96 protein-coding genes, 1 tRNA gene and 1 pseudogene (2 of these 98 running past the window's edge) are annotated in these 115,343 nt (G+C 53.7%); 41 read left to right on the top strand and 57 right to left on the bottom strand.

All coding sequences use genetic code 11. The features are described 5' to 3' along the window. On the bottom strand, positions 1 to 1,010 hold the 5' portion of the coding sequence (locus FBR45_RS08935; RefSeq protein ID WP_138501249.1) for a RagB/SusD family nutrient uptake outer membrane protein. 319 nt of this gene lie to the left of the window's left edge; only the first 1,010 of its 1,329 coding nucleotides appear in the window; its start codon is at positions 1,008 to 1,010; its stop codon lies beyond the left edge, outside the window. 52 nt (positions 1,011 to 1,062) lie between these two features. Beyond that, the gene (locus tag FBR45_RS08930; protein ID WP_138501247.1) at positions 1,063 to 4,083 is read right to left on the bottom strand and encodes a SusC/RagA family TonB-linked outer membrane protein; all 3,021 of its coding nucleotides are present in this window, start codon (positions 4,081 to 4,083) and stop codon (positions 1,063 to 1,065) included. 197 nt (positions 4,084 to 4,280) lie between these two features. Between FBR45_RS08930 and FBR45_RS08925 the strand changes: the two genes are divergently transcribed. The 7 genes and pseudogenes from FBR45_RS08925 to FBR45_RS08895 all read left to right on the top strand — a co-directional run bounded on the left by FBR45_RS08925 (position 4,281) and on the right by FBR45_RS08895 (position 12,164). Next, a complete protein-coding gene (locus FBR45_RS08925) occupies positions 4,281 to 5,426 on the top strand; it encodes a DUF819 family protein (protein ID WP_138501245.1) in 1,146 nt (381 codons plus the stop codon). Between the two features lie 136 nt (positions 5,427 to 5,562). Next, on the top strand, positions 5,563 to 6,645 hold the full coding sequence (locus FBR45_RS08920; protein ID WP_138501243.1) for a sulfite exporter TauE/SafE family protein: 1,083 nt from the start codon (positions 5,563 to 5,565) through the stop codon (positions 6,643 to 6,645). 77 nt (positions 6,646 to 6,722) lie between these two features. Further along, positions 6,723 to 7,928, top strand: a complete 1,206-nt coding sequence (locus FBR45_RS08915; RefSeq protein ID WP_138501241.1) for a trans-sulfuration enzyme family protein — start codon at positions 6,723 to 6,725, stop codon at positions 7,926 to 7,928. Positions 7,929 to 7,976: 48 nt separating this feature from the next. Beyond that, positions 7,977 to 9,068: pseudogene (locus FBR45_RS08910) on the top strand (Gfo/Idh/MocA family protein). 49 nt (positions 9,069 to 9,117) lie between these two features. Then, complete coding sequence (locus FBR45_RS08905; protein WP_138501239.1) at positions 9,118 to 9,834, top strand: phosphoadenylyl-sulfate reductase; 717 nt, start codon at positions 9,118 to 9,120, stop codon at positions 9,832 to 9,834. 87 nt (positions 9,835 to 9,921) lie between these two features. Next, complete coding sequence (gene cysD, locus FBR45_RS08900; protein ID WP_138501237.1) at positions 9,922 to 10,818, top strand: sulfate adenylyltransferase subunit CysD; 897 nt, start codon at positions 9,922 to 9,924, stop codon at positions 10,816 to 10,818. Between the two features lie 86 nt (positions 10,819 to 10,904). After that, positions 10,905 to 12,164: a sulfate adenylyltransferase subunit 1 gene (locus tag FBR45_RS08895; RefSeq protein WP_138501235.1), complete on the top strand. Its 1,260-nt coding sequence runs from the start codon at positions 10,905 to 10,907 to the stop codon at positions 12,162 to 12,164. 144 nt (positions 12,165 to 12,308) lie between these two features. Here FBR45_RS08895 and FBR45_RS08890 read toward each other — a convergent pair whose 3' ends face one another. Both FBR45_RS08890 and FBR45_RS08885 read right to left on the bottom strand, forming a co-directional pair. Further along, entirely contained in the window at positions 12,309 to 15,224 is a 2,916-nt protein-coding gene (locus FBR45_RS08890) for a GEVED domain-containing protein (protein ID WP_138501233.1), read from the bottom strand. A gap of 289 nt (positions 15,225 to 15,513) precedes the next feature. Further along, the gene (locus FBR45_RS08885; RefSeq protein ID WP_138501231.1) at positions 15,514 to 17,370 is read right to left on the bottom strand and encodes a M61 family metallopeptidase; all 1,857 of its coding nucleotides are present in this window, start codon (positions 17,368 to 17,370) and stop codon (positions 15,514 to 15,516) included. 192 nt (positions 17,371 to 17,562) lie between these two features. Between FBR45_RS08885 and FBR45_RS08880 the strand changes: the two genes are divergently transcribed. The 3 genes from FBR45_RS08880 to FBR45_RS08870 all read left to right on the top strand — a co-directional run bounded on the left by FBR45_RS08880 (position 17,563) and on the right by FBR45_RS08870 (position 23,514). Next, on the top strand, positions 17,563 to 20,601 hold the full coding sequence (locus FBR45_RS08880; RefSeq protein WP_138501229.1) for a tetratricopeptide repeat protein: 3,039 nt from the start codon (positions 17,563 to 17,565) through the stop codon (positions 20,599 to 20,601). Positions 20,602 to 20,693: 92 nt separating this feature from the next. After that, on the top strand, positions 20,694 to 22,376 hold the full coding sequence (locus tag FBR45_RS08875; protein WP_138501227.1) for a TonB-dependent receptor: 1,683 nt from the start codon (positions 20,694 to 20,696) through the stop codon (positions 22,374 to 22,376). Positions 22,377 to 22,392: 16 nt separating this feature from the next. Further along, positions 22,393 to 23,514 (top strand): HU domain-containing protein, encoded by a 1,122-nt coding sequence (locus FBR45_RS08870; RefSeq protein ID WP_138501224.1) that lies wholly within the window; start codon positions 22,393 to 22,395, stop codon positions 23,512 to 23,514. 146 nt (positions 23,515 to 23,660) lie between these two features. On the opposite strand, the gene FBR45_RS08865 is transcribed toward FBR45_RS08870, so the two are convergent. The 5 genes from FBR45_RS08865 to FBR45_RS08845 all read right to left on the bottom strand — a co-directional run bounded on the left by FBR45_RS08865 (position 23,661) and on the right by FBR45_RS08845 (position 29,262). Further along, positions 23,661 to 24,524, bottom strand: a complete 864-nt coding sequence (locus FBR45_RS08865) for a sigma-70 family RNA polymerase sigma factor (RefSeq protein ID WP_009282104.1) — start codon at positions 24,522 to 24,524, stop codon at positions 23,661 to 23,663. A 74-nt stretch (positions 24,525 to 24,598) separates the two neighbouring features. Further along, positions 24,599 to 26,725 (bottom strand): polyribonucleotide nucleotidyltransferase, encoded by a 2,127-nt coding sequence (locus FBR45_RS08860; RefSeq protein ID WP_138501222.1) that lies wholly within the window; start codon positions 26,723 to 26,725, stop codon positions 24,599 to 24,601. A gap of 153 nt (positions 26,726 to 26,878) precedes the next feature. Then, positions 26,879 to 27,154, bottom strand: a complete 276-nt coding sequence (gene rpsO / locus FBR45_RS08855) for a 30S ribosomal protein S15 (RefSeq protein WP_077919832.1) — start codon at positions 27,152 to 27,154, stop codon at positions 26,879 to 26,881. A gap of 121 nt (positions 27,155 to 27,275) precedes the next feature. Then, positions 27,276 to 28,781, bottom strand: coding sequence for an LptF/LptG family permease (locus FBR45_RS08850; RefSeq protein WP_138501220.1), 1,506 nt, complete (start codon positions 28,779 to 28,781; stop codon positions 27,276 to 27,278). An 88-nt stretch (positions 28,782 to 28,869) separates the two neighbouring features. Next, positions 28,870 to 29,262, bottom strand: a complete 393-nt coding sequence (locus FBR45_RS08845) for an START-like domain-containing protein (RefSeq protein ID WP_077919834.1) — start codon at positions 29,260 to 29,262, stop codon at positions 28,870 to 28,872. Positions 29,263 to 29,375: 113 nt separating this feature from the next. Here FBR45_RS08845 and FBR45_RS08840 point away from each other — a divergent pair. The 3 genes from FBR45_RS08840 (at position 29,376) to FBR45_RS08830 (ending at position 30,349) form a co-directional block, all read left to right on the top strand. After that, positions 29,376 to 29,449 (top strand) — tRNA-Met (locus tag FBR45_RS08840). A 405-nt stretch (positions 29,450 to 29,854) separates the two neighbouring features. Next, positions 29,855 to 30,067 carry a copper chaperone gene (locus FBR45_RS08835; RefSeq protein ID WP_138501218.1) on the top strand — a complete coding sequence of 71 codons (213 nt, stop codon included), beginning with the start codon at positions 29,855 to 29,857 and terminating at the stop codon, positions 30,065 to 30,067. 24 nt (positions 30,068 to 30,091) lie between these two features. Beyond that, the gene (locus tag FBR45_RS08830) at positions 30,092 to 30,349 is read left to right on the top strand and encodes a DUF6582 domain-containing protein (RefSeq protein WP_138501216.1); all 258 of its coding nucleotides are present in this window, start codon (positions 30,092 to 30,094) and stop codon (positions 30,347 to 30,349) included. A 32-nt stretch (positions 30,350 to 30,381) separates the two neighbouring features. Here the strand turns inward: FBR45_RS08830 and FBR45_RS08825 are convergent, their stop codons facing one another. After that, on the bottom strand, positions 30,382 to 31,860 hold the full coding sequence (locus FBR45_RS08825) for a capsule assembly Wzi family protein (RefSeq protein WP_138501214.1): 1,479 nt from the start codon (positions 31,858 to 31,860) through the stop codon (positions 30,382 to 30,384). 186 nt (positions 31,861 to 32,046) lie between these two features. On the opposite strand from FBR45_RS08825, the gene FBR45_RS08820 reads away from it, so the two are divergent. Further along, positions 32,047 to 32,703, top strand: coding sequence for a hypothetical protein (locus FBR45_RS08820; protein ID WP_138501212.1), 657 nt, complete (start codon positions 32,047 to 32,049; stop codon positions 32,701 to 32,703). Between the two features lie 82 nt (positions 32,704 to 32,785). Here FBR45_RS08820 and FBR45_RS08815 read toward each other — a convergent pair whose 3' ends face one another. The 7 genes from FBR45_RS08815 to FBR45_RS26805 all read right to left on the bottom strand — a co-directional run bounded on the left by FBR45_RS08815 (position 32,786) and on the right by FBR45_RS26805 (position 40,635). Continuing rightward, entirely contained in the window at positions 32,786 to 33,349 is a 564-nt protein-coding gene (locus FBR45_RS08815) for a hypothetical protein (protein ID WP_246082161.1), read from the bottom strand. A 67-nt stretch (positions 33,350 to 33,416) separates the two neighbouring features. Further along, positions 33,417 to 35,807, bottom strand: coding sequence for a TonB-dependent receptor (locus tag FBR45_RS08810; RefSeq protein WP_246082160.1), 2,391 nt, complete (start codon positions 35,805 to 35,807; stop codon positions 33,417 to 33,419). 134 nt (positions 35,808 to 35,941) lie between these two features. Next, positions 35,942 to 36,976, bottom strand: a complete 1,035-nt coding sequence (gene holA, locus FBR45_RS08805; RefSeq protein WP_138501206.1) for a DNA polymerase III subunit delta — start codon at positions 36,974 to 36,976, stop codon at positions 35,942 to 35,944. Between the two features lie 148 nt (positions 36,977 to 37,124). Beyond that, positions 37,125 to 37,730 (bottom strand): acyl carrier protein phosphodiesterase, encoded by a 606-nt coding sequence (locus FBR45_RS08800; RefSeq protein ID WP_138501204.1) that lies wholly within the window; start codon positions 37,728 to 37,730, stop codon positions 37,125 to 37,127. Beyond that, positions 37,727 to 38,248: a deoxycytidylate deaminase gene (locus FBR45_RS08795; RefSeq protein ID WP_138501202.1), complete on the bottom strand. Its 522-nt coding sequence runs from the start codon at positions 38,246 to 38,248 to the stop codon at positions 37,727 to 37,729. The genes FBR45_RS08800 and FBR45_RS08795 overlap by 4 nt, the downstream gene beginning before the upstream one ends. Positions 38,249 to 38,656: 408 nt before the next feature. After that, the gene (locus FBR45_RS26810; protein WP_317128608.1) at positions 38,657 to 39,823 is read right to left on the bottom strand and encodes a KUP/HAK/KT family potassium transporter; all 1,167 of its coding nucleotides are present in this window, start codon (positions 39,821 to 39,823) and stop codon (positions 38,657 to 38,659) included. A gap of 38 nt (positions 39,824 to 39,861) precedes the next feature. Next, the gene (locus FBR45_RS26805; protein WP_317128607.1) at positions 39,862 to 40,635 is read right to left on the bottom strand and encodes a KUP/HAK/KT family potassium transporter; all 774 of its coding nucleotides are present in this window, start codon (positions 40,633 to 40,635) and stop codon (positions 39,862 to 39,864) included. Positions 40,636 to 41,184: 549 nt separating this feature from the next. Between FBR45_RS26805 and FBR45_RS08785 the strand changes: the two genes are divergently transcribed. After that, entirely contained in the window at positions 41,185 to 44,388 is a 3,204-nt protein-coding gene (locus FBR45_RS08785; protein WP_138501200.1) for a TonB-dependent receptor, read from the top strand. A gap of 146 nt (positions 44,389 to 44,534) precedes the next feature. Next, on the top strand, positions 44,535 to 45,392 hold the full coding sequence (locus FBR45_RS08780; RefSeq protein WP_138501198.1) for a glycerophosphodiester phosphodiesterase: 858 nt from the start codon (positions 44,535 to 44,537) through the stop codon (positions 45,390 to 45,392). 290 nt (positions 45,393 to 45,682) lie between these two features. On the opposite strand, the gene FBR45_RS08775 is transcribed toward FBR45_RS08780, so the two are convergent. Together FBR45_RS08775 and FBR45_RS08770 are read right to left on the bottom strand one after the other, a co-directional pair. Next, complete coding sequence (locus FBR45_RS08775; RefSeq protein WP_138501196.1) at positions 45,683 to 47,011, bottom strand: ABC1 kinase family protein; 1,329 nt, start codon at positions 47,009 to 47,011, stop codon at positions 45,683 to 45,685. Positions 47,012 to 47,088: 77 nt separating this feature from the next. Next, entirely contained in the window at positions 47,089 to 47,769 is a 681-nt protein-coding gene (locus tag FBR45_RS08770) for a TetR/AcrR family transcriptional regulator (RefSeq protein ID WP_138501194.1), read from the bottom strand. Positions 47,770 to 47,918: 149 nt separating this feature from the next. On the opposite strand from FBR45_RS08770, the gene FBR45_RS08765 reads away from it, so the two are divergent. Then, positions 47,919 to 48,455, top strand: a complete 537-nt coding sequence (locus tag FBR45_RS08765) for a hypothetical protein (RefSeq protein ID WP_138501192.1) — start codon at positions 47,919 to 47,921, stop codon at positions 48,453 to 48,455. Between the two features lie 2 nt (positions 48,456 to 48,457). Here FBR45_RS08765 and FBR45_RS08760 read toward each other — a convergent pair whose 3' ends face one another. Genes FBR45_RS08760 through FBR45_RS08745 form a run of 4 tightly spaced genes read right to left on the bottom strand, consistent with a single transcriptional unit; the run spans position 48,458 to position 53,410 of the window. Next, positions 48,458 to 50,602, bottom strand: a complete 2,145-nt coding sequence (locus FBR45_RS08760) for a ComEC/Rec2 family competence protein (protein ID WP_138501190.1) — start codon at positions 50,600 to 50,602, stop codon at positions 48,458 to 48,460. Beyond that, positions 50,599 to 51,051 carry a GNAT family N-acetyltransferase gene (locus FBR45_RS08755; protein ID WP_138501188.1) on the bottom strand — a complete coding sequence of 151 codons (453 nt, stop codon included), beginning with the start codon at positions 51,049 to 51,051 and terminating at the stop codon, positions 50,599 to 50,601. Before FBR45_RS08755 ends, FBR45_RS08760 begins: the two co-directional genes overlap by 4 nt. 42 nt (positions 51,052 to 51,093) lie before the next feature. After that, the gene (locus tag FBR45_RS08750; protein ID WP_246082158.1) at positions 51,094 to 52,437 is read right to left on the bottom strand and encodes a M43 family zinc metalloprotease; all 1,344 of its coding nucleotides are present in this window, start codon (positions 52,435 to 52,437) and stop codon (positions 51,094 to 51,096) included. Positions 52,438 to 52,450: 13 nt separating this feature from the next. Continuing rightward, positions 52,451 to 53,410 (bottom strand): PhoH family protein, encoded by a 960-nt coding sequence (locus FBR45_RS08745; RefSeq protein WP_138501184.1) that lies wholly within the window; start codon positions 53,408 to 53,410, stop codon positions 52,451 to 52,453. 360 nt (positions 53,411 to 53,770) lie between these two features. Between FBR45_RS08745 and dnaB the strand changes: the two genes are divergently transcribed. The 4 genes from dnaB to FBR45_RS08725 all read left to right on the top strand — a co-directional run bounded on the left by dnaB (position 53,771) and on the right by FBR45_RS08725 (position 57,684). Next, positions 53,771 to 55,366 (top strand): replicative DNA helicase, encoded by a 1,596-nt coding sequence (gene dnaB, locus FBR45_RS08740; protein WP_077919852.1) that lies wholly within the window; start codon positions 53,771 to 53,773, stop codon positions 55,364 to 55,366. 231 nt (positions 55,367 to 55,597) lie between these two features. Beyond that, a complete protein-coding gene (locus FBR45_RS08735) occupies positions 55,598 to 56,404 on the top strand; it encodes an SDR family oxidoreductase (protein ID WP_246082157.1) in 807 nt (268 codons plus the stop codon). A gap of 2 nt (positions 56,405 to 56,406) precedes the next feature. Then, on the top strand, positions 56,407 to 56,751 hold the full coding sequence (locus tag FBR45_RS08730) for a hypothetical protein (RefSeq protein ID WP_246082156.1): 345 nt from the start codon (positions 56,407 to 56,409) through the stop codon (positions 56,749 to 56,751). Positions 56,752 to 56,766: 15 nt separating this feature from the next. After that, on the top strand, positions 56,767 to 57,684 hold the full coding sequence (locus FBR45_RS08725) for a helix-turn-helix domain-containing protein (RefSeq protein WP_138501180.1): 918 nt from the start codon (positions 56,767 to 56,769) through the stop codon (positions 57,682 to 57,684). 297 nt (positions 57,685 to 57,981) lie between these two features. Here the strand turns inward: FBR45_RS08725 and FBR45_RS08720 are convergent, their stop codons facing one another. From FBR45_RS08720 to FBR45_RS08695, 6 genes are all read right to left on the bottom strand, one after another. Beyond that, on the bottom strand, positions 57,982 to 58,782 hold the full coding sequence (locus tag FBR45_RS08720) for an LOG family protein (RefSeq protein WP_077920089.1): 801 nt from the start codon (positions 58,780 to 58,782) through the stop codon (positions 57,982 to 57,984). 171 nt (positions 58,783 to 58,953) lie between these two features. Beyond that, complete coding sequence (locus tag FBR45_RS08715) at positions 58,954 to 60,165, bottom strand: pyridoxal phosphate-dependent aminotransferase (protein WP_138502035.1); 1,212 nt, start codon at positions 60,163 to 60,165, stop codon at positions 58,954 to 58,956. A gap of 161 nt (positions 60,166 to 60,326) precedes the next feature. Beyond that, positions 60,327 to 61,379, bottom strand: coding sequence for an MBL fold metallo-hydrolase (locus FBR45_RS08710; protein WP_138501178.1), 1,053 nt, complete (start codon positions 61,377 to 61,379; stop codon positions 60,327 to 60,329). Between the two features lie 11 nt (positions 61,380 to 61,390). Beyond that, positions 61,391 to 61,894: a methylated-DNA--[protein]-cysteine S-methyltransferase gene (locus tag FBR45_RS08705; RefSeq protein ID WP_138501176.1), complete on the bottom strand. Its 504-nt coding sequence runs from the start codon at positions 61,892 to 61,894 to the stop codon at positions 61,391 to 61,393. Beyond that, entirely contained in the window at positions 61,891 to 64,089 is a 2,199-nt protein-coding gene (locus FBR45_RS08700; RefSeq protein WP_171044856.1) for a S9 family peptidase, read from the bottom strand. The genes FBR45_RS08705 and FBR45_RS08700 overlap by 4 nt, the downstream gene beginning before the upstream one ends. A 122-nt stretch (positions 64,090 to 64,211) precedes the next feature. Continuing rightward, on the bottom strand, positions 64,212 to 65,450 hold the full coding sequence (locus FBR45_RS08695; protein ID WP_138501172.1) for a PQQ-dependent sugar dehydrogenase: 1,239 nt from the start codon (positions 65,448 to 65,450) through the stop codon (positions 64,212 to 64,214). A gap of 235 nt (positions 65,451 to 65,685) precedes the next feature. Between FBR45_RS08695 and epsC the strand changes: the two genes are divergently transcribed. Continuing rightward, the gene (gene epsC, locus FBR45_RS08690) at positions 65,686 to 66,531 is read left to right on the top strand and encodes a serine O-acetyltransferase EpsC (protein WP_138501170.1); all 846 of its coding nucleotides are present in this window, start codon (positions 65,686 to 65,688) and stop codon (positions 66,529 to 66,531) included. Further along, positions 66,528 to 67,436, top strand: coding sequence for a cysteine synthase A (gene cysK, locus FBR45_RS08685; RefSeq protein ID WP_138501168.1), 909 nt, complete (start codon positions 66,528 to 66,530; stop codon positions 67,434 to 67,436). The genes epsC and cysK overlap by 4 nt, the downstream gene beginning before the upstream one ends. Positions 67,437 to 67,520: 84 nt before the next feature. Here cysK and FBR45_RS08680 read toward each other — a convergent pair whose 3' ends face one another. The 4 genes from FBR45_RS08680 to FBR45_RS08665 all read right to left on the bottom strand — a co-directional run bounded on the left by FBR45_RS08680 (position 67,521) and on the right by FBR45_RS08665 (position 70,435). Beyond that, positions 67,521 to 68,375, bottom strand: coding sequence for an SDR family oxidoreductase (locus tag FBR45_RS08680; RefSeq protein ID WP_138501166.1), 855 nt, complete (start codon positions 68,373 to 68,375; stop codon positions 67,521 to 67,523). Between the two features lie 2 nt (positions 68,376 to 68,377). Then, complete coding sequence (locus tag FBR45_RS08675) at positions 68,378 to 68,971, bottom strand: TetR/AcrR family transcriptional regulator (protein WP_077919863.1); 594 nt, start codon at positions 68,969 to 68,971, stop codon at positions 68,378 to 68,380. 402 nt (positions 68,972 to 69,373) lie between these two features. Continuing rightward, positions 69,374 to 69,778, bottom strand: coding sequence for a hypothetical protein (locus FBR45_RS08670; RefSeq protein ID WP_138501164.1), 405 nt, complete (start codon positions 69,776 to 69,778; stop codon positions 69,374 to 69,376). 84 nt (positions 69,779 to 69,862) lie between these two features. After that, positions 69,863 to 70,435, bottom strand: a complete 573-nt coding sequence (locus FBR45_RS08665; protein WP_138502033.1) for an NUDIX hydrolase — start codon at positions 70,433 to 70,435, stop codon at positions 69,863 to 69,865. Between the two features lie 70 nt (positions 70,436 to 70,505). On the opposite strand from FBR45_RS08665, the gene FBR45_RS08660 reads away from it, so the two are divergent. Beyond that, entirely contained in the window at positions 70,506 to 71,405 is a 900-nt protein-coding gene (locus FBR45_RS08660; protein WP_138501162.1) for a DUF2911 domain-containing protein, read from the top strand. Positions 71,406 to 71,478: 73 nt separating this feature from the next. Here the strand turns inward: FBR45_RS08660 and FBR45_RS08655 are convergent, their stop codons facing one another. From FBR45_RS08655 to FBR45_RS08650, 3 genes are all read right to left on the bottom strand, one after another. Then, complete coding sequence (locus tag FBR45_RS08655; protein WP_138501160.1) at positions 71,479 to 73,176, bottom strand: sodium:solute symporter; 1,698 nt, start codon at positions 73,174 to 73,176, stop codon at positions 71,479 to 71,481. Beyond that, positions 73,173 to 73,298: a hypothetical protein gene (locus tag FBR45_RS26740; protein ID WP_262709522.1), complete on the bottom strand. Its 126-nt coding sequence runs from the start codon at positions 73,296 to 73,298 to the stop codon at positions 73,173 to 73,175. Before FBR45_RS26740 ends, FBR45_RS08655 begins: the two co-directional genes overlap by 4 nt. 134 nt (positions 73,299 to 73,432) lie before the next feature. Further along, entirely contained in the window at positions 73,433 to 74,446 is a 1,014-nt protein-coding gene (locus tag FBR45_RS08650; RefSeq protein WP_138501158.1) for a hypothetical protein, read from the bottom strand. Between the two features lie 45 nt (positions 74,447 to 74,491). Between FBR45_RS08650 and FBR45_RS08645 the strand changes: the two genes are divergently transcribed. After that, positions 74,492 to 75,724, top strand: a complete 1,233-nt coding sequence (locus tag FBR45_RS08645) for an aspartate aminotransferase family protein (RefSeq protein ID WP_138501156.1) — start codon at positions 74,492 to 74,494, stop codon at positions 75,722 to 75,724. A gap of 201 nt (positions 75,725 to 75,925) precedes the next feature. Here FBR45_RS08645 and FBR45_RS08640 read toward each other — a convergent pair whose 3' ends face one another. Then, positions 75,926 to 77,515, bottom strand: a complete 1,590-nt coding sequence (locus FBR45_RS08640; protein ID WP_138501154.1) for an acyl-CoA carboxylase subunit beta — start codon at positions 77,513 to 77,515, stop codon at positions 75,926 to 75,928. Positions 77,516 to 77,650: 135 nt separating this feature from the next. Here FBR45_RS08640 and porQ point away from each other — a divergent pair, with 135 nt between their 5' ends. Beyond that, complete coding sequence (gene porQ / locus FBR45_RS08635; protein ID WP_138501152.1) at positions 77,651 to 78,676, top strand: type IX secretion system protein PorQ; 1,026 nt, start codon at positions 77,651 to 77,653, stop codon at positions 78,674 to 78,676. 27 nt (positions 78,677 to 78,703) lie between these two features. On the opposite strand, the gene gloA2 is transcribed toward porQ, so the two are convergent. The 3 genes from gloA2 to FBR45_RS08620 all read right to left on the bottom strand — a co-directional run bounded on the left by gloA2 (position 78,704) and on the right by FBR45_RS08620 (position 79,856). Then, positions 78,704 to 79,093: an SMU1112c/YaeR family gloxylase I-like metalloprotein gene (gloA2, locus tag FBR45_RS08630; protein WP_138501150.1), complete on the bottom strand. Its 390-nt coding sequence runs from the start codon at positions 79,091 to 79,093 to the stop codon at positions 78,704 to 78,706. 4 nt (positions 79,094 to 79,097) lie between these two features. Beyond that, positions 79,098 to 79,286, bottom strand: coding sequence for a hypothetical protein (locus FBR45_RS08625; protein ID WP_138501148.1), 189 nt, complete (start codon positions 79,284 to 79,286; stop codon positions 79,098 to 79,100). 66 nt (positions 79,287 to 79,352) lie between these two features. Beyond that, on the bottom strand, positions 79,353 to 79,856 hold the full coding sequence (locus FBR45_RS08620; protein ID WP_138501146.1) for a SixA phosphatase family protein: 504 nt from the start codon (positions 79,854 to 79,856) through the stop codon (positions 79,353 to 79,355). Between the two features lie 170 nt (positions 79,857 to 80,026). Here FBR45_RS08620 and FBR45_RS08615 point away from each other — a divergent pair, with 170 nt between their 5' ends. The 7 genes from FBR45_RS08615 (at position 80,027) to FBR45_RS08585 (ending at position 87,795) form a co-directional block, all read left to right on the top strand. Then, complete coding sequence (locus tag FBR45_RS08615) at positions 80,027 to 80,452, top strand: hypothetical protein (RefSeq protein ID WP_138501144.1); 426 nt, start codon at positions 80,027 to 80,029, stop codon at positions 80,450 to 80,452. A gap of 217 nt (positions 80,453 to 80,669) precedes the next feature. Further along, positions 80,670 to 82,139, top strand: coding sequence for an asparagine--tRNA ligase (gene asnS / locus FBR45_RS08610; protein ID WP_138501142.1), 1,470 nt, complete (start codon positions 80,670 to 80,672; stop codon positions 82,137 to 82,139). A gap of 71 nt (positions 82,140 to 82,210) precedes the next feature. After that, positions 82,211 to 83,293: a complex I subunit 1/NuoH family protein gene (locus FBR45_RS08605; RefSeq protein WP_129606750.1), complete on the top strand. Its 1,083-nt coding sequence runs from the start codon at positions 82,211 to 82,213 to the stop codon at positions 83,291 to 83,293. A 53-nt stretch (positions 83,294 to 83,346) separates the two neighbouring features. Further along, positions 83,347 to 84,030 carry a phosphatase PAP2-related protein gene (locus FBR45_RS08600; RefSeq protein ID WP_138501140.1) on the top strand — a complete coding sequence of 228 codons (684 nt, stop codon included), beginning with the start codon at positions 83,347 to 83,349 and terminating at the stop codon, positions 84,028 to 84,030. Between the two features lie 499 nt (positions 84,031 to 84,529). Further along, positions 84,530 to 85,345 (top strand): phytanoyl-CoA dioxygenase family protein, encoded by an 816-nt coding sequence (locus tag FBR45_RS08595; RefSeq protein WP_138501138.1) that lies wholly within the window; start codon positions 84,530 to 84,532, stop codon positions 85,343 to 85,345. Between the two features lie 73 nt (positions 85,346 to 85,418). Further along, positions 85,419 to 86,192 (top strand): SDR family NAD(P)-dependent oxidoreductase, encoded by a 774-nt coding sequence (locus tag FBR45_RS08590; RefSeq protein ID WP_138501136.1) that lies wholly within the window; start codon positions 85,419 to 85,421, stop codon positions 86,190 to 86,192. Positions 86,193 to 86,331: 139 nt separating this feature from the next. After that, positions 86,332 to 87,795, top strand: a complete 1,464-nt coding sequence (locus tag FBR45_RS08585) for a DEAD/DEAH box helicase (protein ID WP_138501134.1) — start codon at positions 86,332 to 86,334, stop codon at positions 87,793 to 87,795. 56 nt (positions 87,796 to 87,851) lie between these two features. Here FBR45_RS08585 and FBR45_RS08580 read toward each other — a convergent pair whose 3' ends face one another. Then, positions 87,852 to 89,417 carry a hydroxymethylglutaryl-CoA reductase gene (locus FBR45_RS08580; protein ID WP_138501132.1) on the bottom strand — a complete coding sequence of 522 codons (1,566 nt, stop codon included), beginning with the start codon at positions 89,415 to 89,417 and terminating at the stop codon, positions 87,852 to 87,854. A 172-nt stretch (positions 89,418 to 89,589) separates the two neighbouring features. Here FBR45_RS08580 and FBR45_RS08575 point away from each other — a divergent pair, with 172 nt between their 5' ends. The 3 genes from FBR45_RS08575 (at position 89,590) to FBR45_RS08565 (ending at position 94,112) form a co-directional block, all read left to right on the top strand. Continuing rightward, positions 89,590 to 90,336 (top strand): TIGR04283 family arsenosugar biosynthesis glycosyltransferase, encoded by a 747-nt coding sequence (locus FBR45_RS08575; RefSeq protein ID WP_138501130.1) that lies wholly within the window; start codon positions 89,590 to 89,592, stop codon positions 90,334 to 90,336. Positions 90,337 to 90,364: 28 nt separating this feature from the next. Beyond that, entirely contained in the window at positions 90,365 to 92,503 is a 2,139-nt protein-coding gene (locus FBR45_RS08570) for an outer membrane protein assembly factor BamB family protein (protein WP_138501128.1), read from the top strand. A 142-nt stretch (positions 92,504 to 92,645) separates the two neighbouring features. Further along, the gene (locus FBR45_RS08565; protein WP_138501126.1) at positions 92,646 to 94,112 is read left to right on the top strand and encodes a hypothetical protein; all 1,467 of its coding nucleotides are present in this window, start codon (positions 92,646 to 92,648) and stop codon (positions 94,110 to 94,112) included. An 11-nt stretch (positions 94,113 to 94,123) separates the two neighbouring features. Here FBR45_RS08565 and FBR45_RS08560 read toward each other — a convergent pair whose 3' ends face one another. The 5 genes from FBR45_RS08560 to FBR45_RS08540 form a co-directional block, all read right to left on the bottom strand. Beyond that, the gene (locus FBR45_RS08560; protein WP_138501124.1) at positions 94,124 to 94,789 is read right to left on the bottom strand and encodes an SGNH/GDSL hydrolase family protein; all 666 of its coding nucleotides are present in this window, start codon (positions 94,787 to 94,789) and stop codon (positions 94,124 to 94,126) included. A gap of 207 nt (positions 94,790 to 94,996) precedes the next feature. Beyond that, positions 94,997 to 95,443, bottom strand: coding sequence for an Hsp20/alpha crystallin family protein (locus tag FBR45_RS08555; RefSeq protein WP_138501123.1), 447 nt, complete (start codon positions 95,441 to 95,443; stop codon positions 94,997 to 94,999). Between the two features lie 51 nt (positions 95,444 to 95,494). Beyond that, positions 95,495 to 95,755, bottom strand: a complete 261-nt coding sequence (locus FBR45_RS08550; RefSeq protein ID WP_138501121.1) for a hypothetical protein — start codon at positions 95,753 to 95,755, stop codon at positions 95,495 to 95,497. Positions 95,756 to 95,923: 168 nt separating this feature from the next. After that, positions 95,924 to 97,255 carry a gluconate:H+ symporter gene (locus FBR45_RS08545; RefSeq protein WP_138501119.1) on the bottom strand — a complete coding sequence of 444 codons (1,332 nt, stop codon included), beginning with the start codon at positions 97,253 to 97,255 and terminating at the stop codon, positions 95,924 to 95,926. Positions 97,256 to 97,270: 15 nt separating this feature from the next. Beyond that, entirely contained in the window at positions 97,271 to 98,545 is a 1,275-nt protein-coding gene (locus tag FBR45_RS08540) for an McrC family protein (protein WP_138501117.1), read from the bottom strand. Positions 98,546 to 99,494: 949 nt separating this feature from the next. Here FBR45_RS08540 and FBR45_RS08535 point away from each other — a divergent pair. Both FBR45_RS08535 and FBR45_RS08530 read left to right on the top strand, forming a co-directional pair. Continuing rightward, complete coding sequence (locus tag FBR45_RS08535) at positions 99,495 to 102,602, top strand: SusC/RagA family TonB-linked outer membrane protein (RefSeq protein WP_138501115.1); 3,108 nt, start codon at positions 99,495 to 99,497, stop codon at positions 102,600 to 102,602. 25 nt (positions 102,603 to 102,627) lie between these two features. Next, positions 102,628 to 104,145 carry a RagB/SusD family nutrient uptake outer membrane protein gene (locus FBR45_RS08530; RefSeq protein ID WP_171044855.1) on the top strand — a complete coding sequence of 506 codons (1,518 nt, stop codon included), beginning with the start codon at positions 102,628 to 102,630 and terminating at the stop codon, positions 104,143 to 104,145. Between the two features lie 69 nt (positions 104,146 to 104,214). Here the strand turns inward: FBR45_RS08530 and recG are convergent, their stop codons facing one another. From recG to FBR45_RS08500, 6 genes are all read right to left on the bottom strand, one after another. Continuing rightward, positions 104,215 to 106,323, bottom strand: coding sequence for an ATP-dependent DNA helicase RecG (recG, locus tag FBR45_RS08525; protein WP_138501111.1), 2,109 nt, complete (start codon positions 106,321 to 106,323; stop codon positions 104,215 to 104,217). A gap of 84 nt (positions 106,324 to 106,407) precedes the next feature. Next, positions 106,408 to 107,832 (bottom strand): DUF5723 family protein, encoded by a 1,425-nt coding sequence (locus tag FBR45_RS08520; protein ID WP_138501109.1) that lies wholly within the window; start codon positions 107,830 to 107,832, stop codon positions 106,408 to 106,410. A 167-nt stretch (positions 107,833 to 107,999) separates the two neighbouring features. Next, positions 108,000 to 108,602: a NifU family protein gene (locus FBR45_RS08515; protein WP_077919891.1), complete on the bottom strand. Its 603-nt coding sequence runs from the start codon at positions 108,600 to 108,602 to the stop codon at positions 108,000 to 108,002. A gap of 157 nt (positions 108,603 to 108,759) precedes the next feature. Beyond that, complete coding sequence (gene rpmA, locus FBR45_RS08510) at positions 108,760 to 109,053, bottom strand: 50S ribosomal protein L27 (RefSeq protein ID WP_077919892.1); 294 nt, start codon at positions 109,051 to 109,053, stop codon at positions 108,760 to 108,762. Between the two features lie 80 nt (positions 109,054 to 109,133). Then, positions 109,134 to 109,451, bottom strand: a complete 318-nt coding sequence (rplU, locus tag FBR45_RS08505; protein WP_077919893.1) for a 50S ribosomal protein L21 — start codon at positions 109,449 to 109,451, stop codon at positions 109,134 to 109,136. A gap of 72 nt (positions 109,452 to 109,523) precedes the next feature. Continuing rightward, positions 109,524 to 109,973 carry a PaaI family thioesterase gene (locus FBR45_RS08500; protein ID WP_138501107.1) on the bottom strand — a complete coding sequence of 150 codons (450 nt, stop codon included), beginning with the start codon at positions 109,971 to 109,973 and terminating at the stop codon, positions 109,524 to 109,526. Positions 109,974 to 110,103: 130 nt separating this feature from the next. Here FBR45_RS08500 and FBR45_RS08495 point away from each other — a divergent pair, with 130 nt between their 5' ends. From FBR45_RS08495 to FBR45_RS08485, 3 genes are all read left to right on the top strand, one after another. Next, the gene (locus tag FBR45_RS08495) at positions 110,104 to 110,865 is read left to right on the top strand and encodes a phosphosulfolactate synthase (RefSeq protein WP_138501105.1); all 762 of its coding nucleotides are present in this window, start codon (positions 110,104 to 110,106) and stop codon (positions 110,863 to 110,865) included. A 73-nt stretch (positions 110,866 to 110,938) separates the two neighbouring features. Beyond that, on the top strand, positions 110,939 to 111,586 hold the full coding sequence (locus tag FBR45_RS08490) for a DedA family protein (protein ID WP_138501103.1): 648 nt from the start codon (positions 110,939 to 110,941) through the stop codon (positions 111,584 to 111,586). Positions 111,587 to 111,651: 65 nt separating this feature from the next. Next, positions 111,652 to 112,401 (top strand): shikimate dehydrogenase family protein, encoded by a 750-nt coding sequence (locus FBR45_RS08485; RefSeq protein ID WP_138501101.1) that lies wholly within the window; start codon positions 111,652 to 111,654, stop codon positions 112,399 to 112,401. 45 nt (positions 112,402 to 112,446) lie between these two features. On the opposite strand, the gene FBR45_RS08480 is transcribed toward FBR45_RS08485, so the two are convergent. From FBR45_RS08480 to FBR45_RS08460, 5 genes are all read right to left on the bottom strand, one after another. Beyond that, complete coding sequence (locus FBR45_RS08480) at positions 112,447 to 113,064, bottom strand: glycoside hydrolase family 25 protein (RefSeq protein ID WP_246082155.1); 618 nt, start codon at positions 113,062 to 113,064, stop codon at positions 112,447 to 112,449. Between the two features lie 251 nt (positions 113,065 to 113,315). Continuing rightward, positions 113,316 to 113,558, bottom strand: coding sequence for a hypothetical protein (locus FBR45_RS08475; protein WP_077919897.1), 243 nt, complete (start codon positions 113,556 to 113,558; stop codon positions 113,316 to 113,318). A 124-nt stretch (positions 113,559 to 113,682) separates the two neighbouring features. After that, positions 113,683 to 114,318: a peroxiredoxin gene (locus FBR45_RS08470; RefSeq protein WP_138501099.1), complete on the bottom strand. Its 636-nt coding sequence runs from the start codon at positions 114,316 to 114,318 to the stop codon at positions 113,683 to 113,685. 165 nt (positions 114,319 to 114,483) lie between these two features. Then, positions 114,484 to 115,149, bottom strand: a complete 666-nt coding sequence (locus tag FBR45_RS08465) for a response regulator transcription factor (RefSeq protein WP_138502029.1) — start codon at positions 115,147 to 115,149, stop codon at positions 114,484 to 114,486. A 4-nt stretch (positions 115,150 to 115,153) separates the two neighbouring features. Beyond that, positions 115,154 to 115,343, bottom strand: the final stretch of a protein-coding gene (locus tag FBR45_RS08460; protein ID WP_246082154.1) for a sensor histidine kinase. 1,313 nt of this gene lie beyond the right edge of the window; the window shows 190 of its 1,503 coding nt (coding positions 1,314–1,503); its start codon lies off the right edge, out of view; its stop codon occupies positions 115,154 to 115,156.

The following is a 115,343-nucleotide window of genomic DNA, read 5'->3' as shown; positions in this document are numbered from 1 at the left end:
ATGATGGGAATGGGGTCGTTGCCGCTCGTGTACATGTTTGTCAGATAAGGCGTGCTGTAGGTTACGCCCGATGTGTAGGTCAGCGGAGTAGCCTGCTTCCGTACTTTCGAGAGACGCTTATCACCGGCTTCGGCCGCGTCAAATACCTCTTTAACTCCCACGATCTGGCTCGACGAGGTGTTTAGCAACGGGTTCTGAACATCGGGTGGAGTGGGGTTGTAGGTATGACGGGGTCCTACATTCAGGTCGCCGGTGGCACTGTAAAACGTCTGGGGCAGCAGCGTAGCGGCCTTCGCCCAGTCGGCCTGATAGATGGCAACGCGAAGAGCAATGGCCCGGTTAAACCGCTTGAACGTTGACGGTGTCGTGAACCCGGCAAAGCCCGATGGCAACGAAAACGGAAAAGCAGCCCCCGCCTGATCGAGTTGCGAAGCCCCGTCGTCGAGGAACTTGGCAATACCAGCCAGTGACTCCGCGTAGGTAGCCGCTTTACTTGGTTTGAACGGATCTTCCACGTTCAGACGAACACCGTTTGTCCCCTGAGCATTCAGCATCTGCAGATAAGCCAGACCTTTGAAGGTGTTGGCAATGCCCCGGTACGCGTTCTTCTCCGCGTCAGACACTGAGCTGGTGTTGTTGGTAGCCGCCAGGGTGATGTTGGCCTGACGAACGGGCAACCCGAACCCGGTAGTGGCGGTGTTATAGAACGCCGAGTTGTCGATGGGGCGCAGCCCGTTCAGCTCCGTCATCCAGCGCGATTCGGTACCGTTGAAGTTGAACAACTCTTTGCCAATAGTTCCGGTTACCAGCAGGTAAGTAGACAAACCATTCCGGGCCAGCGAGAACTGACCAACCGATAGTGCGTCCAGCTGGGCTTTGGTGGCATTGTTGGTTACAGCCCCTACGCTGGGATAGTTTGGGTCAATGACCTCTTCCGTCTGGAGCGGATTACAGGCCGTCAAGCCACCCACCAGCAGGCTGGTGAGCATAATTGATGTATGTTTTTTCATGAGTTTCATTTTTTAGGAACGTGAAGTACGTCTGACTGCATTTCAGTCGTTTCTAGAAGTCAACAGCGAGGTGGAACATCATCCGACGAACGGCGGGCGTAGAGCCCAGGTCGACACCACCACCCAAGGCCAGCGATCCGAAGTTCGAGTTCTCGGGGTCGTAACCAGCCGTATAATCGGTCCAGCGCAGTATGTTGTTACCCGACACGCCAACCCGAATGTTGCTGACAACATTGCCAAACACCCGCTTCAGCGCCGGCGAAGGAATCCGATAATAAAGCGATACTTCGCGCAGCTTCAGGAAGCTGTAGATACCTGGGTTATAGCCTGGCTTGGGGTTGCCACTTTCGTCTAGTCCGTTGGCGTTCTGCCGGTAAATACCGTTCGGCGTTTTACCATCGTTACCAGCGTCGTCCGTTTCGTTCCAGTCGTAGGTGTTGCCGCCCTCATCCCATAGGACGCGGGTAAGCGACACGACCGTGAACTTGTGCCGGTAGTTGAGCAGCGCCGAAAACTCGAAATTCTTCAGGAACGTAATCCGGTTGTTCAGCGACAGTTCGTATTTCGGCTGAGCGTCGCCGTAGCTCGTCCAGGAGGTGGCATCGGCCGGATTGGTCCGGGGCTGCCCTACGATCTCGGTTGGCGAATAGGTTGTACCATTGGCATCGGGGCCTTTCACGCGCCACTGACCGAACGTAGCTCCGAAACCGCCCGTCAGACGCTCAGGAATGTCAAGGCGGGTAATTTTCGAGCGGTTGTACCAGAAAATGGGCTGCACAAACCAGCTGAAGTTGCTGCTCCGGACTACATCGGCTCCCAGCGACAGTTCGACCCCTTTGTTAGTCAGGTCAGCTGCGTTGATCTGGGTTGACGTTACCCCCGTTGTTGGGGCAGTCGTCAGCGGCTGAATCAGGTCGAATACCTTTTTATTGTACATCGTCAATTCGCCCGTTACCCGGTTGTTGAACAGACCGAAATCGATACCATACTCCAGCTCAGTAGCACGCTCGGGCTTGATGGCGGTGTTACCCAGGACCGTCGATGGCACCAGACCGCCCAGACCGCCGATACCCACTACCTGCAATTGCGAATAGGTTGTACCGAAGGTTGGCAGACCGGCCGTTTGTCCGTAAGCTACCCGGAATTTCAGCTGGCTAACCGTATTGCCGGCCCAGGTACCGAAACGAGCCGCGTTGACCGCCAGGGCAGCCCGAGGAAACGCATAGAATTTATCGAACTCGCTGTTGAGGGTCGATTTGTCAAAACGAATACCAACCGAACCAATCACCTTGTCCTCGAAGTTGGCATCCTGCTGCGCAAACACACCGACGTCGGTATTTTCCTGATACTCAACAAAGCCATCGATTACTTTACCACGGGCCGGGTTCGACACACCCGCGGGCAGGCCTGTACCACGCACGTAGTTCGAGCGCAGGTATTTGTACAGTCGAACGGCACCCGCCGAGGTCGTCAGATTCAGCCGACCGTCCATAACTGCCTGCGTATAGATTGCTGACAGCTGTACGTTGGAGTTGAATACTTCCGTGCGAGTGTCCTGGGCAAAACCCGGATTGGCTTCCTGCCGCTGCGACTGCAGATCGGAAGGCAGCCAGATGGTGGCAAAACCGTTCTGGTAATCCAGACCACCGTTAACCCGGAACGTCAGCGACGATTTGGCGGTGTTGATAGCCCGGGCGTTTACGGTAAAGCCCTGCAGCACCCGGTTGTTTTTCTGATTGTTGATAGCCCGGTCGCGAACGGCCAGCGGGTTCTCCCCTACGCCCGATCCGTTATCGGGGTAACGGCCGTTGGCATCAGGATACAGGTTAATATACGGCTTGGTGTAGGGCAGCGAGTACCCATAGTTGATGTACGAATTATCGTTACCGGTCCACCCGCGATCGTTGTTACTGACGATGTAGTTTGAGTTGATGCTGAAATCGAGCCAGTTGGTCAGCTTGTGATCAATGTTAGCCCGGATCGAGTACCGCTGAAAGCCTGTATTCTTGATGATACCGGTTTCGTCGGAGATGCTACCGTTTACGTAGAACTTGGTCTTTTCGTTACCACCCGTGATACCCAGTCGGGTGTTGCGGATCGCTCCGGTGCCGCCATAGACCACCCGCTCCCAATCGGTATAGGTGCCATTTGCCCGCGCAGCCTGCAATTGCGGAATCTCCGATGCCGAGAAGTAATCGGTCAGTTTCTGCTCGGTCCAGTCGGCTCCTCCGTAGTAGCTGAGTGCTTTGCTGAAGCCCAGATCCTGCCCGAATGAAACGGTTGTTTTGCCGCCTTTACCCCGTTTGGTTGTGATGATGACCACACCGGCATTAGCCCGGGTACCGTAAATAGCAGCCGCCGAAGAGCCTTTCAGCACTTCGATGCTTTCGATATCATCCGGGTTCAGGTCGGCCAGGCGGTTGGCGTTGTTGTCCTGGGTGCTCTGCGCCGAACCGGCGGCCGCTTTGTTGGCAGCCGAACGGCCGTTGGCATACTGTCCATTGTCGATATAGACGCCATCTACGATAAACAGCGGCTGCGAAGCTGATGCACCCAGCGTAGAAACGCCCCGGAACTGTACGTTAAAGCCTCCGCCCGGTACCGAGCTGTTTGAGACAATGTTGGCTCCGGCAATTTTTCCCTGGAACGCGGCATCCGTAGTCACCGGGCTCGTTGCGCCGGTCAGGTCTTTGCTGTCGAGCCGGGTTACGGCGTTAGCCAGGTTAGACCGCTTTACGGTAGTAGCCAGACCCGACACAACCACTTCTTCCAGCTGCCGTGTATCTTCGGTCAGGGTAACGTTAAGGGTCGACTGGGAACCTACCGCAATTTCCTGGCTCAGAAAGCCAATGTAACTGAAACCAACCCTGGCGTTGTTTGGAACGCTCAGCCGGTAATTTCCGTCAGCGTCGGTGGTAGCGCCCTGAGTAGTTCCCTTCACCAGCACCGATACGCCGGGTAATGGATTCCCCTTTTGGTCAGAGACCTTACCCGTAAGTGTCTGATTTTGCGCCACCGATAGTGTAACGAGACCCAAAAACAACCACAAACTCAGTAGTAATTTTCTGTTCATATGTATTAAACTTAATTAAAGTTAGGTAGTGAAACTTATCGCAAATAACAGATTTGTTGGGCAAATACCGATTTTTACTAGTAAATATTTTACATATTACACCAATGACCTAATGATATTTGGGCTGATCAAATCAGTCAATTACCCGACCAGCAGTTCGTTAAGTATATTTACCGACTTCATATTAACCTTTTCCTGTGTCTGATTCACTGTTCATCCTGTTCGTTCTTTGTCTGAATGTGGTTATCTGCGAATGGCTGGCCCGCCGACCCGGTCTGCATCACATCGGAACAGCTCTGCTGGTCATCGTTGTTACAGCCATTGAAGCCAACTTGGGAATCATTCCCACCGTCGAAACACCCATTTACGAAGGCATCTTTGGCTATGTTGCGCCGTTCTCCCTGTTTTTACTGCTGCTGAGTGTCAACCTGAAAGACCTCAGACAAGCGGGTCTGCCGATGCTGACCATGTATCTGATCGGCTCCGCAGGCACTATTATCGGTGTGCTTACCAGCGTCTGGGCCTTCTCGGCACCCCAGACAATCGGAACGCTGTATTACGCCCTGGCGGGCATGTTCACAGGAACCTATATCGGGGGTAGTGTCAATTTCCACGCGGTTGCCCTCCATTACGGCGTCTCCAAGGCCGGCAATCTGTTCATTGCTTCCACAGCAGCCGACAACATCATGACAACCCTCTGGATGATCGTGACGCTGGCCGTGCCCCGCTTCTTACAGCAGCGTTTTCCACGTGCACTCCCCACGGCCCAAACGGACACGCCAGACAAGGATAGTGGCAATCCTTACCAGGACTCAGAAACCATGTCACCCAATGATCTGGCCCTACTGCTCGGATTGGGTTTAGGCTCCATTTTCCTTTCGAAACAGCTGGCTGCGGCCGTTCCGGGTGTTCCTTTCGTGCTTATTCTGACAACTATTGCGCTGGTTCTGGCCCAGTTCAGAGCCATTAATCACCTACGGGGTAGCCGGCTCCTGGGTCTTTTTGGGATCTACATATTCCTGGCCGTTATTGGTGCCTACTGCGATATAGCCGCCCTGCTTCGCGATGGCCAGCTGGCCGTTATTTTGTTTGGCATGATTCTGCTGCTAGTGCTTGTACACGGCGGCCTCCTGTTCGGAATCGGTGCGCTATTCAAGCAGGACTGGGCCGTGCTGGGCATCGCGTCGCAGGCTAATATTGGCGGGGCTACTTCAGCGCTTGCGCTCGCTAAAAGCCTGGGTAGACCTGATTTGCAGCTACCTGCCGTGCTGGTCGGTACGCTCGGAAACGCAATCGGTACATACCTCGGCATTTTGATTGCCGAACTGTTGCGAACCGGCTGAACACCAGTTGGCCAATTTGCATCTTTGCCCCTCCTCTGCTTACCTTTGCAAACTACCCTTCATCTCAACAGCGGCACGCACTTGTGCCGTTTTTCATAAGTAAATTAATCTATTATCTCGATAGGATTTAAACACTATGCAATCAAACGACATAGTGACGCCTTCGTCAGGCCCTGATCCGCTGCCAGGCAAACCGCTTTCGTTCGACCTTAGTGGCCTGACTGTCACCCTGGAGGGCGAAAACGCCGAACAACAGGCTGACCGGCTACGCGCTGAGTTTCCGGGCATTGGCGTACGCGTTCACAAACCGGTCCGACAGCGGTACGCCAATCTGTTACGCCGGCGAACGCGCACAGAGATTGCGGTTTATATCTTTTCAGCCCTGGCGCTGATGGTCGTTGGCCACCTGCTATTCAGCTACTTCACTCTCGATCGGCTGACGGTTATGGCTACGGCCATCGATCTGTCGCCGGATATCTTTTATTTCATCCTGGCCGGTTTCACGGCGCAGATGATCGACGGAGCGCTGGGCATGGCGTATGGGGTAACCGCTACTACTTTTCTAACCAGCGTTGGTATCAGTCCCGTGTTTGCCACCGCCAGCGTCCATAGTTCTGAGATCTTCACCTCCGGTGTATCGGGTTATATGCATCTTAAATTTGGCAACGTCAACAGCCGTCTGTTCAAAGTGGTGTTGATACCAGGCGTGATCGGGGCCGCCCTGGGCGCGTTTCTGATTACCCAGCTCGCGGACCTCGAGATCGTGGCCAAATACCTGGGACCAGCCATTTCGGTTTACACGGCCATTCTGGGCGCGCTTATAATCCGGAAAGCCCTCGTCAAACGAATTAAGAAAAAGCCCGTCCGGCGCATCGGATTGCTGGCCTGGTTTGGCGGCTTTGTCGATGCCATTGGTGGTGGTGGCTGGGGCCCCATTGTAAACTCAACGCTGATTGCAGCCGGTCGGCATCCGCGCTATACGATTGGCTCGGTGAACCTGGCTGAATTTTTTGTTTCGTTCTCCAGTTCTGTAGTTTTCGCCCTGTACGCTGGCCTGGGCAATTACGGGCTGGTTATTTTGGGGCTGATACTGGGCGGTATGATTGCGGCACCGATTGCGGCTCAGCTGGCCCAGAAGTTACCCGTAAAAACGATGATGGTGCTGGTAGGCATCGTGGTGATCCTGGTCAGCCTGCGAAAGATTATCCTGTTTTTTTGAGTCACGCCACCTACCGGTAGCCGACTACGTTTCATTCTATACGATTTCAGCCGAACCGTTGGGTTCGGAAGTAAAGCATGCAAAAACAAACCAAAGCCATCCGGACGCAAACCCCGAAGTCGCTCAATCGCGAGCATTCGGTTCCTTTGTACCTGACCTCCAGTTTCGCCTTTGAGAGTGCTGAACAAGGAAAAGCACTATTCGAAGAAACCGAGCCGGGAAACATCTACAGCCGTTTTTCTAACCCCAACGTTTCTGAGTTTGTCGACAAGGTGTGCATGCTCGAAAATGCGGAAGATGGTATTGCAACGGGCACGGGTATGGCCGCCGTTTTTGCAAGTATGGCCGCCCTGCTGAAGTCGGGCGATCACCTAGTAGCCTGCCGCGCGCTGTTTGGCTCGGCCCACCAGATCATCACCCAGATTCTGAGCAAGTGGGGCATCACCCATACCTACGTCGATGCCACCGCAACCGAGGCCGACTGGGAAGCCGCCATACAGCCCACCGCCGATCGGCCGGCCGCGCGCATGGTGTATCTGGAAACCCCGTCCAACCCCGGCCTCGAGCTGGTCGATCTGGCCATGCTGGCCCGGCTGAAAGCGAAATACGGATTTATTCTGAACGTCGATAACTGCTTCGCCACACCCATTCTGCAAACCCCGCTCGATCTGGGAGCCGACCTCTCGGTTCATTCGGCCACGAAGTTTATGGACGGCCAGGGGCGGGTACTGGGTGGAATCGTGGTAGGCCGGGCCGACCTGATTCAGCCTATCCGGTTCTTTGCGCGCCATACGGGGCCCTCGCTTTCGCCCTTCAACGCCTGGGTATTATCCAAAAGTCTCGAAACCCTCGATCTGCGGATGGAACGCCACTGCCGCAATGCCCTGGCGCTGGCCGAAGCCCTGGACGCGCACCCCGAAGTTGATCGGGTGTTGTATCCGTTCCTGCCCTCGCACCCGCAATACGAACTGGCGAAAGCACAGATGAGCGCGGGCGGAGCCATCATCACGATTGAACTCGAAGGCGGTTTCGACCGGGTCAGTGCATTCTTCGATGCCCTTCAGATTCCCACCCTTTCGTCCAACCTGGGCGATTCGCGCACGATTGTAACGAACCCCAACACGACCACCCACGCCAAACTGAAACCCGACGAAAAAGCCGCCCTGGGCATTACGCCCGGTCTGATCCGCATTTCTGTCGGTCTGGAAGCGGTTGAGGACCTGATCGCCGATTTCGGGCAGGCACTAACGGTTAGTGCTGATATAGTAAAGGAACGGGCCTAACTGGTTTATTGGTAGAACTATACCCATAACCCATAACTCCCTACGCTCATGATCCGTCGATTAGTCCTGTTGTTTTCCGTATGCATACTCGCTCAGGCAGCGGGCGCACAAACTACGTCCGGCAAAGTACGGGTGGGCGTAGCTGGTCTGGTTCACTCACATGTCCACCAGATTCTGGGACTAAACGGAAAAAGTATCGAAATTGTCGGTATTGCCGAGCCGAATCGGGAACTGGCCGAGCGGTTCATGAAGCAGTACAAACTGCCCATGAGTCTGGTCTACAACACCACGGCCGAAATGATCGACAAAACCAAACCAGAAGCCGTAACGGATTTTGGCCGGATCGTTGATCATCTGCAAACGGTAAAGGTATGCGCTCCGCGGGGCATTCATGTCATGGTCGAGAAGCCGCTGGCCACGAGCTATGCCGACGCGAAAGAGATGGCAGCCCTGGCCAGAAAGCATAACGTACAGCTTCTTACTAATTACGAAACAACCTGGTATACGAGCAATCACCACGCTTACGGCATCACGCATCGCGATAAAGCCATTGGTGATGTGCGTAAGATTGTTGTCCACGACGGCCACCAGGGGCCAAAAGAAATTGGGGTCATGCCCGAGTTTCTGGTCTGGCTTACCGATCCGGCCACCAATGGGGCGGGTGCTTTATTTGATTTTGGCTGTTACGGGGCCAACCTGTCGACCTGGCTCATGCGGGGCCAGCGGCCTACATCGGTTCTGGCCGTTACCCAGCAGATCAAACCGGACATTTATCCCAGGGTAGATGACGAAGCAACCATCATTTTGACGTACCCAACGGCTCAGGCCGTCATTCAGGCATCCTAGAACTGGCCCTACGCCCGGAAAGATATGGAGGTATACGGCCAGACCGGCTCTGTTTTCACCCTCGACAAGTCGCGCATGCGCATCCGGCGGACGGAGAAGGAGGCCGAACAGGCTCTCGAAGCCCCGGCCACGGCCGCCCCGGCGGCTGATCCATTTGCGTATCTGGCCCAGTTGCTGCGGGGCCAAACGAAACCAGACGAGCTTACGTCGGTGGAGAATAACCTGATTGTCATGGAAATTTTAGATGCCGCGCGCCAATCAGCCAAAACGGGCAAAGCGGTTAAATTACAGTAATCGAATCGGGCGGGCTAAGGCCCGTTCCGGTTCAGGAGTCCATACAACTATGATTGCCGAACCAAGCACCCCCACACTAGACACCCTGGCAGAGCAACTGCGCGGCCAGGACCCTGTTACAGCGCTACGGGCCCTGGCCGAACAGTTTCCCGGCCAGGTTGTCTTTTCAACCAGTCTGGGTTACGAAGATCAGGTTATCACCGACCTGATTCTGGCCAACGATATTCCGATCCGCATCTTCACCCTCGATACGGGCCGCATGTTTTCCGAAACCTACTCGGTCTGGAAAAAAACCAACGACCGCTACGGCGCTAAAATCGAAGCTTATTTCCCCAAACAGGAATCGGTCGAAAGCCTGATGACCGGCAAGGGGCCCTACAGCATGTACGACTCGGTCGAAAACCGGAAAGAGTGCTGTTTTATCCGAAAAATAGAGCCACTCAACCGTGCACTGGCTGGTCAGAAAATCTGGATCACGGGCATCCGCGCCGAGCAGTCGCCCAACCGGCAGACCATGACCCAGCTCGAGTGGGACGATAGTCATAACCTGTTTAAATTCCACCCGCTGATGGACTGGACGTTCGAACAGGTGAAGCAGTACATCAAAGATCGCAATGTACCGTACAACCCCCTCCATGACCGGGGCTTTGTCAGTATTGGCTGCCAGCCGTGCACCCGCGCTATCCAGCCCGGCGAAGATTTCCGGGCCGGCCGCTGGTGGTGGGAAGACAACTCAAAAAAGGAATGTGGCCTACACGCTAAATGAGTGAATGCCTACAGTGGTGACTAAACGAATAGTTACGACCAAGCCTTTATTCACTACTTCATGCATTCGCTACTTCACTCATTAAACATGGATTATCTCGATCAACTCGAATCGGAAGCGATTCATATCCTACGGGAGGTAGCCGGGCAGTTTGAGCGGCCCGCGCTGTTATTTTCGGGCGGTAAAGATTCAATTACGCTGGTTCACCTGGCTCTCAAAGCGTTTCGGCCGGGCAAATTTCCGTTCCCACTGCTTCATATCGACACGGGACATAATTTTCAGGAGGCCCTTGACTTCCGCGATGAACTGGCCAACCGGATCGGCGAACGGCTTATTGTCCGCTATGTAGAAGATACGATCCGGACCAAAAAACTAAAGGAGCCGACCGGCCGCAACGCCACCCGTAACGGCCTGCAGACGTTCACCCTGCTCGACGCCATTGAAGAGTTTGAGTTTGACGCCTGCATCGGTGGTGCCCGTCGGGACGAAGAGAAGGCACGGGCTAAAGAACGGGTCTTTTCTGTCCGGGACGAGTTTGGTTCGTGGGACCCTAAACGGCAGCGTCCCGAGCTGTGGAACCTCTACAACGGGCGTATCCACAAAGGAGAAAACGTGCGCGTTTTTCCCATCTCGAACTGGACCGAACTAGACGTCTGGAATTACATCCAGCGTGAGAATATCGCCTTACCCAGTCTATACTTCGCTCATGAGCGCGAATTACTCGTTCGGGATGGCAAGCTGATGGCCACGGCTGGTGGCGTCATCAAACCCGAAGCCGACGATCAGCTCGTTACCCGAACCGTACGGTTCCGTACGGTGGGTGATATTTCCTGCACGGCCGCGTCTGAGTCTGATGCCGGTACGCTGGATGCCGTTATCGCCGAAATTCAGGCTACCCGCATCAGCGAGCGGGGCGAAACCCGCATGGACGATCAGCTCTCCGAAGCGGCAATGGAAGACCGGAAAAAAGGAGGCTATTTTTAATTGGATGATTGGGGAACGGGCAACCAAGTGCATCTGCGGACTCACTTGCCGGCCTCGCTGCTCCATCCATCTTTCACTCATTCACAATGGATCTTTTACGTTTTATTACCTGCGGCAGCGTCGATGATGGCAAAAGTACGCTCATCGGCCGGCTGCTCTACGACTCCAAATCCATTCTGGCCGATCAGCTCGAAGCCATTGAGCGAGCCACGAAAGGCCGCGACGATGGAACCGTTGACCTGGCCCTGCTGACTGACGGGTTGCGCTCCGAGCGCGAACAGGGTATTACAATCGACGTTGCCTACCGGTATTTCCAGACGCCGAAACGGAAGTTCATCATCGTTGACGCACCCGGGCATATCCAGTATACGCGCAACATGGTAACGGGTGCCTCAAACTGTCAACTGGCTATTGTCCTTATCGATGCCCGGCAGGGTGTCGTTGAGCAAACCCGACGTCATTCCCTGATTGCCAGCCTGCTGGGTATTCCACATATTGTGGTAGCCGTCAATAAGATGGACCTGGTCGGGCATTCGCAGAATGTTTTTTCGGATATATGCATCCAGTACGCCGAGCTGGCCCGGAATCTGAACGTCAGCCAGGTTACCTACATCCCCATCAGTGCGCTGAACGGCGATAATGTAGTTGACCGCTCAACGGCAATGCCCTGGTACGATGGGCCAACGCTGCTCGAACATCTGGAAACCATTGAGGTCGATGAGGTAATCAGTGCAGATGCGGGTGCAGCCGGTCGTTTTCCGGTGCAGTACGTAATCCGGCCTCAGACGAGCGAACTCCACGATTATCGTGGCTATGCCGGTAAAATTACCAGTGGGCTGTTCCGCACGGGCGACTCGATTACGGTACTCCCCTCCGGGGAAACCTCCACGATCGACGCTATTGAAATTGCCGGCCAACACCTGACCGAAGCCATGGCTCCACAGTCAGTGGTTCTTCACCTGGCCACCGACGTTGATATCAGCCGGGGCGACCTCCTGGTTCGCTCCGACGGGCTGCCGCTGACCAGCCAAACGGTAGAAGCCATGCTCTGCTGGATGGATACAAAAGAACTGCGGGTAGGTAGTAAATACGTATTGCAGGTTGGTACCGCCCGGACCCGATGCTCCGTACGGGAAATTGTCCACCAGCTCAATGTAAACACCTACGAAAAAATAGAAGGCGTAGAAAGCCTGGCGCTCAATGATCTGGCCCGGGTTGTCTTACGCACCGCCCAGCCGGTTAGCTTTGATCCTTATCAACAGAACCGCGCCACCGGTGGTGCGATCCTGATTGATGAAACGAGCAACGTAACGGTAGGCGCCCTGATGCTGGTGGGTGAAGCATAACTCCAAATCGACAGCCGGACCGCGCTACCAGAACACACATAGCCAACTGGTTATCAAAAAATTATATCAAAAAATCGAAAACGCAGCGAGACACCGGTCAAAAGCGGACATCTCGCTGCGTTTCGATTACGTTACCGTTCCGATTTAATTAATCTGCCCCAGGCGCAACTGGCTACCGGTGCCGTATACCAGTTTCCGGGCGGTGTTGATACGAATACGCTGGGCATGACCGGTATAACCTGCTGGTAAACTAACCATATGACTGACTTCAATCAGGTCGTTTGCCGTTGGCACCCGACCGCAGGACCAGACGGTAGGGTCGTTCCAGTTTCCATCTTTCACTGAAACCATAGTCAGGCAGTTGGCTTCTCCCTGTAACCGGTAATCTTCGGCTTCTCCGTAGTTATAGTTACCACAACTGGCTGATGGGATTTGCCCATACACCAGTAATATACGCATGGTGAGCAGCCCCGGCCCGGTACCGGACGCAATGCTGAAACTCCCGCTGAATGTCGTCTGCCCTACGGGCATCAGCTCAGTCATGGCATAGACGCGCTCGCCGGTTTCCAGCTGCCCGTTACGATTCAGATCGATCCAGATGGCCACGCCCTGCCCGGGCGCGAACAGGTTGGATGCCGTTGTGCCGGTAAATGTGTAGCTGTTGCCGGCTCTTACGGTAGCCGATACCGATGTAAACGATCCGTATCCTCCCGCTGAACAGCCCGAGTTCAGACTCAGTGCTGTGCTGCTCAGGATAAACGACGTAATAGCGTCGCCATCGGTGCAGTTGGTAGCCGCTCCGAACACAGGACGGCAATAGCCCGGCGTGGTAAAGCTGGACACGGAGGTGAACAACGAACCACCCTCGGCTGAGCAGCGACTGCGTACCTGCCAGCTGTACGTGGTAGCTGAGGTGAGGCCGGTCAAATTATACGTGGTTGTCGTTATGCCAGTCTTTAGCTGCCAGGCGCCGTCTGGTTCTGTACGATAGCGCACTTCGTACGGGGCGTAACCGCCGGTCCAGCTCAGGGTTGCCGATTGTTCGGTAAGCACCGATGTTGTTGTACTGACCGGTCCGTCAGGACAAAGGCTAACGAAGATATGCCCCACCCAGGGCGACCCATTGCCGCCACAGTCAGACCGCACCTGCCACTGGTAAGCGGTTCCCTGTACGAGACCGGTTAATGAGTAGGTCGGGGTAGTAGTGGGCGATAGATTGATCCAGGTCGGGCTGTTCACAAGTTTGTAGCGGAGGGCGTAACTGGTAGCGCCACTGGCTGGTAGCCACGATAAAGAAGCTGTAGTAATTCCAGGATTGACCGTCGGAGCAGTCGGTATGGTACAACCACCCGTCTGCACCGTAATCGAGTAATCTTCAGCTTCGCCGTAGGTGTAGTTGGCGCAGGCACCAGTAGCGCTGGCGATATTGTTGGGTAAAACAATGATACGCATAGCCAGCTGGCCGGCCGTTACGCTGGCCGGAATTGTCAGACTCAACGAAAACTGGCTCGTAGAGAGGCCAGACGCAACCCGCTCGCTGTTCTCAAACACGCCATTGCGGTTCGTATCGAGCCATACCGAAATGCCTTCCTGCTGGGTTGTGCTTAGAAAGGAGCCGTTCAGATTACACACCTGCCCCGGAACAACGGTCAGCGACGAAGGCCTGTATTCGTTGTAGCCGTTGGCCGCAGGCCCGGATTGCGTGCTCAGCGTTTCTCCGTTCATGAATACGGCGTTCAGCCCGTCAGGTTCTGTCGTGCTGGCACCGTAGCTGAACCCAGGCCGGCAGTAAAGAGTACCTGTAGCGGTGACTGTAGCTACGGTACTCAGGGCACCTGTACTGGTATTGGAAGGCCTCACCCGGTAATAGTACGTTTGACCGGTCGTTACCCGGACATCGGCAAACACGCTGACATCGGGCGCTACACCACCAATGGCAACAAACGGCCCGGCGGCAGCGGTTGCCCGTTCTATAAAGTACCCCATTTCGTTGCTGGCGTTATCCTGCCAGCTGAGGGCAATAGCGCCTGACAAACCTACCGACGCCTGCAGGTTCGTCACGGCCGGAACCGCGGTAGGCGGAAAGTTCAGCGTGTAGGCCGTGTGTGTTTCGCGCAGCGCCAGCGCTTCCTGAATCCGATCGTACTGCCCCGGTGTAAAATCATGCTTACACGGAAAATAATAGGACATGATGTTGGTAAGCAGCGGATTATAGGCGTCCCCATTACTATCCAGAGTGGTACCGGTATAGGTAAGGCAGGACGGAGTGGTACTATTAGCTATGCTGGCGCCCGGCAGGCCGAACGGATCGGCCGGGGTGTCGCAAACGAAATCGCCCGCCGTTGTGCAGTTGGCGGGCAAGCGCGGAGAAACCTCGCCTGGGTTGCGGGTTACCCGTTCAGTAGCAATGGCGCGTTCGAACGTATGCAACAGACCGAAGTTATGGCCCAGCTCGTGCGGTATCAACCGATTACCCAGGTCATTCTCCGTTTCTGGTCCACCAACGAGTATAAAGGAGCGGGTTGTCTGCAGCAGGTTTTCCGGAAAATACGCGTACCCGCCAATTCCATTACTAAAATCCTGTACATAATACTGGTTCAGTGCATTATTGACGCTGGTAGACCCGACCATACCCTCTTCGTCCGTGTAGTTGAACACCGCATAACGGGCGTCATCGTCGATGTAGTTGGGTGATGTGCCGGCCAGATAAAACTGCAGGCCATACCCGTTTTGCAGGTAGTACGAATTGGTCAGGGCAATTACATTGTTGAGGGCAGCCAGGCTAAATCCACCTGTGCCGTTGCTACGTCGATAGATATGAGGGCGAATGGGCAGATGGGTAATTGTATTGGCGGCCGCATTAGCCTGTTTGATGCCCAGCGCCAATTTAGATAATCGGTTTAGTTCTGCTGTCCGACCTTTAGCGGGCGTAACGGTACCACATACGGCCGGTACTGGTATGGGCGCAGACGACCCTGAGGGTTTCTGCGCCCATACCAGTGCTTCTCCAGCACTTACGAAAACCAGTATGAAGACTATCAGGTTATAAAATTTTCTCATATAGTCCACATGTATGCAGCAATAGTAATCATTGCCTAATGAGATAACGAGCGTAGATCCTGGCTTTTTACCTAAAGATAAACAGCAACAGGAAAAAGAACTTATATTTATTAATATTTAAATTTATATACTTATTCTATTTTTATATTTATTTTTCTATTGAAAAGTATAACATGTATTTATGCAAATAGCTTTTTGTAGGTCATAAAATGCATTTACATGCTGAAAACAAAGCGGCTTTAACAACATAGTGCCAAAGCCGCTTTGCCCTTTTGAAGGTCAACTTATCCTACTTGATGTACAGCCATTTATTGAACAGCGCTTTCTGGGCGTCTGTCCGGTTGGCGACCGGTTCCAGCCGGTAGCTTATCAGCGGGTTTTGCGTAAGGGTTATCGTCAACTTCCGAACCAGGCCAGCTCGGTTGACGAGTACGTCCAGCTTGTCGCCTACCCGGCGGCCGCTTATTAACCGCAGCAGGTCGTCGCCCACCCGCACACTGTCAACAGCCAGTACTTCGTCTCCGACGTTCAACCCATCCGTGTAAGCGGCCGACCCACGCCGAACGCTCGAGATTACTACTTTTCCGTTCTGAACCGTAGTACCGGCACCCAGGAAACCGTCCTGCGTACGACCGGCTACGTTGGTCAGCTGCAGGCCGACCGGAGCGAAATAAGCGTTGTAATCAATTGGATTGGTACTATTGACTGCCGTACCGAAAAAATCGTCGAGTTTCCGACCAGCCATCTGTTCTGCCGCCTGCCGGAATTCAGCATCGGTAAACCCGCGCTTCTGCTTTTTGTAGTACTCGGTATAGAGCAGCCGCATCAGGTCGTCCATATTGCGCGCGCCGTTGCTGCCGGCCAGGATGGTCAGGTTCAGCAGGGTTCCGAGCACCGATCCTTTGCTGTAGTACGAAATGGTCGTATTGGCAGAATTCTCGTTCGGCCGATACCCTTTGATCCAGGCGTCCCAGCTCGACTCTGATGCGGATTGCACACGACTACCCGGCTGGTTCTCGATCTGGGTGATGTCATTGGCCACAATGCCCAGATAGGCTTCCGGGCTGTGGAAGCCAGCCCGGCGCAGAATATAATCTTCGTAGAATGATGTACAGCCCTCCGACAACCAGAGCATGGTTGTGTAGTTCTCATTGTCGTAATCAAAGGGCCCCAGCGCGATCGGCCGAATTCTTTTTACGTTCCAGAGGTGGAAGTACTCGTGGGCTACCAGCGTGAAGAATCCTTTGTAGCTGGCTTCGGTGGCGTAGGCTGTCCGGTAGGTTTCAAGGGTGGTGGAGTTCAGGTGTTCCAGACCGCCCCCGCCCTGCGGAATATGGTGAACAATGAACGTATAGTCGGTACATGGATGCTCGCCAACCACCGAAGCCGCCGTTTCGCATACCCGGGTGTAGTCCGCGGCCAGACGCTTCTCGTCATAGGCCACATCACCAAACATAGCCACCGTATGAGGAATGCCAGACGCGGTGAAGGAGAATGTTTTGTGATTCCCGATCTCAATCGGCGAATCGACCAGCAGGTCATAATCGGCGGCTTCGTATGTATAGGGTGCCCCGCTGATGGTCTTCAGTCCGGTGGCTACTTTTTTCCAGTCCTTATAGGGTTGCACCACCACGCGATGCGGCTGATTTTTAAGGGCTTCCACATACATAAACACACTGGCTGGCGTTACATATCCGTGGTCAGCATCAACGAAACTCGTCCGGACAGTCAGCTCGTTGGCGTAGACCCGGTACTTAACGGTCAGGTTGTCGTCTGTTGAGTAAACGCGCCAGGCATTTTTGCGGACCTTTTCGCTGCGAACGGGTTTCCCGGCTGCCGAAGCCGAAAAAGCTTCCACGTTTTTGGCATACTCCCGAATCAGATACGAGCCGGGCGTCCAGACCGGCATTTTGATATCGACGTATCCATTCTTTTTGGCACTAGTGGCCGATGCGCTGTTTTTCAGCTGCATTTCTACCTCAAAGTAGTGGGTTTGGGGCTCTGGCATCGACAACACATAGGAGATACCGGGGGCCGGAGCCGGGAGATTTTCATCGTTGACGAAGCGTGGAACGGCAAGCGTTTGTAGAGAAGCGAAAAGTGTCCAGACAGTAAGTAAATAAAAGAGCCGGGCGTTTTTTTTCATACGGAAACGGGAATACCTTCGTTTTTTGTCCAGATTGAATTGAACTTTGTCATTTTGTCGGCGAAGTTACGACGTTCTGGGTGAAATAACCGTTACAAAACCCCTCGCCGGGAACATTAGCCATACGCGGAGCGCTCCCAATGACCCTGCGGGCTGCGTCTTTCCGGGTACTAATTTTAGCAACAATCAACTATGCCCCATCATCCTTCCCAATCCCGTCAGCGCTGTCGACAACTCTGTCTGCTGACTTTTGGGCTGTTTACCACGCTGTCGGCGCTGGCCCAGCGAACCCAGAGTTACCAGGAACCCGATTACCATTACCGCAACGGTCTCGAACTTTTTGAACGCAGTAACTATGCTGCGGCCCGGTATGAGTTTCGGCAGTACCTTGAACCTCGCCGGGGCCAGGGCGCCAGTACGCTGCTCAATACCAACGATCAGAATGCCGTCGATGCCGAATACTACATCGCGCTGACCAGCTTGTATATCGACGAGCCCGGCGCCGAACTGCTGGTCGATCGCTTCGTTAAGAACCATAGCGCCCATCCAAAAGCCAGTCAGCTCTACGGCGACCTCGGCTCTTATTATTTTGCCCGTGAAGATTACACCAAAGCCATCGGCTTTCTTGAGAAAGCGGTTGCTCAGGGCGGAAACAACAGCCGGTATAAATACCAGCTGGCGCTATCTTATTACAACACCCAGGATTTGCAACGGGCTTTGCCTTTGCTGAACGAGGTAAAACTCGACCCCAACTCGACCGACGCTCCCGCGGCTTCCTACTATGCCGGAGTAATCAACTTCCGGAATCGGAATTTCAACGAAGCCGTGGCCGACTTCCGGCGCGTTGAAACCAATCCAACCTATCAGAACCAGGTACCCAACTGGATTGCCCAGGCCCTCTACCGACAACGCCGGTTCGACGACCTGCTGGCCTATACCGAGCCCCTGCTTCGGCGCTCGAACGGGGCGGGCCTGAGCGAGGTAGCGCTGTTTACGGCCGAAGTCTATTACCAGCAAAATCAGTTCGCGAAGGCTATACCCTATTATAAGCAGTACATAGCCGCTGCTGGTGCCAAAGCACCGGGCGCCGTACGGTTCCGTTACGGACAGTCACTCTTCCGGACGGGTGCCTACACAGACGCTATCACCCAGCTGAAATCGCTGGCAACGGGGAAAGACACAACCGCCCAGTATGCCGCCTATACACTTGGGGTAAGCTATCTCCAGACCCAGAATCCCACCTACGCCCTCAATGCTTTTGATCAGGCCGGACGGTTGTCGTTCAATCGGGATATTCAGGAAGAAGCGCGGTTCAATCATGCCAAGCTGCTCGTTGATCAGAACAACGGCGCCGATGCCGTGAAGGAACTCACAGCGTTCCTGAAACAGTATCCCGACAGCAAGTTTGAGAATGAAGCCAACGAACTGGTCGGTGAAGCCTATTTCGCATCCAATAATTACCCGGCGGCTATCGCGTACATTGAAGGGCTGAAACGCCGGACTCCCAGAATCAATACAACGTACCAGCGCCTGACGTACAATCAGGGCGTTAACGACTTTAACGCCGAACGGTACCCCCAGGCTGTAGCCAACCTCGACAAATCGCTCCGGTATCCGGTCGATAATGCGTTGCAGCAGGCGGCTCAGTTCTGGAAAGCGGAGGCCTATTCAGCGGGGAAACAATACGATACGGCGATTCCGTTATACGCCAGCATTGCCAAAGGAGCGGGTGAGTATGCGTCCAAAAGCCTGTATGCGCTGGGGTACGCCTATTACAATAAGAAAGACTACGCCCGGGCCTTACCCTATTTCCGTGACTTTGTGAGCCGGAAAGCCGACAACGACGAACAGGCGCAGGTACTGGACGCTACCATCCGGCTGGCCGATGCTTATTTTGCCGGAAAGCAGTACGAGAATGCCATGCGTTATTACGATCAGGCCATCGCCCGTAATGCACCAGACAAAGATTACGCGGCTTACCAGAAAGCAGTCATTCTTAGCTACGTAGGTCGGGATGCTGAAGCCAAGGCGCAGTTCGACCAGGTACAGCGTCAGTTTCCCAATTCGCGATTCGTTGACGAGAGCTTGTTCCAGACAGCCAACGTAGATTTTGAGAAAGGCGCGTATCAGGTAGCCATCCGGGGCTTCTCGAAGCTGATCGACGGTAAACCCAATAGCAAACTGGTGCCAGCCGCGCTGCTGAAACGGGCCATCGCCTACGGCAACCTCCAGCAATACGACCCCGCCGTAGCGGACTACAAACGAATTCTGGACAGTTACGGCGACTCCGAGCAGGCTCAAAGTGCGTTACTGGGTATACAGAATACGCTCAATGATGCCGGTCGCCCCGAGGAGTTCTCGCAGGTGCTGGGGCAGTATAAAAAGAGCAACCCGGGGAGTACAGATGTGGAGCGAGTGCAGTTCGAAAATGCCCGCAACATATACGCCAACGAGAAATATGCGCAGGCTATCCAATCGTTCATTGCCTTCCTGCAGGAATACCCGGCCAGTCCTAACCTGAACGAAGCCCGCTATTATCTGGCCGAATCATACCGGCAAACCGACGATGTAGCCAACGCCCTGCGTTACTACAACCAGATTATTGCCGATAACCGGTCCAGCTTCCTGGTTCGGGCTGCCACCCGGGCTGCCGAGCTGGAGACCAGCCAGAAAAATTACCCGCGCGCCATTCGTAACTACCAGCTGATTATCAGCAAAGCCGACGATAAAGCCGCTCAGGTAACGGCCCAGCTGGGGCTGATGGATACGTACTTTGCCATGCCCAAGCCTGATTCAGCCGCTGCCATTGCCCGCGACGTCGTAACGGGCGGTAACGTTGTGCCAGGTGCGCAAAACCGGGCTCAGCTGATGCTTGGTAAAGTTGCGTTCGCCAAAGGCGACTACAAGACGGCCCAGACTGAACTGGATAAAACCATAGCTCTGGGCAAAGATGTCAACGGGGCCGAAGCGCTATACTATCTCGGCGACATCCTGTACAAACAGAAGAAATACAAAGAGTCCATTGCTTCGCTGCTGAAGTTTAACGAACAGTTTGGCGATTTTGAATACTGGAAAGGAAAAGCATTCATGCTGGTAGCCGATAACAACGTAGCCCTGGAAGAAACCGCTCAGGCCAAAGCCGTGCTCAACTCCATTATCGAAAACTCATCCGACCAGACCATCGTCGCTGAAGCCAAACAGAAACTAGCCACGCTCGACAGCAAAAATTAATGATGAACGAAGCGGCTAAACGAGGCATCGACCCAGGCCCTGCCCACGGTATCATTCATCGTTTAGCCTTGTCAGTTTATCGTGCATCCCTTATGACTGTACGTCCCTTACATACCCTCCCCCTGCTCTTCGTCTCTGCGGCCGTGTTAGCACAGCAGCCCCGGCCAACCCGACCCTTAAAAGAAGGCGAGATCGATAATCAGGAAATCACCGTAGAAAAAAGTCGGAAGATCGAGCTTCCCCCGGCTAACCGGCTCTTCAACAAAATCCCTTCGGTAAAGCCTTCTACCGAACAGCGTAAGCTGACGTATGAGTTTGAAGATCGAAAACTGACCGTTGGCGATCCCCGGATCACACCCGGCGTGTTAGCCCCGACCACTACCGCTCCTGACGAAAATCCCGCTTATGATAACTATGTAAAGCTGGGGGCCGGTAACTACAGCTCATTTTTTGGTGAAGGCTTCGTAGGGCTAAACAACCTGTCGAACCTGTCGCTCGAAGCCTCGGCCCGGCATTTGTCGTCCGGCATCGGCCCCGTGGACGGAAAAAATTCAGCCCAAGCCGATACCCGTCTGAACGTAACAGGCAAATACCTGACCGATGCATTTAAATTTCAGGCCGATCTGGGTTTCGACCGCAACGCCTACGGTTTTTATGGCTATAGCCGGGAGTACGCGGCCCGACCCGACTTCAACCCGGACCGGATCCGGCAGCGACTAAATACCCTCAACTTCCGGCTTGGTATCGAGAACGCCAATGCTGAGAATGCAATTGACTACTCGCTGAAAACCGGTATTACCTCCCTGCGCGACCGGTTTAACGCGGCTGAAACGGACTGGGGCACCAACTTCAACGCGTCGCTTGGCATTACAGACAACGTTTTTGCGCTGGTGGCTGCTGATGCTTATGTGACCCAGCGTTCTGACGGCCCTATCGTCGATAACCGGAACCTGTTCCGGGTAAAGCCAACCTTTAAATACAGCTCGTCATTTCTGACCGTCACGGCGGGGATCAACGCCGTTAACGAAACCGATAAACGACAGTCGATCAATAGTACGCGGGCGTTTCCGGTCCTTGATATCGATATCGTGCCAACGGGAAACATCCATTTCTTTGCCGGGGTTGACGGGGACATCAACCGAAATACCCTGCGCTCGTTCCTGACCGAGAACCGATGGCTCGCTCCGGAAGTACTGCTGGCCAACACCGTTAAGTCGCTGGACATTTATGGCGGCTCGAAAGGAAATCTGGGGGGAGGCTTCTCGTATGAAGGTAAAGTATCCTATGCCAGCTACCGTAATTTTTCAACCTTCAACAACAGCATTCCTGACACCACCAAGTTTTTTATTCTCTACGACGGTGGCGTTTCCAGAGTGCTGACCATTTCTGCCCAACTGGCCTATGCTCAGAAAGACAAATTTCGCTCGTCGCTTCGGGGCGATTTCTTCCGCTACGGTCTCGAGCGGCTCGACGAGGCCTGGGGTCGCCCGCGCGTTGCCGCTACCTGGACCAACTCCTATGTGCTGAACAAAAAGTTATTTATAACGGCCGATCTGTATTTCTACGAAGGCATCAAGAATAAAAACTTCACCTCAAACCTTACCTACACGCTCAAACCGATCTACGACGCCAACGTCAAGATCGATTATTTCCTGGGCAAGCAGGTTTCGGCTTTTGTCGCGTTAAATAATATCTTTGGCCAGCAGTACCAGCGATATTTGTATTATCAGGTACAAGGCCTTAACTTTCTCGGAGGAATCAGTTATTCGTTCTAATCCTGCCCCTGACACTATGGCATCCGTTAATGAGTACCTCAAAAAGCTGCTGTATCAGTACGACTGTGTAGTTGTTCCTGAACTGGGAGCCTTTCTGACCCATTACCAGCCAGCCTCATTTACGGAAGAGAGCGGTCTGTTTTTGCCTCCCCGCAAGCGGGTTGCTTTTAACGAAGCATTACGCCTGGACGATGGTATTCTGGCCAACTACATCATGCTCCACGAGCCAGTTACTCGTGAACTGGCCCAACGGCATATCAGTCAGTTTGTTAGTGAGTTGCGCAGTCAGGTCGAGTTAACTAACCGGTTTGAACTGGACGGCATTGGGTCATTCAGTCATAACGACGAGGGGCGGTTACAGTTCGAACCAAGCCTGCGCCATAACTTCTTCGGCGAAGCTTACGGAATGAGTGCCATCTCAGCAACGGCCATCAATCGTCAGCTTCAGCCCCAGCCAGCCATCGAAGCGGTTCCCGTTACGGCTGCCGGGCCTGTTCTTGTTCGCGACGAAGAGACTACCCTGACGCCCTTGCGCCCGGCCCGCCCATACTGGCGTATCGCAGCAGCCGCATTACTGGTCGGCTCGTTGGGGCTCGTTAGTTATTTCTCGGTTATCAAGCCAGGTCAGCCTCAGCAAAGTAGCGTTGACCCAGCTAATCTGTTACGTATCCCTGACAACTGGTTTTCCAAATCAGTCCCCAACGCTGAGTCTCCTAAAGTGCTTGTTACAGAGAAAGCCGCTCCGAAACCCTCGGCAACAACGGTAAAATCTGAAGAGAACCTTTCTGCCGCTGCAGCCCCTGTGGCGAAGCCGGTCGCCAAGGTGGTGCCCGCTATACAGCCAACTACCACTCCTTCGGTTAACAGTCAGCCTGTTGATGTAGCTGCCAAGCCGGTTCGTACAGGTCCGCATTTCACCGTCATTGCCGGTAGCTTTGCCAGCAAACGGAATGCGCTACGGCTTCGCCGTCAGTTACGAAAAGCCGGGTATGCAGACGCTTTCATCATTATGCCTGCCGCTAAAGGCCAGCTTTATAAAGTGGCAGCCTCGGGTTCTGCCGATCGGGCCGAAGCAGTAGCCAGCGCAACTGCCATTACGGAACTAGCTGGTACTACCGCCTGGATCTTGAAAAACTAACAGTATATATCCCTCCAACAAAAAGAGAGAAATTCGCTGGAATTTCTCTCTTTTTGTTGGGGGAAACTCTAATCGATCTTCAGTAAAAACAGCAATGCCTTCGTCCTGGACGAAGGCATTGCTGTTTTTGTTACATTAACTCGTAACTAGCCAAGGTACGTTTTCAGCGCCTTTGAACGCGATGTATGACGTAACCGGCGAATCGCTTTCTCTTTAATCTGACGAACCCGCTCCCGGGTCAGGTTGAACTTCTCGCCTATTTCTTCGAGCGTCATGGCATGCTCACCATTGAGTCCGAAGTAGAGTGTAATTACATCCGCTTCGCGCTGGGTCAATGTCGAAAGAGCCCGTTGCACTTCTTTTCGGAGCGAATCGTTGATCAGACCTGAATCAGGCTTGTCTTCGCCATCGTTCTCAAGTACGTCGAGCAGGCTGTTCTCTTCTCCCTGTACAAACGGCGCATCCATCGATACATGACGACCCGATATCTTGAGCGTATCAACTACTTCGGCAGCCGATATCTCAAGTACGGCCGCCAGCTCTTCGGGCGACGGTTCGCGCTCGAACTTCTGTTCAAGATCGGAGAAGGTCTTTGAGATTTTGTTCAGCGAACCAACCCGGTTCAGCGGCAACCGGACAATCCGGGACTGTTCGGCCAGCGCCTGTAGAATAGACTGACGGATCCACCAAACTGCGTAAGAGATAAACTTGAACCCTCGTGTTTCGTCGAAACGCTGGGCAGCTTTGATAAGTCCTAAATTACCTTCGTTAATCAGATCGCCCAGCGAAAGTCCCTGGTTCTGATATTGCTTAGCCACCGACACCACAAAGCGTAGGTTGGCTTTCGTCAGTCGTTCGAGCGAAAGTTGGTCTCCCTCGCGAATCTTCTGGGCCAGCGTTACCTCCTCGTCGGGTGTAAGCAGGTCTACCTTACCAATTTCCTGCAAGTACTTGTCTAACGACTGGCTCTCGCGGTTGGTAATCTGTTTTGAAATTTTTAGCTGTCTCATGATACGTTGCCCGGGTGGGGTGACTGTATAACGCAAACGTACGACGCTGCATTACACAAAAAAGTAACAAAGGCTTACGCGTTTTTGTTCTCCGGCTTGGGCAGCAGAACTTTACGCGACAGACGATATTTTCCGGTCTTTTTATCTACGTCAATCAGTTTTACCGTCACTTCTTCACCGACCTGCAGTACACCGTCCATCGTTTCCAGACGCTCCCACTTGATCTCAGAAATGTGCAATAATCCATCCTTGCCAGGCATAAACTCAACGAAGGCGCCGAAGGGCTGGATGGTTTTTACTTTACCGACATACGTTTCGCCTACTTCCGGTACGGCTACAATGCCTTTAACCCGTGAAACAGCCCGGTCCATACTTTCTTTGTTGGTAGCAAAGATGCTCACCCAACCAGCGTTGTCGTGCTCGTCGATGTTCACCACAGCACCCGAATCTTTCTGGATATCCTGAACGACCTTACCGCCTGGTCCGATAACAGCACCAATCTGATTCGTTTCAATCTTAATCACTACGGCCCGTGGCGCGTGTGGTTTCAGATCGGCCCGGACTTCGGTAATGCCTTTCTTCATTTCGCCCAGGATATGCAGACGGCCAGCACGGGCTTGCTCCAGAGCCTGAGCCAGCACTTCGTACGAAAGACCATCCACCTTAAGGTCCATCTGGCAGGCAACGATGCCTTTCTCGGTACCTGTCACTTTAAAGTCCATATCCCCAAGGTGATCTTCATCACCCAGAATGTCGGACAACACGGCGTATTTCTCACCGTCCGAGATCAGCCCCATGGCAATACCAGCGACGGGTGCTTTGATCTTGATGCCAGCATCCATCAGCGCCATGGTACCCGCGCAAACGGTTGCCATGGATGACGACCCGTTCGATTCCAGAATATCTGATACAATTCGGATCGTATACGGGTTATCCGCTTCGGGTGGCAGCACTTTTTTCAGCGAGCGGTGGGCCAGATTACCATGACCGATTTCCCGGCGCCCGGCGCCCCGGTTGGGTTTTACCTCACCGGTCGAGAAGCCCGGAAAGTTATAGTGAAGCAGGAATTTGCTGTAGCCCTGGTACATCGCCTGATCAACGATCTGCTCGTCTACTTTGGTACCGAGCGTTACCGTAGTCAGCGATTGAGTTTCTCCGCGGGTAAACAGCGCCGAACCGTGTGGCCCGGGCAGGTAACCAGCTTCCGCAGAGATAGCCCGGATTTCGTCGAGACGGCGACCATCCAGACGGGTGCGCTCGTCGAGCACTAGCCGACGTGAAGCTTCCCAGACCAGATCGCTGAAATAGGTTTTCACCAGCGAAACGTTTACCTCGCTGCCTTCGGGGAAGGTTGCCAGATACTCGTCACGAACGTCGCGAAACCCTTCGCTCCGTCCCTTTTTATTGGGATTCTGACGGCGGGCTACTTCGTATATTTTGTCGTAGCAATACGCCCGAACGGCCGCGCGGAGTTCTTCGTCGTGGGTTTCGTGGCTGTACTGCCGTTTTTCGGTCTTGCCAACTTTGGTCTGCAGCTCGAGCTGTGCCTGGCATTGAACTTTGATGGCTTCGTGGGCCGCTTTCAGCGCTTCGACCACTTCGGCTTCTGAGCATTCGCTCATTTCGCCTTCTACCATGCAGATGTCTTTTGCCGTTGCGGCCACGATCAGATCGATGGTTGCCCGCGACAGATCGGCCGTTTTAGGATTAATCCGGTACTCGCCATCGATTTTGGCAACGCGTACTTCGGAGATCGGACCGTTAAAGGGGATGTCGGATACCGCCAGCGCCGACGAAGCGGCCAGAGCCGCCAGGGCATCGGGTTGAACCTCTGGATCGGCCGAGATCAGGGTAATCATCACCTGGGTATCGGCGTGGTAATCTTCAGGGAAGATAGGACGCAACGCCCGGTCAACCAACCGGCTGATCAGGATTTCATGATCGCCCAGGCGGCCTTCCCGGCGCTGGAAGCTTCCCGGAATCCGACCAGCCGACGCAAACTTCTCTTGATAGTCAACGGATAAAGGCAGAAAGTCAACGCCTTCTTTAGCATCTTTACTGGATACGACCGTGGCTAACAGCATGGTGTCGCCTAGTCGTACAACCACCGCGCCGTCGGCCTGTCGGGCCAGTTTACCGGTTTCGATGGTGATTTCCCGCCCGTCGGGCAGCGCAACGGATTGCGTGGTGATTTGAAACATACAACAGATTTTGAATACGCCCTCTTACAGCTTTACAGACAACAAACTTCTCACCGCAGCAATCATCGCATCAGTAAGTAAACAACAAAAATGAGGGAATCTACTCGACCGGACTTGGTTGTTGAGCAGATTCCCTTCATCAGTGGCCTTGAATTATTTCCGGAGACCCAGAGCGGCCAGAATAGCCCGGTAACGGGTGATGTCTTTTTTCATCAGGTAGTTCAGCAGACGCCGGCGTTTACCTACTAATTTCAAAAGACCCAGTTGGGTGCCGTAATCGTGCTTGTGAACTTTCAGGTGCTCGGTCAAATGACTGATCCGGTACGTAAACAGCGCGATCTGGGATTCGGCCGACCCGGTGTCCGTTGCACTTTTGGCAAAGCCCGAGGTGGAGAAAATCTCCTGTTTCTTTTCGGTCGTTAAATACATCTTCAGACAGCTAATTATAATTGAAAAAATGAATTTGGGTGCAAAGATAGGAAAAGAACGGGAAGCCCTCTGTAAATTATGACCAGAAATGTTGTGAATTGTCACAAAAACAGACCCCGCTTTACGACATGCTTTCGGTAACGGCCTGCTGGCGTCGGTCGGCCCATTTCCGTTTTAGTCGCTCCCAGGCTATGGTGTATACATCTTTATCGAATAGACGCGAATCATGGCGAGCGCGTTGCATTAGAAATAACCCAATCGGAAACAAAACCAGGTTAGCCAGCCACGCGCCAATCGGTACCCATATTAATCCGTCTTTCGCGTATTTATCGCCCGCAATGGTCAATACGTACAGGAAGATAAAAAAGACGATAGCGATCAGTACCGGCAATCCAAAGCCCCCTTTTTTGATGATGGCCCCCATAGATGCCCCAATCAGGAACATAACGAAGATAGAGATTGCCTGGGTAAACTTATGGTGGCTTTCGAGCTGGTATTTCCAGACGCTCTTCTCTTTTTCGGCCAGGTATGACACGTTCGATGTCGCATAGTTCAGAACGTTCTGGGCCTGGCTGAGCGCTGTCTGGGCAAAATCGGGCCGGGTAGCATCCTGCTTTCTGAGCAGCGAGTCGACCCATTTACCGTCTTTCGCCTTTTGAAATTTGGCGGCTTCGTCGGCTTTGAATTGATAGCTATAATACTGACGGGATGTACTGGCCACGCTCAAGCTCGTGTTCTTATAGTCTTTCCGGAGCGAGTCAGTCAGACTGGCCAGTTCGCTCAGGTTTTTCATGTACTCATGATATTCGAACTGGTTTTCGTCCGTACGCTTGATGCCAAACGATTCCAGGCTGATCACGAGCCGGTAGTTTTTAAACCCATTTCTGACAAACTGAGCCCCTTTGCTGGTTCCGTCGCTGGCGTAGCTTACCGTATTGTTGTCGGTATACTCCTGATAGTCGTTACCATTGAAAAGTTCGAAAACGAGATAGGTCCGGTCTTTGTCGGTATACATACGACCGGAATCGGCCAGAATGATCTCCCGATTGCCGGTCTCCATACCGTTTGTAGCCTGTTTGTAAATCACGAGGCCTTTGAGCAGATCACCCGTTGTACTCTCTTTACCGGCTTTGATTTTCTTATCAACTTTAATACTGTAGCCGGGCAGGTCGTTGTAAAAAATACCCTCCTTCAGGTTCAGCGTTGCTTTGGCCGTTTTTATATCATAGAGTAGACTATACCCCTTCAGGTTAGCCCAGGGCGAAACCACATTGTTGAACCAGAACGAAAACACACTGATGAAGATGGCCACGATCAGCAGGGGCCGCATGGCCCGGGTGAGCGAAATGCCCGCACTTTTGAGCGCGGTCAGCTCGAAAAACTCGCCCAGGTTGCCGAAGGTCATCAGGGAAGATAGCAACACGGCCAGCGGCAGGGCGGTCGGAACGGTCAGTAGGGCAAAGTAGAACAGTAACCGGCCAAACGTGGCCATGTCAAGGTCTTTGGAAACGAATTCGTCGATGTAGAACATCAGCAGTCGCATCAGGAATATAAAGATGACGACGCCGAGAGTCAGGAAGAATGGCCCCCAGAAAGAGCCGAGTACCAATTTATCTATCTTTTTCATTCGAATGAATAATGCATAAGAGAAGGTGTGAGAAGTCGGTATATATCCAACGAGCAACTACACCATATTCATTATCCATTAAGCATTTTTAACTACCGACAATCTCTTTGAGCTTATCCATTAAACCATCCCAGAGATCTTTCAGTTCGTCTTCGTCGGTCGTGCTGGAGTAGTCTGTAACACGCAGAAACGTAGATTGAGTCAGCTCAGACTGGTCGACACGAAAATCGACGTAGTTATTATCGGATCCATTTTCGGCCGTGTCGAGAAATTCAAATCGCACCCCCTTGTTCTGGCGCATGGATACCTGCCGGGCAATGTGGCTTTCGTTATCCCACTGAAAATCGAAGCGCTGTTCGGGCAGGGTGTTTACTTTACTGGCAAACCACTGCGACAGCCCGGAAGCCGTGCTGATATAGGGGAACAGCATTTTGGGAGACGCCCGGAGTTCGTATTCCGCAACAAATTTTAATTTCTCCATAGTTGGTAATGATCAAGGGGGGACCCCGGCAAAGGTAAACGAAATTTTTTGCGAAAGTCAACGCGCACTTTTGGGGAACGCTGATTTTTTCCCTACTTTTGTGGCATCAAGACGGCGGGGTAGCTCAGATGGTTAGAGCGTAGGATTCATAACCCTAAGGTCGGCAGTTCGATCCTGCTCCCCGCTACCTGTATTTTGCTCCAGACCCGCCCAGCAGCGGGTTTTGGCGTTTTCAGTAGGGTACCTCCGCCTTTCTGCGCCCCGAGCAGCGCTCACCGTTTCTTCCCGGGACCTGTCTGTACTCCTCTTCTGACTCATTCAATCCGTTTCCGATACATACGGCTGGGCCGCAAACCAACTGGTAACGGGCGCGTTTATACGGGAATGCCTCATTCAATGTCCAGCTCCGCTTGCCGACATTCACTCTGCTAGTATAGTATCTAAAGCCTATATATCAAAAAAACATAAACCGCATCGGTACGCTCACTGACCAGCAGATCTTTCCAGTTAGTGATTCCCCGTTCTATCGCATTATCAAACCAACCCAATATAGACCCGTTTATCTGGAATATAACCACACGAATTGATTGCGATGAAAACACTCACCTTCAAAACCAACATCAGCGATCACGAGGGGGTAGCCGCCGTTACGCCGTTCCTGAACGCCATTGAACCGCTCGATGGGTTTGCTCTCGACGTGGAGCATCCGGATCACTTGCTAACCGTTCAGACGGTCGACAACCGCGTGAGCCAAACCGTTGTTGACGCTGTTGAGCAAGCTGGTTATCAGGCTGAATCTGTATAACTTTTACCCAAAACAAACAACGACATGAAAAAGAACCCTGACATTGAGCGTCGTGATGATGTTCGTCCGTCAGAAGGCGAGCACAAATACGGGGATGTACCGTTTGCCGATCCGGTCAACAAGAAATACCCCATCGACACTCCCGATCACGTTCGGGCTGCCTGGTCTTACATCAACCACAAAGACAATGCGGCCAGGTACGATGCCGACGACGTGCAGATTATCAAGGACCGTATTAAACAGGCCGCCCGCCAACAGGGGGTTCAGATTCAGTCTGACTGATTCCATTCAGCAGTTGCCGGCAGGCTGCGGCTTTACTTCCGCCAAACCGTTTTTCGGAGGCCTATCGAACCGCCTATCGAATTAGAATATAACTCCCCTACGTCGGCAGCCACAGCCGCGGTCAGCGTCATTCCTCCCATCCAGGATACCGGGGTTTGGAGCTGCAGCAGCGACGACCACTGAGAAGGCGTACCAGGAAGCGGCTCACCAGGTACACCGTGATTCTGGCTATACGACACCTTGGCCAGACAGCTTATACGTTGCGCCAGGGTAGCGCTCAGACCAACGTGTGCCATCTGCAGGCGGTTGTTGTTAATGGTCCACTTCGTATTGGACTGATTGGCTGGACTGAGATCCTGTTTGCGGGTAATGAACGGCGTGCCAATTACCCGGTCGTTATACGTCCACCCCTCGGCATACTGTCCATTATTAAAATAGTTATCCGCTCCCTTCGTATGGGTGTTTGCCTGGTAAAAACTGGGACCACTCTGATGTAGCGTAGATAAAAATTCAAGCAGCAACGCATCAATATGAAAGCTAGCCGCCCCACGCTTCAGCGGGCGAATACGCAACCCGCTCAGACCGTCTGGAGCGTTTTGGAAAAACATACCCGATGCGTCGTCGAAACTGTGCTGGTGATAGAGCATCAGCTGAACCGAGGCCAGCCTAAGTTCCATGCCCAGGTCGATGCTACCGACATGGTTACCATACAGGTTAACATAGTCGAAGGAAGTAATCCGAGGGTTGTTTAAGCCGCCCATTCGAATGGCGAAAAGTACGTTCGGAAAGTCGCGCAACTGACCGGGCAACTGACCGTTCACCGCGTAATGGTAGTCGAGATAATCAGAATGGCCACCCCATTGGACGCTGTGATTTATGCCCCCATATACCCGTACGGCCGATGTCGGTTTACCAACTCGCAAGATGATGGATTTCTGATGCAGAAATGAATGTTGCATGTAATCGGTATTGGCAAATAAACCGTGGGCTATGAACGCATTGATAGCCAGCCATTGCCGCCGACCCAACGGGGCAAACCCCCGGGTTCCGAACTGGATTTTTGGCAGCGGCAACGCATTTCCTGACCATGCGTACGAGCCGGAAGACAGTGTTGTATCTACCAATCCGATCACCTCACGCCGACGACCTGCGGTTAGCTGAATCTGGCGGTGGGTCAGACTCACGAAGTACTCAGGTGCCAATAGTTGATTGTCCCGACCGGCATTCCCAACCAGTTCGGCCCCATAACTCACCGTCCAGGGCTTTCGGGCCCTCTGTTTCGTCGTATCTGTCAGCAGCATCCGTCCGCGAATACCGGCCCGCCCGGTGCCCGCCGGTGCCGACAGCGGTACGGTGCCAAACTGGTTGGCCCGAAGCCAAAAAGGCGTTCGCACGCTCGACGCTGCCATACCGCTGACTTCCACGTACCCCTCATGCGAGGCTGGAAGCTGGGCGTATGCAGACAAGCCTGTCAGAAATACGATAATATTTACGTAGTACAAGTGTTTCATATCTACAAAATAATAACTTATCCCGTAGACTATACCAAGATATTTATTAAAAGTAGATACCGCCGATTCAGGGTCCGATTCTGTCAGTTCATCCTTATTTATCTACTGATTATCACTGCCCTGGTTGAGGGGCCATCGAGTCACGTGTAGCTTTGCTCTACCATCTGCTGGTTGAACTTATTTCTCATGAAAAAAATAGTTTTCGGTTTCCTTCTGCTAGGGAGCCATATAAGCAGTGCCCAGTATGATCCGCTGGGTGCGATAACGAGTTGGGCCGATGGATACGTCGTCAGCCATCAGGGCGATACCCTGGCCGGTCAGGTTCGCGTAGGGTCAGTCGTCAATGACTCTCCAACGGGCATAGTCATTCGGCTTGCCGGCGACAAAAGAGTAAAAATGAGCGGGGACGAACTCCGTACGCTGGTTCAGCAGATTCCTGATTTCGCCTATGTGACGGGGGGTATACCGCGAGACCGGAAAACGATTGTGTTTGAGCGGGTACCGAATCCCCGGCGCGGTGGCAGGCCTATGTTACTGGAAAGACTAACGCCAGCGGGCGGTCCACTGGCGCTTTACTTCGACGTATCGGGCTGGAAGCGAACCATCGAGTATTCGTTTGGTAACTTTACCATCAGCCACCGCCGGGATCTTAGCTGTGTTGTCGTGAAAATCGGCCAGCCCCCTCTGATTGCCCGGCCCGACAATTTGGAAGCGGTTCATGACGCTATTTTTGGGTACTGTCCTGAGTTCATCCAAAATTACCCGTTAGCAACACGCCGGGACTGGGATCGGTTTGGTGAGATGGTTGTCGCGTACAATCAGCTATGTGCACTCCCTTATTGACGGCCCCGACTCCTGTTAACAGCAGCAGGCCACTACCCCAAGGTAGTGGCCTGCTGCTGTTAACAGGAGTCGTACATATGGCTTACTGGATGGTGACCGAGAAGTCGGTATCCAGATCGGACGAACCTGGCTGCGAAGTGCCGTTCTTTACGTTAGGCTGGTGCCGCAACACGACCTTTAGTTTTCCACTGCCGGTAGCCCCGGTTCGTATCTGCGTGGCTAGCCCAATCGGATAAGGCCCAGGCGCGGGGTTGGTATCCCGATCGGTAGCCGTTACGGTCACGGATGCAGGCGAGCCCGTAGTCGGTGTGAACGTATACACCACAAGGTGTTCATTGGCCTCTTCTGCCACTTCGGCCGACACGTCAAGCGTGGGCGTTTTTGTTTTGTCGAGCAGGGATAGAACACCCGTGTAGGTTGTATTAGGCCGAAGCGTCAGGGTGGCTCGGCTGAAATCAGCGTTTGTATTTAGGTTTTCGACCGTTGCGGTCACGGTTTGAACGGGGGTAGTCTGGCTGGTGAGCGTCAGTGTAGCCGTGGTGATCGCTTCGTTATCGTCGGTTGGGGTCGGGTTTTCTTCATCATTGTTACAGGCAGCAACCAACAGAGCCATGGGTAACAGGAAGAGCAGCGATTGACGGAACATTTTCATTGGTAGTTAACAATTTATGTGAAACATCAGGTTGAAAAAGCATACCATAGAGCCGAAGTGACTAACTACGCCCAAAGGCTAAAGGCAGTCTAAGCTTAAGCCAGATGGCCCGGCCCGGCTCGTCGGTGAAGTAGCGAAACCGATCCAGATAGTCGCGGTAAGCCCGGTTCAGCAGATTGGTTCCGGTTAAAATGACACCCAGCGATTGGGTGCCTATCCGATACGTAAAGCCCATTTCGGCCCCAAACAGGGTATAGGCAGGCGGGGGTGGAGCAAAATCGCCGGTAAAAATGAGCTGCCCTCCCTCCTGCCGCTGCGATACCGCCGGCGCTCGGTTTTGCCGGGCTACATACTGGCTGCTGACACTGACGTACATACCCGAGAACCGGTTGGCATCCTTTAGCTCGTAGCGCAGGCTGTTGTCGGTTCGGTTCGGTGGAATGTACACCAGATACTCATGCGCGCCCCGGGTAGCCGGGTCCGTTGAACGGGCGTAGGCTAGCAGCAACGACGTTTTCGAGGTAAGCGTCAGACGATCAATGAGTTTATATCGGATCGTTACATCTACCCCCCGGAAGGTTGCCTGTACGGCCGTGTAGGTATACGCTGGAAAGGCCCCCCGCTGCCGGACAATTGGTACGGAGTCAGGCTTCAAATAAATGAAGTTGTCGATCCGGTTGTTATACAGCCCCAGATCCAGGTAAAGTCGTTTACCGGTATATTCCAGGGAGAACGTGGCGTTGTAGGCCTGCTCGGCCTGAAGGTTGGGGTTACCCCGCTCGTAGGCCACGGCGCTCTGGTGTAAGCCGTTCGAGTACAGATCGTTGACGTTGGGAGCCCGCCAGGCCGTGCTGAGATTACCTGCCAGCGATAGCCGCGGGTTCAGCTGGTACGTGGCGCCGACCGAGCCGCTACCATTCTGCCACTGACGGGTTGTGTTGGTAACGGTACTGGTTTGCTCGTTGAGGAAGAAGGCACGTAACCAGCGGTAGTCGTACCGCACGCCGGCCTCCAGGGTCCAGCGGTCGTTCGCGTAGCGCTCAATGGCGAACAGACCGGCGCCGTAGTTTCGGTAGTTTGGAATCAGAAACAGAAACTGCCGAACGTTGCCCTGGGTGATTCCGTTAAAACCGGCACTGCCCGACAGGGTACCTCCGTTGGCCAACTTAACGGGCTTCTGCTCCCAGATCAGATCGGCGGTCTGGCTAACCAGCTTCAGGTATAGTTCAGGGTCGGTAGCCCGGCTGAAGGACAGAAAATCGTATTCGCGCCGGATGTTCTGCTGCCGGGCGTAGGTGAATGTCAGCGCACCCCATCGGTCGGACCGCGCAAACGTCCGAAACTTCAGCAGTTCGTGCTGAACCTGCTGGTATGGTCGGCTCAGGTCGTACGAAAAGCCAGGCTGGCGTAAGGGCTCGGGGCGGGCTATAGCCGCGTAAAAATCGGACAGACTGCCCACCTGTGCGCCCGTGAACAAGCCTACTTTGGTGGTAAAAAGACTGTAATACAGGTCAGTCCCCACGGTATTTCCGCTCGGTAGATTTCGGATATAGCTTAGTTGACCCGAACCGTTGGTCTCATGGTAACTGCTGTTTTCGAGGTAATAGTTGGGCGTACGAGCGTATCCTACCCGTTTTATGGTTCCCTGCACCCGCCAGCTCAACCCGTTGAGTTTGCCTCCAAAAGCCTGCTCAATAAACCCCGACAGGGTACCCTGCCGACCATTTGTGCCCCCAACGGCATTCAGTTCAGCCCCCAAGCCAGGTTTGACGGGCATGGGTCGGGGCTCGACCAGAATAACCCCACCAATGGCGTCGGAACCGTATCGTATGCTGGCCGCTCCTTTAATGACCGTTATGCGGGATGCCAGGAACGGATCAATCTGTGGAGCGTGTTCACTACCCCACTGTTGATCTTCCTGACGAATGCCGTTATTCAGGGTTATGATCCGGTTGCTGTATAAACCATGAATAACCGGCTTTGCAATGGAGGGGCCTGTCTGCACCGTATACAAACCTGGTAACGTTTTGAGGCTCTCGCCCAACGACTGACCGCGGGTGGCTTCCAGCGCGTTTCCGCTCAGTGAAGTTTGGACCTGAAGCAATTGCTGCGCTTCGGATCGGTACTCGGTCACAACAACTTCCTGTAGTGTGCGGCTATCCGGAGCAAGCTGTACCGTCGGGAGCGTTGTAAGCGTATCCGCCCCGATCGTTATCCGCTGCTCCAGCCTCTGATAACTGACAAACTGATAATCGACCGTATACTGACCGGCACAGACGGCGGCCAACCGAAACATTCCGTTTGTATCGGCTACAGCACCGGTGCCCAGCTCACGAATATAGACCGTGGCCCCCGGAAGCGGCTGGTGGCTAGCCTGGTCCAGAATGCGCCCACTCAAAACAGCCGTGCAGGACGTCTGTGCCTGAGCCAGGGATACCGTACATACCCCCATCAGTACACTTACAATTCGACTTACTGTCCGCCCTACCCTCATCTGTTATTGAAACTGGCAGGCGTAAGGCTGAATACTACTCACCCTTACTCCTGCAACATAGTTGCAAATATAACAGATAAAGCGAGTGATTGTTAGTGCAGCACCGTAAATACGAGTTCCCGGAGAATATCGCCTTCGGTAAGGGTGGGCGCGTCGATTCCTTTACTCTGCGCATCAGCCCGCCGGATGGCGTGTATAATGTCTGCCACTTTAGCCAGCGGGAATGTACGGGCTGCCGACAGATAGTCTTTTACGAAGAACGGATTAACCCCCAGCACCGAGGCCAGCCCTTTCTCCGACTGGTCGGGTGAGGCCTGTACCAGTACTACTTTGCTGAAATAGCCAAACAGCTGCGCCAGAATAACAACCAGTGGATTGTCCTTCGGGTTGCGAGCAAAGTAATCGACAATCCGGTTGGCCTTTACGACGTCGCGCTGCACGAGAGCCTTCTGCAGTTCGAAAACGTTGTATTCTTTACTGATACCCACCAGCCGCTCTACCGTTGCCGCTGAGATCTCCTCGCCAACGTGCAGATTGATGAGTATTTTATCGATTTCGCTGGCGAGTCGCTTGAGGTCGTTACCAATGTGATCGGCCAGTAACTGACAGGCTTTCGGGCTTACTTTCGTACCCTGCTCCCGGCAGTATTCCCCGATCCAGTCGGGCACTTTGTTGTCGTACAGCTTCTTGACCCCTAGCAGCTTTCCCTTGGTCCCGAACGCTTTCACCCACGACTTCCGCTCGTCGAGCCCCGGTTTTCCGTCCTCTTTGGTATAGCACAGCATCAGAATCGTACTGGCCAGCGGATTGAGCGCGTAATCTTCCAGCAGGGTCTGCGCCGATTTATCGCCAATACCGGCCATCTGCTGGGCTTCTTTGACAAGTACCAGCTGGCGTTCGGCCATAAAGGGGTAGCGCCGGGCGTAGTTAATCACAGCGCCTACATCGGTATCCTTCCCAAAAAGCACGAATTGATTGAACCCACGCTCGGCCACCGGTACGACTACCTTTTCGAGTTCTTCAGCAATTCGGTCAATGTAATAGGGCTCGTCGCCATGAATGAGGTAAACAGGAGCAATCCGCTTGTTGCGAATATCTTTCAGGAGGGTATCAACAGCAGCAATCAAGACGTACCAGGAGATTATACAGGCGGAGTCGCGGGCAGAACAAAGGCCAGCCTCCCCTACGGCATATGCCGATGGTGGACAACAAAAGTAACGATTTTCGGGCTTTGCCAGCCCGTTAATCCGTTTGGACTACGAACGCCAGGTCGGCTCAGCTCGTTTCGGCCAGCAGCCTTTTGACCCGCCCAACCTCGGCCGTCAACTGCGGCCAGTAGTGCAGAAACCGGGTTTCGATCTCAACGTAATACGTTTGCAGGTCTTCGACAGCCGTTTCTAGGCCCGACGGAAACGCCGTTCGGCGCGAAATACCCGTCAGCGACCGGTTGATGCCGTCAAGGGTCTGGTAATGCGTCAGCCAGTCGTGTCGAATCATGGCGTCGAGCATCCGCAGAGCGGTAGTCGGAAAATTGGTCGTGTGCCGAAGCAGCGTCTGGTAAAAATCAGTCGTGAATTCGGGCAGCGACTGGCCCGTAAGTTCCTGGAAATGCACCGCCAGAAAATGATCAAAAAAAACGTCGACAGCCGCCCCGGCGTATTTATGACAGCGTGGATGCAGGATATCGCGCACGGCGGCAACGTCGGCATGGGTATCTGTAAACAGGTCGATAGCCCGATGCAGGCGAACCCCCGCTATCTCGCCTGGCAGTAGATGGTGCCGGAGCCCGGCCGGATCACCCTTGATAAAATCGCCAATAAAGTTGCCAACGATAAGTCCCGTGTCCTGACCCGACAAGTAGGCATGTGCCAGAATATTCATAATACGGACTCTGAGACCGCTTTTTTAGGAATGGGCGGCTCAGACTGGAGGTCAAATCCCGGACTTGGCACGTAACGCTCAACCGTAACACCGAATCGGCGCAAAAAGTCGACTCCTTCGTCCGAGCCGATGCCTTTGTATTCGGCATAGGAATGCAGGAAAACGACCCTTGCTATTTTCATGCTGTAAATAATGCGGGCGCAGGCAATACAGGGCGAAAGGGTCACGTAGATTGTGGCACCTTCAACTTCGGATCCGTTCTTGGCTGCGTACAGAATGGCATTTTCTTCGGCATGCAACGCCAGCGAACACGAGCCTTTCGAGTCGCGGGGGCAACCCGTTTCGGGAAACTCGTCGTCGCAGTTATGGGTACCGGCGGGGGGGCCGTTGTATCCGATGGATATGATGCGGGTATCGCGGGTCAGTACGGCTCCGACCTGGGCTTTGATGCAATGAGAACGCTTAGCCAGGTTAACGGCCAGCTCCATGAAAATATCGTCGAAACGGGGGCGAGACATGAATAATGTATAATGCGAATGACAACCAGATGACAGAGTCGAACCGCCTACCAAATCAGGCTTTATAGCAATTTAGGCGTTTTCAACAATCTAATGCGTAATGGCGACGGTTTTCTGTCTGTCCAACGATGCGAGCCCTACTTTAGTCTGCGTTGAATCAAAGCCGGTACCCGCATTCAGAAATAAGCCATCTCCTCATAAGTCGGCAGCCCCTAGCTTCTGGCAGAGCAACTCAAACAAGGAGTCGATATCAAACAAATCGCTAAGGTCGTCAGATTTAAGCAAGAGGCAAGATGGGCGGACAAAACGGCTTTTTGCTCCCTGTAAACGCAAGATATATTAACTCAAAACCTATCCAATATCCGGGGTGTTCTGGTGTCAAAATCATCCCCGATGGTCAGGAGCTTGTTAGGTGCTGGTTGGCGAGTCGACCCGACGCAACCGGACAAATTCAGCAGGTTTGACGATCAGGGGCACCTGCTCAGTAGCTACGTTCTGGGTGTCTAGTCCATATGCTCGCTCATCGGCTACGCTAATGCTTTTCAAGGCGAAGTAGCTGTTCATGATAAACGTATCGAGTGAATCGAGATCGTTATCATAGGACAAAAAACGATTGATAACGATAAAGCGAAAGTCACCGATGGCGTTGGCATTTACGTGCAGTGGCTGGTAATTGGGCCGAAGCGTAATTTCTCGGCAACGCACTAGCTCCTCAACAACTTTGCGGAATAACAAGTTGATGCGGGGCTGTACCCGGAACCCCAGCCGGAAGGTTATACGAACCACTTCTTCTGGCTCTAAAATATCTAAGCTATACTCGGTCGTATACGGTTCGTCCATTAAGTCAACGTGGATTAGCCAGTACACATCAGCGCGCTTAGGCTGACCTTCCAGCACAGAACTGATAATACTCTCTTCCACCTGCGCTGGCTGATCTGATGCAGTCAGGTAAACAAGATTCGTGGCGTATTTCGGTACGGCCTCGTCGTTGCTGAGCTGTTTTAGGATGGGCAGATGATCGCGTAGGCTGACGTAGCGGGTTAGTCGGCGTTTGATGCGACTGCCGTAGTACCACACCAGCATCACCGCAGTCATGATGAAACCCAGCAGGAGTGACACCCAGCCACCATGGGTAAACTTTCGCAGGTTGGCTACCAGAAATGCGCTCTCGATAATCAGAAAAACCAGCAGCAGCGCCCCTACCCAGAGGAGGCTGACGTGACGGCTGTAAAGGTACATAGCCAGCAGTACGGTTGTCATCAGCATTGTTAGATTGACCGACAGTCCAAAAGCCGCTTCCATGTTTTTTGATTCGCGAAAGTACAGTACGACCGCAAAACAGCCTGCCATCAGCAGCCAGTTGAACGCCGGTATGTACACCTGCCCCCGCGCATCGGAAGGAAAAACAATCCGTAGCTTAGGCAACAGCGTCAGTCGGAAAGCTTCCGACACCAATGTGAACGTGCCACTAATCAGCGCCTGAGAGGCAATAATTGTTGCCAGTGTGGCAATACCGATACTAGGTAACATAAACCAGTCGGGTACTAATCCGAAAAACGGGCTTTGATTACCCAATGGCTGACCAGTATGGTCGAGCAGCCAGGCTGCCTGTCCTAAATACAGGCTGCCTGTCCTAAATAGCAGAGTATTAGACAAAGTTTGACATAAACCCAGGACACCTGCACATTTCGCCGACCCACATGGCCCATGTCGGAATAAAGCGCTTCAGCACCTGTTGAGCAGAGAAACACCCCACCCAGCAGCCAGAAACCTTCAGGATAGTGGACAATCAATTCGTAGGCATAGTAGGGATTGAGGGCGCGAACAACCGCAGGATTCTGGACAATGTGCACCACTCCTAACAGGCCAATCATTGTAAACCAGACGGTCATGATCGGCCCGAAGGCTTTACCCAGCCGGTTTGTGCCAGCCTGCTGCACCAGAAACAACCCCAACAGAACCGCCAGTACGATCGGGACAGTAGGCAGGTCAGGATAAATCGGCAACAACCCTTCAATAGCCGACGATACCGAAATGGGTGGGGTGATGATGCTATCAGCAATGAGAAAGCTCCCCCCCGCGATAGCGGGAAACAGGAGCCATCTGGCGTATCGCCTGATTAGGGCGTAAAGCGAAAAAATCCCACCCTCCCCATTATTGTCGGCTCGTAAGGTAATCAGCACGTATTTTAGAGTGGTCTGAAATGTCAACGTCCAGAAAATGGCCGATGCCCCTCCCAGCGCCAGGGTTTCAGTCACACTTCGGTCTTCAATTATGGCGCGGTACGTGTAAAGTGGCGATGTACCGATATCACCAAAAACAATACCGACCGCTACCAGTAAACCTGCAGTTGTCAGTTTGTCTAAATGTTGGGTAGACTTTGTCATGACATAAACGAATACTGAACCTACGGATGATCGGTTGTTGACGAGCTCGATTCTGGGACTCCGCAAGAATAGGACAGGCAATTGAAAATAAAAAGCAACAGTGTTTGTTACGGCACAATCCAATCCAATTTGGCTGTTACGCAGCAAAAAAATACACCTAAAATAGCCAGCTAAGCTCGTGCCACTGGCAGGTCCATTGCGTCCAAGAGCCTTAAAGTTGCTTATTAAAGGTGGGTCTGGTGCTCCCGCGCCATAATTACATCCCCGTAACTGCACATACACATCCAGCCGGGTGGCTACCCTCACGATGTTGCTCTGATCACCACTATGCCGTTTAGCATTCCACCAAAAACTCTGGTAAACAGGGAATTTTGTCGGGATCAATGGTAAGGCCAGCCTCGTACCCTCCGGGCACTTACTACACAGCAGGTTACACTGTTTTTATTTTGTATTAAGTACCAGACACAATAGTTATGATTTCTTAATTTATAAGTAACACCCACATAACGCACATCGCGTCTCTTTGCGGCAGGAAATACACCTGTCACTATGAACCGTTCATTATTCACATTCATCCTCCTGCTGTTGCTAACCGCCGTGGGCATTGGCAACATAACCGCGCAAACTACACAAACGTCTATCGCTGGAACTGTACTCGAAAATGGCAAAACGCCCCTGCCGGGAGCCACGGTTGTTGTGCGCAACGAAGCAACGGGTTTCTCCGTCGGTACCGTCACCAACGCTAAAGGCGAGTACCTGTTCAAAGAACTACCCCTCGGCGGCCCCTACACCGTCCGGGCTACTTTTGTCGGCTACGGCGAACAGCGGCTAACGGGCTACATGCTGAATCAGGGCGATTTGGTTCGTATCAACCTCGACATGAAAGAAGGCGGTCAGGACCTGGCCGTGGTCGATGTAGTCGCTTCGGGGTTGAAAAACAAAATTGAGAACTTTGGCGCGGCCACGGACGTATCGGCCCGGGCCATCGCTACGCTGCCTGTGAATGGCCGGAACTTCACAACGCTAACAGATCTGTCGCCACTGGCGGGCCGGGGCGGCAACCTGTCAGGACAACTGGGTTCTTCGACCAACTTCACCATCGACGGCACGACGGCCAAAAACCCCACCTCGGCAGGTGCCTCGAACAGCCGCAGCGGTGGCCCATACACCATCTCGCTCGAAGCCGTACGGGAGTTCAAGGTGATTACGAACCAGTACGACGTGGTCTACGGCCGCGCCGGGGGCGGTATTGTGAGTGCCGTTACCAAAGCCGGTACCAACCAGCTTACGGGTAGCGTATTCAACTACACACGCGCCAACCAGCTGGCCAGTCGATTCGATATTCGGGGGAACCGCCGGGACGTTCGGTTTTCAACAAATCAGTTTGGCTTCGCGCTGGGCGGGCCGATTATTAAAGACAAACTGCATTACTATGCCGTTTATGAACGGCAAATCGACTCGCGGCCGCTGTTTATCGCCGATATTCAGTCACCCGCCGATGAGTTGCGTTTCAACGTGACTACTGCTACGCTCGATCGGTACGTGAACATTGCCCGCACCCGTTATGGCGTGGCCAATACTCCGCAATACGGGCAGTTTGACCGGGTGCGCAATTCCAGCACAGGTTTTCTGCGGCTCGACTGGCAGATTGACAGCAAAAACCTGCTGACCGTTCGGAACAACTTCACCACCGACCGCAATAAGCTGGGTTTGATCGATAATACGGCCATCAATATCTTGGAATCGACCGGCAACGACTTTAACTGGGACAATAGCCTGCTGGCCACCCTACGTTCGTCGGTTAGTCCGCGTATTACGAACGAATTGAAGTTACAGCACCTTCACACCTACCAGTTGAGTAGCCCCGGCGATCAGTTGCCCGAACGCAACATTCCGCGTAACATTGTCGAAAACGTGCAATCGACGATTGGCGGAGCCACCCGCGCCACCAACATTCAGACGGGCGGTCACCGCTTTGCGCAGGAAGGATTCACCAACAACGTGGTGCAACTCATCAACAACCTGTATTACAATACCGACAGAGCGCAGTTTACCTTCGGCGTAGACCTGATGTACACCAATGCCCGTTCGGTATATGGCAGCGAAGTAAACGGACGTTTCCACTACACCAACGACGCAACCGGCTCGGCCCTCGACAACTTCGACCGGCTACGGCCCTACCGCTACTTCCGCGAAGTGCCGCTCAAAGATGACTGGAGTGTGCGCGGGAGCATCTGGAACGCAGGTGTTTATGGCCAGATGGCGACCAAACTCGCGCCCGGCCTCGATATGACCGCCGGCCTGCGTTTCGATTACGCCCACTTCCCCAAAGCTTCGCTAAATCAGGCAGTGTTACAGGATCTGGGCCTGCGAACCGACAACCGCCTGCGGACGTTCATTGCTCAGCCACGGTTGCAGTTTACCTGGGATGTGAATGAGCAGCGTCGTGACATTATCCGGCTGGGCGCGGGCGTGTTTGCCTCGGACATCAACAATTACATGCTCATCAATAACCTGACTTTCGATGGCTCGAACCTGGCCACCGTTGATGTGCGCGGGGCTGATGTGCCAGCACCAAATTTTGCGGCATACCGGCAGGATTACAGCAGCATTCCGACGCTGGCGCAGTTTCAGTTGCCAACCATCAACCTGACCGGGGCCGATGCCCGCGTACCCGTACTTTACAAAGCCAACGTGTCATACACGCGCTTCATCAACGACCGCCTGAAGGTGAGCCTGTCTGGCTTTATGTCGCTGGCCCGCAACAACTACACCTACGTGGACCGCAACATGCCCACCGAGCCTTTCTTCCGGCTCTCGAACGAAGGCAACCGGGGCGTGTTTGTGCCGCTGAACCGGATGCCTGCCAATGGCGCGGCCAACTGGCTCGACGGGCGCATCAGCAACCGCCTGGGTCGAGTGCTGGAGCTAACGAGCGATGGCCGGGTGAATCAGTTTGCGGCTGTGGTAGACGCTACGTACCGCTACTTCCGTGACGGTGAAATTTCGGCAAGTTATACCTGGAGCGATGTGCGCGACAACACCTCCTACAACGGTAACGTAGCGAACACCGCCACGCTGGTGCAACCCGTGGTCGACGACCCCCGCAACCTGACCCGCATGACCTATTCCGACAACCAGTTCCGGCACAAGGTCGTGGTGTATGGCACGCTGCCCACGTTCTGGGGCATCACGGTGGGCGTTCGCTATTCAGGACTGGGCGGTACGCGCTACACCCTGCTGTCGGGCGTGAACAGCAATGGTGACTTTGTAGCGGGTCAGAACGACCTGGCGTTTATCTTCGACCGCAACAGCGCCGAAGTTCCCGAAAACATCCGTACGGGCCTGCAAAACCTGCTTAACAGCCCCGATGCCAGTCAAAGTCTAAAAGACTATATCACGACGTATTCGGGTCAGTTTGCCCCCCGGAACGGCGGCATCAATGCCTTTTACGGCATCTTTGACATCCGGGCAGCCAAGCGGTTCCGTATTTACAAAAACCACAACATCGAGTTTTCGGCCGATATTTTCAACTTTGCCAACATGCTCAAACGCGACTGGGGTGTAAACAAGTCACTGGGTTCGCAGGCTCTCTACGCACCCAATGGCCGAGCGGCCACAGCTACCTCGCCAGCCGTACCAAATTTCGACGTAGCCAACGCGCGCTACAACTACCGCGTCAACGCAACCGGCATTCCCAACCCTACCAACGATCCTTTCCAGGTACAGGTGGGTGCGCGATATAATTTTTAGTGGGTAGCCCTTCGCGCGTCATTAGTCATTGGCTGTTTAAACTTCTCTAGTCATTAATTACCGGCAGGTATAGTAACTTGAAAATGAACAATGTCCAATGATGCGCGAAGGGCCCATCACCAATGACGGCCAAGCCCAAATAACTGATGATAAAATTCTTCATTTTTCTCCTTTCCCCAATTCTTACGTTCGCCCAGCCCAGGCTCGACCGCCAAGGTCACCGGGGGTGCCGGGGTCTTATGCCTGAAAACACGGTTGCGGCCATGAAAAAGGCCCTCGACCTCGGCGTAACCACACTCGAACTCGACATCGTCATCTCGAAGGACAAGCAGGTGGTCGTTTCGCATGATACCTACATGGTGTCTGACATTGCTACCAAACCCGACGGTTCGCCTGTAACAAAGGCCGAAGAAAAGTCGCTGAACCTGTACCAGATGACCTACGATGAGATTAAACGCTACGACGTGGGTCGCAAGCCGCACCCGCTCTTTCCGCAACAGAAGAAACAGGCCGCCTACAAACCGCTGCTTGGTGAGTTGATTGATTCGGTGGAGGTGTATGCCCGGGCGAAGGGGATGCCGCAGCCGCGCTACAACATCGAAATCAAATGCAATCCACAAACCGACGGCATCTATCACCCGGCCCCGGCCGAGTTTGTGAAGCTGGCGATGGACGTGATTAACAGCCGGAAGCTGAGTAACCGATTCAATATTCAGTCGTTCGATGTGCGGCCGCTGCAGCTGCTGCATGAGCAACACCCCAATGTGGTACTAGCCTACCTGACGGCTAACCCCAAAACGCTGGCTGAGAACCTGCAAACGCTGGGTTTCAAACCGGCTATCTACAGCCCCTACTACAAAACCGTTACCGCCGAGGTAGTGAAAGCCTGCCACGAGCAGGGCCTGAAGATAATTCCCTGGACAGTAAACACCAAGGCTGAAATCGACGCGCTGACGGGCTTAGGCGTGGATGGCATCATTACGGATTACCCGAATTTATTTTGAGTCGACCGGCAAAAATACCTGTCATTCCAAAAGCCAGCGCCTTGAAAAACGCTAGCTTTTTGTACCTATCGTGTGACCTGCCCTCTGGAAGTTAATAGACCCTGCCTAAACCTCGGGGACAACCAGGCTTTGCTTGCTGCTCCGGTAGTTCTTTCGTCTACTGACGATATTAGCAAGACCCATCTGTAAGAATAAACTTATCTGGATAACCTCTTTTCGTTATTAAGCATCGCCCATAACAACAAAGTCGCCAACGAACAGTCAGCGACCTTTTCCCGGAGCCGTCAGCTTTATACCGATGCGACCTGCTGCGACCGCAGCCATTCCGGTTTTGTAGTCCGGACGCGAGCTCTCAACTCGTTCAGCATGGCGTACAGGCCATAGTAGGTCCGGTTCACATACAGACCGTCCTGCGAGCCACGGACCACTTTTGACGAACGAAGCTCTTCAAGTTTCGATAGTTCGTCGGCAAAGGCATATACTTTGTTGAAGTACGCATCATCACCAAAATCGAACTCGTCGACGGCGAAAGGCGCGCCCAGCATCTCGATCATCTGCACAAACAGATCTGAGAAAAACCGGCGGTCTTTGGGTGAATCCTGTGCCACGAGAAACTCCAGATTGGTAAAGATCTGCTCGGTCAGCGCCTGATCCTTGATGGTATCGGGGTTGATCAGCCGGAAATAGTTATCGTAGTAATAATCCGGGATAACCTTTACGCAGCCAAAGTCGATCACTCCCAGAGTGCCATCGGCCCGCATCAGGAAATTGCCGGGATGTGGATCGGCATGCACCTGCCGAAGGGTATGAATCTGGTGATCGTAAAAATCCCACAGCAGCTGGCCAATACGATCTCTGACTTCCTGCGATGGGTTTGTTGCTAAAAACTCTTTAAGATGTTGCCCGTCGAGCCAGTCCATGGTCAAAATCCGCTTGCTCGATAACTCGGGGTAATAGGTCGGAAATACCAGTCCATCGATGTGCGCGCAGGCTTCTGAAATTTCGATGCTCCGTCGCAGCTCCAGGTCATAGTCCGTTTCTTCGAGGAGTTTGCTCTCGACCTCGCCCATGTACCGGTCAATCTGTCGCTCATCAAGGTTGAGCAGCCGAACGGCCAGCGGTTTGGCAATTTTGAGATCGGAGCTGACCGAATCGGCCACACCCGGATACTGAACCTTTACGGCCAGTTTTCTGCCCTCTTTCCAGGCCTGGTGGACCTGACCAATACTGGCGGCATTGACCGAGTTGATATCGAACTTGTCGAATAATTCATTGGGCGATTTGCCAAAATAGGTCCGGAAGGTCTTCACCACCAGTGGGCCCGATAAAGGGGGAGCCGAGTACTGGGCCATGGTGAACTTATCAGAATAAGCCACCGGCAGCAGGCCCCGGTCCATACTCAGCATCTGCGCCATTTTTAGGGCCGATCCTTTCAGTTCACTGAGCGCGTCATAGATGTCGGCCGCATTATCCTTGTGCAGCTCCTCTTTCGACAGCTCCGGATCGAGTAGTTTTTTGCTGTAATGCTTAATGTAATTGCCACCGACCTTCACGCCTGCTTTTACAAACTGACTAGCGCGGGCAACTTTGGTCGTGGGAACGGAGTTCTGAGTTTTCATGCGCTCAAAGAGCGAAAACATGAACAAGCAAAAGAGTCCTGCCAAACAGGCCCTCTTCACCTCGCCCACCCCTTCACTCATTTATTTTGATAGATAAACTTAGCAAAATCGAATAGGGTATCCAGTGGAGAGCGGCCAATCAGGTCGAAAGCGGTGTTAACGGCTTTCTCAATGGCGGTATCGGTTTTTTCGAAATTCCGGCTTACGTCGCGGACCCAAAAGTCGAGTAGAAAGAGCGTCTGTGACCAGAGCGCGTTGGGGTACCGATCCGTCACAAACGGACGAGGCTCCACTTCCTTGCTTTCACGCCCCTCGGCCAGCAGGTCACGGGCGTAGTCAAAGAAGGCTTCGCGAAACGGCTGCAGTACACGGCTGCTGGTCTTTAGCTGGCCGGTACGCATGCGGGCTTTGGCAATCGGCGATGCGGCCGCGCCTTCTTCCCGCAACCGGGTATAGCTGTAGGTGACAAAACTACGCTGTGCTTTCAGCAGCTCGATCCAGGTGTAGTAAAAGGCCAGCAGTTTTTCCCGAACCGAGTAGCCCTGATAGGTGTCATCAGCCTCAACAGTAGCCTTTGCATCCTGAAAAAACGCCAGCCAAACGTCGGCTTCAATGGCGTCGAACGATGCGTAAAAGTTGTAAAAATCGGCTTCGGCCAGTTTCAGTTTTTTAGCAAACTGGAAGACGGAGGTGGGTTGTTTTCCGTTTTCAAGAACGTACTCGGTGTACGCCTTACGGATTTTTTCTAGCGTTTCCATATACTTGGCTAACGGTCTGTACGACTGAAAAGTTTTACGATAACGGGGCCGTATTTTAACTCATCTTTAGTCCGTTTCTGATGCGTTCAGCCTAATTTTTACCGTACTTCGCACTCTCATTTCGGTAAGAACTAAACTGCAATCGATCTATGAACCTAAAGGCACGTTTTTTTATCGGCCTGATAGCCCTGAACTGCCTCTTCATTAGTGCCAGCTATGGTCAGTATTATCCTGGTGGTGGTTATGGCATGGGACGGGGTGGTATGGGACGGGGGATGACACCCCAGGCCAGTGGCCCCTCGCGCCCCCAGATTCCGAATATTGCGGGCGATATAGCCAATAAGGAGACCAAGTGGCTGAAAGAGAATCTGGGACTCGACAAAGAACAGGCCAAGGCCGTCAAGAAGCTCAACAATGAATACGCCGATATTCAGCAGGACGCCATCAAGGATATTGTTGGCACGGGTACTCAGCCGACCGCAGACACCCGGAAGCAGATTCAGGACATGATGCTGATGCTGAACGAGGAGAAGGAAGATAAGCTCAAAGGCTTACTGACGCCCGAACAGTGGACAACCTATCAGGCTAAAAAAGAATCGATGCAGAAAGAGGTGGGCGGTTTCCGGCCACCGGCCCCTAAAGGCACAGCCGCCCGGCCCGACTCTATCGGTTCGCCCAGGCAGTAAGCCTACTTTAACTCGGTCACATAGGCACCCATTTGCCGGACCGAGTAACAGACAAGCCCCCGTTGATTCGCTTCGGCCAGCAGCCGATCGGTCAGCGGGGTTTTGTTTGAGTCATCGAAAATGATATGCCGGGCTACTAGCCTACCTCTCAGATCATCCCAGTGCTGCAGCGCATTCCGGCGGATAATACAATAGTCGACAACGGCTGGTAACCGCCAGCGCGCATACCCATTGAGTTTGTTGATCAGCATAATGGTTTTTCCCTGCCAGACATACAGCACATAGTCGCGGTGGCGGTAGCAGGCCCGACTGGGCATGGTAGCCAGCGCGGAATCACCGGACTGGCGCAGGTCGAGCAGGCTGAGCTGACCGATGCCCCACTGTCCAAAAGTATTTTTCAGGTAAAAGTCATACGACCGGGTGTCCGAAGTGTCCAGATCGGTCAGGAGCAGGCTTTTATGGCCAGCAGTCAGGCTCACGGCCGTACGGTGCGGCAGAAAATGAACAGCCAGCTTTTGCTGATACCGTTGTTCATACTCATCCCTGACGACCAGGACGCCCAGCAGGAAAGCAGCCAGGCAGGTGGCCCAGGCATACCCACGCTGCCGGGTCAACACCAGGGCCACCGCCCCGAGTATGACTGCATAAGTGAGCAACATCCCGCCTGCTGACAGCCACAGCCCATCCCAAACAGCGCCTGGCAATGTACCGGTCTGCACCACCACCCAGTTGAGTAGCCAGGCCGTTTTCTGGAGCAGCCAGCCAAGTATATCGTTCAGATACGGCACCCAGCTCAACGCCAGTGTGGCCATGGCCAGGGGCAGTAGTAAAAACGACAAGCCCATTACGGCCGGGTTAGCCAGCAGAAAGTAGGTCGGAAACTGATGAAAATAGAATACCCCCAGCGGAAAGGTAATCAGCTGGGCTACCAGCGCTACCGCCGTCAGCTCCCACAGTTTATTGACGAACCGATACCGAAACGTAAGCGCCTGCGACAGCGTAGACTGCCAGGAACCGATACCCGCTACGGCCAGATTAGACAGCTGAAAGCCCGCCGAAAACAAGGCGTATGGGTCAAAACAAAGAATGAAAAACGCCGATGCCCCCATGGTGTTCAACAACTGCTGCTGACGGCCGAGGGCATTGGCCACGATCAACATTGAAAACATACCGGCCGAGCGCAGAACTGGGGGCGACAGGCCGGTTACGAGGGCGTAGAACCACAGGATAAGTAGTTGCACAACCGCCATAATGAGTTTACCGCGGGGGCGCCTGATGAGAAAGCTGAGCAGAAACGTCAGCACTGAAAATAGGATTCCGACATGCAGACCCGATACCGACAGAATATGCACCGCCCCGGCGGCCGAATAAGCTCGGTAAAGCGCCGGGTCCAGATCGTCACGCACCCCCAGAATCATGGCATTTATGATGCTGTACTCAGCCCGGTTCCCGACCTGCCGGGTAATGATCGCGTCGGCCAGCCGATTTATCGCCGTGGCCCAGGTTGTGATGCGGGACGGTGGATCGTACCCGATCAACTGCCGCTGGAACGGTCGCAGATACTGCTGATGGTAGATATTTCGATAGCGCAGATACCGTTTGTAATCGAACTCGCCCGGATTCAGTGGCGGGTCGATGGAGCGGGGCGAGCCACTAACCAGCCATAACTCCCCATAGCGGGGAAGCTGACCAATGGCTTTATCGATGTACACGATGACCCGGCCGGTAAGCGGATGCCAGGCAGTAGCCGCATGACCCGTGTTGGAGCCGGTTTGCCAGCGGCCCTGTCGAATCGCCAGTTCAACCCGGTAGGTTTTCGCCCGTTCTTCGGGCTGGGTCGTTACCACCCCCGTGTAGGCCTGTAGGGTGTCTGTCAGGTGAAGCAGGTTGTCGGGCCGGTTGCTGGCTGTACGCTCGTAGGTCAGGCACCAGCCAGCCGCCAACAGCAGAAGCAGTCCGCCCAGCCCCTGCACGGCCGCAATGGGTTTGACTACCTGGTTTCTGTACCTAATGAAATGGCCAATGAATAAGCCCAGGCCGAGTATTGCAGCGCCTACAGGTATCCAGATCAGGTCGGGCCATTGTCCGTACAACACGATACCAGCTGCCAGCGCGGCCGCATACCGAACGAACGGGTACCCTTTCATTGCTTCGAATAAGCAGATCCCGGCAGTACCATCTTATAATGCTGAATGCCGGCTTCCTCAAACATGGGGCCTACCGGAACGAAGCCGAAACCCGCGTAGAGCGGCATAGCCGACACCTGAGCGTGCAGATAGATACTTTCAATAGGTTCAGGCTGCTGGCTGAAGACATCGTCCAGAACGGCCTGTACGAGCGCTTTCCCTACACCCTGTTGCCGAAACTCCTTCAGCACGGCAAACCGCTCCATCTTAACGCCATACGAGGTGCGACGCCAGCGGGCAGTGCCGCCCGGCACCCCATCGATTCGGGCTAGAAAATGGCGACTGGACTCTTCATATTCATCGTACTCTTCCCGGGCCGAAACGCGCTGCTCATCAACGAAAACCGTTCGTCGAATGGCAAAGGCAGTATCGAGATCAGCCGGGCTGGCAATAGGCAGAACTTGTATCATAGCAGCAATATATGGGTCGCGGGCCGATGGGCCAGACCTTTTTTATTGTAACAGCAGGCGTTTGCTCACTATTTCATCGGCGGTTTTAACGCGCACAATGTACATGCCGGACTTCAGGCCACTCACCGGCAGCGATACCAGCGTACTGGGTGAGTCGGTGTAATTGACGTTACGGACGTGCTTGCCAGTGGCGTCGAACAGATCGATCGAAAAAGACTGTACCCCCTTCAGCCGTACTTCAACGGCCGGGTCGCTCTGGGTTGGATTCGGATACACGGTGACGGCCAGTGATTCGGATTCGGTAATGGGTGAGTTAGCCGCCCGGATCAGGCGGGCCCGCCGGGGACTAAGGGCCAATACGGTACGCATTCGGGCTACCTGACCAACCGTAAACAGGTTCATACAGGCATCGGGCGAGTAATCCAGGTAGTTCTCGGTCTGGTCGCGGGTGGGTCCCCGGCCCGAGCAGTTCGAAAACGTTTCGCGACATTGCCGGGTCTGGTTAGGGGCCAGCGTGGGGGGCGTATCGCCTACGTAATCTTCGGCGCATCCGTTCCCATCGCCCCAGGTATGAATCAACCCCAGCCAGTGCCCTATTTCATGCGTAGCAGTCCGACCGAGCGAGTAAGTAGGGTCCCGAACCGAACCGAGCTGGCGACCAAAGTAGCGGTAGTCGATAATCGACCCGTCAGTAAACTCGCTCGCATCGAAGGGCAACCCGCTGAGCGTATCCGCCGAGGTTGGAAACTGCGTGTAGCCCAGGTATGAGTTTACACGGGTAACCCAGATATTCAGGTACCGATCGCTGGGCCAGTAAGCAATCTGCGAGAGCAGAATATCATCACCCGACCCGTCGGCAACGCTGAACGAGGTCTTTTGCGGGTAGTAATGTCGCGTTATGCCATTTGTCGAATTGCCGCTGGGGTCGGTCGTAGCCAGGAAAAACTCGATCTTCGCATCGGCGCCTATTGGGTTGGTATTGAAGCCGTTGGTGCCCGATTTGCGCCGATAATCTTCGTTCAGTACCTGTATCTGTGAGACGATTTGTTCGTCAGAAATATTGACATTCGTTGGTCCGCCAATCTCGTTCGAAGCGGTGCTGTGAACAACGTGTACCACGACCGGAATCCGAAGTACCTGATCATCGGCCGCAGCCCGAAGCATTCGTCCGTTTGCAGCCGCCTGCTCGAGCTGACGGTTCAGTTCGTTGAGTTGCCGGAGCCGGCCGGGGTGTCGCTGCTGTAGTATTCGTTCATGTTCAACCACCCCGCAGCGATCAGGCGCCGGCTCTTCGGACAGGTTTGTGACCGGTGCCTGAGCCTGCCCGGATACAGTCAGTAAACACACAAAAGAACCGGTCAGCCAAAGCCGCCCGGTTCTCCACATTCCTGATTGGCAGTTATTGCCCAGCTTTATCATATGCTGTAATAATTTCCCGAACGAGCCGGTGCCGTACCACGTCGCGGCCATCCAGTTCAACGAAGGCGATACCCTTGATGTTTTTTAAGATATCGACCGACTCGATTAGTCCTGACTTCTGCTTATTGGGCAAGTCGATCTGCGACCGGTCGCCGGTGATGATGGCTTTCGACGTTGGCCCCATCCGGGTCAGAAACATCTTCATCTGCATCGACGTCGTGTTTTGTGCTTCGTCAAGCAGAATAAAGGCGTTGTTCAGCGTTCGCCCCCGCATGTAGGCCAGTGGAGCAATTTCGATGATCCGGTTTTCTTCGTAAAATTTCAGCTTTTCGGCCGGAATCATATCGTCGAGCGCATCATAGATCGGCCGCAGGTAGGGATCGATTTTCTCCTTCAGGTCGCCCGGCAGAAAGCCCAGGTTCTCACCGGCTTCTACGGCCGGCCTGGTGATGATGATTTTCTTAACCTCCTTGTTCTTGAGCGCCCGTACCGCAATAGCCACCGCCGTATAGGTCTTACCCGTACCGGCTGGCCCAATGGCAAACACCAGATCGTGTTTCTCGGCGGCCTCTACCAGTCGTTTCTGGTTGTCGGTGCGCGCCCGAACCACCACGCCTTTGTTCCCGTATACGATGACTTCATCATCGTCGGGTACAACCGGCGCACTGGCTCCACTGGCGGGCTGCCCGCTATGGCTGATGTAATTCTGAACGTTCTCGTGGGTGATTTTGCCGTATTTCTGGTAATGTTCCATGAGAGAATCCAGAATAGTACTGATACGGCTGATTTCGGGCGTTGTACCTTTTATGCGAATTTCGTTTCCGCGCGAAATGATTTTGCTCATCGGGAAGGCCGCAGCCACTTCCCGGATGTTGTGGTTCTCTACGCCCAGAAAGTCGATGAGCGAGATGTTGTCGAGGGTGATAACTTTTTCGACCAAACGATGAATAGGATTAGCGTGTGATTCCGAAAAGTAAGCGATTTCTTGCCCTATACAACAACTTTTTGCAAAAAATTATTCGCTTGCCCGGCAATCTTATCAGCTCTGTGTTTTTTGAACAAAAAAGCCTTTTTGTTGAAATAATTTGCTATTTACCTGATCATCAACGACCTTTCCCTGTCAATGATCCTATACGCCCAAAGCCGCTGCCAGCGTTGCATAAAAACATCAACTTTTTTTTCATACAGTAGCGTCAACATTACCAGAATGTTACGCGTTGTTTTTTAGCTGACAGGCCTATACGCGTATACGATTGGATTTGCCTTGTGGGTACATGTTTGCGTAAACTTGCAGTACGTCATGGAGAATAACGCACGCCCAAACCAACATCTCAGAAAGCCGTCAGCCTTTGCCGGTGGCCGTCAGCAGGCCGGAAACGCCTGGCTCGATACAGGTCTCGGCAAACTCCCCCCCCAGGCGCTCGATCTGGAAGAGGCCGTACTTGGGGCGCTCATGATCGAGAAAGACGCGCTCTCCTCCGTTGTTGACATCCTGAAGCCCGAGACGTTTTACAAAGAAGCTCACCAGCGTATATACAATGCCATACTGACGTTGTTTGGCAACTCCGACCCGATCGATCTACTAACGGTTACGCAGCAGCTGCGGAAGACCGGTGAGATTGAACTGGTAGGCGGGGGCGGCTTCGTATCGGAGCTGACGTTCCGGGTTAACTCGGCCGCCAATATCGAATACCACGCCCGGATCATTTCGGAGCAGGCCCTGAAACGGGCGCTGATTGCCATGTCGTCGACGATTCTGCGCGACGCGTACGAAGACACGACCGACGTGTTCGAACTCCTCGACCGTACGGAACAGTCGCTCTTCAAGATTTCGGAATCGAACATCAAGAAGAACTACGCCGACATGAGTACCATCGTTCGGATGGCCCTGAACGAACTGGAAACCAAGAAAAACCAGGAAGGGCTGACTGGCGTGCCATCCGGCTTTACCAACCTCGACCGCGTTACGTCGGGTTGGCAACCCACCGAATTGATTATCCTAGCTGCTAGACCGGCTATGGGTAAAACCGCTTTCGTGGTTAGTGCTCTGCGCAATGCCGCCGTCGACCACGGCAAACCAGTAGCAATCTTCTCGCTGGAGATGTCGTCGGTACAGCTGGTCAACCGGCTTATTTCGGCCGAAGCCGAGATCGATTCCGAGAAAATCCGGAAAGGGACGCTCGCTCCCCACGAATGGACCCAGCTACACCACAAGATTCAGCGGCTGACCGAGGCTCCTATCTTCATCGATGACACACCGGCTTTGTCAATCCTGGAACTACGGGCCAAATGTCGGCGTCTGAAAGCCCAGCACGACATTCAGATGGTCGTTATTGACTACCTCCAGCTGATGTCGGGCGATACGAGCGGCCGCGGGGGTGGTAACCGTGAACAGGAGATTGCGTCGATTTCGCGGGCGCTGAAGAATTTGGCCAAGGAACTCAACGTTCCAGTTATCGCGCTTTCGCAGCTGAGCCGGGCCGTTGAAACCCGCGGTGGCGATAAAAAACCACAGCTGTCAGATCTTCGTGAATCGGGATCTATTGAGCAGGATGCCGACATGGTATGCTTCCTTTACCGGCCCGAGTACTACAACATCACGGCCGACGAAAACGGAAACTCGACACAAGGTATTGGCGAAGTTATCATTGCCAAAAACCGAAGCGGTTCGCTCGATACGATTCAGCTTCGGTTCATCAATAAATACACCAAATTCTGCGATCTCGACACGTATTTCGAGCCCGTTCAGGCACAGGGCTTTGCTCCTGAGGTAAACGGACTGAGCAGTTTCGACGCACCCGGAATGCCTCCCGCCGGCGGCAGCGTTTTCAAGAGCAAGGCAAACAATCTCTCCAACTTCGGCAACGCTGACCCCAGCCAGGAGACACCCTTCTAAGACGGGTACCGCTCCCATCCCTACATCATTCCGCAGTTTGACGGAGCTGGCTGTTATCAGCCCAGCTCCGGTACGTTGCTCTTCTTTTGATAAAAAGACCAGCGTTGATCGAATCGCTTACGCATTCCTCCGCCAATCGAGGTCTAACCTGAATTGAAGGATAGCCATATTCCCTTTCTACTACAACGTCGCGACTTTTGGCTACATCCGTTTTTTGACCGCTGCAGACCTTTGCAACAACAAAAAACGGAAACAATGGACTTAGCAAACAGCACCATCCTGATTACAGGCGGAACCAGCGGTATTGGTTTAGAGCTTGTCAAACAACTTTCTCAGCAGGGAGCAACCCTCCTCATTACGGGACGTAACCGGGAGTCATTGAACGAAACAAAACGGAAATTCCCGAACGTTCACACCTTTCAAAGCGATGTAAGCAGGCCGAAAGACATCGAGCAGTTATATAAAGAGGTTACTCAGCAGTTTCCAGGTCTCAACATCCTTATCAACAATGCAGGGTTAATGCGCTTGATCGATTTACAGGATGACTCGCTGGATCTGGATAACATCAACCGCGAAATTGCGACTAATTTATCTGGAACTGTCCAGATGGTGCATCAATTCCTGCCACATCTGCTAAAACAACAATCAGCAGCGATCATTAATGTCTCCTCAGGCATAGCCTTTATGCCTTATTCAGTTGCGCCTATTTATAGTGCAACTAAAGCGGGGGTGCGTGCCTACACGCAGGCACTGCGATTGCAATTAGAAAACACCCGGGTAAAAGTCTTTGAAATGATTCCGCCGGGAGTGAAGACCAATTTGCAAAATGGTTGGGTGAAAAAGCCAAGCGACAACATGATGATGGACGTTGACAAAATGGTGAAAGTAGCCGTAGATGGCCTTTTGAAAGACAAGAAAGAACTTAAACCATTCGTAATAGGAGTTATACAAACGGCAAGCAGACTAATGCCCAATGTCTTACTGAATTTTGGACATGGAGAATTTAAAGCGATTAAAAAACTCCAAATCAGCAAATAGTCATGAAGATTATAAGCATTATTTTACTCCTGGTGTCAGCGTTTCTGAGTCTCAAGCACGGTTGGGATGCCTTCCAGCCGGCCAATGCCGACCAGGCAAGAATGATGGCAGACTTGGGCATCAGTAAAGCCACCATGCCATTTTTTGGCGTATTTTCCATTGCTATTGGGCTGATGCTGCTCTTTCCGCCAACCTTTTTCATCAGTAATGTGCTGAACGCGGTAACCATCGTCCTGATCATGGCTTTATCGCTACGAGCTGGCAACAGTAGCATGGCGCTACTTGAAATTCCGTTTCTGGCCATGCCGCTGGTTCTGATCTGGTTAAAGTATCCGTTCAAGTTTTAAACCCGCTTTTATCGTATGGCAACGCCGAAACCCTACCGGATCGAATCCATCTCACAAATACATCGCATGATGGGACTCCCCAACCCCCATCATCCTCTTATCGGCATCATCGATCTGAAAGACCTCAGAGATCTGGACACAGACCCGGGCATCCATGCCGTACTTTTCGACCTGTATGTGGTCTCGCTGAAACGCGGTTGTGACAAACTTATGTATGGGCAGCAGAAATATGATTTTGATGAAGGATTGATGGCTTTTCTGGCACCCGGCCAGATTCTTCGGGGTGAAGAGAACGGGGTACCCCATCAGCTCGAAGGCTGGATGCTGTTCATTCACCCCGACTTTTTGTGGAATACTGCCCTGTCCAGAAAAATGAAGCAGTACGACTTTTTTGGCTACTCTACCCACGAAGCGCTGTTTCTGTCGGACAAAGAAGAAACGATTATCAACGGCATCATCGACACCATCAGACAGGAGTACCAGGCCAATATGGACAAGTTTAGTCAGGACGTCATGATTGCCCACCTGGATGTGCTGTTCACCTACGCCCAACGGTTTTACGAACGCCAGTTTATCACCCGAAAAATTACTAACAGCAAGCTGTTGGAACGGGTAGACGATATGCTAACGAATTACTTCAGAGGTGACGACTTGCTGGAAAAAGGCCTGCCTACGGTCCAACAGATCGCTGAAACGCTGCATGTATCGACCAAATACCTGAGCAGTCTGCTGAAGCAACTGACCGGGCAAACTACGCAGCAACTCATCCATGAAAAGCTCATCGAAAGAGCAAAAGAACGGCTCTCAACAACGGAGTTGTCGGTAAGTGAAATTGCGTATGAATTAGGGTTTGAGCATTCTCAATCGTTTAGTAAGCTGTTCAAAGCCAAGACAAATCAGAGCCCACTGTCATTCAGGGCGTCGTTCAACTGATCGACAAAAGCGCTTCAGAACAATAGGACGCTGTGCTCGCGTTCTGCGGGTGTTTCATCGAGCCATCCGGAAAATCGCCCAAGCCCAAACTGCTCAGTACCTGACCGGAAACCTATAATCACTTAACTCAGCCAAGTCAGACCACCAAGCGAAATTGCCAGTGGCTACCAGACGGGTTCATGCCAACGTTGGTATTCTAAAACAGAAACGCGATGCCAGTCTGCACTGGCATCGCGTTTCTGTACTGTAACTTATGGAGACTTGACACCTGGGCTGACCCAAGCGCATCGACCTTCCCTAGAAGTTCGGCTTCAGCAGGTATTTGCTGTAGAACTCGTCAATAACCCTAACGGCGTCGGTTGGCGTGTCAACAATGCTGATCAGCTTCATATCTTCCGGATTGATATTATGCTCCTGTTCAAGCATCACCTGGGTAATCCAGTCGATAAGTCCCTGCCAGTAGGCCCGTCCAACCAGTACAATGGGGAACCGGGCAATTTTGCGGGTCTGAATCAGCGTCAGCGCTTCAAACAGTTCGTCGAGCGTACCCATACCGCCGGGCATGACCACGAAGCCCTGCGCGTATTTGACAAACATCACTTTCCGAACAAAGAAGAAATCGAAATTGATGCTTTTGTCGGGATCGATGTATATGTTGCTATGCTGCTCGAAGGGAAGCTTAATGTTTAGTCCTACCGACTTACCACCCTGCTCATAGGCGCCTTTATTACCGGCTTCCATGATGCCGGGGCCGCCACCCGTAATCACACCATACCCGTGGCGAACCAGCTTAGCCGCGATCTCCTCGGTCATTTTGTAATAAGGATTGTCGGGCTGGGTCCGGGCCGATCCGAAAATAGACACGCATGGGCCAATTTTTGCTAGCTTGTCGAAGCCCTCGACAAACTCAGCCATCACTTTAAATATCACCCACGAATCGGCGGTCTTGATTTCGTTCCAGTTATGATCCTGAAATGCTTCTTTTATTCGCTGTTCGTCGGGGGTTAAGAGTAACTCATCGCGTTTGGGTAAATCCTGGGCAATTCGTTCGGTGCTCTGCGTTTCAGAGCGTTGTACATTTTCTTTTGTAGCTTCCATTTCATTCATTAAAAAAAGGCAGTGGGCGCGAAGGGCGTACGCACTGATCAGTAAACGATCCATCCGGCCGCGTGTAGTCGGGCACGGTTAGCCATACCAATCGACTTTTTCGCGGGGCGGAATACAATAACGCTGAAATGAAGAAAAACGTTTGTGAACCTTTGGCGAGAGTTAGCGCCGGTGACTTTCCAGGAACGCTTCGATGCGATCGAGGGCGGTGTTGAGTTCATCGACCGTTGGCAGACACACGATGCGGAAGTGGTCTTTGGTCGTGTAGTTGAAGCCGCTGCCGGCCACAACCAGTACCTTTTGTTCGATGAGCAGGTTTAGCACGAAGTCATCATCGTCGGCAAAGGTGAACTGGCTCAGATCGAGTTTGGGGAAGATATAAAGCGCGCCTTTGGGTTTCACGCACGACACCCCCGGAATGGCAACCATCCGTTCATAAGCCAGCATCATCTGCTTATGTAGCCGCCCGGCCGGTACTACCAGATCGTTTATACTCTGATAGCCACCCAGCGCAGTCTGAATGGCGTACTGGGTTGGTACGTTGGCGCAGAGCCGCATACTGGCCAGCAGCGTCAGTCCTTCAATGTAGGACTTGGCCCGGTGACGCGCTCCGCTCAGGATCAGCCATCCACCCCGAAAACCCGCAGACCGGTAGTTCTTTGACAGGCCGCCCATGGTGATACACAATGTGTCGTGCACCATTTTGGCAATGGGAAAATGTTGAGCTCCATCGTACAGAATACGGTCATAAATCTCGTCTGAAAAAACGATGAGTTTATGCCGTTCGGCAATGCGGGCAATGCCTTCGAGCACTGACCGGTCGTATACGGCGCCGGTCGGATTGTTGGGATTGATGACAACCACCGCGCGGGTGCGGGGGGTTATCTTTTGCTCCAGATCGGCCAGATCCGGATTCCAGCCAACCGCTTCGTCGCAAACATAATGTACCGGCTTTCCTCCGCAGAACGCGACCGAGGCAGTCCAGAGGGGGTAATCGGGCGATGGAATCAAGACTTCATCCCCTTCGTTGAGCAATGCCTGCATGGCCAGCATGATCAGCTCACTGACGCCATTCCCGATATAAATGTCGTTGATGGTAATACCGGGCAAGCCGATGTTCTGCGTATGGTGCATGACGGCTTTACGGGCCGAGAATAACCCCCGCGAGTCGGCGTAACCCTGCGCGTTCCGAATATTCAGGATGATATCGTGAACAATCTCATCGGGCGCGTCGAAGCCAAAAACGGCCGGATTGCCAATATTCAGGCTGATAATTTTATACCCCTGACTTTCGAGTTCAAGCGCCTTTTCGTACACGGGCCCTCTGATGTCGTATTTGAGTTGTTCGAGACGCTGGCTTTTCAGTATATCCATACCGGGTACATCCATACTGGCTTTTTCCGTGCCGGGAGCATCGGTGGTGGGCCTATCAATCTGCACTGATTCCATGCGGCAAAAGTACACAATATCAATGCCGTTTTGCTATTCGTCTCCCAGTAAAGTACTTAGCGATCTCTTCTATGAACCTAACTCGTTCACTTTTTAATTGTAATGGGGCGGCCTTCCTGCGGGGCTATGAATCGGTCCTGCTCGATACCCTGTTCCGCGAGGGCCTTGCGCAGATCCTCGACGGGCTCCGTTAGGCCATCGTCGCCCTGTTGAAAGGTTCCGAAATGAATGCCTACTGCCTGCGGAGCCTTTACATCCATGAAAGCGCGCACGGCTCCGGCGGGTGACACATGCACAGGCGCCATGAACCACTCTGGCCGGTACGAGCCGATGGGTAACAGCGCCAGCCTGATAGGCCCGGTTGGACTGCGGGCGGCCTGTTCGGCAATGCGTTTAAAATGAGGGCCATACCCACTATCGCCACAGAAGTAGGTGGTGCCGAAGCTGGTGTGCAGCAGATACCCGACCCATAAGGTGCGATCCCGGTCACCCAAACCCCGGTTGCTGAAGTGCTGAGCGGGGGTGCAGGTCAACTCAAGACCGGGCCTGATTCGCAGGGTGTCGTTCCAGTCAAGTTCTCGGGCTACCCGCCCCCCGGCCCGGCGCGGCAGATAGCCGACGCCCAGCGGCACGACGAAAAGCGGATTATGAGCCCGCACCAGTCGGCGCAGCGTGGGTAAATCGAGATGGTCGTAGTGCAGATGGCTGAGCAAAACCACATCGATGGGTGGCAAATCCTCAAACCGTATACCCGGCGGTCGTCGGCGCTTAACACCCAGCCAGCTCGTTGGGCCCACGCGTTCTGACCAGACCGGGTCAGTTAGGATGTTTAGTCCACCCGTTTGCAACAAAAAAGTAGAATGATTCACGAACGTCAGCACCAGGCTGTCGCCCTCGATGCGCCGGGCCGGTGGCGCCCCTACGTAAGCGTTCGGCTGTTCGGCCCATGGTCCTTTGTCGCGATTTAGCAGCCATTTCAATACCCCACCCCCCTCGCGGGCAGGCATATCGGAATTAACGAACCGCTTACCGGTAAAATGATCCGTTACCGGCCCCCGGTAGCGCGGAGCACAGGAGCCCGTAGCCAGACAACCAATAATCAACAGCAAACGCCATAATGGCAGGTGGGTAAATGTCATGATGAGTTTAGTCAGAATAGCGATAACTGGCCAGGTGGGTTAGTTGGTTTAACCGGCCAGGTGCCTTCATGTTCAAGGAGCCACTGTTTGCGCCACAGCCCACCCGCATAACCGGTTAGCGACCCGTTTGAGCCGATTACCCGATGACAGGGAATGACGATAGCGATTGGATTTCGGCCGTTGGCAGCCGCCACCGCCCGAATGGCTTTTTCGTCGCCGATTCGTCGGGTCAGGGTCAGGTACGAACAGGTCGTTCCAAACGGGATGTCGAGCAGCGCCCGCCAGACGGTTTGCTGAAAAGCGGTTCCTTCCGGATTGAGCCGAAAACTGAACGTCTGCCTACTACCCGCAAAATAGGCTTGCAACTGCTCTACCGCCTGCCGAACCGGTTCGGGGGTATCGGGCGTCAGTCCTGGCCCAGGGTACACATTGGTACAGGTAATGACCGAAACTCCCTCGGTCGTACCCGTCACCTGAACCAATCCGATAGGCGATTCAAATACCGTAGAGATCATTTTTCCGTAGAAACACCTTTGCCGGGTTGACGAAGCAGGTATGTATTGAAGAAAGCATCCAGCGCGTTATACGTCCGAAGCCAGTTTTTATGAAGGAGTAAGCTATGAACATCGTCGGGGAAGACGAGTACCTCCGTTGGCACCTGACGTTCCCGTAGTTTCTGCACCAGATCAACCGTTTCATTGAAGCTCACGTTTCGGTCATCATCGCCATGCACGAACAGGCAGGGCGATCGCCACTGACTCAAATCCGCGTTGGGCGACGAAGCCAGCGCTTCTTTCATCTGATCGGGCCCGATACCCCACTCGCCCCCGGGCGTGAAGTGGTTTCCCCGCCATGACCAGTCATGAACGCCGTGCAGATCGACACCGGCTGCAAACCGATCCGAGTTACGGGCTAGCCCGAGTGCGGTAAGATAACCACCGTAGGAGCCGCCCCACAAGCCGATGCGAGTCGCATCGACGTCAGCCCGGCTCTTCAGGTAGTCGGCCGCGGCCAGCACATCCTGGTATTCGGAGGCTCCCCGGGGGCCCTGTCGCTCGGCCCGGCGAAACGCGCGTCCGTACCCGATACCCGCCCGATAGTTTACCGACAGCACCACGTACCCCTGCGCGGCCAGATACTGATTGATGGCGTAGGCATTGGCGTAGTAGGTGCCCCGGTAATGCCAGCCGAGCAGCATTTGCCGCATCGGTCCGCCATGCATGAAAATTAGCGCCGGTTTACGACTTCCGGTCGGCGTGGCCCCGGTCGGGAGGAACAGCTGACCATGTACAACGAGCCCATCGGCCGCTTTCATCACCACCTGTTGGGGTTCAACCAGGGCGTCCTGCGGAAAACGGGCAGGTAATGAGTTCGGATAGCGAATCGGCTCCAGCGACTGGCTCAGGCTGTGCATCTCGATGCCCGTTGGTCGGTTATAAGCAGCCGACCGGTAGACCAGCCAGTTGCCAACAAGCGTCGGGTCGGTCTCGATGCCTTTTCCCTTCGTAACAGACACTGGCTTAGGATTCTTTTCAGCCAGAGACACCCGCCATATATGCCGCCGGTCGCGGTCAAGCGGATCGTTCTCAGGGTTGTTGCTGCTGAAATACATCGTCTGACCGTCGGTCGAAACAACCGTTTCTTCGGCTTCGTAAGGTCCGGGGGTGCGATCTATAGGCTTATCGCCCCCTTCCGGTGAGAGCGAATACAGGTGCATCCAGTCCTCGTGTTCAGAGAAAAAAAGCAGTTGATTCGCCACCGTCCAACGAAGCGGTTCAGCGGGATAATACTGCGCAAACCCGCCATCGTCGGCCGGGGAGTGCCAGAGCTGACGACCTTCGCCGGTTCTTGCATCGGCCGTCCAGATCGCAAAGCGGTTGCCACCCTGTACGTTTTCCAGCTCGCCATGACGCAGCCCGGGCACGCGAATAAATGCTACCCGTTTCCCGTCGGGCGACCACACGGGTGCAACATCCCGATCAACGCCCGGCGCCAGCCACGATATTGTTTTCTGCGCAAGGTCGTATATACCAATGAACGAATGGTAGCCACGATCACTCACGAACAAAACCCGCATTCCGTCGGGCGACCAGCTGAAACTCCCCAGGCTGCCACGGGCCGTAAATAGTTTACTGACGGCCGGAGCCGCTGTTGCAAACCAGCCGGTCGATTGGTCGGTTACGCTAGCTACCACGGGCTGGCCTGCCTGACTAAACAACAGCCGACCGCCATCGGGCGAAAACGACGGATGGTTACCCAATCCAATTCTGCGGGCGGTACTGCTGCCGTCGGTCGGCACGATGTAGACAGCCTGCTCGGCGCCGACCGGATCACTGACGGGGTTAGGGTTCTCGCCCTTTGCGTTTTTACTTCCTCCTTGTACATAGGCCAGGTAACGGCCGTCGGGCGAGAAGCGCAGTTCGCCCAGCTCCTGACCGTTGTCAATGGTCTGGCGGGTGAGCTGAATCACTTTACCAGGCTGGCTCAGCTGCGAACGCTCAGTACTGCCAGATGCCTTCGTAAACTGATAAACACAGATATTCCGTATACCCTCGGTCGTGACTATCCAGGCCACCCGGTCACGGCCGGCTGTCAGGTTAGCGCAATAGGGAGCAGATAGTACCTGTTCAATAGAATAGGGGGTGGCTGGCTGAGCCCAGGCAATTATAGAGCCGCCAACCAGCAGCAAAAGCAGGAAAAATCGCATCATCGATATCCGGGTATACAGTCCCAAGATAACGATTTTAGACTGACAGACCCGCATATAAAAACGGGTTCGGGTGTTATACGATCCAGTATAACACCCGAACCCACTCGATTACTGGCCGTTGCTTATTTGCCAGTCGATAACTTCAGGATACGCCCGTCGTAATCGCAGAGGTACATTTCCTTGTTCTTATCTTCGCCAAAAGCCGAAATAAGCCCCGCCCGTGCTACAATCTCCTGATTGCTGACGGCTTTTGTTCCGTTGGACGTCAGCGCCCACACCCGCCCGCTGGCGTAGTCGGCGTACACATATTTGTTACGAAGTGCCGGCGCAGCCTGGCCACGATAAACGAGACCACCCGTCACCGAAATGTCGCCGTTTTTATGGTCGTACTGCCAGATAGGGCCAACAAAGTCAGCCGCCTGATTATCCCTGGCGTTATAGTCAGAGTTTCCTTCTTTCACGCGCCAGCCGTAGTTGCCCCCTTTGGTTACAATGTCAATTTCTTCGATCGCGTTTTGGCCGACATCACCGGCCCACAGTTGGCCCTTCTCGTCAAAGCTAATCCGCCAGGGGTTACGCAGGCCGTAGGCAAAGATTTCCTCCCGGTAGTTGTTACTGTTTCCCTTGTACGGATTGTCGGCCGGAATGCCGTATGGGCCTTTCTCCGTGCTGTTCACATCGATCCGCAGAATTTTACCGAGCAGGGTGCTGCGGCTCTGCCCGTTGTTCTGGGGGTCGCCCCCGCTGCCGCCATCGCCCGTAGAAATGTACAGGTACCCGTTGGGGCCAAACACCAGTTTACCACCGTTGTGATTTGAGTAAGGCTGGCTAAATTTTAACAGGACTACTTCCGAACCCGGTTCGGCGGTTGAAGCGGTTGCCGAAGCTGCTTTGAACCGGCTGATAACCGTTTCGCGCGGGTTGTTTTTGGTGTAGTTGACGTAGAAGTAGCCGTTCTCTTTGAATTTAGGATGGAAGGCCAGGCCCAGCAGTCCCATTTCCCCGCCATACGCAACCCGGTTCCGAATATCGAGGTATGTACTAGCCGACGATGCATCAGCGTTGTTGTCGAACACCCGAATCTGCCCGGCCTGCTCGACCACAAACACCCGGTTCGTTCCGTCATCGGCATAGGTGTACTCGACCGGCGCTTCGAATTTGAGTTTCGGGTACGCGTTGACCAGCGTCAGTCCTGCCAGCTCAGACGAGCCGGGTGCCGTAACGGCTGAGTCGGGACTCATGGCTTCGGCTCCTCCCGTACGCTGGCAAGCCATTGACAGCAGCCAGGAAAACCCCGACGTAGCCACCAGCGATACAAGAAATGTAGTTATAGCTTTACTTATCATGGCGATTTGTTCCATCTGTTCAGTTGTTTTTAGTACAAATCAGGTTCCAGAAGCCGCGGCAGAACTTTGCGGCCCGCATTTTGTTTGAAAATCAACGAATGTCCCTGTTAAGCAGGCCCTCTTATGCACATAAACGAACCGACAGCTTGTGTAGTGTCTCCACAATACGGGGCAAAATCACCACTCTATTCCCGCTGACAATCAAGCATTCTCTTCTTTCTACTCGTACATTCGCATTAACTATTCTGTTATGACCACTGCCACAAACGCCTTTCTCGACCATCTGCTGGTTCAGCGGGCGCAGTACCGGTACAAGCTTCCCTCCCGCCCCGATGCCGGCCGCTTTATCGACCAGCTGATGCGACTCCTTTTCCCTGTTACGCAGGACTGTCAGTCCGTGTCGCAGCATGTTGAGGAAACCTATCAGAAACTAAACCAGCAGCTGGTCTGTCTACTTAGTCCTTTACAGAATACCCTGCCCGAAGGCGCTGAGATCATTGCCGAAAAATTCTTTGATCAGGTACCGGCTATTTACGACCGGCTGCTGCTCGACGCCCACGCCATTACGGATAACGATCCGGCCGCTATTGGACTCGAAGAGGTAATTGCGGTGTATCCGGGCTTCTACGCCATTGCCGTTTACCGGATTGCGCACGAACTGCTTCGGCTCAACGTACCGCTGTTGCCCCGTATGCTCACCGAATACGCCCACGGGCAAACCGGTATCGACATTCATCCCGGCGCTCAGATTGGCCGCGCCTTTTTTATCGACCATGGTACAGGCGTCGTGATTGGCGAGACAACAATTATTGGCGACAACGTGAAAATCTACCAGGGCGTCACGCTCGGAGCCACCCACGTTGCTAAATCGATGGCGCAGAAAAAGCGGCACCCCACTATCGAAAATAACGTGGTCATCTACGCCAACGCTACTATTCTGGGTGGTCATACCGTCGTTGGTCACGACTCGGTCATTGGCGGTAACGTCTGGCTGACCGACAGCGTAGAAGCGCATTCTTTGGTTTACCATCAGCACCAGACCGAAGTACGACTCAAGTCGCTCGAATCGGCTGAACCCATAAACTTTGTTATATGAAGGCTGCCTCCATTCTCGACACGATTGGCAATACACCCCATGTACGACTGAACCGGCTGTACCCGGGCTACGACGTCTGGATGAAACTGGAACGGGCTAATCCCGGCGCCAGCATTAAGGACCGCATTGCGCTGGCCATGATTGAAGATGCCGAGTCTAAAGGCATTCTGACCGCCAGCAGTACGATTATTGAACCCACCTCGGGCAATACCGGTATTGGGCTGGCCATGGTGGCAGCGGTAAAAGGATACAGGCTGATCCTGGTCATGCCTGAGTCGATGAGTATCGAGCGTCGGCGTATCATGGCAGCCTACGGGGCCACTTTTGATCTGACTCCGCGTGAGAAGGGTATGAAAGGGGCCATTGAACGGGCGCATGAGCTGGTAAGCCAGACCCCCGGCGCGTGGATGCCGCAGCAATTCGAGAATTCGGCCAATATTGAGATACATCGGCAAACCACGGCGCAGGAAATCCTGACCGATTTTCCGGAAGGGTTCGATGCTCTCATTACGGGCGTGGGTACGGGCGGACACATTACCGGCGTTGCCGAGGTGTTGAAAGAGTCGTTTCCCGCGCTGAAAGTATTCGCGGTCGAACCCGCCCTCTCGCCGGTAATCAGCGGAGGAGCGCCGGGTCCGCATCCCATTCAGGGTATTGGTGCTGGCTTCCTACCGCAGAATCTGCACACCAACCTGCTCGACGGGTCCATTGCGGTTAGTAAAGAAGACGCCTTTGCCTGGGCGCAGCGAGCCGCCCGCGAAGAAGGCATTTTCATTGGGATATCGTCGGGCGCTTCGCTGGCGGCCATCTCCCAAAAACTGCCCGAGCTACCCGCTGGCAGCCGCATTCTCACGTTCTGCTACGATACCGGCGAACGGTATTTGTCGATCGAAGGGTTGTACTGATCTGGTAAAAATAAACGGAGCGGTTAAAATCGGCTACCACGCCTGTTTTAACCGCTCTTCTAGTGGCCAGCTGCTGGATTCGTTTTACTGGTCGGCCGCAAACTGGTCGATGGTCGTTTGGGGCTTCCCCAAATCAGCCCAGGCTTTTTCTGCCTCGAACTGTTCGGGGTAGCTATTCAGCGCTTTGCCGATATGCCAGCCGTAGTTGGCCTGGGTCGAGAAAGCGCTTCCCATTTTCAGGAAAAACAACGGGCTCGTCAGTACCTTTACCGGGCTTCCTGAATAAGCCCGTACAAACCGTTCAGCGGCCTCATGCTGCGTAAGAGCTTCGGGTCCCTGGATAACATACTCCTGGTTATCTGACGCTTGTTTCAACGCCCGCGCTACCTGTTTGCCATAGTCATGGGCAGCGATATACCACGGCCGAACCGGCGAGCGGCCCAGCACCAGAATAAATCGACCCATACGCTGAACGGTGTTGATCGATTCCATAAAACAGGATGGGTAGAATATACTGTACCGAAGCCCCGAGGCTTTGATGAGCTGAACGGCTTCGTGCTTTACCTCGAACACCCACCAGCGGAATCCGTTCATGCCCTGGTAGCGCATTACCAGAGATGACAGGTAGGCAATACGCGTCACCCCAGCCTGCGTGGCCGCGGTCAGCAGGTTTCGCAGACCATCGGTCTCAGTATGGAAGTCGGTTCGTTTCTCGGTTTGCCTGACAGATAAACTGAGGTAAACCGTATCCACCCCCTGTAAAGCCTGCACCAGACTGTCTGGATTGCGCAGATCGCCCGGCACCACCTCTACATGTGGAAACAAGCTCTTGGCCTCAGCAACATTGCGGGCAATGATACGAACCGCGTTGCCGGCCCAGATCAGCTGATGCGCAACGGGCTGGCCAAGCATGCCGGTAGCACCGATAATCGCCAGCATGACTACTTGAGCCCACGAACAAACCGACGCATCGTTTCCCGGTACACCTGCGCCGACATTTCGATCGACTGTTCATCCTTTAGCATCATAGCCATCGAGATCAGTCCGTGCGAAATGGACCACCATTCGAAGAAAAGCCGACGGATGCTTTCTTTGGACTTGGGAATGAAAGAGCAGATAATTTCCGACACCTTGTCCGAAACAGCCTGTACGATATCGGACTGGTAAACGGGCATTGAACAATAGGCTCCCTCCAGGCTGTACATGACCTGGTAGATCTCAGGTTGCTGCTGGGCAAAATCCCACTGAATGAGTGATATTTCGTATAAGCGTTTCTCGGGGTCGCGGTATAATTTCAGAATGCGGTCGTACTCCTGGTAGAGATAGCTGAACCCTTCATTTCGAATTTCATTCAGCAGCACGTCTTTACTGTCGAAATACTCGTAAACGATGGGTGCGCTGTATTCAATAGCATCGGCAATTTTTCGGATCGAAACCGCCTGCCATCCCTCCCGGCGGGCAATGGTTTTGGCCGTTACCATAATGCCCGAACGCGTTTGCTCCCGAGAGCGCGGCTTTCTCTCAATGGTTTCCATATGGGTAGTTATAGGTCGTTAGTTAACGGTGTTAAATCACCTGAAAACTACGCATTTGTACTGGTTTAGTCTAACGTACACGTTGCCCCGTTACGAAAATGTTTTACATATGATTACCCGTAACTGCCCAACTGACTAATGGTCAACATATTACGCTATTTTTCAATATACATTAAAAGTAAGTTGACAGAAGCAGTTATGGGGCTTAATCAGCTCACTATCACTACCCAACCCCTATTTTGGAGACTCTGGCACCTACCCACTAATCACGATCTTTTTGTAGCAATCTAAGCCGGAACGAAACTTATTAATTTCTATCGGCCAGGCAGACATCTGGCAGTAGACTGGGCAAAAAAAAAGGCCAATCCCGATAGAACTGGCCTGTCTGAGAGCGTACGCGTATTAGTTACCCGTGCCCGACGCGCTCGTGGTATCGGCGTTTTTACGCGACTTGCGCGCAATGCCCGTACCCGACGAGTTGGTCACCGTAGAGGGGCGCTGCATCTTATAATTCCGATCAGCCACATCCGTTGAGGGCGTGTGTTCAACCGTCACACCACCTACCGGCTGCTGGGCAGGCACCTGCCGCTTATAGTTAGCCAGATTGGCATCGGTTGGTGCGGGTTGTTCAACGGCCACACCTGTATTTTTCTCCCAACTCCGGGCCGTAGCCGCTTTGTTGGCATGCTTGTAATTGCCGGTCGAATAGGTTGGATCTTTACGCAGCTTGCGGTCGTCCTGCGCTGACGATTGGACAGCAGTAGCCAGTAAAGCTACGCCAACCAAGGCTATGTGTAAGAGTTTCATTGACGTTCTGTGGTTTTGTTGTAAGGCAAATGTATAAATACACACCTAACAAAAAAACCAGTAAAACACCAACTATGTTCTTCGTTAAACCCAATTTTTTCGTATCATTCTGAAAATTGAGGCATCTTTAGTCAATGATTCTGCTTTCTCTAAGCTAAACCATTGAATATCCTTTGTTTCGTGATTTGCCCGGAATACTTCTTCAGGGTCTGCTTCAACCAAAAAACGAATGTCATAATGAAGATGTTCGGGAACGTCACCCCGAGCCGGGATCGTATGAATATCGACGTCGAAAATAGCCGGTGATCCGTCTGCGCGCCCAATCAGTTTCAGGTTTTTAAGTCCCGTTTCTTCCTGAGCTTCCCGCAGCGCTACAGCGGCTACATCCGGATCACCATCGGCATGTCCACCCGGCTGTAGCCAGCGGTCGAGTTTGCGGTGGTGAATCAACACGATGCGGCTAATGGCTGGCTGGCTCTGGTGTGCTTTTTGTTCTACCACCCAGGCAGAGCCAGTTATATGACCACCAGGCAGTGAACGCTCGAAACAAGCCGGACTCTTCTCTACAAAATCGATTGTTCTAGCGGTCATTTCCTGCTCTTCCGGATCGGCCGGACGGTATTGCCGGAGCAGGTTCAGGAGCGGCTCTCTGTGCATGATGGTATTGGCTTTTGTGCCCAAAAAGCCGCAATTTCGCCCCTAGTTTTCTAAAATATACTACATAACCATGCGTAAACTCGTACTAAGTGGCATCACACTGGGCCTGGCTGCTCAGCTGGCTACTGCCCAGATTAAACTTCCCTCCCCCAGCCCAGGTGCTACAGTCATACAAACGATTGGCGTTACTGACCTGACCGTTAAATACTCCCGCCCCAGCCTGAAAGGACGTACCCCCTTCACGGAGGCATTCGTGCCCAGCGGCAAGGTTTGGCGTACGGGTGCCAACCAGGCAACAGCCTTCACGACCTCGACCGACTTGATGGTGAATGGCCAGACGTTGCCCGCCGGTACCTATGCCATCCTGTCGATTCCGGCTTCTGACGATTGGACCCTGATTTTTAGCAAAGACCTGAGCGTCACGGAGCAGTCGTACAAGCAGGAGCAGGATGCATTGCGTGTACCTATCAAGTCATCAGCCACTGCGGAGCCTACCGAAACCTTCACAATTAATTTCAGCGACCTGACCGACAGCACGGCGTCCATGAATTTCATGTGGGCCAACAGAAAGGCAAAGGCCGATCTGGCCGTTAACACCAGTGCCAATGCCGCGGCCAGCGTTGACAAAGCCGTTGCGGAGAAACCAGATGATGCGGCCGTACTTCAGGCTGCTGCCAACTACAACCTGAGCAAAGGCCGCAACCTGGACCAGGCAATGACCTGGATCGATAAATCGATTGCGGCCAAGGAAACGTTCCGCAACCTCTACGTGAAATCGCAGCTACTGGGAAAAATGGGGAAATTTGCCGAAGCCGTCCCGCTGGCACAAAAAGCGTTGTCCCTCGGTCAATCGTCCAACGATCCTTCTTTTCCATTCTTTAAGGATGCGATCGAGAAAAGCGTAAGCGAATACACCGCAAAACTGCCGGCCATGCCTGCTTTGAAAGGTAAAGGCAAGAAAAAAGCCTGATTGTACGAATAACAGAAAGGCCCCGGGCTATGGATTCGTAGTTCGGGGCCTTTCTGTTATTCGGTGATTTGGGTTAGGAGTTCGACGTTTCCCATCCGATCAGTTGCTGAATCAGCCAGGCGATTCCGACGACCAGCAGACAACCGATCGCGTTAAGCCATAGAAAGGCGGTGAGGTCATAGTACCAGCTCAGCACCACGAACAGCTCGCCGATGATCGCGGCCCAGAACGTAGCCCGCCCCCCAATTGACTTAACGTAAAAGGCAACAATAAACACCCCTAGAATAACCCCGTAAAATAATGACCCCAGGATATTAACGGCTTCAATCATACTGCCCAGTCGGTTGGCAAACTGAGCCACGATGATGCAGAAGATACCCCAGCCTATGGTAGCCCAGCGCGACGCATTCAGGTAGTGAGCATCGTCGGCCCGACCGTTCACGAGTCGCTTGTACACATCGACAACCGTTGTCGACGCCAGCGAATTGTAAGCCGCGGCTATCGATCCCATTGACGCACTGAAGATAACCGCTATCAGGAGACCAATCAGGCCGTGGGGCAGGTAATCGAGTACGAACCGAAGAAAAACGTAATTCACATCGTTTGTATCAGCCGCCGGGTTGTTCTTTTCAATCAGTTCGGTTACGTCTGCCTTTACGGTTTTGAGTGCGTCATCGGTTTCTTTCAGTAAGGTAGCGGCAGCCGCTTCAGCCGGCTCATTGCCGGTACGGATCGCTGCCTGCATGTTCAGCACCGCCCGCTGCCGCTGGGCCGTAAGTTGCTGATGCCGGGTCTCGGCCCGCTGATAGTCATTGGCGTACGGGCTATTCCGGAGCCGGTCTGTTTCCTGTTTGTTGTGAAAGACGGGTGCCGGATTAAACTGATAAAAAACGAAAACCAGCACCCCGACCAGCAGAATCAGAAACTGCATCGGCACTTTCAGCAAGCCGTTCATCAGCAGCCCCAACCGGCTTTGTCCGATCGATTCGCCCGTCAGGTAACGTCCTACCTGCGATTGGTCTGTTCCGAAATACGAAAGCTGGAGAAAGAAACCCCCAATCAGTCCTGACCAGAGGTTGTAGCGGCTGTCCGGATCGAACTTCAGGTCAATCAGGTTCATCCGACCCGCTTTCCCGGCTACCTGCAGCGCATCGATGAACCCAATATCGTCGGGTAACAACCGCACCGTCAGGAATCCGGCCAGCGCCATGGCAAACGTGACAACCGCCATCTGCTGCAGGTGGGTATGGGAAATAGCCCGGGTTCCTCCCGTTACGGTATAGACCAGGACAATGCCCCCCATAATGAGGTTGGTCCAGTAGATATTCCAGCCCAGTATAGTAGACAGGATGATGGCCGGCGCGTAAATGGATAAACCCGTAGACAGGCCGCGCTGGAGCAAAAACAGGCCTGCCGTCAGTGTACGGACACGGGTATCAAACCGCTTCTCCAGGAACTCATAGGCCGTAAAGACTTTCAGCTTATGAAAGATGGGGACAAACGTTACCGACAGAACCACCATGGCCAGCGGCAGGCCAAAGTAGAACTGCACAAACCGCATCCCGTCCGAGAAGCCCTGTCCCGGTGCAGACAGGAAGGTAACGGCGCTGGCCTGCGTCGCCATGACCGAGAGCCCCACGTGGTACCACGGCAGGGACTGACCAGCCAGCAGGTAGTCGTCCATACTGCGGCTCCCGCGGCTTTTGACAATACCATAAACGATAATGCCTGCCAGCGTAGCGATGAGCACGCCCCAGTCAACTACGCTCATGACAACCAGCGCATTAAGGCGTAGAACAGGCTAATTTCGACCAGCAGGCTGCCGATGACAATAGCATACAGTTGGGGCCACGACCGGGCGAAAGGAGGTAAATCGATATGATCTTCGGACATGAAACGGCAGGGTTGTCTGACTATAACGGCGAAATTAGCGGAAATAATCGACCACTAAACAGTCTGCTGATCCGTTCAACAGACGCAGTGGTTTGTACTGACAACCATTCCGCAATTATTGTACCGACTGTCTTCTACTTCCCGATGCGCAGATGATAACTGCCGTAGGGCAGAAACGTAATTGGGTTGCCGGCAGTCGAACCAACAATGATGGGCACGTAAGCCGCCAGATCGAAAGCATGCCGCCGACGGTCGAACCGGATACCCGCCGAAAGCACCCCGGCAAAATCGAGGCTTCGGTTGATACCACTGCCGAAGAGGGCAAAGTTTTCGCTGACGAATGACAGCTTGGGGCTTACTTTCCGAACCAGCCCGAAGGTAGCCACGACATTACGTGACACCGTCCCGTTCGACAGGCTCCACCCTAGCCCATAGGTGGTGTTGTTCTGTCGGTCGCCAGTGGTGACGATACCCTGAATGTACCCGATGCCTTCCAGAAATGAATCGAACCGGACGGCCGCGTACTGCGCATTCAGCCCCAGCCGCAGTCGGCTACTGACCGGCACCGACACTTTCGTGTTCAGGCTGAACAGGTTGGTAGGCAGTATTGTGTAGAAGGTGGCCCCCACGCTCCAGTTGTCATTGACACCGTATTCAAACTGGCTGATGTAGAGATAATAGTTTCGGTAATAAAGCCGCCCTTTCTCGGCCGAAAACGCCGTTGGCGCCACACGCATCGTTTGCGGAAACAGGTTTGGATAAGATACCCCTTCGCCCCGAACGTCGGTCTGCTCGATTCGAAGGATCTGGTCGGCCCGAAGGCGGATTTCACCCAGGTTTTTGGTCCGGATGAGGGCTTCTGTGCTGTCCTGCCGCAGCAGTTCGCCCCGTAGCTCTGTACCGTCCTTCAACGTGATGCTGTACTGGCGGGGGGCCGCGGCAGCCCCCTGTTTGGGTGGATAGTAGTCATGCTGCGCGGCTACCAGGCCAGGCAGCAGCAACAGCAGCAACAGGTAAATTTGGTTCATGGTCTTGACTTTGGCAAAAGAGGGTGTGGTGGTGAAGAAACGGAATGAACTGACAGGAATAGTTACCCGGGCCAGGGCGGGCCAGCGATCAGGGAGCTGTATGAGCAGAACTGTTTCCACGGTTAGGTGTGTTAGGATAGCATCGACAATATTGACAAATTCATCATGTATTCGGTAACCCACCGGCAGTTATTTTTCCAGCACGTAGCTCAGACCTCCGACTTCCCCCTTGCGTTGGAAATAGACCGGGCCGAAGGCGTATATATTTATTCGACGGCAGCCGCAGACGGTACGTCGACACCGTACATGGATCTGATCTCCGGCATTGGTGTCAGCAACGTTGGACACCGGCACCCGCGCGTACTCGAAGCTATTCAGCACCAGCTGGATAAATACCTGCATCTGATGGTCTATGGTGAGTACGTGCAGACCCCGCAGACGCAGCTGGCTCAGGCCCTGGCCAGTACCCTGCCGCCCGGCCTCGATACTGTTTATTTCACCAACTCCGGTACCGAAGCGGTTGAAGGCGCTATGAAGCTGGCCAAACGATATACCGGCCGTACCGAAGTGATTAGCTGCATTAATGCCTATCACGGCGCCACGCAGGGAGCGCTCTCCTTATCAGGCGATGAGAACTTCAAACGAAATTACCGGCCCTTATTACCCGACGTGCGGCACATCCGCTACTCGAACTGGGACGATATCGACCAGATTAGTCCCCGAACAGCAGCCGTTGTGATGGAGGTCGTAGGCGCAGAAGCGGGGGTCAGGGTACCCGACGCGGGGTATCTGCAAGCCGTTCGCCAGCGCTGTACCGACGTAGGTGCCCTGCTGATCTTCGACGAAATACAAACCGGGTTTGGTCGTACGGGTACGTTCTGGGCCTTTGAAGGTGCCGGACCGACGGGGGCCGTTGTACCCGATATTGTTCTATGTGCCAAAGGAATGGGCGGAGGTATGCCCATCGGAGCGTTCATTAGCTCGGCCGAGATCATGCATGTGTTCAGGAATAACCCGGTGCTGGGTCACATTACGACCTTTGGCGGTCATCCGGTTTCGTGCGCTGCTTCCCTGGCTACGTTACAGGTGATCCAGGACGAAAAGCTGTACGAGCAGGCCGAAGCCAAGGGTCAGCTGTTCCGTCAGTTGCTGAGACACCCGGCCATTCGTGACTTTCGGGGAAAAGGTCTGTTACTCGCCGTTGAGTTCGATTCGTTCGATGTGCTCAAACCGATCATCGACCGCGCTATCGCGGGTGGAGCGTCGGGAAACGGCCCGGGCGTCATCACCGACTGGTTTTTGTTCTGCAATAATTCCATGCGGATAGCCCCCCCGCTCATTATCACCGACGAGCAGATTCGGGAGGCCTGCGCCATTATTCTGAAAGCTATTGGCTAGTCGGGAGCCGGTCGGGCACGCCTATGGAAACAGCACCGAAGCTGTACCGACCAGCAGAGCCAGGCCGAAAATGATTAACAAACCGATCAGCACCGTTCGAAGCAGACTACCGTTTTTTTTGGGCGTTGGAGTAGGCATTATAAACTGGCTTGTAACGGAGCCGGGTCACGAGCAACAGCTTCATAACCCGGCTCCGTGTTTTTACAGGGGAATATTTCCGTGTTTTTTCTTTGGCATGGTGGCTACTTTATTCTCCAGCATCCCAAACGCCCGGATCAGTTTATGCCGGGTCTGGTCAGGCATGATGACCTCATCGATATAGCCCCGGTTGGCGGCCCGGTACGGGTTAGCAAACTTCTCGGTATACTCCTGCACTTTTTCCTGCAGCTTGGCTTGGGGGTCCTCGGCTTCGGCAATCTCCCGCTTGAAAATAATTTCGGCAGCCCCGCTCGCGCCCATTACCGCGATTTCGGCCGAAGGCCAGGCGTAGTTCAGGTCAGCGCCTATATGCTTGGAGTTCATTACGTCATAAGCCCCGCCGTATGCTTTGCGAGTAATTACCGTTACGCGAGGTACGGTGGCTTCGCAGAAAGCAAACAGCAGTTTGGCGCCGTTGGTAATAATCCCGTTCCATTCCTGGTCAGTGCCGGGCAGGAAACCGGGCACGTCTTCGAGCACCAGCAGCGGCACATTGAAACAGTCGCAGAACCGAACAAACCGGGCCGCCTTCACGCTGGCGTTAATGTCGAGCACACCGGCCAGTACCGCAGGTTGGTTCCCCACAACGCCGATACTGCGCCCACCAATCCGGGCAAAGCCAACGACAATGTTCTCCGCAAAATTCTTATGCACCTCGAAGAACGTGCCTTCATCAACGAGTTCGTCAATGACTTCGCGCATATCGTAGGGCTGGTTCGGGTTCTCGGGTATAATCTGGTTTAGCGCCGGGCGGCTTTCATTGCGGGTGGTGTCGTACGGCAGCCGGAATGGCTCGTCTTCGCAGTTTTGGGGGATGTAGCTGAGCAGCTGCTTGATGTCTTGAATACAGGCCAGTTCGTTGGCACTGGCAAAGTGAGTTACTCCCGATTTGGTACTGTGGGTACTGGCTCCGCCCAGTTCTTCGGCTGTCACGTTCTCGTGAGTTACGGTTTTGACCACGTTGGGCCCTGTCACGAACATATAGCTCGTATTTTCTACCATGAAGATGAAATCAGTGATAGCCGGGCTATACACGGCTCCGCCAGCGCAGGGCCCCATAATTGCCGAGAGCTGCGGAATAACGCCCGACGCCAGGGTGTTGCGATAAAAAATATCGGCATAGCCCGCCAGCGACAGAACCCCCTCCTGAATACGGGCGCCCCCCGAATCGTTCAGCCCGATAAGCGGGGCACCATTTTGCAACGCCAGGTCCATCAGCTTGCATATTTTTTCGGCATGGGTCTCGGAGAGTGCCCCGCCAAACACCGTAAAATCCTGCGCAAACACGTAAACCAGCCGTCCGTCAACTGTGCCGTAGCCCGTCACAACACCATCGCCCAGATAATGTTCTTTGTCGAGGCCAAAATCGCGGGTTCGGTGCATCACGAACTTGCCAATCTCCTCAAACGACCCTTCATCGACCAGGAGTGCGATCCGCTCACGAGCCGTTAGTTTGCCTTTGGCGTGTTGGGCATCGATCCGTTTCTGTCCCCCGCCAAGTTCAGCTTCGGCGTTTTTCTGGGCAAGCAGATCAGTTTTTGATAGTTTGCTGAGCGCATGTACGGGTACTTCCGGACGGGTTTCGGTTTGCATAAGTTGGTTTGTCGAATCGATGTTGGCAAAGTTACGTATTCGTTAAGTACGCGATAATATTTAACCCGAATCTTCGCCAGTCGATTTTTACCGCCCTGAAATTTGGCGTTTCTTTGTCACATCTTGCTCTCTGGTTTGAAACGTGCGCTCTTTTTTTTGTGGGTGGTCTTTCTGGGATCGCTGCCGAGTAAAGGCCAGCCGCTGGGTGGCCAGCGGGTGTTTTCGTTCCTCGATTTGCCCACCCACGCCCGTGTAGCGGCCTTGGGCAGTACCGTTGCCAGTGGGCTCCGTCCCGACGCCCCTTATTTCCTGAATAACCCGGCGCTGGCCGACTCGCTCCCCGACAACCAGTTGTCCATCAGTCTGATGCCGTATCGGGCTGCGGCCCGGTATTATACCCTGCACTATGGCCTACCCGTCAGATCGGTCGGCACCTGGGCGGTTGGCCTGCAGTACCTGACATACGGCCAGTTCGATCTGACCGACCCCGGCGGCAATACGCTCGGCACGTTTTCTGCTAACGACTATGCCCTCAGCCTCACCCATGCTCGCACCGAAGGCAATTTCACCCTCGGCGCTACCGTAAAGGCCGTGGGGTCGGCCATCGAAACCTATTCAGCCTTCGGAATTCTGGCCGACCTGGGCGGTACATGGCGCCACCCGAACGGAAATCTGACGGTAGGTCTCGTCGCTAAAAATGCGGGCTATCTGCTCAAAAACTACGGTCCGGCCGAGGCCGACCTTCCCTTCGACCTTCAGGCTGGCATCACCCTAAAGCCGCAGTACGCCCCCATTCGGGTGACGCTGACGGCCCATCATCTGCACCGGTTCGATATTACCTATAACGACCCCAACCTGGCCGTTCGGTTCGACCTGAACGGGAATCCGATCCCGCAGCCGGTAAGCCTGGCCGAGAAACTGGCCCGCCACATGAGCGTAGGTACTGAGTTTCTCATCAGCCGGCATGTCCATCTGCTGCTCGGCTATAATCATCAGAAACGGCAGGAAGGTAAGCTGATCTCGGGCGGAGCAGGCGTCAGCTTCGGCGCATCCGTACAGGCGCGCGGCTTCCAGCTCACCTACGGACGCTTTACCTCGGTACCAACCGCCGGTACCAGCCAGCTATCGATGCGAATTGATCTGGGTCAACTCCTCAACTGATGGCCTGCTACCAGCCTGGTTAGCTCGTTACACTTCGTACAACTCCAGGGGCAGCTCGTCGGGATCGGCAAAAAAGGTGAACCGCCTGCCCGTCTGTGCATCGACCCGGATGGGTTCGGTGCTTACACTATGTTCTGTCAGGTGCGCAACGGCCGCGTCGAGGTCGGCTACGGCAAAAGCGAGGTGCCGAAGGCCGAGCGCTTCCGGGCGCGACGGGCGACGGGGCGGATCCGGAAACGAAAACAGTTCGATCTGGTAGTGTCCATTGACGGCCAGGTCGAGTTTGTACGATTGTCGTTCCTCTCTAAACACTTCTCCCACTGCGGTCAGTCCCAGAATCTGAGTGTAGAAATGCTTCGACCGCTCGTAGTCCGAGCAGATGATGGCGACATGGTGAAGACCCGCGAATTGCAGCATGGGTTCAGGGAGTAAGCAGTGTATCGGAGAGTAGCGTATCGGCGCTGGTGCCATCCCGTTTAAAGGCACGTTCTACTTCCCTGCGTTTGTTCCAGGGCGCGGTAGTACGGCGGCCCATATCGATAGCCAGCAGAGCCACGATGGCTGTGAAGACAATAAAGACAACGATAAAAATACGACGGTTGCGATTCATGGTGATTACAATTTGCTAAAGGCAGCACATTGTTTCCGGGCCGGTAATGAGACAGGGACGATTTCCTTACGAATCAGGCAGCGTTTTAGGTGCTATCTCAAAGATCACCGACCCCGTACGGCCCGACACCTCAGACCAGCTTAGCCCCTCGAACGAAACAGCCACGACGGCACCTTTACTCATCGACCCGATTGACTGATGGGTCAGGAACTCGGCAAAGTACGAAACGTCCGGATTGTGGCCCACAATCATAGCCGAATCAATAGTATCGGGCAACTCGTTGATAGCTTCCAGATACGCTTTTGGCCCACCATCGAACAGATTCGGGTTGAGCTGAATCTGGCTCGTGTCGAACCCAAGCTGTTCAGCTACTACCCGGGCCGTGTCTTTGGCGCGCGGAGCCGTACTGCTGATAATATGACCCGGTACAACCTGCCGGCTATGCAGGTACCGACCTACGCGGGCAGCCGCCGTGATGCCCTCCGGAATGAGCTGCCGGTCGTGGTCTGCGGCAAACATGTTCCGCTCTTCGGCTTTGGCATGACGAACAATATATAAGGTACGCATCATCATAGATTGTGTTGTATCGGCAGTCGGCCTGGCAGGGTCAGTCGCCTACCGAGCCGGTTTGTTTATGTTCGTTTAAACAAAAAATAAAGCAACTTTATGGATTTAGTCCAAAAAGCGACTAATTTTAGAGGTTGCAAAGCTATCAAAGTCATTAGAACGATACTACTATCATGCGTTTTCAAGGCGAAAATTGTACGCTATCGTTCGGCCTTTCCCTCGACAAAGGCCTGGTCCGCCTATCGGGTACGGTATGGCCGCTGCGACAGGCTACCCGCTCCCAGCCCCAGCAACCCGTAGTGCGGTTTCATTCGCTCTTGCCGCCGGATCAGTTGACCGCTCTGCAGACCTGGCTGGCTTCTGAATCAAGTACGCCACTCCCCTTTACGGACCCCATACGCTATGTCCGGCGACTTTCTTCGCCGGTCGGCAACATAACCCAGCTGGAGCTGGAGTTATCTCTGGAACAGGTCCCTGTCTGGTGGAACTGGGAAATCCGGTTTCCGCTAATCGTTCGGCTCGATATTCGCCAGCCTGAGTTTGTCTACCTCACCCGGGCCCTTCAGCGCGACTCCTGGTCCGTGGATCTGAGCTGGTAACTACCCGTTTTGTCAACCGCCCTCCGTTCTTTCTTGTTTACTCTTCGGGTGCTTTCCCCCCCACAAAACAGGTGTTTGAAACGTATATACTGTTGTTTACCTCTATACGCAGTAACATGCCCTTTTGTGGAATCGAGCTTCACCTAAAACAGAAGTGGGCGATTCAGTCGACAATCTGTATTTTTGCGGGCCGATCCCCTACTGATCGCTTTTTTTTATGAGTTATCTACCCATTCAGCAGCTGCTCAAATCTGCAACCGTTGGCACCAGTGTTACCGTAAAAGGTTGGGTCCGCACCAAGCGTGAAAGTAAAAACGCGGTCTTCATTGCCCTCAACGACGGTTCTACCATTAATACCATTCAGGCCGTAGCCGAAGCGGGACAACTCCCGGACGAAACCCTGAAACTTATCACAACCGGAGCCTGCCTGGCCATAACGGGCCAGCTGGTAGAGTCGCAGGGTGCCGGACAGTCTGTAGAGGTAAAAATTGCCAGCGTCCATATTTACGGAGCGGCCGACCCCGATAAGTACCCGCTCCAGCCCAAAAGACACTCGCTCGAGTTTCTGCGTGAGATTGCTCACCTGCGCCCCCGAACTAATACCTTCAGCGCCATTCTCCGCGTACGTCACGCCCTGGCGTTTGCGGTGCATCAATATTTTAACGACAACGGATTCTTCTACCTTAACACGCCTATCATAACGGCCTCCGATGCCGAGGGCGCTGGCGAGATGTTCCGGGTAACGACGCTCGACCCGATCAATCCGCCCCTCACCGACGATGGCAACGTAGACTACAGCCAGGATTTCTTCGGCCGCGAAACGAACCTGACCGTGTCGGGCCAGCTCGAAGGCGAACTGGGAGCACTGGCGCTGGGCAAAATCTATACATTTGGCCCCACCTTCCGGGCCGAGAACTCCAACACGACCCGTCACCTGGCCGAGTTCTGGATGATTGAGCCCGAGATGGCTTTTTACGAGCTGGAAGATAACATGAACCTGGCCGAGGATTTCGTTAAAACCGTTATCCGCTACGCTCTGCAGCACTGTGCCGACGATCTGGCGTTTCTGGACAACCGGCTCAAAGACGAAGAGAAAACAAAGAAGAAAGAAGAACAGAGTGAGTTGAGCCTGCTCGAAAAACTTCAATTCGTGATCAGTAACGAGTTCGTCCGGTTAACTTACACCGATGCGATCGACATTCTTGTCAATTCAAAACCAGCCAAAAAAGGGCAGTTTCAGTACGAGGTAAGCTGGGGCGTTGACCTACAGTCTGAGCACGAACGGTATCTGGTCGAAAAGCATTTCAAAAAACCGGTTATCCTGACCAACTATCCCCGCGATATCAAGGCGTTCTACATGAAACAGGACGAGGCTCAGGCCACCAACAGCCGGGGCGAGCTACTTGGCCAGACGGTTCGGGCTATGGATGTGCTCTTTCCCGGTATCGGCGAGATCATCGGTGGATCGCAGCGGGAAGACGACCTCGACAAGCTCGTTGCCCGCATGCAGGAAGTCGGGATCGATCCGGAAACCATCTGGTGGTACCTCGATACACGCCGGTTCGGCTCGGCCCCCCACGCCGGATTTGGGCTGGGCTTCGAACGATTGGTACAGTTCGTGACGGGTATGGGCAACATCCGCGACGTTATTCCTTTCCCGCGCGCGCCCAAACAGGCCGAGTTTTAACCCCTGATGCTGCCAGCGGCCTGACCCGACGAGTAGGCCGCTGGCAGCGTCAGGCATTCCCCTTGTATGCTGTGCTGGCTCTTCCTCTTTTTCTGCTGATTGCTTCCGGCTTCGTAGTCGTTGGCGTTTACACCGAACGGAAGGTGTCGGCGTTTATGCAGGACCGGCTCGGCCCCATGGAAACGGGTAAGTGGGGTTTGCTGCAGTTATTTGCCGACCTGCTGAAACTCCTGCAGAAAGAAGATATTGTACCGACAGCGGCCGATCGTCGATTGTTCCTGCTGGCGCCGGCCGTCATTTTTGCCTCTGTCTTTGCCGGCTTTGCGGTACTACCCCTCACCCCAGATGTACAGGGATCGGGAGCCGCCGTGGGCGTCTTTTACCTGATGGCCATTGTTTCTTTCGATGTCGTGGGCATCCTGATGGCAGGCTGGGGGTCAAACAACAAATATTCGTTGTTCGGAGCCATGCGATCGGTGGCCCAGATCATATCCTACGAAATTCCGCTGGGTCTGATGATCCTGTGCGTTGCCATGATTGCGCAGACGCTCAACCTGCAGGAAATCAGCTTTCAACAGGGTATTTACACGACAGATACCAACTATTTGTTCGGCCTCAAATTCCTCGGAATCGACGTAACGGGCTGGGGCGGTATTTTTGCCTGGAACGTTCTCCGGAATCCGTTTTTATTGATCGCCTACGTGATTTTCTTTATCTGCACGCTGGCTGAGAGCAACCGCGCCCCCTTCGACCTCCCGGAGGGCGAATCGGAGATTGTGGGCGGGTTTCATACCGAGTATTCAGGCATGCGGTTTGCGCTTCTATATCTGTCGGAGTATGCCATGATGCTCCTGGTATCGTTTTTGGGGGCCGTCCTGTTTCTGGGTAGCTGGAATACGCCCCTTCCCAACATTGGGCCAGTCCGGCTTGCTGACTGGACAAGTGGCGCGCCCGGCACCGTATGGGGTAATGTAACGGGGGCCTTCTGGCTATTGAGTAAAGTGTTCCTGGCGGTGCTGCTCCAGATGTGGGTCCGGTGGACATTCCCCCGCATTCGGGTTGACCAGATGATGTTTCTGTGCTGGAAAGTGCTGACACCGGCTGGCCTGCTGCTGCTGCTGGCATCGGGTATCTGGCGATTGCTGATGGTGTAACTGGTACATACGAGCTGGCTTTCGTACCTTTGCGGCCTTTTTAGCGTGTACAAATGCGTATTCTCTCTCCTGATCCCACTGGCGATCTGGCCTGGCAGGTAGCCTGGCAACAACCCATATTCCGCATCAAGTTTTTTGTGGGCCTGGCCTCTACGATGGCGTTGCTATTTACGTTCCCGGTTTTCTTTCAAACTATAGAACGGCATCAGGGGCCCGTCCTGAACGACTGGTTGCTGAATCAGTTACCTCCTCAGGATGTATCGCTGGGTATTTTCCTGATCATCTGGGCAACGGCCCTGTTGCTCATCGTTCGGGCCCGACGCAGCCCGGCCATATTTATGATGTTCACGTATGGCTACATCATCGTTAGCCTATCCCGCATGCTGAGTATCAACCTGGTACCACTAAATCCGCCAGCTGGTCTCATTCCGCTGATAGACCCAATCAGCAATGCATTTTATGGCAAAACGTATATTACCAAGGATCTTTTTTACTCCGGTCATACATCCAGTATCTTCCTGATGTTCTTGTGTCTGCGCCGGTGGTGGGACAGACTGCTGGCCTTAATTGGGTCACTGCTTGTCGGGAGTCTGTTGCTGGTACAGCACGTACATTATACCGTGGATGTACTGGGGGCGTTTGCATTTACCTACCCGCTTTACTGGCTGGGCAAACGGCTGGCCCTGAGCGGCTGGAACAGGGTCGAAAAAAACGAAGAAGAACGGTCGGTATTATAAAAAGCCGGCTGCCGACCAGCATCCACACAAACCCCGCCCCAGGTCAGCATACTTCGGGGATTCCGTTTAAGGGACAACGTTCGCGATTGCCAGACCTGGTACGACCAATTCGGCAGCAAAAAAAATACTAGCCACATAGGCGGGCATATTCACTGGTTCAACGGATGGCTGTAAATCTGATTATCAGCCAGCAGAATAAGAATATTACGCGTTCAAGATGATTTGTTATTTACTAACCGGCTCCCGGTTCATAAAGAATAAGCAGAGCCAAAAAACAACTGACAGTCAATAAATTACCCTATATCCGTAAGAGAATAGCGCCTGTTTACAGAAGAAGTGCCGATTAAAGTCGAATTAATTATATGGCGGTAAAGTAATCCCAAAATTGTAAATTTATTAGATTTGGCACGTTAAGATAATGTTACCTCGTTGATTCTGTCAGCTCTACACCCATACAGCTAGTACGATACCGAAATACCTGCATTGCAAAACCACCGATATGAGCAAAATATCCTTGCCCCCGTTTACCCTGGGCGAAACCATTACCACAGAACAGCGCCAGTTTTTTAATAAACACGGTGTGATTGTTTTCAAGAATTTTATTAATCCCGAAACCGTAAAATTATTTATCAGCGAAACCATTCGGATTGAACAGCAATGGCTGGCTGAAGGCCGCGATAAAGTGAATGGAGTTCCGCTGAAATTCGGAAAGGATGAAGCCGGAAATCCCATGATTCAGCGTATGTGTTTCCTGTCTCAGCACAGCACAGCCCTTCATGAGTTTCTACAGGACCCGCGCCTTCAGGCCGTTGTCGATTTGCTGCAACCCTATGAAGGTCGCATCGCCGAAATCGAAAAAGACGGACTCATCCTCAACCACTACGTACGTACGCCCAACAGTAAATTTTCGCAGATGGGCTGGCATACCGATAGCCCCCGCGACATTTTTCTCGGGCAGCGCATCATGCCGATGCTGAACGTAGGCATTCACCTGAACGATACGCCCTACGAAAATGGTGGCCTGCGCGTTATTCCGGGCACCCATAAGCAGGGTATCATCAAGATGCTCTTCCGGAAGAAATACTTCGTGGACAACGATCCCGACAAGCACGAAATCGGCTTCGATATTCAGGCTGGGGATCTATCGGTACATGATGGCCGGCTCTGGCACCGGGCTCAGCAATCGCCCCACTTTGGCGAAGCCAGCCGTCGTCGGGTCATGTACGTGCCGGTTGTAACGGGTAAGTACATGCCTAAGCATGAAAACAGTAAGACGCCGTTCTACCACCGGTTTATCTCGAAAGTAAATATTTAAGTATACTGTTTACGGTATTTAGCCCCCAGGACTCGATCCGCAGGGGCTAAATACCGTAAATCGTTTTTTGTGTATGCCTTACGCTCTGATTACCGGTGCCAGCCGTGGCATTGGCCTGGCCATTGCCGACGAACTGGCCCGCCGAAAGTTTGACCTGTTGCTGGTAGCCCGTTCAGAGTCGGTGCTGCAGCAGCAGGCCCGTCGGTTAGCCGACACCTACGGCGTTCGCACCGAGGTGCTGGTTGCCGACCTGGCCGCAGCCGATGCCGCCGGGCAGGTATTCAGCTGGTGTGAGCAGAACGGATACAAGGTGCAGCTGCTGGTCAATAACGCCGGCTATGGATTGAGCGGACTCTTCGAAAGTCACGCCCTGACCGAGCACCTCGACATGCTGGCGGTAAACAATACCACCCTCGTAAAGCTCTGTTACCTTTTTTTACCCCAGCTTAAGCAACAGCCCCGCGCTTACATTCTGAACATTGGCAGCTCGGCTGCCTACCAGGCCATACCCCGCCTGAGTCTGTACGCAGCCTCTAAGGCACTGGTTCTACAGTTTAGCCGGGGCCTGGCCCAGGAGCTGAAACGCACTTCGGTCTCGGTAACCTGCGTTTGTCCCGGAGCAACTGATACTGACTTTGTGACGCGGGCTCAGATTGGCGAAAAAGGCCGCAGGGCAGCCGAAAAAGTGAACATGACTCCTGCCGAAGTCGCCCGCCAGGCAGTCGATGCAACGCTGTCAGGCCAAACCGAAGTCGTTACGGGCGTACTCAATAAACTCGGCAAACTGATGGCCTGGCTCATGCCCAAAGCTGTGGTTGAACAGGCAGCGGGCAGTATCTACGAATAGGAAGAATTTAACATACCGACAAGTATGGCACTTTCTTTGCCACAGTGAGGTTATAGACGTATAACTTCATTTTTTCGACGTTGGATGCTGGACTTCATAAACACCGCTTTTCCACTGCCTACCGACGTCCAGCCTACCCATGCAATTTTCCGATTTATCACTGATTGAACCAATCCAGAAGGCACTTGCCGAAGAAGGATACACTACCCCTACCCCCATTCAGCAACAGGCTATTCCTATTTTACTCGGTCGGCGTGACCTCCTCGGCTGCGCACAAACTGGTACGGGTAAAACAGCCGCCTTTGCTATCCCGATCTTACAACTGCTTAACGAAGAACGGAGCAAAAATGCGGGTGGTCCCCGGCGCATCAAGACGCTGGTTCTTACCCCAACGCGTGAGCTGGCTATTCAGATCGACGAAAGTTTTGCAGCCTACGGGCGACACCTGAACCTGCGTCATGCCGTTATTTTTGGGGGCGTGTCCCAGCATAGCCAGGTCAATGCCATCAAAGCTGGTCTGGATATTCTGATTGCTACGCCAGGCCGTTTGCTCGACCTCATGAATCAGGGCTTTATTCATCTGCGCGATGTACAATTCTTCGTGCTGGACGAGGCCGACCGTATGCTCGACATGGGTTTTATCCATGACGTTAAGAAAGTCATCGCTAAACTACCCGAACGGCGTCAGTCGCTGTTTTTCTCGGCTACGATGCCTACCGATGTAGCCAAACTGGCCGATACCATTCTGCATAACCCTGCCAAAGTTGAGGTGACCCCCGTATCATCAACGGCCGATACCATTCAGCAGGCCATGTACTTTGTCAGCAAGGAAGATAAGCGTAAACTGCTGGTTCATATTCTGGATGATCAGCGCATTAAGTCGGCGCTGGTTTTTGCCCGCACCAAACACGGGGCTGACAAAGTGGTAAAAGACCTGGTTCGGGTAGGTATCAAAGCCGAAGCCATTCACGGTAACAAGTCGCAGAATGCCCGTCAGCGGGCGCTCTCAAACTTCAAGACGCGCGAAACGCGTGTGCTGGTGGCAACCGATATTGCGGCCCGCGGTATCGACGTCGACGAACTGTCGCACGTAATTAACTACGAACTGCCCAACATTCCCGAAACGTATGTACACCGCATTGGCCGAACTGGCCGGGCAGGAAACGACGGCATAGCCCTGTCGTTCTGCGACGCGGAAGAAACGGAGTTCCTGCGCGACATTCACAAACTGATCGGCAAGCAGGTTCCGGTTATCGATGAACATCCGTATGTACTGGATATTGATACGACTAAAGTAAATCCGGCCCCACCGCAACGCCAGGGTCGCAACGGTGGCGGCAACCGGCAGGGCAACGCCCGCCCCCAGCACGGAAACGGTCGGATGTCGAGCACCTCATCGGGAAGCGGTCAAACCCGAAGCAACAGCGGACGACCCAATTCGTCGGGGAATGGCAACTCGTTCCGGAGCGAAGGCACCAAAGGCGGACAAGCCCGCAACGGCAGCAGCCAGGGCCGGCAACGGAATGGTTCCGAGCAGCGCCCCAGCCGCGGTACCGGCAACAGCCGGTTCACCAATTTTGGCTCGTCAGATAAAAACTACTAACCTGCTGGCTCCATTGATTCAGCAAAAAAACGGCAAGCTGATGCTTGCCGTTTTTTTTAGACCCGCGTGGCGTCATGACTCGATACCCAGTCGAGTGAGGATATAGCCGAAGCTAGCGAAAGCTCCCCGGCCGCGACTACCCCAGCCATGACCTCGGCCAGTTTGTTGGCTTTTCCGTCACCATAACAATCCATCAGCTCCAGACACTCCCGCTGCGTAGGTAGCCCAGTACCACCACCAACGGTCCCCACAATCAGCGACGGCAGGGTGACAGACCCGTACAGATCACCGTCAGGGGTGAGTTCGGAATAAGTTATAGCCGCCGAGGATTCGGCCAGGCAGGCAACATCCTGACCGGTTGCGATGAAAAGGGCAGCCAGGCCGTTGACCGAGTGTAGGCCGTTGTTGTTCGTTCCGGCCAGGCGGGCTCCTACGTCACCAATGCGGGCGTGCCGCAGCAGTTGTTCGGGTTCAACCTGGAGTTCCTGAATAAGCAGGTCGCGCGGGATGCGAATTTCGGCCGTGACGCGCTTGCCACGGGTGCGTAGCATGTTCAGCTGCGAGGGCTTTTTGTCAGTAGCCATATTCGATTCGAGAAAGAAGTGCTCGATGGCCGCGGCCGCCGGGTAGGCCTGTAGTATGTAGTTGCAGGCAGCCAGTGTTGCTTTGCTGACCATATTCTGCCCAGCCGCATCACCTGTCGAGTAGCCAAAACGCAGGAACGCAAACCGGCCGTTCAGGTAGGCGTCTACATAGGTGAGCCGGGCAAACCGCGAGGTCGTTTCGGCTTCGGCAGCAATATCACGCTCCCGGGCCTCGACCCACTGAACGAACGAGCGGGCCTGGCGGGCATCGGCAAACTGAAAAACCGGGGCACGCTGCATGGCCTCATCCTGAATGGTACACAACACGCCCCCACTACCGTTGATGAGCTTGATACCCCGGTTATAGCTCGCCACCAGGGTTCCTTCGGTAGTAGCCAGCGGAATCAGGAAGTCACCCTGCGCGTGCTCGCCGTTAACCCGTAACGGACCGGCCAGCCCAATCGGTACCTGCGCTACGCCTACAAAGTTTTCGCACTTTCCCCGCACGGCAGACGGCTCAAACGTGGGCTGGGTGATGTGTTGGGGATTCGTTTGGGTGAAATCGCGCAGAAACTGCAGCCGCTCCGCAACCGCCTGCGGGCTGTAATCATCGACCGGATGACGGGGAATACCGGGTTGGGGCCGTTGCGTGTCTTCGGGCGCTTCGGTTTGGAGGCTGTCTTCTACGGTTAGTGTTATAGTACCAAAGGGTTGCGTTTTGAGGGTGATCTCGAGGATATGCTGACCGGGTTCGAGCGGGGGCGCGATGGCCCGAACACGAACTGACCGCCGAAGTGGAAATGAAAGTGGGGTAGCCACTGAGATAGCCTCTACTCCTACTTCTTCCCCACCGTCGATCTCGAGCAGGAAAGCGCTGGCCTGGTACTCACGTCCGTTTATTATAGCCCGCTCGAGTCCCGTAAACTGCGCATCTGACAGCCTGTTCTTCAGAGTAAATGTAAACCCTGTAGCTGTGTTACGCAGACTCTTACGGGTATATAGCTGCTTCAGCAGCACATTAGGCAGAAAACGAAACATGAATGATGAATGATGAATGATGAATGATGAATGATGAATGATGAATGATGAATGATGAATGATGAATGATGAATGATGAATGATGAATGATGAATTACTTATTTACTATACATTTTTCATTATTCATTATCCATTAAAAAACCCTCGTTCGCTGGATTGGTTTATTCCCCGTATGCGTACAGTGTCGATCATCATTCCAACCCTTAACGAAGAAAACGCACTTCCCCGGACGTTGCGGCTCTTACAACGACTATGTCCAGAACCGCTCGAAATTATCATCGTTGACGGTGGCAGCACCGACCGGACTATTCAGCTGGCGGAGGCTACCAGCCCCTGTTTCCGATCCATGCGCATTGTACACGCCAAACTACCGGGCCGGGCCAGCCAGATGAATGCGGGAGCGGCCAAAGCAACCGGCGATATTTTATGCTTTCTGCACGCCGATACGGCCCTGCCCGATGATGCACTCCAGGTTATTCGGCAAACGCTGGCAGACACCGATACGGTAGCTGGTGGTTTTATTTCCATCATGCGGGGGGCGCATACAACCCGCTGGCTGACGTCCTTTCACAACTACCTTAAAACCTATTATGCCCCGCTGCTCTTCAGGCCTCGCCTGTTTTTTCGGGGGGCGCGCCTGCTCTTCGGCGATCAGGTTATATTTTGCCGACGGGATCAGTTTATGACCGTTGGCGGCTATACGGCCAGCATGCCGATCATGGAAGAAGCGGATTTATTGCTTAAGCTGGTTCCTTACGGCCGGGTGCGGCAGGTCAACCGGCTGGTCGAGTCGTCGGACCGGCGGGTAGCCCGGTGGGGCTTCTGGAAGGCCAATGGTATCTACCTGGCTATCGGCTTTTTGTGGGGACTGGGCTACTCACCCAACAAGTTGAAGCGGTGGTTCGCGGATATTCGATAAATTGGCGGACTATTCCTGTAACCGCTTTATGAAACGCCTTCTTCTACCGATTGCAGCCGGCACCTTGCTGGCCCTGGGATGGGCACAGTTCGCCCAAAACCCAACCGATACCAAACCCAATGACTATACCAACTGGGGCGAATACCTGGGCGGCCCCGATCGAAGCCACTATTCGGCCCTGACCCAGATCAGCCCGCAGAACGTCGGCCAGTTAAAAGTAGCCTGGACGTATTCGACACCCGATAGTGGCCAGATTCAAACCAACCCGATTATTGTCGACGGTGTATTGTACGGCGTAACACCTACCGTACAGGCGTTTGCACTGGATGCTACGACCGGCAAAGAACTGTGGAAATTTGGTGATCCCCTCAAAGTCTGGCACAGCACCAGCCGGGGGGTCGTGTACTGGCAATCTTCCGACAAAACCGGCGAACCGGATAAACGAATTCTCTACACAGTCGGTCCAAAGCTGTATGCGCTGGATGCCCGAACCGGCAAACCGATCCCGAGCTTCGGCGATAACGGAACCACCGACCTACATGCGGGCTTGGGCGAGCAGGCCCGGGACAAGTTCATTATTTCGAATACCCCCGGCACCCTGTTCGAAGACCTGATTATCATGCCCACGCGGGTTTCGGAAGGCCCCGACGCGGCACCGGGCTACATTCAGGCGTTCAACGTGCGGACGGGTCGACTGGCCTGGGTCTTTCGTACCATTCCCAACCCCGGCGAGTATGGGTACGAAACCTGGCCTAAAGAGGCTTACCGCAATGTTGACGTTGGTGGGGCCAACAACTGGTCAGGTATGGCTATCGATCGGCCGCGCGGTCTGCTCTACGTACCCACCGGCTCAGCTTCGTATGATTTCTACGGCGGCAATCGCAAAGGCCAGAACCTCTTTGCCAACTGCCTGCTGGCCCTCGACGCCCGAACCGGTAAGCGACGCTGGCATTTTCAGGCTGTGCACCACGACCTCTGGGATCGCGACTTTCCGGCCCCACCTAACCTGCTTACAGTTACACAGAATGGCAGGAAGATCGACGCCGTGGCTCAGGTTACCAAGTCGGGCCACGTCTTCGTCTTCGACCGGGTAACCGGAAAACCACTCTTCCCGATTCGGGAGACTCCCGTACCAAAGTCAGACCTGCCCGGGGAAGTGACCTGGCCTACGCAGCCTGTTCCACAGAAACCCGCGCCCTTTGCCCGGCAGCAGATGAGCGAAGCCGATATCAACCCCTACTCCGCCGACCGTGATTCGTTGCTGCGCGTGTTTCGTAACGTGGGGCGCCGACCGTTCGAACCCATCAGCAAACGAGGTAGCCTGATGTTTCCCGGCACCGACGGAGGGGCCGAATGGGGTGGCGCGGCCGCTGATCCCGATGGCATTCTGTACGTGAACGCAAACGACATACCCTGGATTTTTACGATGATCGATGCGCCAAAGAGCGACGAGCTGGCGCATCTTAGCCCCGGTCAACGGATCTATACCCAGAATTGCATTAGCTGCCACGGCCCCGAGCGCAAAGGGAACGCCCGCAGCGGTTACCCCTCCCTGGTCGATATTGGTCAGCGACGCGACCGGCCTTACGTAACCCAGATCATCAGTAATGGCAAAGGCATGATGCCCGGCTTTACAGCCCTGTCGGCGACCGATCGGCAGGCACTGGTAGCATTTCTGTTTGGCGATGAAAAGCAGGAAGTAGCTGGCGGGTCGCCCTATCCGTCCAAAGTCAAAGAGCCTTATTTACCCTACAAGGTGACGGGTTACATCAAATTTCAGGATAGCAAAGGGCTGCCAGCCATTGCGCCACCCTGGGGTACACTCAACGCCATCAATCTAAACACCGGCGAATACCTCTGGAAGATACCCCTCGGCCAGGAGCCTGCTTTAGCCGGCAAAGCAACCCAAACGGGTACTGAGAACTACGGTGGTCCGGTGGTCACGGCCAGCGGCCTGCTTTTCATTGCCGCCACGAAAGACGAGAAATTCCGGGCTTTCGACAAGAAGACCGGCAAATTGCTTTGGGAAACCACATTACCGGCAGCCGGTTTTGCTACCCCGGCAACCTACCAGGTTAATGGCAGACAGTACGTAGTGATCGCCTGCGGAGGGGCCAAACTCGGCGCCAAAAAAGGCAATCAGTATGTGGCCTTTGCCTTACCCTAAGCAGTAATGGGCGGGGCTCGGCCGATGATTAGCTGGCCAGTCCCGCTCCTGGTAGACCTTGGTTCGGCGAGACTCGTACGGTAAGTTGTGGGGCTGTTTTGCGAGAAAGTCCTTAGTTTGCCCCAAAATTCTAAACTACGATATGCGCCTAGTTTCGGCAATCTGCGGTGTACTATTCTCCACTATGGGGGTAACGGCCCAGCCACTCCAGCTTCTCCCCGAAAATCAACACTATTTCCAGTACGACGGCAAACCCACCCTACTGGTTGGATCGGGAGAACATTACGGCGCCGTTGTTAACCTGGATTTCGACTACAAGACTTACCTCGCCACGCTGGCAGCCGACGGCCTTAACAACACCCGGCTGTTTACGGGAGCTTATGTTGAAAAGCAGGGCGACTTTGGCATTCAGAAAAACACCCTGGCTCCCCGGTCGGGCCGACTGATTTTGCCCTGGGCGCGTTCAGAACAGTCTGGGTACGCACTGGGAGGGAATAAGTTTGATCTGAGTCGGTGGGATGATGCCTATTTTGAGCGGCTTCGGGACTTTATAAGCCGGGCGCAGCAGCTGGGTATCATTGTTGAGGTAACCCTTTTCTCCTCATATTATGGCACCGGCTGGCCCTACAGTCCGTTCAATTCGGCCAACAACATCAACCAGACCGATGCTATCCGTCCCCTTCAGGCCAACACGCTGCAGAACGGGAACCTGCTGAAGTACCAGGAGCAGTACGTCCGGAAACTGGTCCGGGAACTTAACAGCTTCCGAAATCTCTACTATGAGATCCAGAATGAACCCTGGGCCGATCTGAAAGACACGGTACTGACCCGCAACGAGTACCACACCAGCCCAGACGGTAAACGCGACTGGCGATCGACACTTGAAGTGAGTAGTCAGGCGTCGTTGCAGTGGCAACGGCGGGTAGCGTCCTGGATTGTGAGCGAAGAAGAGAATCTGTTACAGAATCACCTGATCTCGCAGAACGTCAGCAATTTCCGCTACCCCATTCTCGACCTCGACCCGAATGTATCGATCTATACGTTTCACTACGCGCTGCCCGAAGCCGTTACCGACAACTACGCCCTGAACCGGGTCATTGGCTTCAATGAAACGGGCTTCGCAGGTCAGGCAGACCGGACCTACCGGCGCCAAGCGTGGCGATTTCTGATGGCGGGCGGGGGACTGTTCAACCACCTCGACTACTCGTTCAGCGTAGGGGGCGAAATTGGTCAGGATACTACCTACCGGCGCAGCACCACCCCCGGTGGTGGCAGCCCAGCCCTTCGCCGTCAACTCGGTGCCATGAAACGCTATCTGGACCGGTTCGATCTGACCCAGCTCAGCCCCGATCCAACCTTTGTCAAAGCGTCACCGGGAGCGGTTACCCAGACGCTCAAAAATGGCAAAAACGGCTGGCTGATTTATGCCGAGCCGTTTTCGCCCAATTCATTTCTTCTGCAGGTGAACCTGCCCAAAGGTGATTATCATGCCGAGTGGGCCGACGCCGAAACGGGCCAGGTACTCAAGAGCGGATCCGCCGAGCCGAGTGGCTCACTGGCAGCCCCGCCGGGTACGCGCGACCTCATCCTGCGCATTATCAAGTTTTAACGATTCTTTGGTTATTTGACCTGAAGCAGAACGGGCTTCATCTGATCGGCTACAAACTGATTGCCGGCTTCGTTGAGGTGGACCCGATCCGTCGTCAGGATACCGCGGTCTTTGTTTTCGGGGTTGTTTTTCAGGTTATAGTCCTGAAATGCCTTTCGCAGATCAACCAGGGGCAGATTCTGCCGTTTGGCCAGATCGCGGATAAACTGGCTGTATTGGTTCAGGTCGCCGTCTTGCTGGTTGGTCATGTCGTTTTTTTCGCCGATAGCAGCTGGCGTACACAATACCACACGCACGTTGGCGGCCTGAAGCTTTTTCACTACGGCCTCGTAGAAGCGCACAAACTTGTCGGGGTCGGTGCCTGTACCTGAGGTAGCTTTGTGCCATACGTCGTTGACCCCCACCCAGATGACAACTACATCGGGCTGTTTGGCCAGCACGTCTTCGTCCATCCGCAGAAAGAGGTCATAAATCTTGTTACCACCAATGCCGGCGCCAACCAACTCATACTGATCAGCCGATACCATCGATTTCAACCGATCAATGTACCCCCCCGGCTTTATACCAGCCTGGGTAATTGAATCGCCAAAGAAAACTACACGTTTGGGTTTGGCCGCAGTCATGGCCAGAAGTCCGACAAGCAGACTGATAAATGAAAGGCGGAAGAAAGTTGTCATGCTGACTAAAGCTCATTGCCCCGGTTCACTACCCGTAATAGCCTCCTCCACCCTCTACATTTCCTGTACTTAACCACGATAAGACCTGACTTCATTCACCGGGTTATCGTTCGCGCTTCTGCTATTCTGCCAGCAACACGTCCTGATCTATAACAGAAGGGCCAGACCGCAGCTGCGGTCTGGCCCCTAGCGAGACAGCTTAGAGCATTAACCCACCGTAATCGTCTGGGCGGGCTGGTTCGTTTCTGGATTTTTGGGCAGCGTCACCTTCAGGATACCATCGGCATACGAGGCCGAAATGGCCTCTGTCAGCACCTTGCCATTTAATCGAAATGACCGTTCGAAAGCGCCCTGTCGGTACTCCTGGTAGGTATAACCGGATTCGGCATTGTCAGCACCGCTACCGGGATAGCTGATCTGCAACACATCTTCTTTCACCGTCAGCGCAACGCTCTCTTTTTTCAGACCAGCCGCGTAGAGCGATATAACGAACGCGTCGTCGGTTTCTTCGATGTTAACGGGCGGCTGACTGCTGCCTGGGCGCCAGCCAAAGCTACTGAACCGCCCCCGTCCCCAGGATTCGTTAAACTTACTGCGGCCCCAGCCTCCGCAACGGCCTTTATAATCTGATTGAAATGCGTGTTTATGATACATGGTTGTGTGTTTTAGTCTTGTGTTTACACTGTACTGTCTGCGATGGTCCGATTAGTGAATCGGGATTACCCGGTCATACGCGACCCGGCTCATGGGCGAGCGATAGGCTGAATTATCGATGGATATGATAGTGGGGGAATGCCAGCCTACCCGCTCGGCCGAATGAGTAAACTGACTCGCTATTAAGCCACCTACTACCCGTACCACCAGGAAAGCAGCCGCAGCTACCAGCAGGAGCTTAATCAGAAGAGATAGTAAAAAAAGGGCCATCCCGGCCAAGAGGACTACGCCTGCTACTCGCCAAATTCTCATGTCGTTGTCTGATTTAGTGATTTGTTCAGAGCAACCGGACACGGCTGGCTTATGATACCGAATGGATCGGGCTGTTCCGCTCAATCCGGCCCAGGCTGCTCTACAGGGGTAGTCGCAGCGCGGGGTATTTATATTGTAAGGAGAAACAACTTTTTTTCTGCCGGCTGCTTATACCACCAGGTTAAGCGCCAAAACGCCGAGCAGGCCGATGATCGAAACCAGCGATTCCATCACACTCCAGGTGCGGAGGGTATCGTTGATGCTAAGGTTGAAATATTCTTTAAAGAGCCAGAAACCAGGGTCGTTGATGTGCGACAGCATCAGGCTTCCTGACCCGATAGCCAATACCATTAGCTCGGGATTGACGTGCTGCGACTGAATCAGGGGCAGAATAATGCCGACCGTTGTCAGACCCGCTACCGTGGCCGAACCTACACAAACGCGGATTACGGCCGCCATGCCCCAACCCAGCAACAATGGAGACATATTGATCCCGGCCAGTTGGGCACCGATGTACAGGCTTGTACCGGAGTCGTTGAAAATCTGCTTCAGCGCCCCCGCTCCGGCAATAACCAGCAATATGGGAGATGCCGCCTTGATGGCTTCTTCGAGATCTTTCATGACCGCTTTCATGGTGGGCCGCTTACCGGTTTCGTCGGGCCGGAGCCCCAGCGCGTAGACGGCAACCAGAACCGAAACCAGCATGCCTATGTAGGGCTCGGCCATCAGCGCCACGATGCCGTGCAGCACCGTTCCTTCGGTAAGCATCCCTTTGAGCGGACCGAAAAGCGTTAGTATCACGACCGGCAGCAGAGCCACAAAAAAGCTGATACCGGCCCCCGGCAGATTAGTAACGGGTACTTCCCGAATGTTGAACAGCTGCCGGTCGGGTTTGGGCTGAAAACGGCCCAGCGTTTTGCCAAATATAGGCCCCGCAATAACGATGGCGGGCGTTGCCACGATAATACCGTAGAGCAGGGTACGGCCAATATTGGCGTTTAGCTGACCCGCAATAGCCGCCGGTGAGGGGTGTGGAGGCAGGTACCCATGAGCCACTGACAGCGCCGACAGCATTGGTATGGCCACCGTCAGCAAGGGCAACCCCGATGAAGCCGCAATGGTAAAGATAAGCGGAACGACAATGATAAAGCCGGCATTGTAAAACAACGGAATGCCGATAATAAAACCTGCCAGTGCCAGCCCCCAGCGGATATTTTTAATGCCGAACCAGCCAATCAGCACGTTGGTAATGCGCCGGGCCGCTCCGCTTTCGGCCACCAGACGCCCCAGCATAGCCCCGAAACCAATGATCAGAACCAGGTCGCCCAGGGTGCCTCCGATGCCAGTCTGTATCGATTTGCCCACGGCCGCAATACTCATCCCCGATGCCAGCCCTATGCCCAATGAAACCAGAACGAAGGAAATGAACGTATCGAGGTTGACAACGGCAATCAGGAAAACAAGGGCCAGGATACCGATAAACGTAAGGATAAGGGGCATGAGCGGCAGGTTTTGTCAGGATAAAGCGTATTTCGCCAGTTTTTCTACTTCTGATGCCAGCGGTTGCGACGGATCGAAAGGGATCACATGCAGGCGGGTTGATGCGTCATAGCCAAACCGCGCCAGGGGTTGCCGGAATGTCTCGTTGGTCGGGTAGATCAAAAACAGATCGTCGGCTGCGTACTTTTTCCCGTACGCAAAGAGCTGGTACAGATCCGCTTGCTCGATGCCGTAGTTACCCTGCCCTGGCTCCTGACCGTTCACGAATTTCCATTTCGTATCCAGCAGCAGCGTCCGCCCATGCTGCCGAATCAGAATATCGGGGCGCAATTTGAATTTGGGAGAGCCGACGTGTTCATCGACCAGATGCGCCGATGACTCCTGCACCGATACGACGCCTTCATCTGGCCAGTAGGTTCGCATGCCGTAGGCGACGTAATCTTCAAAAACGCGCTCCATCGGAAACAGCAGCGACTGTTCGGTAACAGCGCCCTGACGAACCCCAAAAGCCCGATGGCCAAGCAGCGCTACCGCCCAGCGCAGCGCGGGTTCGTACCGCGCAAACAACCGGTTGGTCCGGCGGCTGGCGATCCTGTCGGCAACAACCGAGTCGGACGCTGGTACGTCGGCCAGTGCATGGAGCATCTGCCCGAGACGCTGCCGGTTCGTTGCGTTGGCAGAGCGCTCATTCAGAAACAGCAGCGCCGATTTGAGAATCCGGTTCGGGGGAATATTGATCGTCAGCGCATCGTAACAGACCGCCAGCCGTTCGGCGTGGTGAGCATGGTCGCGTTGCTGACGGGTGGCCTGAAACTTCCCCTTCCAGAATCGTTCGCTGGCCTCGACCGATACATACGCCTGCTGTATTCCCTGCCGCATCAGCGGAACCAGAGCATCCAGGAAAGCGGCAATGAACACTTCCCAGAGCGGTAACCGCGAAGGCCCCGTTCGGGCGTTGGGCAAAGTTCGAAACGGACTGTTGCGGAGGTGGCGTAGCATCCTCAGCAGTGTAGTTCGTGACTCGGCTGGCGCCCCGATTTTGGGCAAAATTTCCAGTTGTGTACCGTCGGCCAGTCCCAGCAGACCAATGTAATTTCTAAAGCGAACGTACTCCTGCCCTTTTTTAACGGTCAGGGTCAACAGCAGATCCGTCTCGTTATCACTAAACGCCAGTTGTCGAAGCGCCTGAAAGGCGGAGTCGGGCAATACCTGTATCTCGTCGCCGGTATCAGTGCCGTACCGATCGCTGGTAATCAACCCATTCTCAACAACCGAAAAAATCGTGTGCATAGCCAGGCTCACAGAGCGGGCCGGGTCTGACAAATCCCGGCCCAGGTTTTACCAGCCAAAGGTAATTCAGTACCGGGGTTTTGTGACAAATACCTACTATAATCCCCGGCGCTTTGGTTGGCGGGGATTTCGTGTTTAACCAGGCCTCATTGGCAAAATCATCAACTGGGCAGGGTATCTGGCCCGGCCAAACATGCAGACTCGTCTCCTACCAGCTGGTCAGACAGGGGTGAATGATGCCGTTTGGTACTTATTGCTGTGGCTCTATATAAGGTAAATTGTTACTAACACTGTCTATTTCTACGGCCGCGGGTTTGGGCATCGACCGAGTAGCATTGGTCTGAACGGGTTGGTTTACTTGCGGTTCAACATCGGGTGCCTGACAACCGGCAAGCTGGAGCAGCGTTGTGAGAGCGATTACACTGAGCAGTAAACGGGTGGCGGAGCGGAGTTGCGTTTTCATGGAATAGAAACCGGTTGGTAGGTATCGACTGGCGGACTATCCGCTTTGGTCGAGTCAAAGGTCCGTCCCACACCCAGGAAGCTATGTCAGCTTTGAGTAAATTCCTGACACAATTGGGTTAACAGCCTTATCTCTGCGGGCCGGTAGGCAGTTCTACGACCAGCCCAGACAAAAACGGGCGAAAAAAACAAGCTACCATGATCTGAATGTGCCTGACAACCTGATAGCCCCTAAATTAGACCAGACTGGCTCTTTTTCTGACTTACGTTTACCTCTGGTATCTATACTGGCGAAGTATTTAGGGTAAAATTAAATTACTCAGTGAGACAGACTGGCTAATTAGTATTACTACTTAACAGTTCGTACCGTATTGATTATGTTAGGGTTAAAGCGAATATTTAAAATTTTTCTTTATATTATATCACACTCACCATTATAATAATTCCTTATTCACCTTTACGTGTGTAGTACCAAAATAACTCTTTTATGAAGAACACTATACATCGCTGCTGGGTGACTGGCGGCATGTTACTGAGTAGCACCTTTGTTATGCTACCAGCGGTAGGGTTGGCCGATACGCCAAGCATTAACCGGCAGGTTGCCGTTACGGTATCCGGCCAGGTCAACGATGATCAGGGTAACGCACTACCCGGTGTAAACATTCTGCTTAAGGGCACCTCTCAGGGAACCACTACAAATGCCGAAGGACGTTTTTCGCTCACGATTCCTGATGGCCGGGGTACGCTGGTTTTTTCGTACATTGGTTACCTGAGTCAGGAAGTGCCGGTCAACAACCGGTCGACCCTGACCGTAACGCTCCAGAACGACACCAAAGCGCTCAGCGAGGTGATCGTGATTGGCTACGGTACCGTAAAGAAAAGTGACTTGACCGGTTCGGTCGCTTCAGTCGGTAGCAAAGAACTCAAAGCGTTTCCGATAGCCTCGGTCGATCAGGCCCTGTCAGCTCGCGCTACGGGGATCAACGTTACCCAGGCATCGGGCGCACCGGGTGGTGGGGTAACGGTTCGTATCCGGGGTGCAAACTCCATCAATGCCGGCTCCGAGCCGCTCTACGTCATCGACGGATTTCCGATCTACCCCGACAATGGTGCGCTGAGCGCCGGGGGTAACCGACAGCCGACCAACGCCCTGGCTTCAATTAACCCGTCCGATATCGAGTCGGTCGAGATTCTGAAAGACGCTTCGGCCACCTCTATCTATGGATCACGGGGAGCTAACGGGGTCGTACTGATTACGACGAAACGGGGTAAAGCCGGTTCAACCCGAATCGATTATGACGGGTCGCAATCCGTACAAAGCATTGCCCGGGAGGTAAAAGTGCTGAACGCGGCCGACTACGCCCGCTATCAGAACCTGCGGGCCCTGTCGCGGAACCAGACGATTCCTTACCCCAATCCGGAGCAGTACGGCGAAGGTACCAACTGGATGAACGAAATCACCCGTGCCGGTTCCATCGCCAATCACAACCTGACGCTGTCCGGCGGTAACGAAAAAACGCAGTTTGCCGTGGCAGGTGGCTATTTCCGGAACGATGGGGTGGTGAAAAACTCCTATTTCGAACGGTATAGCCTACGCCTGAACGTCGATTCGCGCTTTCTGAACGACAAGATGCGCGTCGGTACGAGCACTACGTTTTCCCGGTCGGGATCAAACGCCGTAGCCACTGACCGGGGCGGCCCGGGTGGGTCGGCCATTATCACCGCCCTCGGCCAATCGCCCCTGGGTCCGGTGTATAACGCGAGTGGCGGCTACGACCTCGTTTCTTACGATGGCCGTTTCCTGACGAACCCGCTGGCTCAGGTGCTGGAACCGGTTGATGGCGACGTTCAGAACCGTATTCTGTCAAACAACTACGTGCAGGCTGAGCTGGCCAAAGGGTTATCGCTCCGCTCCAGCATTGGTTTCGACGTGGTCAACACCAACCGGACAACGTTCTATAACCTGCAAACCGTCGACGGTCGCAATTCGGGTGGTTCACTGGGCAAAGAGTCGCGGTATGTGCTGAACTTCCTCAATGAGAACATCCTGTCCTATAACCGGCAGCTGGGCGAAAATCAGACTATCGACGCGCTGGTCGGCTATACTTATCAGACCGACAATAACCAGCGTTTCGGTACCTCTACGCAGGGCTTTACGGTCGATAACTTCCAGACAGCCCGCCTGCAGGATGGTCTCCGGCCCCAGATTCCGTACTCGTACCGCGATACCTGGGCGCTGAAGTCGTTCCTGGCCCGGGTAAACTACAACCTGCTGGGTCGCTACCTGTTTACACTGACTCTGCGCCGTGACGGTTCGAGCCGGTTTGGCGAAAACAACAAATGGGCTAACTTCCCATCGGTAGCCCTGGGCTGGCGGATCAAAGACGAATCCTTCATGCAGGACATCAAAGCCGTCAGCGAAGCCAAACTGCGGGCCAGCTACGGTATTACGGGAAACTCGAACATTCCGACCTACCGCTCACTGGCTGCGTTGAGCACCACGAACTACCTGGGTGGCTCGGGGCTGCTGCCAGGTCTGGCCGAGTCACGCGTGGCTAACCCCAACCTGAAGTGGGAAACAACGGCAATGTTCAACGTAGGTCTTGACCTGGGTCTGTTCAGCAACCGGCTCAACGTAACGGCCGATTACTTCTACAACAAAACCACCGACCTGCTGCTCGATGTAGCCCTGCCAACCAGTACGGGTTTCAGCACCTCATTCCAGAATGCGGGCTCGCTCAGAAACACCGGATTTGAACTGGCGCTGAACGGCGTCATTATCAATAATCGGAAGCTGCGCTGGGATGCTACGGCCAACGTATCTTTTGTCGACAATAAAATTCTTGACATAGGACCCAGCGCGCCCTTCTATGCGGGTAGCCCCAGTGGCCACTTAGGTGTTGATGGCAGCTACGTTGCACCCGGTCTGGCCATCGGCTCGTGGTATGGTTACCACTACATTGGTCTGTTCCAGAGCACCCAGGAGATTGCCAGCAGCCCAAGTATCGTTGGCGATAAGCCCGGCTATCCGCGCTATCAGGACGTCAACGGCGACGGTACCATCACGCAGGCCGACCGGACCTACCTGGGCAACCCGAACCCAAAAATGATCTGGGGTTTCAACACGAACCTGACTTATGGTGCGTTCGACCTGAACCTGTTCCTGCGCGGCACCCAGGGTAACAAAGTCCGGAACCTGCAGCAGTCTGAGATGGCCGATGGCGTTGGTAACTATAACCAGGCTTACGACATCCTGACAACATCCTGGACGCCTGAGAACCCGAACGCAACCCGCCCGGTTATTGACGCCACCCGCGACTTTGCCAACTACTACCGCCGGTCCGATTTCTTCATTGAAGATGGCTCGTTCATCCGCCTGCAGAATATCTCGCTGGGCTACCGGCTGCCGCAGATCAAATCGATTCGCAATGCCCGCATTTACGTAAGCGGCCAGAACGTATTCCTGATTACCAAGTACCGCGGCTTCGATCCCGAAGTCAACAACCAGGGCCAGAGCAGCCTGAACCGGGGCGACGACTACGATGCCTACCCACGTCCACGTACGCTCACCCTGGGTCTGCAAATTGGCTTATAACCAGATTTCATAAACAGACATGACCATGAATCGTATTACATCCCGAATTTTGCTCATGACAGCCCTGACCGGTGGTCTGGCGCTTACCGAGTTTGGTTGCAAAGACCTGACCGAACAGCCCGACTTTGTCAGCCCGTCAAGTTTTTACCGCAATACCAGCGACATCCGGTCGGCGCTGAATGCGGCCTATCGCGAACTGAACAACGAGTGGTTCAATACCTATTACAACCGCTCGGTATTTGACTGCGCACTCGGCATTCAAACCGGATACGAGAAAGGCCCCCAGTATTACAAACAGGGTGGCTATGCTCCCTCCGATGATTACATCGGCACGTACTGGGCTCAAAATTACCGGGGCATTAACCGCACCAACGCGGTAATTGAACGAGCGCCTGGGGCAAACATGACCGACGCTGAACGCAAAGCGGTACTGGCCGAGGCCAAGTTTCTACGGGCGTTTTATTACTACCAGCTGTTTGTCTTTTTTGAGAACATTCCGGTGCTGGATAAGCCAACAACCGAACTGGGCTCTTATCAGTCGAACGAAGGCGGTAAGCAGAAAGCGCTCGACCTGATGATTGCCGACCTCAAGGCCGCCGAAGCCGATCTGACTACTACCGCCGACGGATCGGGCAAACCCACCCGCTGGGCGGCTAAGACGCTGCTGGCGAAGGTGTATCTGGAAAACAAGAACTACCAGCTCGCGGCCGATAAAGCCAAGGAGGTAATTGACCAGAGCGGCCTGAAGCTGTTTACTGACTTTGCCAACAATTTTGATGTTGCTAATAAGAACAAGGGAGAACGCCTGTTTGAAATTCAGCAGAGTTTCCTGGCCACAGCCGGTGCGTTGTATAACAACATGCACGCGCACTTTACCCCCTCTGACTGGGACGGTGGCGATCCGACCGCACTTACTCCCGGCGACAATGTAACGGCAGCTGGCTGGGCCGATGCCTGGATTGTAGGGGCTATCCCCTTCCGCGAGTCGTTCGACGCGACGGACAAACGGATTCCGGCCACCTTCATGACCCAGTATCGATCGAAGAACGCCAATGGTCAGGTCGTTCGCTACAGCCCTACGGCCCGGTCGCCATTCGTGGCTCAAGGCAGCCCGGAGCGGTCGTATAATAACGTCATTTTCAACAAGTTCATCGAGTACAACACGGGCGGCTGGAACAGGACCGAGAAGAACTTCGTGCTGCTGCGGCTGGCCGATGCCTACCTGGCTCATTCTGAAGCGGTCAATGCCGGCGCCACAGGCGATGCTTATATGGGCATCAACGCGGTTCGGGCGCGGGCCGGTCTGGCTCCGCTGGCAGGTCTGTCGAAAGATGCGCTGCGGGAGGCTATTTTCAACGAGTGGATGAAGGAATTTGCCGGCGAAGGCTGGGCCTTCAACCACGCCCGTCGCTTCAGCAAAACCAATGAGCTGATTCAGAAATACGCCGGGCGTACGGTCTCGGGTGATAAATTCCGGCTGCTGCCCCTGCCCTTCGTTGAAGTCAACACGAATAGCGGTGTGAAGCAGAACACAGGCTGGTAAACGTTACTTTCTGCAAAAAGCCCAACCAGAACGTCTGGTTGGGCTTTTTTTAGGCGAGTCAGTGTACTATCAGGAAATGCGCCCCCAATTGCTCTCCGTCTTGCGGAGGCTTTCGATATGATTCCGTATAGGCGCATGCTGCGGCAATACCAGCTCCGGATCGTCCTGCAGAATAGCCTGCGCCGACTCCCGGGCAACGGCCAGGATAGCCCCATCTTTGGCCAGATCGGCAATCATCAGATCCATCACCCCGCTTTGCTGCGTACCGGTCAGGTCGCCGGGGCCACGTAGTTGCAGGTCCACATCCGCGATTTCGAAACCGTTGTTGGTCCGCACCATGGTTTCCAATCGGGTTCGGGTGTCGGTGCTGAGTTTGTAGCCGGTCATCATGATACAGTATGACTGATCGGCACCGCGCCCAACCCGTCCGCGCAACTGGTGCAGCTGCGAAAGCCCAAACCGCTCGGCACTTTCGATGACCATAACGCTGGCGTTCGGCACGTTTACCCCTACTTCAATAACCGTGGTGGCTACCATGATCTGAGTTTCGCGATTCAGAAACCGCTTCATCTCGTCGTCTTTCTCGTACGGTAGCATCTTGCCGTGCAGAATGCCGATCTCATAGGTTGGCCGGGGAAAAGCCCGCTGCATACTCTCGAACCCGTCCATGAGGTCTTTGTAGTCCAGCTTTTCCGATTCTTCGATCAGCGGATAAACCACGTACACCTGCCGGCCCAGTTCCAGTTGCTGACGCATGAAGCCGAATACCTCGGCGCGGTGCTTATCAAATTTATGAACGGTTTTTATCGGTTTACGTCCTTTGGGCAGCTCGTCGATCACCGAGACGTCGAGGTTACCGTATAACGTCATGGCCAGCGTACGCGGAATGGGCGTGGCCGTCATGACCAGAATATGCGGGGGTACGGTTTCGTTCTTCCGCCAGAGTTTAGCCCGCTGGGCCACCCCAAAGCGGTGCTGCTCATCAATAATACACAGTCCCAGATTTTTGTACTGAACAACGTCTTCGAGGAGGGCATGAGTCCCGACTAGAATATGCATCTGCCCCGACTGCAACTCCTGGTGCAGCACAGCGCGCCGTTTTTTATTCGTTGAACCCGTTAGTATACCAATATTGAGGCCCATAGCGTCGGCAAAGGGCTTTAGCCCGTTGTAGTGCTGGTCAGCCAGAATCTCGGTGGGAGCCATCAGGCAGGCCTGGGCTCCATTCCCTATGGCCATCAGGCAGGCAATGAACGCTACAATAGTTTTGCCGCTTCCTACATCGCCCTGTAAAAGCCGGTTCATCTGTTTACCGGTCAGAAAATCAGCGTAGATCTCCCGAATTACCCGCTGCTGCGCCCCGGTCAGTTCGAACGGTAAGAGTTCATTGTAGAAATGCTTCATCAGCGAAGTGTCCCTGAAAATCTGACCGGGAAATTCTTCTTTCTGAATCAGCTTATTTTTAATCAGCCGCAGTTGATTGTAGAATAACTCCTCGAACTTGAGCCGTCGTTGGGCCTGTTTGAGCCAGCCCTGGTTCTGAGGCAGGTGAATATTCCAAAGCGCTTCCCGCTTGCCGATGAGCCGGTATTTCTGAATCAGCTCTTCGGGTAGGGTTTCATGGATATGCGGCCAGGCCTGTTCCAGCAGAATCCGCATCATTTTCCCGATCAGCTTACTGTCAATGTGCCGCTTCCGTAGTTTATCGGTAAGGTTATAGACCGGAAAAAATCCAGCTTCGTGTTCACCGCCCGTAGCCAGATTGTCGAGTTCGGGGTGTACAATACTGAACTGCCCGCTGAATGACTGCGGTTTTCCGTATGCAATGTACTCGCCATTGCGCCGGAGTGTCTTTTCGATGTATGTAATCCCCTGAAACCACACTAGGGTCATGCTACCGGTACCATCAGTAAAATTGGCCACCAGCCGTTTTTTGGGGCCCTCCCCCTCCAGGTACCAGTCGCGAAGCCGACCCCGTACCTGCGCCGACGGCATCGAGTCCATCAGTTCACTAATGGTATAATAACGCGACCGGTCATCGTACCGAAAGGGGTAGTACTGGATCAGATCACCGTAGGTAAACAGATTCAACTCTTTGTTGAGGAGTTCTGTGCGCTGCGGGCCTAAGCCTTTGAGGTAGAGAAGGGGCGTATCGAAAAATGTGGCTCGCTCGGTCATGCGTGACCCATCAAATGGCGTTAAAACATCGCTATTTGATCAAATTTACGCAATTCTAGGCAAACTAGTCAACCAGGATGGGTTTCAGTCTTCGTCGGTTCGGCCAATGCCAAAGGCAATCCCACCGTAGACGTCGAGGCCCCGGGGTCGGATTCCGTTCGATCCGTTCCCGACCAGCCCCAGAAAATTGTCAGTCCCCAGCCAGGCAGGGCCAACCCGCAGCGATGCGCCGACCATCAGCCCCCGGTTGAGATAGAGCATCGGCAGCGCCACACTCACCAGACGGGTGTCATAGCGGGGTGTAATTGCCAGCAGCGAAGGCTGGTGTACCGACTGCGCACCGGCAGACCGGACATCCTGAAAATACGTTATGTTCAGCCCGGCGCCCAGTGGGCTCTGGTAATCCCAGGTTAGGTTGAGTGAGGTGGGCAATCCCGTACGGAACTGATTCTGGTCCGGGCTACGGCCCGTGTTGAATTTATCCTGAATGATCCGCGCAATCTGCAGCGTACCGGCTGTGTTGTTAAAATCGCTGCTTCTAAACTGCACGGGCTGCTGCTGCACCGACGCATAATCGTATTGCTCGCCTTTGTAACGTATGCTGCCGATGTCGGTTAGGGCTAGTCCAATCTGCCAGGCCGGACTGTCGGCATCGTACTGGCTAATATAGGTTAACCCCAGATCGAGACCGAACCCGCGGCCTGGAGACGATGGACTCAGCAGGGTACTGGGCGTAAGCGTGCGGTTCTGCAAAAAAGTTGTGTAGCTAAGCGTGGCATCGAGTCGATTTACTTCCAGAATAGCGCTGTTGGGCTGATCAGGATCGGCGATGACACGGTAATCGAGCCCCCGGTTAATGAGGCTCTGGGCATTATACCCCAGCAGCACTTTGGCCGTAGCTCCCAGCAACAACCGTCGGCCGTCGGCTTCGAGTAACGTACCGGCATAAGTAAGCCCAACCTCCGAATAGGTGCTCGTGTTTACACTAAACTGGTTATTGCTGCTCGGTATGCCATACAAGGCTCCGTCTTCCAGCCCCGCCCGAATTGCGGAGAGCAGCGACTGCGATGCGCCCGTCAACTGCCCGATGGCCCGAAAACGGGTAGTTACGGCAAAAGCACTGCCTTCATTGGTTTTCACTAACAGCGAAGGCCCTCGCACTTCGCCCCATAGCGTGCCATTCTTAGGTCGACCGTCCAGATTCTCGCTGGTATAGTCAGACTCGAAGCGCACTGATCCATCAGGTCGCCGGTACTGATCGGGTACGGTGCCGGTTATCAGCCCGAGTAGCGAGAATGGAGCCTGATAGCGAACGTAATTATTATCGACGTGCAGGTTGGCAACGAACCCGTTCAGGTATACCCGGTTTTGTACATCGGCTGCCAGAGCCGGGTTGATATACAGCCGATTGGTACCACCTTGGCGGCTGGTCGATATACCCAGCATATTCTGGGCAAAACTGGCTGTGGACGTTACAAAAAACGCCCCCAGCATCAGCGAAAACTTCATGCAGTGGCAGGTTGAATGGAAAACTGTCATGCAAAGTAAACGCGAATTACTGAGGGCTGTTCGGCTTGTGTCAGTTTTATCGAGTAAGTGGAAATCGAAGTATCACCCAACGAATAATACCTGGTATCAAACCAAGGTATATGAATCCGCGGGGCGGCTGGCTCTGGTTATACGCCTTCTGCCTCCACCAATTTCACTTCCGGCACCAGACGGGTCAGCAGATTTTCGATACCTGCTTTCAGGGTCAGCGTTGACGACGGGCACCCGCTGCATGAGCCCTGTAGCTGCACTTTTACGGTACCGCTGGGCTCGTCGAACGAATAAAAATTGATAGCTCCCCCATCCGATTCGACTGCCGGTTTGATATACTGATCCAATACGGCTTTGATCTTCTGAACCGTTTCGGAGTCCATGTCAAGCTTGGCCGAGTTGGTATCCATTGTGCGCTGGGCAAACACGGGTTTCTGTTCGCTGAAGTACTCTTTCAGGAACAGCTTCACTTCAAACATCACCTCGTCCCAATCGGTCTCTTCATCTTTGGTTACCGTAATAAAATTAGCCGAAATGAACACCCGACGTACAAAGTCAAACCCAAACAAAGCGACGGCCAGGGGCGAATGTTTGCCATCAACGACCGCTTCGGCGGGGGTGGCATAGTCGAACGACAGCCCGGCCGGCACAAGTTCAAAATTGACTACGAACTTCATCGAGTTCGGGTTCGGGCTTCCTTCCGTGAAAATGGAGACAGGGCGGTTCAGTGCAGGATTCATATCTTATCTGGTTTATAGTCTGGTTAGCCATGCAGCGCCAGTCATTCAGGTGGCTGGCGCTGCATGGCTAACAGCCAGGGCGTTTTTTTAGTTTTTGCCCGTAAAAAAACCCGCCTGACCAGAGCCAGACGGGTTCAGTTTCATCGATAAACGCGACTTATTCAGCAGCAACCGGTGCTGTTTCAACAACCGACGGACCGGCTGGAACGATGTCAACGTACGAACGGCTATCGCGGCCGGGACGGAACTTAACAGTACCATCGACGAGGGCGAAAAGCGTATAGTCTTTGCCCAGACCTACGTTTTTACCCGGATGATGTTTTGTACCGCGCTGACGAACGATGATGTTGCCGGCAATAGCCGACTGGCCACCGAACAGTTTCACACCCAAGCGTTTGCTGTGCGAATCGCGGCCGTTTTTGGAACTACCTACACCTTTCTTGTGTGCCATTTTTCCTGGAGTTTGGTATTTTCAGACTTTGGCTAGCCGGAAGTTTACCCTCGGGTAACCGGACCTGAAAACGCAGTACCTTAAATAGTGATGTCTTCAATCATGACCTTGGTCAGGTACTGACGGTGGCCGTTTTTCTTTTTGTAGCCTTTGCGACGCTTCTTTTTGAAGACGATAACTTTTTCGCCCTTCAAATGCTCGACGATTTTGGCGGATACCGTCGCGCCGGCGACAGTGGGTGCACCAATGGTGATGCTACCTTCGTTGTCAACCAGAAGAATTTTCACCTGGTCGGAGGCAAGCGCAGCGTCCACATCGCCCTCTAACCGGTGGGTATAGATGGAACGACCCTTCTGGATCTTGAATTGCTGCCCTGCGATCTCTACGATTGCGTACATGATCTGTGTGTAAATTGGAAATTAGGGTGCAAAAGTAATTTATTTTCAGCACAGTCACAAACAAATACCGGGCTAAATACCTGGCTTCACTGAGGTTTGAATAAGATTAGTAGCACATTTGGCAATTACCTTCCCATCGGTCGCCACAATGCGGCCTTCGCAGTGAATAATGTTTTTGCCCGCCCGCAGTACCTGAGCCGTGGCCGTTACCGTATCGCCCAACCGGGCCGCATGCAGAAAATCGACGTTCAGATTGACCGACGTATAAGCATATTCGCGTCCTAGCGTAAACACGGTTGCGCCGATCAGGTCGTCCAATATGCCGGCAGCCGCTCCGCCATGTAGTACACCCGCCGGGTTGGTCATATCTTCCCGGATGGTATACTCAGCCGTAAGCTGTCCTGCTTCGGCGGATCGGATGATTCCGTTGAGCCAGCGACCAAATGGCGAAATACTGGCCCGCATGTCGCGCCCGATCATGGAGCGAAATAAATCAAGACGTGGGTTAGCTGGATTGTCCATATCCGGCAAAAATAGCACTAAACCAAGCGAAACGCTTATCTGGCTCGATTAATTATGGACTTTCTTGGGAGTAATAGACGAGTTATGCTACTTTTGGGCGATTTTACAGATGCCTATTCAATTGAACCGAATGAACTATACGCTTACGCAACTTCCCGACCGTACCGCCAAACCACGCAATAGTGGGCTGACAATGGTTATGGACAAGGGGTTGAGTCTACGCGAAGTAGAAGACTTTCTGTCCACTTCCGCCGACTACGCTGACATTATCAAACTAGGCTGGGCTACTTCTTTCGTTACCCCTCATCTTAAGGAAAAACTGGCAATTTACCGCTCTGCCGGCCTGCCCGTATACTTCGGTGGTACGCTGTTCGAAGCCTTTGTGGTACGCAACCAGTTCGACGACTACCGGAAACTGCTCGACAAATATGACATGCAGTACGCCGAAGTGTCGGACGGATCGATTGAGATGGAGCAGGACGATAAGTGCAACTACATCCGCCAGCTCGCCACCCAGGTAACGGTTCTGTCGGAGGTGGGTTCCAAAGATGAAGCTAAGATCATTCCACCTTATAAGTGGATCCAGCTGATGAAAGCAGAACTGGCGGCCGGCGCCTGGAAAGTGATCGGCGAGGCCCGCGAAGGAGGAACCGTTGGTCTTTTCCGGTCGAGCGGTGAAGTTCGGCAGGGGCTGGTCGAAGAAATTCTTACCCAGATTCCGTTCGAGAGCATTCTGTGGGAAGCCCCCCAGAAAGAGCAGCAGGTCTGGTTTGTCAAATTACTGGGAGCTAACGTTAACCTAGGCAACATAGCTCCCCACGAGGTCATTCCGCTCGAAACGATCCGGCTAGGACTTCGGGGCGACACCTTTTCCCACTTTCTTGACAAATAAGACCCTGTTTACAGGATTGAATCGCCGGGCGCGGTCATAGTATCTCTGACCCTGCAGGCCGAAAACTCCACTTATGGAACTCATCAAATCACTTCTGGATTTCCTGCTTCACCTGGATCGGTACCTCGACTTGTGGGCTAATGAATACGGGATACTGCTGTATGCCATTCTATTCCTGATTGTCTTCACCGAAACGGGTCTGATCGTGATGCCTCTCCTGCCGGGCGATTCGCTGCTTTTTGCTGCGGGTGCTCTGGCCGCACGAGACACGAACGAATTAAGTGTCTGGGTGATCATTCCGCTGCTAATTGTTGCGGCTCTCCTGGGTGATAACGTCAACTACTTTGTAGGCAAGTTTCTGGGCAACCGGATCAAATCCCGCGAGCGGATCCTGTTCTTCAAACGCGAATACATCTCCGAAACCGAGAAATTCTATGCGAAATACGGTGGCCGCACGGTCATCATTGCCCGGTTTATCCCGATTGTGCGCACCATTGCCCCCTTCGTTGCCGGCGCGGGCAGCATGAACTACGGCACCTACATCCGTTTCTGTATCGTGGGCGCCATTTTGTGGGTATTCAGCATTACGCTACTGGGCTTTTTCTTTGGAAATTTTCCGATTGTTCAAAAGAACTTCGAGCTGGTTGTTTTCGGTATTGTTGGTCTCTCGATCATGCCAATCGTTGTTGAGTTTGCCAAGAAGCGTTTACGCAAAGGGTGAGTAACAGGGGTTTTATCGGTGCTTTTGCCCTTTATCCAAAACACCATGATAAAACCCCTCCTCTCATGCCTCGTTACGGTCTCATCGGGTACCCGCTTACCCACTCGTTTTCCCAACGGTATTTTACCGAGAAATTCGCCCGCGAGGGCATCGCCGACAGCCGCTACGATCTGTTCGAGCTTCCGGCAATTGACGGACTGACCGACGTATTACAAACTCCGGATCTCCGCGGCCTGAACGTAACCATCCCTCACAAACAGGCCGTACTCCCCTACCTGGACCGGCTCGATGCGTCGGCCCGAAAAGTAGGGGCGGTTAATGTGATCAGGCTTGAACAGGATGGCTCACGCACGGGCTATAATTCCGATTACTACGGCTTCAAGACCTCACTCAGCAACTGGTTCTATGAACTGGGTATCAGCCTGCTGTCCTATAACGGCCAGGCGCTCGTGCTGGGGACCGGTGGCGCATCCAAAGCCATAACGGCGGCCCTGACCGATCTAAAGATTGCCTACCGGCTCGTTTCCCGTCATAAATCGCCCGAGACGATTACTTACGACGAGTTGCCAACCTTCATCCATAATTACCGGCTTATCATTAATTGCTCGCCCGTCGGTACCTATCCGCATACGGACGAAGCCCCCAGTCTGCCATATGGGCAAATTACCAGCTGGCATCTGTTTTATGACCTGGTCTATAATCCGGCTGAAACATTATTTATGAAGCTGGGACGCGAGCGCGGTTGCGCTACCCATAATGGACTGCGTATGCTGGAACTACAGGCTGAAAAAGCCTGGGAAATCTGGCAAAGTTAGTTACCGACCACGGCTATCCTGAACGCTACGGCCTGACGCAGCAACTCATAGGCAAATATCGCTGAGCCGGTCTTCGTCCATCACGAACACGTTAAAGTCGACCCGACCGCGAATACCCTGTACCCAGCCGCTCTGGCTGTGCTGCCACAGATAAAGATGATCAGCATCGTATTGCCGGAGGTGCGTGGTTGAATAATCCGCAATCCAGAGGGGATAATCGTTGAAGTTGCCTTTGATGTACCGCCGGTACAAATTGCCGTTGGTGTAGATCATGGGGCGAACGTTATAATGGTCTTCAATGGCTTCGAGCCACTGCCGTAACCCGTCAATGATGACGATGTCTGACTGCCCGTTTGTGACTTCAAAATCAACGACCGGTACGAAATCGCCTTCGCCCAGCTCAACCGTCCGGATGAAGTTATTTGCCTGCTTGATAGGGTCGCGGGTGGGATGATAGAAGTGGTAGGCCCCCCGGCGCAGGTTCGACTTTCTGGCTTCCCGCCAGTTTTTGGCAAACTGCTTATCGCTCAAAGTAGCGCCTTCTGTGGCTTTGATAAACACAAACTGGAGCCGCACTCCCTCGGCCTCCATAGCCCGAACCCGCTTCCAGTTGATTCGGTCATTGTGCCGCGATACATCGATACCGTGAATACCGAAACGCATAGGAAGCCGAATACCAAAGGCGGATACATGCCGCCAGTCCATTTGGGCTTTCTGTCGCGACCGGAACCACCAGCCAGCAACCAGTAAAATCAGGCAGGCGGCTATCCAAAAACCATAACGTCTTAAAATTATCTTACCCAGAACGCGGGACTTCATGCCATTCAAAAACTTAGAGCCCGCAAATTACGGCTTTAAAACGAATGTAGCCCGAACGGGAACGTCCGGGCTACAGGATGAAGGGCATACTTGATCTAATCGCTGCCTTCCAGTTTAACCACTTTATTATAGAGACCCAAGATAAGAATAGGAGCCGCCCACTGCCCAACCAGCAGCGCTTCATGCCGTTTGCCACTGGCGTAAACAGCCGCTGCGGCTGCCAGGGCCCCCAGGCCACCCCACAGAAACAGGTCAGACGGCAACTTGGCGGTCTGTTGTTCAATGGCCTCAGCTACTGGTCCCTCATCATGTTGCGGATTCAAATTTCTCTTTGCCATAACGTTGATGTTAGTTTGGTTGCTACAAAATTCCTAACCGGTAGCCGGGCATATTGTTCAGGGGGTAATCAGCCTGTTTGCCACCGGCAAATCAACTAACCGCCCCCTGAACAGACACTACCAATTACTTATTTGGCTGCGGGGTAGTACGCAGATAGGGCTTCACAAACGTTACCCCTTTGGGAAATTTAGCGTCCAGCTGATCATTAGCTACGGCGGGGGTAACAATCACATCCTCACCATCTTGCCAGTCGGCAGGAGTCGCTACCTGATAGTCGGCGGTTAGTTGCAGCGAGTCGATAACCCGTAACAGTTCGTTAAAATTACGGCCGGTAGAAGCCGGGTAGGTCAACGTCAGTTTTATTTTCTTATCCGGTCCGATTACGAATACTGAGCGAACGGTCGCCTTCTCACTGGCATTCGGATGGATCATGTCATAGAGCGTAGCAACGGTGCGGTCGGCATCGGCAATGATCGGGAAATTCACTTCTGATCCAGTAACGTCTTTAATATCGGGAGTCCAGCGGTTGTGCGAATCGAGATCATCGACCGATACAGCAATCACCTTGACGTTACGCTGGCCAAACTCATCTTTAAGCAAAGCCGTCCGGCCCAGTTCCGTGGTGCAAACGGGCGTGAAATCAGCCGGGTGTGAGAACAGCATGCCCCAAGATGTGCCGAGCCATTCGTGAAAGCGAACTCGGCCCTGGGTTGTATCAGCCTCAAAATCAGGGGCAATGTCTCCTAAGCGAAGTGACATAAGTTAACGGGGTTTTAGTTAATAAATCCTATCAAGTTAATATATTAATCCAAAAAGGATAAAACCGGCTTTGGACCGGTTTCACAGGGCAAACGTAGAAAAGTTTTGTAGAGTTCGTTCATACCTGAAAGGTCTTTTTTGGAGACCTTTCAGGATTATGTATCATCAGATCAATTTCTCCTCAACAGCCATCCGGACCAGCTCGGCAGCATTACGCACCTGGAGCCGACGCATCATATTAGCCCGGTGATTATCGACAGTCCGAACGCTGAGTTGTAGTTTCTCGGCAATTTCGCGGCTGCTCATTCCATCGATGAGATAGTGTAGAATCTCTTTCTCCTTGTTCGACAATTTCGACTGGCGCTCAACCCGGCTATTTTTCTCGCTTTTTTTCAGCTGCTGCATATAGCCGCTCAAAATAATCGATGCTACGGGCGAACTGTAATATTTCTCGCCTGAGGCAATGGTCCTGATGGCTTTAATCATTTCATCAGACGACGAGTCTTTCAGGATATAACCATACGCCCCGGCTTCTACCGAGCGCAAGATATAATCTTCGTTATTATGCATAGACAGCATCAGCACCCGTACCTGCTTATAGTGTTTGCTGATCACCTGTGTTGTCTGGATACCTGACATGCCCGGCAGCGAGATATCCATCAGAATGATATCTGGTAATTGCGCTTTACCATTCTCTTCGGCCAGATGAGCTTTGAGCTTATCCAGTGCTTCTTCGCCGTCATTGGCTTCGTCGATAATCTCCAGCCCTTCGGCCTGTTCAAGGAGTAACCGGATTCCATCGCGAACAATGGAATGATCATCAACAAGCATCAATTTAGTAATTGTCATAGTGCGCAGGTTGCGTTTTATAGGGGATACTGACCTGTACTTTGGTCCCTTTCCCTGGTGTTGAGTGAATTTTAAATTTTCCATTGAGCAGGTTGACCCGCTCCTGCATGTTATGAATTCCCTGAGAAGGAGTCCTTTTTTTACTAGCAGGTTGCAAGCTGGTTTCTGCGGGTTCG

Origin of the sequence: Spirosoma lacussanchae (assembly GCF_005870035.1) — a bacterium.
GTDB classification, from domain to species: Bacteria; Bacteroidota; Bacteroidia; order Cytophagales; family Spirosomataceae; genus Spirosoma; species Spirosoma lacussanchae.
Note: the sequence above shows the minus strand (reverse complement) of the source record. Positions and strands in the feature narration are given on the sequence as shown.

Coding starts and splice junctions, on each gene's coding strand:
- FBR45_RS08930 (WP_138501247.1), bottom strand. CDS start 4,083: ATGAACAGAAAATTACTACTGAGTTTGTGGTTGTTTTTGGGTCTCGTT.
- FBR45_RS08920 (WP_138501243.1), top strand. CDS start 5,563: ATGCAATCAAACGACATAGTGACGCCTTCGTCAGGCCCTGATCCGCTG.
- FBR45_RS08915 (WP_138501241.1), top strand. CDS start 6,723: ATGCAAAAACAAACCAAAGCCATCCGGACGCAAACCCCGAAGTCGCTC.
- FBR45_RS08905 (WP_138501239.1), top strand. CDS start 9,118: ATGATTGCCGAACCAAGCACCCCCACACTAGACACCCTGGCAGAGCAA.
- cysD (WP_138501237.1), top strand. CDS start 9,922: ATGGATTATCTCGATCAACTCGAATCGGAAGCGATTCATATCCTACGG.
- FBR45_RS08895 (WP_138501235.1), top strand. CDS start 10,905: ATGGATCTTTTACGTTTTATTACCTGCGGCAGCGTCGATGATGGCAAA.
- FBR45_RS08890 (WP_138501233.1), bottom strand. CDS start 15,224: ATGAGAAAATTTTATAACCTGATAGTCTTCATACTGGTTTTCGTAAGT.
- FBR45_RS08885 (WP_138501231.1), bottom strand. CDS start 17,370: ATGAAAAAAAACGCCCGGCTCTTTTATTTACTTACTGTCTGGACACTT.
- FBR45_RS08880 (WP_138501229.1), top strand. CDS start 17,563: ATGCCCCATCATCCTTCCCAATCCCGTCAGCGCTGTCGACAACTCTGT.
- FBR45_RS08875 (WP_138501227.1), top strand. CDS start 20,694: ATGACTGTACGTCCCTTACATACCCTCCCCCTGCTCTTCGTCTCTGCG.
- FBR45_RS08870 (WP_138501224.1), top strand. CDS start 22,393: ATGGCATCCGTTAATGAGTACCTCAAAAAGCTGCTGTATCAGTACGAC.
- FBR45_RS08865 (WP_009282104.1), bottom strand. CDS start 24,524: ATGAGACAGCTAAAAATTTCAAAACAGATTACCAACCGCGAGAGCCAG.
- FBR45_RS08860 (WP_138501222.1), bottom strand. CDS start 26,725: ATGTTTCAAATCACCACGCAATCCGTTGCGCTGCCCGACGGGCGGGAA.
- rpsO (WP_077919832.1), bottom strand. CDS start 27,154: ATGTATTTAACGACCGAAAAGAAACAGGAGATTTTCTCCACCTCGGGC.
- FBR45_RS08850 (WP_138501220.1), bottom strand. CDS start 28,781: ATGAAAAAGATAGATAAATTGGTACTCGGCTCTTTCTGGGGGCCATTC.
- FBR45_RS08845 (WP_077919834.1), bottom strand. CDS start 29,262: ATGGAGAAATTAAAATTTGTTGCGGAATACGAACTCCGGGCGTCTCCC.
- FBR45_RS08835 (WP_138501218.1), top strand. CDS start 29,855: ATGAAAACACTCACCTTCAAAACCAACATCAGCGATCACGAGGGGGTA.
- FBR45_RS08830 (WP_138501216.1), top strand. CDS start 30,092: ATGAAAAAGAACCCTGACATTGAGCGTCGTGATGATGTTCGTCCGTCA.
- FBR45_RS08825 (WP_138501214.1), bottom strand. CDS start 31,860: ATGAAACACTTGTACTACGTAAATATTATCGTATTTCTGACAGGCTTG.
- FBR45_RS08820 (WP_138501212.1), top strand. CDS start 32,047: ATGAAAAAAATAGTTTTCGGTTTCCTTCTGCTAGGGAGCCATATAAGC.
- FBR45_RS08815 (WP_246082161.1), bottom strand. CDS start 33,349: ATGTTCCGTCAATCGCTGCTCTTCCTGTTACCCATGGCTCTGTTGGTT.
- FBR45_RS08810 (WP_246082160.1), bottom strand. CDS start 35,807: ATGGGGGTATGTACGGTATCCCTGGCTCAGGCACAGACGTCCTGCACG.
- FBR45_RS08800 (WP_138501204.1), bottom strand. CDS start 37,730: ATGAATATTCTGGCACATGCCTACTTGTCGGGTCAGGACACGGGACTT.
- FBR45_RS08795 (WP_138501202.1), bottom strand. CDS start 38,248: ATGTCTCGCCCCCGTTTCGACGATATTTTCATGGAGCTGGCCGTTAAC.
- FBR45_RS26805 (WP_317128607.1), bottom strand. CDS start 40,635: ATGACAAAGTCTACCCAACATTTAGACAAACTGACAACTGCAGGTTTA.
- FBR45_RS08785 (WP_138501200.1), top strand. CDS start 41,185: ATGAACCGTTCATTATTCACATTCATCCTCCTGCTGTTGCTAACCGCC.
- FBR45_RS08780 (WP_138501198.1), top strand. CDS start 44,535: ATGATAAAATTCTTCATTTTTCTCCTTTCCCCAATTCTTACGTTCGCC.
- FBR45_RS08775 (WP_138501196.1), bottom strand. CDS start 47,011: ATGAAAACTCAGAACTCCGTTCCCACGACCAAAGTTGCCCGCGCTAGT.
- FBR45_RS08770 (WP_138501194.1), bottom strand. CDS start 47,769: ATGGAAACGCTAGAAAAAATCCGTAAGGCGTACACCGAGTACGTTCTT.
- FBR45_RS08765 (WP_138501192.1), top strand. CDS start 47,919: ATGAACCTAAAGGCACGTTTTTTTATCGGCCTGATAGCCCTGAACTGC.
- FBR45_RS08760 (WP_138501190.1), bottom strand. CDS start 50,602: ATGAAAGGGTACCCGTTCGTTCGGTATGCGGCCGCGCTGGCAGCTGGT.
- FBR45_RS08755 (WP_138501188.1), bottom strand. CDS start 51,051: ATGATACAAGTTCTGCCTATTGCCAGCCCGGCTGATCTCGATACTGCC.
- FBR45_RS08750 (WP_246082158.1), bottom strand. CDS start 52,437: ATGTGGAGAACCGGGCGGCTTTGGCTGACCGGTTCTTTTGTGTGTTTA.
- dnaB (WP_077919852.1), top strand. CDS start 53,771: ATGGAGAATAACGCACGCCCAAACCAACATCTCAGAAAGCCGTCAGCC.
- FBR45_RS08730 (WP_246082156.1), top strand. CDS start 56,407: ATGAAGATTATAAGCATTATTTTACTCCTGGTGTCAGCGTTTCTGAGT.
- FBR45_RS08725 (WP_138501180.1), top strand. CDS start 56,767: ATGGCAACGCCGAAACCCTACCGGATCGAATCCATCTCACAAATACAT.
- FBR45_RS08720 (WP_077920089.1), bottom strand. CDS start 58,782: ATGGAAGCTACAAAAGAAAATGTACAACGCTCTGAAACGCAGAGCACC.
- FBR45_RS08715 (WP_138502035.1), bottom strand. CDS start 60,165: ATGGATATACTGAAAAGCCAGCGTCTCGAACAACTCAAATACGACATC.
- FBR45_RS08710 (WP_138501178.1), bottom strand. CDS start 61,379: ATGACATTTACCCACCTGCCATTATGGCGTTTGCTGTTGATTATTGGT.
- FBR45_RS08705 (WP_138501176.1), bottom strand. CDS start 61,894: ATGATCTCTACGGTATTTGAATCGCCTATCGGATTGGTTCAGGTGACG.
- FBR45_RS08700 (WP_171044856.1), bottom strand. CDS start 64,089: ATGATGCGATTTTTCCTGCTTTTGCTGCTGGTTGGCGGCTCTATAATT.
- FBR45_RS08695 (WP_138501172.1), bottom strand. CDS start 65,450: ATGGAACAAATCGCCATGATAAGTAAAGCTATAACTACATTTCTTGTA.
- epsC (WP_138501170.1), top strand. CDS start 65,686: ATGACCACTGCCACAAACGCCTTTCTCGACCATCTGCTGGTTCAGCGG.
- cysK (WP_138501168.1), top strand. CDS start 66,528: ATGAAGGCTGCCTCCATTCTCGACACGATTGGCAATACACCCCATGTA.
- FBR45_RS08680 (WP_138501166.1), bottom strand. CDS start 68,375: ATGCTGGCGATTATCGGTGCTACCGGCATGCTTGGCCAGCCCGTTGCG.
- FBR45_RS08675 (WP_077919863.1), bottom strand. CDS start 68,971: ATGGAAACCATTGAGAGAAAGCCGCGCTCTCGGGAGCAAACGCGTTCG.
- FBR45_RS08670 (WP_138501164.1), bottom strand. CDS start 69,778: ATGAAACTCTTACACATAGCCTTGGTTGGCGTAGCTTTACTGGCTACT.
- FBR45_RS08665 (WP_138502033.1), bottom strand. CDS start 70,435: ATGCACAGAGAGCCGCTCCTGAACCTGCTCCGGCAATACCGTCCGGCC.
- FBR45_RS08660 (WP_138501162.1), top strand. CDS start 70,506: ATGCGTAAACTCGTACTAAGTGGCATCACACTGGGCCTGGCTGCTCAG.
- FBR45_RS08655 (WP_138501160.1), bottom strand. CDS start 73,176: ATGAGCGTAGTTGACTGGGGCGTGCTCATCGCTACGCTGGCAGGCATT.
- FBR45_RS26740 (WP_262709522.1), bottom strand. CDS start 73,298: ATGTCCGAAGATCATATCGATTTACCTCCTTTCGCCCGGTCGTGGCCC.
- FBR45_RS08645 (WP_138501156.1), top strand. CDS start 74,492: ATGTATTCGGTAACCCACCGGCAGTTATTTTTCCAGCACGTAGCTCAG.
- FBR45_RS08640 (WP_138501154.1), bottom strand. CDS start 77,515: ATGCAAACCGAAACCCGTCCGGAAGTACCCGTACATGCGCTCAGCAAA.
- gloA2 (WP_138501150.1), bottom strand. CDS start 79,093: ATGCTGCAATTCGCGGGTCTTCACCATGTCGCCATCATCTGCTCGGAC.
- FBR45_RS08625 (WP_138501148.1), bottom strand. CDS start 79,286: ATGAATCGCAACCGTCGTATTTTTATCGTTGTCTTTATTGTCTTCACA.
- FBR45_RS08620 (WP_138501146.1), bottom strand. CDS start 79,856: ATGATGCGTACCTTATATATTGTTCGTCATGCCAAAGCCGAAGAGCGG.
- FBR45_RS08615 (WP_138501144.1), top strand. CDS start 80,027: ATGCGTTTTCAAGGCGAAAATTGTACGCTATCGTTCGGCCTTTCCCTC.
- asnS (WP_138501142.1), top strand. CDS start 80,670: ATGAGTTATCTACCCATTCAGCAGCTGCTCAAATCTGCAACCGTTGGC.
- FBR45_RS08600 (WP_138501140.1), top strand. CDS start 83,347: ATGCGTATTCTCTCTCCTGATCCCACTGGCGATCTGGCCTGGCAGGTA.
- FBR45_RS08595 (WP_138501138.1), top strand. CDS start 84,530: ATGAGCAAAATATCCTTGCCCCCGTTTACCCTGGGCGAAACCATTACC.
- FBR45_RS08590 (WP_138501136.1), top strand. CDS start 85,419: ATGCCTTACGCTCTGATTACCGGTGCCAGCCGTGGCATTGGCCTGGCC.
- FBR45_RS08585 (WP_138501134.1), top strand. CDS start 86,332: ATGCAATTTTCCGATTTATCACTGATTGAACCAATCCAGAAGGCACTT.
- FBR45_RS08580 (WP_138501132.1), bottom strand. CDS start 89,417: ATGTTTCGTTTTCTGCCTAATGTGCTGCTGAAGCAGCTATATACCCGT.
- FBR45_RS08575 (WP_138501130.1), top strand. CDS start 89,590: ATGCGTACAGTGTCGATCATCATTCCAACCCTTAACGAAGAAAACGCA.
- FBR45_RS08570 (WP_138501128.1), top strand. CDS start 90,365: ATGAAACGCCTTCTTCTACCGATTGCAGCCGGCACCTTGCTGGCCCTG.
- FBR45_RS08565 (WP_138501126.1), top strand. CDS start 92,646: ATGCGCCTAGTTTCGGCAATCTGCGGTGTACTATTCTCCACTATGGGG.
- FBR45_RS08560 (WP_138501124.1), bottom strand. CDS start 94,789: ATGACAACTTTCTTCCGCCTTTCATTTATCAGTCTGCTTGTCGGACTT.
- FBR45_RS08555 (WP_138501123.1), bottom strand. CDS start 95,443: ATGTATCATAAACACGCATTTCAATCAGATTATAAAGGCCGTTGCGGA.
- FBR45_RS08550 (WP_138501121.1), bottom strand. CDS start 95,755: ATGAGAATTTGGCGAGTAGCAGGCGTAGTCCTCTTGGCCGGGATGGCC.
- FBR45_RS08545 (WP_138501119.1), bottom strand. CDS start 97,255: ATGCCCCTTATCCTTACGTTTATCGGTATCCTGGCCCTTGTTTTCCTG.
- FBR45_RS08540 (WP_138501117.1), bottom strand. CDS start 98,545: ATGCACACGATTTTTTCGGTTGTTGAGAATGGGTTGATTACCAGCGAT.
- FBR45_RS08535 (WP_138501115.1), top strand. CDS start 99,495: ATGAAGAACACTATACATCGCTGCTGGGTGACTGGCGGCATGTTACTG.
- FBR45_RS08530 (WP_171044855.1), top strand. CDS start 102,628: ATGAATCGTATTACATCCCGAATTTTGCTCATGACAGCCCTGACCGGT.
- recG (WP_138501111.1), bottom strand. CDS start 106,323: ATGACCGAGCGAGCCACATTTTTCGATACGCCCCTTCTCTACCTCAAA.
- FBR45_RS08520 (WP_138501109.1), bottom strand. CDS start 107,832: ATGAAGTTTTCGCTGATGCTGGGGGCGTTTTTTGTAACGTCCACAGCC.
- FBR45_RS08515 (WP_077919891.1), bottom strand. CDS start 108,602: ATGAATCCTGCACTGAACCGCCCTGTCTCCATTTTCACGGAAGGAAGC.
- rpmA (WP_077919892.1), bottom strand. CDS start 109,053: ATGGCACACAAGAAAGGTGTAGGTAGTTCCAAAAACGGCCGCGATTCG.
- rplU (WP_077919893.1), bottom strand. CDS start 109,451: ATGTACGCAATCGTAGAGATCGCAGGGCAGCAATTCAAGATCCAGAAG.
- FBR45_RS08500 (WP_138501107.1), bottom strand. CDS start 109,973: ATGGACAATCCAGCTAACCCACGTCTTGATTTATTTCGCTCCATGATC.
- FBR45_RS08495 (WP_138501105.1), top strand. CDS start 110,104: ATGAACTATACGCTTACGCAACTTCCCGACCGTACCGCCAAACCACGC.
- FBR45_RS08490 (WP_138501103.1), top strand. CDS start 110,939: ATGGAACTCATCAAATCACTTCTGGATTTCCTGCTTCACCTGGATCGG.
- FBR45_RS08485 (WP_138501101.1), top strand. CDS start 111,652: ATGCCTCGTTACGGTCTCATCGGGTACCCGCTTACCCACTCGTTTTCC.
- FBR45_RS08480 (WP_246082155.1), bottom strand. CDS start 113,064: ATGCGTTTCGGTATTCACGGTATCGATGTATCGCGGCACAATGACCGA.
- FBR45_RS08475 (WP_077919897.1), bottom strand. CDS start 113,558: ATGGCAAAGAGAAATTTGAATCCGCAACATGATGAGGGACCAGTAGCT.
- FBR45_RS08470 (WP_138501099.1), bottom strand. CDS start 114,318: ATGTCACTTCGCTTAGGAGACATTGCCCCTGATTTTGAGGCTGATACA.
- FBR45_RS08465 (WP_138502029.1), bottom strand. CDS start 115,149: ATGCTTGTTGATGATCATTCCATTGTTCGCGATGGAATCCGGTTACTC.